The sequence below is a fragment of the Pseudomonas sp. H3(2019) genome, from assembly GCF_007713465.1.
Lineage (GTDB): Bacteria > Pseudomonadota > Gammaproteobacteria > Pseudomonadales > Pseudomonadaceae > Aquipseudomonas.
Genome location: NZ_VMSG01000001.1, coordinates 167,648 through 280,104 on the forward strand (window position 1 = coordinate 167,648; position 112,457 = coordinate 280,104).

At 60.2% G+C, this 112,457-nt stretch carries 106 protein-coding genes, 1 other RNA gene and 2 pseudogenes (2 of these 109 running past the window's edge); 68 read left to right on the plus strand and 41 right to left on the minus strand.

From position 1 onward, the window contains the following. From rbbA to FPT12_RS00840, 3 genes are all read right to left on the minus strand, one after another. Nucleotides 1-2,162 carry the 5' portion of a ribosome-associated ATPase/putative transporter RbbA gene (gene rbbA, locus FPT12_RS00830; protein ID WP_145014219.1) on the minus strand. It extends 562 nt beyond the left edge of the window, so 2,162 of the gene's 2,724 nt are visible here — the first part of the coding sequence; its start codon is at nt 2,160-2,162; its stop codon lies beyond the left edge, outside the window. After that, entirely contained in the window at nt 2,159-3,124 is a 966-nt protein-coding gene (locus FPT12_RS00835; RefSeq protein ID WP_145014220.1) for an HlyD family secretion protein, read from the minus strand. Before FPT12_RS00835 ends, rbbA begins: the two co-directional genes overlap by 4 nt. Before the next feature lie 122 nt (nt 3,125-3,246). Continuing rightward, nucleotides 3,247-3,696, minus strand: coding sequence for an EVE domain-containing protein (locus tag FPT12_RS00840; protein WP_145014221.1), 450 nt, complete (start codon nt 3,694-3,696; stop codon nt 3,247-3,249). Nucleotides 3,697-3,894: 198 nt separating this feature from the next. Between FPT12_RS00840 and FPT12_RS27565 the strand changes: the two genes are divergently transcribed. Further along, nucleotides 3,895-4,053 carry a hypothetical protein gene (locus FPT12_RS27565; RefSeq protein WP_178098566.1) on the plus strand — a complete coding sequence of 53 codons (159 nt, stop codon included), beginning with the start codon at nt 3,895-3,897 and terminating at the stop codon, nt 4,051-4,053. Between the two features lie 42 nt (nt 4,054-4,095). Here FPT12_RS27565 and FPT12_RS00845 read toward each other — a convergent pair whose 3' ends face one another. From FPT12_RS00845 to FPT12_RS00860, 4 genes are all read right to left on the minus strand, one after another. After that, the gene (locus FPT12_RS00845) at nt 4,096-4,701 is read right to left on the minus strand and encodes a 5-formyltetrahydrofolate cyclo-ligase (RefSeq protein WP_145014476.1); all 606 of its coding nucleotides are present in this window, start codon (nt 4,699-4,701) and stop codon (nt 4,096-4,098) included. An 89-nt stretch (nt 4,702-4,790) separates the two neighbouring features. Next, a non-coding RNA gene (ssrS, locus tag FPT12_RS00850) (6S RNA) lies at nt 4,791-4,969 on the minus strand. Between the two features lie 30 nt (nt 4,970-4,999). Next, entirely contained in the window at nt 5,000-5,317 is a 318-nt protein-coding gene (locus FPT12_RS00855; RefSeq protein WP_019694181.1) for a cell division protein ZapA, read from the minus strand. Then, a complete protein-coding gene (locus tag FPT12_RS00860; protein WP_007982902.1) occupies nt 5,314-5,523 on the minus strand; it encodes a TIGR02449 family protein in 210 nt (69 codons plus the stop codon). Before FPT12_RS00860 ends, FPT12_RS00855 begins: the two co-directional genes overlap by 4 nt. 121 nt (nt 5,524-5,644) lie before the next feature. On the opposite strand from FPT12_RS00860, the gene FPT12_RS00865 reads away from it, so the two are divergent. The 8 genes from FPT12_RS00865 (at nt 5,645) to gcvH (ending at nt 14,671) form a co-directional block, all read left to right on the plus strand. After that, a complete protein-coding gene (locus FPT12_RS00865; protein ID WP_145014222.1) occupies nt 5,645-6,205 on the plus strand; it encodes a YecA family protein in 561 nt (186 codons plus the stop codon). A gap of 27 nt (nt 6,206-6,232) precedes the next feature. Further along, nucleotides 6,233-7,567, plus strand: coding sequence for a Xaa-Pro aminopeptidase (gene pepP / locus FPT12_RS00870; protein WP_145014223.1), 1,335 nt, complete (start codon nt 6,233-6,235; stop codon nt 7,565-7,567). Next, nucleotides 7,564-8,751 (plus strand): 2-octaprenyl-6-methoxyphenyl hydroxylase, encoded by a 1,188-nt coding sequence (gene ubiH, locus FPT12_RS00875; RefSeq protein WP_145014224.1) that lies wholly within the window; start codon nt 7,564-7,566, stop codon nt 8,749-8,751. Before pepP ends, ubiH begins: the two co-directional genes overlap by 4 nt. A 106-nt stretch (nt 8,752-8,857) precedes the next feature. Further along, nucleotides 8,858-10,075, plus strand: a complete 1,218-nt coding sequence (locus FPT12_RS00885) for a 2-octaprenyl-3-methyl-6-methoxy-1,4-benzoquinol hydroxylase (protein ID WP_178098572.1) — start codon at nt 8,858-8,860, stop codon at nt 10,073-10,075. Nucleotides 10,076-10,230: 155 nt separating this feature from the next. Further along, nucleotides 10,231-11,232 (plus strand): extracellular solute-binding protein, encoded by a 1,002-nt coding sequence (locus tag FPT12_RS00890; RefSeq protein ID WP_145014226.1) that lies wholly within the window; start codon nt 10,231-10,233, stop codon nt 11,230-11,232. A gap of 150 nt (nt 11,233-11,382) precedes the next feature. Next, the gene (locus FPT12_RS00895) at nt 11,383-12,999 is read left to right on the plus strand and encodes an iron ABC transporter permease (protein ID WP_145014227.1); all 1,617 of its coding nucleotides are present in this window, start codon (nt 11,383-11,385) and stop codon (nt 12,997-12,999) included. A gap of 155 nt (nt 13,000-13,154) precedes the next feature. Then, entirely contained in the window at nt 13,155-14,237 is a 1,083-nt protein-coding gene (gene gcvT, locus FPT12_RS00900) for a glycine cleavage system aminomethyltransferase GcvT (RefSeq protein WP_145014228.1), read from the plus strand. A 50-nt stretch (nt 14,238-14,287) separates the two neighbouring features. Continuing rightward, entirely contained in the window at nt 14,288-14,671 is a 384-nt protein-coding gene (gene gcvH / locus FPT12_RS00905) for a glycine cleavage system protein GcvH (RefSeq protein ID WP_145014229.1), read from the plus strand. A 55-nt stretch (nt 14,672-14,726) separates the two neighbouring features. On the opposite strand, the gene FPT12_RS00910 is transcribed toward gcvH, so the two are convergent. Then, entirely contained in the window at nt 14,727-15,869 is a 1,143-nt protein-coding gene (locus FPT12_RS00910; protein WP_145014230.1) for a DegT/DnrJ/EryC1/StrS aminotransferase family protein, read from the minus strand. A gap of 154 nt (nt 15,870-16,023) precedes the next feature. Here FPT12_RS00910 and gcvP point away from each other — a divergent pair, with 154 nt between their 5' ends. Further along, nucleotides 16,024-18,897, plus strand: a complete 2,874-nt coding sequence (gene gcvP, locus FPT12_RS00915) for an aminomethyl-transferring glycine dehydrogenase (protein WP_145014231.1) — start codon at nt 16,024-16,026, stop codon at nt 18,895-18,897. A 132-nt stretch (nt 18,898-19,029) separates the two neighbouring features. On the opposite strand, the gene FPT12_RS00920 is transcribed toward gcvP, so the two are convergent. The 3 genes from FPT12_RS00920 to FPT12_RS00930 form a co-directional block, all read right to left on the minus strand. Further along, nucleotides 19,030-19,368, minus strand: coding sequence for a DUF2388 domain-containing protein (locus FPT12_RS00920; protein ID WP_145014232.1), 339 nt, complete (start codon nt 19,366-19,368; stop codon nt 19,030-19,032). A gap of 97 nt (nt 19,369-19,465) precedes the next feature. Then, nucleotides 19,466-21,247, minus strand: a complete 1,782-nt coding sequence (locus FPT12_RS00925) for a GspE/PulE family protein (RefSeq protein ID WP_145014233.1) — start codon at nt 21,245-21,247, stop codon at nt 19,466-19,468. 141 nt (nt 21,248-21,388) lie between these two features. Continuing rightward, nucleotides 21,389-21,727, minus strand: a complete 339-nt coding sequence (locus tag FPT12_RS00930; RefSeq protein WP_145014234.1) for a hypothetical protein — start codon at nt 21,725-21,727, stop codon at nt 21,389-21,391. Between the two features lie 125 nt (nt 21,728-21,852). Here FPT12_RS00930 and FPT12_RS00935 point away from each other — a divergent pair, with 125 nt between their 5' ends. Beyond that, complete coding sequence (locus tag FPT12_RS00935; RefSeq protein ID WP_145014235.1) at nt 21,853-22,317, plus strand: Lrp/AsnC family transcriptional regulator; 465 nt, start codon at nt 21,853-21,855, stop codon at nt 22,315-22,317. Nucleotides 22,318-22,423: 106 nt separating this feature from the next. Here the strand turns inward: FPT12_RS00935 and FPT12_RS00940 are convergent, their stop codons facing one another. After that, nucleotides 22,424-23,791, minus strand: a complete 1,368-nt coding sequence (locus FPT12_RS00940; RefSeq protein WP_145014236.1) for an inorganic triphosphatase — start codon at nt 23,789-23,791, stop codon at nt 22,424-22,426. Between the two features lie 157 nt (nt 23,792-23,948). Between FPT12_RS00940 and argE the strand changes: the two genes are divergently transcribed. From argE to FPT12_RS00990, 10 genes are all read left to right on the plus strand, one after another. Further along, complete coding sequence (gene argE, locus FPT12_RS00945) at nt 23,949-25,097, plus strand: acetylornithine deacetylase (protein ID WP_145014237.1); 1,149 nt, start codon at nt 23,949-23,951, stop codon at nt 25,095-25,097. A 139-nt stretch (nt 25,098-25,236) separates the two neighbouring features. Then, nucleotides 25,237-26,535, plus strand: coding sequence for an amino-acid N-acetyltransferase (gene argA, locus FPT12_RS00950; RefSeq protein WP_145014238.1), 1,299 nt, complete (start codon nt 25,237-25,239; stop codon nt 26,533-26,535). 534 nt (nt 26,536-27,069) lie between these two features. Then, on the plus strand, nt 27,070-28,458 hold the full coding sequence (locus FPT12_RS00955) for an OprD family porin (protein ID WP_145014239.1): 1,389 nt from the start codon (nt 27,070-27,072) through the stop codon (nt 28,456-28,458). Between the two features lie 290 nt (nt 28,459-28,748). Then, nucleotides 28,749-29,387, plus strand: a complete 639-nt coding sequence (locus tag FPT12_RS00960) for a peroxiredoxin (RefSeq protein WP_145014240.1) — start codon at nt 28,749-28,751, stop codon at nt 29,385-29,387. A 294-nt stretch (nt 29,388-29,681) separates the two neighbouring features. Next, complete coding sequence (gene ssuE, locus FPT12_RS00965) at nt 29,682-30,275, plus strand: NADPH-dependent FMN reductase (RefSeq protein WP_145014241.1); 594 nt, start codon at nt 29,682-29,684, stop codon at nt 30,273-30,275. Between the two features lie 78 nt (nt 30,276-30,353). Then, nucleotides 30,354-31,322, plus strand: coding sequence for a sulfonate ABC transporter substrate-binding protein (locus FPT12_RS00970; RefSeq protein ID WP_145014242.1), 969 nt, complete (start codon nt 30,354-30,356; stop codon nt 31,320-31,322). A gap of 25 nt (nt 31,323-31,347) precedes the next feature. Beyond that, nucleotides 31,348-32,496, plus strand: coding sequence for an FMNH2-dependent alkanesulfonate monooxygenase (gene ssuD, locus FPT12_RS00975; RefSeq protein ID WP_145014243.1), 1,149 nt, complete (start codon nt 31,348-31,350; stop codon nt 32,494-32,496). Nucleotides 32,497-32,504: 8 nt separating this feature from the next. Then, complete coding sequence (gene ssuC / locus FPT12_RS00980) at nt 32,505-33,293, plus strand: aliphatic sulfonate ABC transporter permease SsuC (RefSeq protein WP_145014244.1); 789 nt, start codon at nt 32,505-32,507, stop codon at nt 33,291-33,293. Continuing rightward, nucleotides 33,290-34,096, plus strand: coding sequence for an aliphatic sulfonates ABC transporter ATP-binding protein (gene ssuB, locus FPT12_RS00985; RefSeq protein ID WP_145014245.1), 807 nt, complete (start codon nt 33,290-33,292; stop codon nt 34,094-34,096). The genes ssuC and ssuB overlap by 4 nt, the downstream gene beginning before the upstream one ends. A 33-nt stretch (nt 34,097-34,129) precedes the next feature. Next, nucleotides 34,130-34,345: a molybdopterin-binding protein gene (locus tag FPT12_RS00990; protein ID WP_003213899.1), complete on the plus strand. Its 216-nt coding sequence runs from the start codon at nt 34,130-34,132 to the stop codon at nt 34,343-34,345. A 46-nt stretch (nt 34,346-34,391) separates the two neighbouring features. Here the strand turns inward: FPT12_RS00990 and FPT12_RS00995 are convergent, their stop codons facing one another. Together FPT12_RS00995 and FPT12_RS01000 are read right to left on the minus strand one after the other, a co-directional pair. Then, nucleotides 34,392-35,030 (minus strand): TetR/AcrR family transcriptional regulator, encoded by a 639-nt coding sequence (locus FPT12_RS00995; protein ID WP_145014246.1) that lies wholly within the window; start codon nt 35,028-35,030, stop codon nt 34,392-34,394. 228 nt (nt 35,031-35,258) lie between these two features. Further along, a complete protein-coding gene (locus tag FPT12_RS01000) occupies nt 35,259-36,635 on the minus strand; it encodes a glutamine synthetase family protein (protein ID WP_145014247.1) in 1,377 nt (458 codons plus the stop codon). 278 nt (nt 36,636-36,913) lie between these two features. Between FPT12_RS01000 and FPT12_RS01005 the strand changes: the two are divergent. The 8 genes and pseudogenes from FPT12_RS01005 to FPT12_RS01040 all read left to right on the plus strand — a co-directional run. Further along, a pseudogene (locus FPT12_RS01005) lies at nt 36,914-37,228 on the plus strand (gamma-glutamyl-gamma-aminobutyrate hydrolase family protein); the annotation flags it as partial. A gap of 74 nt (nt 37,229-37,302) precedes the next feature. After that, nucleotides 37,303-38,661 carry a glutamine synthetase family protein gene (locus tag FPT12_RS01010; RefSeq protein WP_019694153.1) on the plus strand — a complete coding sequence of 453 codons (1,359 nt, stop codon included), beginning with the start codon at nt 37,303-37,305 and terminating at the stop codon, nt 38,659-38,661. A 53-nt stretch (nt 38,662-38,714) separates the two neighbouring features. Then, nucleotides 38,715-40,079: an aspartate aminotransferase family protein gene (locus tag FPT12_RS01015; protein ID WP_145014249.1), complete on the plus strand. Its 1,365-nt coding sequence runs from the start codon at nt 38,715-38,717 to the stop codon at nt 40,077-40,079. A gap of 200 nt (nt 40,080-40,279) precedes the next feature. After that, nucleotides 40,280-41,374: a polyamine ABC transporter substrate-binding protein gene (locus FPT12_RS01020; RefSeq protein WP_145014477.1), complete on the plus strand. Its 1,095-nt coding sequence runs from the start codon at nt 40,280-40,282 to the stop codon at nt 41,372-41,374. Nucleotides 41,375-41,561: 187 nt separating this feature from the next. Continuing rightward, the gene (locus tag FPT12_RS01025; protein WP_145014250.1) at nt 41,562-42,656 is read left to right on the plus strand and encodes a polyamine ABC transporter substrate-binding protein; all 1,095 of its coding nucleotides are present in this window, start codon (nt 41,562-41,564) and stop codon (nt 42,654-42,656) included. Between the two features lie 71 nt (nt 42,657-42,727). Beyond that, entirely contained in the window at nt 42,728-43,870 is a 1,143-nt protein-coding gene (locus tag FPT12_RS01030; protein WP_123580981.1) for an ABC transporter ATP-binding protein, read from the plus strand. Nucleotides 43,871-43,905: 35 nt separating this feature from the next. Next, the gene (locus FPT12_RS01035; protein WP_173859942.1) at nt 43,906-44,787 is read left to right on the plus strand and encodes an ABC transporter permease subunit; all 882 of its coding nucleotides are present in this window, start codon (nt 43,906-43,908) and stop codon (nt 44,785-44,787) included. Continuing rightward, nucleotides 44,784-45,674: an ABC transporter permease subunit gene (locus FPT12_RS01040; protein ID WP_145014252.1), complete on the plus strand. Its 891-nt coding sequence runs from the start codon at nt 44,784-44,786 to the stop codon at nt 45,672-45,674. The genes FPT12_RS01035 and FPT12_RS01040 overlap by 4 nt, the downstream gene beginning before the upstream one ends. A gap of 121 nt (nt 45,675-45,795) precedes the next feature. On the opposite strand, the gene FPT12_RS01045 is transcribed toward FPT12_RS01040, so the two are convergent. Further along, on the minus strand, nt 45,796-48,207 hold the full coding sequence (locus FPT12_RS01045; RefSeq protein ID WP_145014253.1) for a penicillin acylase family protein: 2,412 nt from the start codon (nt 48,205-48,207) through the stop codon (nt 45,796-45,798). A gap of 102 nt (nt 48,208-48,309) precedes the next feature. Further along, nucleotides 48,310-48,894 carry a DUF6436 domain-containing protein gene (locus tag FPT12_RS01050; protein ID WP_145014254.1) on the minus strand — a complete coding sequence of 195 codons (585 nt, stop codon included), beginning with the start codon at nt 48,892-48,894 and terminating at the stop codon, nt 48,310-48,312. Nucleotides 48,895-49,003: 109 nt separating this feature from the next. Here FPT12_RS01050 and FPT12_RS01055 point away from each other — a divergent pair, with 109 nt between their 5' ends. Then, nucleotides 49,004-49,957: an alpha/beta hydrolase gene (locus tag FPT12_RS01055; RefSeq protein ID WP_145014255.1), complete on the plus strand. Its 954-nt coding sequence runs from the start codon at nt 49,004-49,006 to the stop codon at nt 49,955-49,957. A gap of 120 nt (nt 49,958-50,077) precedes the next feature. Here the strand turns inward: FPT12_RS01055 and FPT12_RS01060 are convergent, their stop codons facing one another. Continuing rightward, nucleotides 50,078-50,830 (minus strand): DUF2059 domain-containing protein, encoded by a 753-nt coding sequence (locus FPT12_RS01060; RefSeq protein ID WP_145014256.1) that lies wholly within the window; start codon nt 50,828-50,830, stop codon nt 50,078-50,080. 132 nt (nt 50,831-50,962) lie between these two features. On the opposite strand from FPT12_RS01060, the gene FPT12_RS01065 reads away from it, so the two are divergent. Together FPT12_RS01065 and FPT12_RS01070 are read left to right on the plus strand one after the other, a co-directional pair. Beyond that, complete coding sequence (locus tag FPT12_RS01065; RefSeq protein WP_145014257.1) at nt 50,963-51,595, plus strand: 2OG-Fe(II) oxygenase; 633 nt, start codon at nt 50,963-50,965, stop codon at nt 51,593-51,595. A gap of 2 nt (nt 51,596-51,597) precedes the next feature. Continuing rightward, nucleotides 51,598-52,083, plus strand: coding sequence for a DUF523 domain-containing protein (locus FPT12_RS01070; protein ID WP_145014258.1), 486 nt, complete (start codon nt 51,598-51,600; stop codon nt 52,081-52,083). Nucleotides 52,084-52,129: 46 nt separating this feature from the next. Here FPT12_RS01070 and FPT12_RS01075 read toward each other — a convergent pair whose 3' ends face one another. Further along, entirely contained in the window at nt 52,130-52,903 is a 774-nt protein-coding gene (locus tag FPT12_RS01075; protein ID WP_145014259.1) for a transporter substrate-binding domain-containing protein, read from the minus strand. A 132-nt stretch (nt 52,904-53,035) separates the two neighbouring features. On the opposite strand from FPT12_RS01075, the gene FPT12_RS01080 reads away from it, so the two are divergent. Continuing rightward, nucleotides 53,036-53,473: a DUF4399 domain-containing protein gene (locus FPT12_RS01080; RefSeq protein WP_145014260.1), complete on the plus strand. Its 438-nt coding sequence runs from the start codon at nt 53,036-53,038 to the stop codon at nt 53,471-53,473. Nucleotides 53,474-53,534: 61 nt separating this feature from the next. Here FPT12_RS01080 and serA read toward each other — a convergent pair whose 3' ends face one another. After that, a complete protein-coding gene (gene serA / locus FPT12_RS01085) occupies nt 53,535-54,764 on the minus strand; it encodes a phosphoglycerate dehydrogenase (protein WP_145014261.1) in 1,230 nt (409 codons plus the stop codon). Nucleotides 54,765-54,968: 204 nt separating this feature from the next. Here serA and FPT12_RS01095 point away from each other — a divergent pair, with 204 nt between their 5' ends. The 3 genes from FPT12_RS01095 to FPT12_RS01105 are packed head-to-tail and all read left to right on the plus strand — an operon-like array spanning nt 54,969 to nt 57,970. Continuing rightward, nucleotides 54,969-56,363 (plus strand): FAD-binding oxidoreductase, encoded by a 1,395-nt coding sequence (locus FPT12_RS01095; protein ID WP_145014262.1) that lies wholly within the window; start codon nt 54,969-54,971, stop codon nt 56,361-56,363. A gap of 40 nt (nt 56,364-56,403) precedes the next feature. Continuing rightward, nucleotides 56,404-57,069, plus strand: coding sequence for a fumarylacetoacetate hydrolase family protein (locus tag FPT12_RS01100; protein WP_145014263.1), 666 nt, complete (start codon nt 56,404-56,406; stop codon nt 57,067-57,069). Further along, complete coding sequence (locus FPT12_RS01105) at nt 57,059-57,970, plus strand: SdiA-regulated domain-containing protein (RefSeq protein ID WP_371922471.1); 912 nt, start codon at nt 57,059-57,061, stop codon at nt 57,968-57,970. Before FPT12_RS01100 ends, FPT12_RS01105 begins: the two co-directional genes overlap by 11 nt. Nucleotides 57,971-58,098: 128 nt before the next feature. On the opposite strand, the gene rpiA is transcribed toward FPT12_RS01105, so the two are convergent. Next, nucleotides 58,099-58,773, minus strand: a complete 675-nt coding sequence (gene rpiA, locus FPT12_RS01110; RefSeq protein WP_145014265.1) for a ribose-5-phosphate isomerase RpiA — start codon at nt 58,771-58,773, stop codon at nt 58,099-58,101. 255 nt (nt 58,774-59,028) lie between these two features. Here rpiA and ilvA point away from each other — a divergent pair, with 255 nt between their 5' ends. Together ilvA and FPT12_RS01120 are read left to right on the plus strand one after the other, a co-directional pair. Further along, nucleotides 59,029-60,543 carry a threonine ammonia-lyase, biosynthetic gene (gene ilvA / locus FPT12_RS01115; protein WP_145014266.1) on the plus strand — a complete coding sequence of 505 codons (1,515 nt, stop codon included), beginning with the start codon at nt 59,029-59,031 and terminating at the stop codon, nt 60,541-60,543. Nucleotides 60,544-60,582: 39 nt separating this feature from the next. Next, entirely contained in the window at nt 60,583-61,008 is a 426-nt protein-coding gene (locus FPT12_RS01120) for a DUF2269 family protein (RefSeq protein WP_145014267.1), read from the plus strand. Between the two features lie 119 nt (nt 61,009-61,127). Here the strand turns inward: FPT12_RS01120 and FPT12_RS01125 are convergent, their stop codons facing one another. Then, on the minus strand, nt 61,128-61,784 hold the full coding sequence (locus tag FPT12_RS01125; protein ID WP_145014268.1) for an HAD family phosphatase: 657 nt from the start codon (nt 61,782-61,784) through the stop codon (nt 61,128-61,130). Between the two features lie 144 nt (nt 61,785-61,928). On the opposite strand from FPT12_RS01125, the gene FPT12_RS01130 reads away from it, so the two are divergent. After that, nucleotides 61,929-62,408 carry an RNA pyrophosphohydrolase gene (locus FPT12_RS01130; RefSeq protein ID WP_008064982.1) on the plus strand — a complete coding sequence of 160 codons (480 nt, stop codon included), beginning with the start codon at nt 61,929-61,931 and terminating at the stop codon, nt 62,406-62,408. Nucleotides 62,409-62,430: 22 nt separating this feature from the next. Next, nucleotides 62,431-64,710 carry a phosphoenolpyruvate--protein phosphotransferase gene (gene ptsP / locus FPT12_RS01135; RefSeq protein ID WP_054594514.1) on the plus strand — a complete coding sequence of 760 codons (2,280 nt, stop codon included), beginning with the start codon at nt 62,431-62,433 and terminating at the stop codon, nt 64,708-64,710. A gap of 110 nt (nt 64,711-64,820) precedes the next feature. Here the strand turns inward: ptsP and FPT12_RS01140 are convergent, their stop codons facing one another. After that, entirely contained in the window at nt 64,821-65,567 is a 747-nt protein-coding gene (locus tag FPT12_RS01140) for an NRDE family protein (RefSeq protein WP_145014269.1), read from the minus strand. A gap of 124 nt (nt 65,568-65,691) precedes the next feature. Between FPT12_RS01140 and FPT12_RS01145 the strand changes: the two genes are divergently transcribed. The 6 genes from FPT12_RS01145 to FPT12_RS01170 all read left to right on the plus strand — a co-directional run bounded on the left by FPT12_RS01145 (nt 65,692) and on the right by FPT12_RS01170 (nt 70,840). Further along, nucleotides 65,692-66,474 (plus strand): sulfite exporter TauE/SafE family protein, encoded by a 783-nt coding sequence (locus FPT12_RS01145; RefSeq protein ID WP_145014270.1) that lies wholly within the window; start codon nt 65,692-65,694, stop codon nt 66,472-66,474. Nucleotides 66,475-66,572: 98 nt separating this feature from the next. Beyond that, entirely contained in the window at nt 66,573-67,388 is an 816-nt protein-coding gene (lgt, locus tag FPT12_RS01150) for a prolipoprotein diacylglyceryl transferase (RefSeq protein WP_145014271.1), read from the plus strand. 63 nt (nt 67,389-67,451) lie between these two features. Then, complete coding sequence (locus FPT12_RS01155) at nt 67,452-68,423, plus strand: thymidylate synthase (protein ID WP_145014272.1); 972 nt, start codon at nt 67,452-67,454, stop codon at nt 68,421-68,423. Between the two features lie 196 nt (nt 68,424-68,619). After that, entirely contained in the window at nt 68,620-68,823 is a 204-nt protein-coding gene (locus FPT12_RS01160; protein ID WP_145014273.1) for a co-regulatory protein PtrA N-terminal domain-containing protein, read from the plus strand. 188 nt (nt 68,824-69,011) lie between these two features. Continuing rightward, the gene (locus tag FPT12_RS01165; RefSeq protein WP_145014274.1) at nt 69,012-69,608 is read left to right on the plus strand and encodes an undecaprenyl-diphosphatase; all 597 of its coding nucleotides are present in this window, start codon (nt 69,012-69,014) and stop codon (nt 69,606-69,608) included. Nucleotides 69,609-69,658: 50 nt separating this feature from the next. Further along, nucleotides 69,659-70,840, plus strand: coding sequence for an MFS transporter (locus FPT12_RS01170; protein WP_145014275.1), 1,182 nt, complete (start codon nt 69,659-69,661; stop codon nt 70,838-70,840). On the opposite strand, the gene cadR is transcribed toward FPT12_RS01170, so the two are convergent. Next, nucleotides 70,837-71,286 carry a Cd(II)/Pb(II)-responsive transcriptional regulator gene (cadR, locus tag FPT12_RS01175; RefSeq protein WP_054594507.1) on the minus strand — a complete coding sequence of 150 codons (450 nt, stop codon included), beginning with the start codon at nt 71,284-71,286 and terminating at the stop codon, nt 70,837-70,839. The two genes, FPT12_RS01170 and cadR, sit on opposite strands and share 4 nt — an antisense overlap. 49 nt (nt 71,287-71,335) lie before the next feature. Continuing rightward, a complete protein-coding gene (locus FPT12_RS27850; protein WP_256676553.1) occupies nt 71,336-71,506 on the minus strand; it encodes a hypothetical protein in 171 nt (56 codons plus the stop codon). A 36-nt stretch (nt 71,507-71,542) separates the two neighbouring features. On the opposite strand from FPT12_RS27850, the gene FPT12_RS01180 reads away from it, so the two are divergent. Further along, a complete protein-coding gene (locus FPT12_RS01180; RefSeq protein WP_256676554.1) occupies nt 71,543-73,678 on the plus strand; it encodes a heavy metal translocating P-type ATPase in 2,136 nt (711 codons plus the stop codon). A gap of 86 nt (nt 73,679-73,764) precedes the next feature. On the opposite strand, the gene FPT12_RS01185 is transcribed toward FPT12_RS01180, so the two are convergent. Beyond that, nucleotides 73,765-75,141: a GTPase/DUF3482 domain-containing protein gene (locus tag FPT12_RS01185; RefSeq protein WP_145014277.1), complete on the minus strand. Its 1,377-nt coding sequence runs from the start codon at nt 75,139-75,141 to the stop codon at nt 73,765-73,767. After that, a complete protein-coding gene (locus FPT12_RS01190) occupies nt 75,134-76,513 on the minus strand; it encodes a DUF2868 domain-containing protein (protein ID WP_145014278.1) in 1,380 nt (459 codons plus the stop codon). Before FPT12_RS01190 ends, FPT12_RS01185 begins: the two co-directional genes overlap by 8 nt. Nucleotides 76,514-76,609: 96 nt before the next feature. Between FPT12_RS01190 and FPT12_RS01195 the strand changes: the two genes are divergently transcribed. Further along, nucleotides 76,610-77,122 (plus strand): dihydrofolate reductase, encoded by a 513-nt coding sequence (locus FPT12_RS01195; RefSeq protein WP_145014279.1) that lies wholly within the window; start codon nt 76,610-76,612, stop codon nt 77,120-77,122. A 39-nt stretch (nt 77,123-77,161) separates the two neighbouring features. Here the strand turns inward: FPT12_RS01195 and FPT12_RS01200 are convergent, their stop codons facing one another. Next, the gene (locus tag FPT12_RS01200) at nt 77,162-78,553 is read right to left on the minus strand and encodes an L-cystine transporter (protein WP_145014280.1); all 1,392 of its coding nucleotides are present in this window, start codon (nt 78,551-78,553) and stop codon (nt 77,162-77,164) included. 240 nt (nt 78,554-78,793) lie between these two features. On the opposite strand from FPT12_RS01200, the gene FPT12_RS01205 reads away from it, so the two are divergent. From FPT12_RS01205 to FPT12_RS01220, 4 genes are all read left to right on the plus strand, one after another. Then, nucleotides 78,794-79,849 carry a haloacid dehalogenase-like hydrolase gene (locus tag FPT12_RS01205; protein WP_145014281.1) on the plus strand — a complete coding sequence of 352 codons (1,056 nt, stop codon included), beginning with the start codon at nt 78,794-78,796 and terminating at the stop codon, nt 79,847-79,849. A 212-nt stretch (nt 79,850-80,061) separates the two neighbouring features. Continuing rightward, complete coding sequence (locus FPT12_RS01210) at nt 80,062-81,462, plus strand: MBOAT family protein (protein ID WP_256676555.1); 1,401 nt, start codon at nt 80,062-80,064, stop codon at nt 81,460-81,462. Beyond that, on the plus strand, nt 81,449-82,549 hold the full coding sequence (locus FPT12_RS01215; RefSeq protein WP_145014282.1) for an SGNH family hydrolase: 1,101 nt from the start codon (nt 81,449-81,451) through the stop codon (nt 82,547-82,549). The genes FPT12_RS01210 and FPT12_RS01215 overlap by 14 nt, the downstream gene beginning before the upstream one ends. 1 nt (nt 82,550) lies before the next feature. Beyond that, nucleotides 82,551-83,777: an SGNH/GDSL hydrolase family protein gene (locus tag FPT12_RS01220; RefSeq protein ID WP_145014283.1), complete on the plus strand. Its 1,227-nt coding sequence runs from the start codon at nt 82,551-82,553 to the stop codon at nt 83,775-83,777. A gap of 101 nt (nt 83,778-83,878) precedes the next feature. Here the strand turns inward: FPT12_RS01220 and ilvD are convergent, their stop codons facing one another. Further along, nucleotides 83,879-85,720, minus strand: coding sequence for a dihydroxy-acid dehydratase (gene ilvD, locus FPT12_RS01225; RefSeq protein ID WP_145014284.1), 1,842 nt, complete (start codon nt 85,718-85,720; stop codon nt 83,879-83,881). A 297-nt stretch (nt 85,721-86,017) separates the two neighbouring features. On the opposite strand from ilvD, the gene FPT12_RS01230 reads away from it, so the two are divergent. Both FPT12_RS01230 and FPT12_RS01235 read left to right on the plus strand, forming a co-directional pair. Continuing rightward, on the plus strand, nt 86,018-86,587 hold the full coding sequence (locus FPT12_RS01230) for a hypothetical protein (RefSeq protein ID WP_145014285.1): 570 nt from the start codon (nt 86,018-86,020) through the stop codon (nt 86,585-86,587). A 29-nt stretch (nt 86,588-86,616) separates the two neighbouring features. Then, on the plus strand, nt 86,617-88,299 hold the full coding sequence (locus tag FPT12_RS01235; protein WP_145014286.1) for a DUF4153 domain-containing protein: 1,683 nt from the start codon (nt 86,617-86,619) through the stop codon (nt 88,297-88,299). Between the two features lie 85 nt (nt 88,300-88,384). Here the strand turns inward: FPT12_RS01235 and FPT12_RS28255 are convergent. The 3 genes and pseudogenes from FPT12_RS28255 to FPT12_RS01245 all read right to left on the minus strand — a co-directional run. Then, a pseudogene (locus FPT12_RS28255) lies at nt 88,385-88,456 on the minus strand (hypothetical protein); the annotation flags it as partial. A 10-nt stretch (nt 88,457-88,466) separates the two neighbouring features. Beyond that, nucleotides 88,467-89,666 (minus strand): multidrug effflux MFS transporter, encoded by a 1,200-nt coding sequence (locus FPT12_RS01240; RefSeq protein WP_145014287.1) that lies wholly within the window; start codon nt 89,664-89,666, stop codon nt 88,467-88,469. A gap of 134 nt (nt 89,667-89,800) precedes the next feature. Next, nucleotides 89,801-90,997, minus strand: coding sequence for a class I SAM-dependent rRNA methyltransferase (locus tag FPT12_RS01245; RefSeq protein ID WP_054594488.1), 1,197 nt, complete (start codon nt 90,995-90,997; stop codon nt 89,801-89,803). Between the two features lie 201 nt (nt 90,998-91,198). Between FPT12_RS01245 and FPT12_RS01250 the strand changes: the two genes are divergently transcribed. Genes FPT12_RS01250 through FPT12_RS01260 form a run of 3 tightly spaced genes read left to right on the plus strand, consistent with a single transcriptional unit; the run spans nt 91,199 to nt 93,235 of the window. Further along, nucleotides 91,199-92,014, plus strand: a complete 816-nt coding sequence (locus tag FPT12_RS01250; protein WP_178098574.1) for an HDOD domain-containing protein — start codon at nt 91,199-91,201, stop codon at nt 92,012-92,014. A gap of 30 nt (nt 92,015-92,044) precedes the next feature. After that, nucleotides 92,045-92,857, plus strand: coding sequence for a bifunctional DNA-formamidopyrimidine glycosylase/DNA-(apurinic or apyrimidinic site) lyase (gene mutM, locus FPT12_RS01255; protein WP_145014289.1), 813 nt, complete (start codon nt 92,045-92,047; stop codon nt 92,855-92,857). Nucleotides 92,858-92,911: 54 nt separating this feature from the next. Beyond that, on the plus strand, nt 92,912-93,235 hold the full coding sequence (locus FPT12_RS01260; RefSeq protein WP_145014290.1) for a multidrug transporter: 324 nt from the start codon (nt 92,912-92,914) through the stop codon (nt 93,233-93,235). A gap of 149 nt (nt 93,236-93,384) precedes the next feature. On the opposite strand, the gene FPT12_RS01265 is transcribed toward FPT12_RS01260, so the two are convergent. The 5 genes from FPT12_RS01265 to FPT12_RS01285 all read right to left on the minus strand — a co-directional run bounded on the left by FPT12_RS01265 (nt 93,385) and on the right by FPT12_RS01285 (nt 98,010). Beyond that, nucleotides 93,385-93,636 (minus strand): YfhL family 4Fe-4S dicluster ferredoxin, encoded by a 252-nt coding sequence (locus FPT12_RS01265; protein ID WP_008150569.1) that lies wholly within the window; start codon nt 93,634-93,636, stop codon nt 93,385-93,387. Between the two features lie 128 nt (nt 93,637-93,764). Beyond that, complete coding sequence (coaD, locus tag FPT12_RS01270; protein ID WP_145014291.1) at nt 93,765-94,244, minus strand: pantetheine-phosphate adenylyltransferase; 480 nt, start codon at nt 94,242-94,244, stop codon at nt 93,765-93,767. Between the two features lie 115 nt (nt 94,245-94,359). Next, nucleotides 94,360-95,955: a GMC family oxidoreductase gene (locus FPT12_RS01275; RefSeq protein WP_145014292.1), complete on the minus strand. Its 1,596-nt coding sequence runs from the start codon at nt 95,953-95,955 to the stop codon at nt 94,360-94,362. A gap of 52 nt (nt 95,956-96,007) precedes the next feature. Continuing rightward, nucleotides 96,008-96,553, minus strand: a complete 546-nt coding sequence (locus tag FPT12_RS01280; RefSeq protein ID WP_145014293.1) for a twin-arginine translocation pathway signal protein — start codon at nt 96,551-96,553, stop codon at nt 96,008-96,010. 26 nt (nt 96,554-96,579) lie between these two features. Next, nucleotides 96,580-98,010, minus strand: coding sequence for a coniferyl aldehyde dehydrogenase (locus tag FPT12_RS01285; RefSeq protein WP_145014294.1), 1,431 nt, complete (start codon nt 98,008-98,010; stop codon nt 96,580-96,582). Nucleotides 98,011-98,157: 147 nt separating this feature from the next. On the opposite strand from FPT12_RS01285, the gene FPT12_RS01290 reads away from it, so the two are divergent. Next, on the plus strand, nt 98,158-98,829 hold the full coding sequence (locus FPT12_RS01290; RefSeq protein ID WP_145014295.1) for a TetR/AcrR family transcriptional regulator: 672 nt from the start codon (nt 98,158-98,160) through the stop codon (nt 98,827-98,829). Nucleotides 98,830-98,862: 33 nt separating this feature from the next. Continuing rightward, nucleotides 98,863-99,717 (plus strand): sulfurtransferase, encoded by an 855-nt coding sequence (locus FPT12_RS01295; protein ID WP_145014296.1) that lies wholly within the window; start codon nt 98,863-98,865, stop codon nt 99,715-99,717. On the opposite strand, the gene FPT12_RS01300 is transcribed toward FPT12_RS01295, so the two are convergent. From FPT12_RS01300 to FPT12_RS01315, 4 genes are all read right to left on the minus strand, one after another. After that, entirely contained in the window at nt 99,714-100,718 is a 1,005-nt protein-coding gene (locus FPT12_RS01300; protein WP_145014297.1) for a hydrolase, read from the minus strand. The two genes, FPT12_RS01295 and FPT12_RS01300, sit on opposite strands and share 4 nt — an antisense overlap. A 72-nt stretch (nt 100,719-100,790) precedes the next feature. Further along, a complete protein-coding gene (gene rsmD, locus FPT12_RS01305; RefSeq protein WP_145014298.1) occupies nt 100,791-101,399 on the minus strand; it encodes a 16S rRNA (guanine(966)-N(2))-methyltransferase RsmD in 609 nt (202 codons plus the stop codon). Continuing rightward, nucleotides 101,399-102,889, minus strand: coding sequence for a pitrilysin family protein (locus tag FPT12_RS01310; RefSeq protein WP_145014299.1), 1,491 nt, complete (start codon nt 102,887-102,889; stop codon nt 101,399-101,401). The genes rsmD and FPT12_RS01310 overlap by 1 nt, the downstream gene beginning before the upstream one ends. After that, complete coding sequence (locus FPT12_RS01315) at nt 102,882-104,243, minus strand: pitrilysin family protein (RefSeq protein WP_145014300.1); 1,362 nt, start codon at nt 104,241-104,243, stop codon at nt 102,882-102,884. The genes FPT12_RS01310 and FPT12_RS01315 overlap by 8 nt, the downstream gene beginning before the upstream one ends. 342 nt (nt 104,244-104,585) lie before the next feature. Here FPT12_RS01315 and ftsY point away from each other — a divergent pair, with 342 nt between their 5' ends. From ftsY to rpoH, 4 genes are all read left to right on the plus strand, one after another. Beyond that, nucleotides 104,586-106,127 (plus strand): signal recognition particle-docking protein FtsY, encoded by a 1,542-nt coding sequence (gene ftsY / locus FPT12_RS01320; RefSeq protein WP_145014301.1) that lies wholly within the window; start codon nt 104,586-104,588, stop codon nt 106,125-106,127. Next, a complete protein-coding gene (gene ftsE, locus FPT12_RS01325; RefSeq protein WP_019694097.1) occupies nt 106,124-106,795 on the plus strand; it encodes a cell division ATP-binding protein FtsE in 672 nt (223 codons plus the stop codon). The genes ftsY and ftsE overlap by 4 nt, the downstream gene beginning before the upstream one ends. After that, on the plus strand, nt 106,792-107,814 hold the full coding sequence (ftsX, locus tag FPT12_RS01330; protein WP_145014302.1) for a permease-like cell division protein FtsX: 1,023 nt from the start codon (nt 106,792-106,794) through the stop codon (nt 107,812-107,814). The genes ftsE and ftsX overlap by 4 nt, the downstream gene beginning before the upstream one ends. A gap of 112 nt (nt 107,815-107,926) precedes the next feature. Further along, nucleotides 107,927-108,781, plus strand: a complete 855-nt coding sequence (gene rpoH / locus FPT12_RS01335) for an RNA polymerase sigma factor RpoH (protein WP_019694095.1) — start codon at nt 107,927-107,929, stop codon at nt 108,779-108,781. Between the two features lie 103 nt (nt 108,782-108,884). Here rpoH and mtgA read toward each other — a convergent pair whose 3' ends face one another. After that, nucleotides 108,885-109,607, minus strand: a complete 723-nt coding sequence (mtgA, locus tag FPT12_RS01340) for a monofunctional biosynthetic peptidoglycan transglycosylase (protein WP_145014303.1) — start codon at nt 109,605-109,607, stop codon at nt 108,885-108,887. A gap of 74 nt (nt 109,608-109,681) precedes the next feature. Between mtgA and FPT12_RS01345 the strand changes: the two genes are divergently transcribed. The 5 genes from FPT12_RS01345 to FPT12_RS01370 form a co-directional block, all read left to right on the plus strand. Beyond that, the gene (locus FPT12_RS01345) at nt 109,682-110,053 is read left to right on the plus strand and encodes a DUF423 domain-containing protein (RefSeq protein WP_145014304.1); all 372 of its coding nucleotides are present in this window, start codon (nt 109,682-109,684) and stop codon (nt 110,051-110,053) included. A 90-nt stretch (nt 110,054-110,143) separates the two neighbouring features. Continuing rightward, on the plus strand, nt 110,144-110,344 hold the full coding sequence (gene thiS / locus FPT12_RS01350; protein WP_178098568.1) for a sulfur carrier protein ThiS: 201 nt from the start codon (nt 110,144-110,146) through the stop codon (nt 110,342-110,344). A 68-nt stretch (nt 110,345-110,412) separates the two neighbouring features. After that, nucleotides 110,413-111,207: a thiazole synthase gene (locus tag FPT12_RS01355; protein ID WP_123426426.1), complete on the plus strand. Its 795-nt coding sequence runs from the start codon at nt 110,413-110,415 to the stop codon at nt 111,205-111,207. 9 nt (nt 111,208-111,216) lie between these two features. Next, nucleotides 111,217-111,942: a tRNA (guanosine(46)-N7)-methyltransferase TrmB gene (gene trmB / locus FPT12_RS01360; RefSeq protein ID WP_145014305.1), complete on the plus strand. Its 726-nt coding sequence runs from the start codon at nt 111,217-111,219 to the stop codon at nt 111,940-111,942. A gap of 183 nt (nt 111,943-112,125) precedes the next feature. Then, a protein-coding gene (locus FPT12_RS01370; RefSeq protein ID WP_145014306.1) for a hypothetical protein crosses the window boundary here: on the plus strand, nt 112,126-112,457 show its 5' end (the start). It continues 460 nt past the right edge of the window; only the first 332 of its 792 coding nucleotides appear in the window; the start codon lies at nt 112,126-112,128; the stop codon falls past the right edge of the window.

The window sequence follows — 112,457 nt, forward strand, 5'->3', positions numbered from 1 at the left end:
ATCAGCGCCATCACCCCGGGCCCGATGGCGTTGACGCTGACCACATCCTGGTTGTAGCGGAAACGGGTTTCCAGTTTGGCGGCTGGCTGTCGATTCAGCGCAGGGCTGCTCTGCCGGGCCAGTTGTTCCATGTTGGCCAGGTGCACGGCCTCCACATAGTTGCGACTGGTCTCGGCGCGAAACGGCATGCCGCCATCGAGCCAGGCCGCCACGGTCGGTTGGCGACCGGCGTACAGGTCGTGACCAAAGCCTGGGGGGATCTCCAGCGCCAATTTGATTTCCGAGCGCTGAAGACGGCGATGCAGTTCTGCGGCATCGCGGATGGACGGCTGCTCGGTGAAGTAGCGAGAGCCGCGAAAAGCTTCCAGGTAGGCGCGGCTTTGCGGCGTATGGTCCTGGTCGTAGACGGCGAAGGCGAGCTTTTCCACGTCCAGGGAAATGCCGTAGCCGAAGATCACCATCATGAAAATCGCCCCCAGCAGGGCGAAGGCCATCCGTACTTTGTCCCGCAGCAATTCTTTGCCTTCGCGACTGGCGACCGCCAGCAGGCGTCCGAGGCTGAAGCCGCGATCCTTCAACGGCATGACCGGGTTGATCGTCGCGACGGCGGGGACAGCAGGCGTCGGTGACTCGGCCGGGCCTTGAGCTTGTTCCAGGCAGGTAACAAATGCCGCTTCCAGGGTTTGCCCCCGGAACTGTTGTTGCAGCGCCGCCGGGGTATCGCAGGCCAGTACCTTGCCGGCGTGCATCAGTGAAATGCGGTCGCAGCGCTGAGCTTCGTTCATGAAGTGGGTCGAGAGGAAGATCGTTACACCTTGCTCACGGGACAATTCGATCAGCAGCCGCCAGAAATCGTCCCGTGCTGCCGGGTCCACGCCGGAGGTCGGTTCGTCGAGGATCAGCACTTCCGGGCGATGCAGCACCGCCACCGCCAGTGACAAACGCTGGCGCAGGCCCAACGGCAATGCGCCGGACTGCTGTTCGGCGACGTTGCCCAGGTTGAAGCGCTGGATCAGTTCGTTGATGCGCCGGGCACCGTCGGCTTTGGGCAAATCGAACAGCCGCGCATGCAAATCCAGGTTCTGCCGCACGCTGAGCTCGCCATACAGCGAGAAGCTTTGAGACATGAAACCGACTCGTTTGCGGGTGGCCAGGTCCTTGGCATTCACCGGGTTGCCCAAGAGTGCAGCACGGCCTTCGCTGGCCGATATCAGCCCGGTGAGGACTTTCATGGTGGTGGTTTTGCCGCAGCCGTTGGAGCCCAGGAAACCGAAAATCTCCCCACGTCCGATGGCGAAGCTGACCTTGTCGACCGCGGTGAAATCACCGAAGCGCAGGGTCAGATCGTGGGCTTCGATGGCAATGTCGGTGCTGGCGCGGGTTCTGGGGGCAATGACCAGCGGTGGGTTGTCGTGGTCGCTGTTGCCTTGAAAATGGGTGAACGCTTCATCGAGTTTGCCGCTGGCGGTGACAGCGACCAGTTCGTGCGTCATGCCGGTAGCGATCAGCTTGCCGCCGTCGAGCATCAGGCAGTGTTCGAATTGCTCGGCTTCTTCCATGTAGGCAGTGGCGACCAGCAACGTCAGTTGCGGACGTTGGCGACGTACATCGTCGATCAGCTCCCAGAAGCGCCGCCGTGACAAGGGATCGACGCCGGTGGTGGGTTCGTCGAGGATCAGCAAATCCGGCTCGTGGATCAGCGCACAACAGAGTCCGAGCTTCTGTTTCATGCCGCCCGAGAGCTTGCCCGCAGGACGATCGGCAAAACCCAGCAGATCAGTGGCCAGCAACAGGCTACGCATGCGCTGCTCGAAGTCGGCTTTCGAGAGCCCGAACAGGGTGGCGAAAAAGTGGATGTTCTCGCGGATCGACAGCTCAGGGTACAGATTGCCGCCCAGGCCCTGGGGCATGAACGCAATGCGAGCGTAGAGGCTCTTGCGATGAAGGCGATCCTGGATTGAGCCGCCGAGCACTTCCAGCTGGCCTTGCTGCAGGGTTTTCACGCCGGCGATCAGCCCCAGCAGGCTCGACTTGCCGGCACCATCCGGGCCGATCAGCCCGCAGCGAGTGCCGGCCGGCAGGCTGAACGCGATGTCGGTCAGTGCCTGCTGTTTGCCGTAACGGTGCTGGAGGCCGGTGGTGTGCAGCGCCAGACCGGTCATTGCAGATTGGCCGGCCAGCCAATAGGGGTGGTGCGTACATAACCGGCACCGGGCATGCCCGGTTTGGCCTGCGGCATGGCGCTCGGGTCGGTCAGTCGCAGCTTGACGCGGAACACCAGTTTTTGCCGCTCGTCGCGAGTTTCGACTTCTTTGGGCGTGAACTGCGATTTGGCCGCCACGAAGCTGATTTTTGCTGGTAGCGGGTGGCCGGGCAGGGCGTCGAGCAGGATCCGTGCTTCATCACCGACTGTCAGGCGTCCGGTCACGGATGTTGGGAGGTAAAGGTTCATGTACTGATCATTCGGGTCGATCAGCAGCAATACGCGTCCGCCCGCCCCGAGCACTTCGCCGGGCTCGGCCATGCGCAGCTGGATAACGCCGTCGATCGGCGCCCGCAAACTGCTGTCGTCGATTTCGCTGGTCAATTGGGCGACCTGCGCCTGAGCCGCGCCAATGGCGGCCCCGACGGCCGAAACCTGAGCACGGGACGCAGCGACGGCGGCATTGGCGGTGTCGAAGCGCGCCTGTTGTTGATCGATGATCTGGCCGCTGGCGTAACCGCGCCTGAACAGTTCCTGGGAGCGTTTGAGTTCCTGTTGGGCGAGTAATAGTTCGCTCTGGCGCAGTTGCACATTGGCCTGGGCGGCAGAAAGGTTCTCCCGGGCGCGCAGTACCTCGGCCTCGGCCTGGTTGCGCTGAGCCTCGAGGGTGCGGGTGTCCATGCGCGCCAGCAGTTGACCCTTGATCACCTTGTCGCCTTCATTGACGCGCACTTCAGCCAGTCGCCCGGGCGTTTTGCTGGCGATCTGTACTTCAGTGGCTTCGAGGCGACCGTTGCCGACATACAGGCCTTCAGGCAGGCGGTCATGCATCGATTTCCAGTAACCAAAGCCCCCGGCGGCCAGCAGCAGAATGATCAGAGAGCTGGCGAAAAAAATCGAAGAACGGCTGTGCGTTGTCATTCGGGCTTCCTGCGACGGTAACGTCCTAGTTTGAACGGACGAGCGCCGAGGCGACTTGATGTCCGTCAACTGAAGGGCAAGCCTAACCCGATTGACCGGGTGACCAATCAGCTCTGCATTATTTAATGCAAGTCGAGCACCGCCGCCCATTGCTCGGCGGTTACCGGCATCACCGACAATCGTGAGCCTTTCTGCACCAGCGGCATCTCTGACAGTGCCGTTTGCTGTTTCAGGTAATCGAGCTTCAGCACCTTGGAGAACGTCTCGACATGGGCGACGTTGATCGCGCTCCAGGCATTTTTCTCAGGCGTGGCCTTCGGGTCGAAGTAAACACTCTCGGGTTCCAGCGCCGTCGGGTCCGGGTACGCCGCTTCGATGATTCGTCCGATCCCGGCGATGCCCGGTTCAGGGCAGCTGGAGTGGTAAAAGAAAAACTCGTCGCCGACCGCCATGGCCCGCAGGAAGTTGCGTGCCTGATAGTTGCGAACGCCGTCCCAGCGGGCTTCGCCGAGCTTCTCCAGGCCTTTGATCGAGAGCTCGTCGGGCTCGGATTTCATAAGCCAGTAGGCCATCTTTTTTGCTCCGAAAGCGGTGGTCGGGAACGTTGTCCGGCGATTTTATGACAAACCGACGGTCGGTTGACGCCAGCGTTTGCGTGTCGCTTCACGTTACCGCAAAATGCCGGACTTTTAAGCGAGACGCGGCAAGCACGGGCCATTGGCCATACCGTTGCTGTCATCGTGTGCGACATGCCTTGAGGGGGGCAATCGATGAAACGCAAACCGGATTTACTGTGGATTTTAGTGATTGTGTTCGGCCTGGGCGTCGTAACCACGGGTTATGCGCAAAGCCTATGGGCGAACAAGACTGATGCACCGATCGAAGTCGCGCAACAACAGAAACAACCTCTAAAGCCGCACAAGCGCTAAAACCGCTGCAAGCGACGCCGCTGATAGCAGTGGCGTCCGGGTCTAGTCCGCGAAATACCACTTCCTGTCAGTCACCGTTCCTTGCATCGGTACATCCCAGCTCGCTTGATCCAGTTTTTCGACTTTCTGGCATTCATGGGCCAGGCCCAGCAGCGTCGGCTTGCGCCAGGTCTTGCGACGCGCCAGATAGGCCAGGCTGCGATCGTAGAAGCCGCCCCCCATCCCCAGGCGTCCGCCGTGTTCGTCAAAACCGACCAGCGGCAACAACACCAGATCCAGTGCCCAGACCTTGCGTTGCTTAGCCTGGTTGACCCGTGGTTCGAGAATGCGAAAGCGGTTAGGCCGCAGCTTTTCACCGGGGCGAATCCGCTGAAAGACCATCTTGGTTCGCGGCCAGGCGCTGAGTACGGGCAGGTAAGTCGCCTTGCCCCGACGTTGAGCGGCGCGCAGCAGCAGGCGCGGATCGATTTCACCGTCGGTGGGCAGGTACAGGGAAATATGTTTTGCGCGGCGAAACAGCGGATGCTGCGCCAATTGCCGATACAGCCCGCGTGCGGCCTCGCGTTGTTCACTGTTGCTCAGTGCGCGACGGGCCTGGCGCAGCATGCGTCGAAGTTGCGGGCGGGATAGCGGCGCAGGTTCGGTCATCGTCATTGGCTGTTCGAGTGTCGAGGGCACCAGGGCGGTGACATCGTAAAAAGCCGATGCCGGCAAAAAAACCGGCATCGGCTTGAATCAGGCTCCCCGGATGAACCGCTGTCGACTTAGCCCTTGAACCCGAAAGTTCAAGGTGGAAGATGCAGTAGGCTTTAAGGCTTTCCGTCTAGCGGACATGCACACCAGCCCAACGTGCAACTTCCAGGGTAGTGCGAATCGGCTCAGGGACATCGTCAACTGGCAAGCACCCCAGGGAGTGCCGCGAGTATACCGCAACCACCTTCGGGAATCAGCCCTTGCTGACATCCGGATCGGTGGCGAGCACCAGATCCACCCGATCAAGCAGATCACGCACCTGCTCGCGGGTCGAGCCACTGGCCTGTACGTCAGGACGTTCTCGCGTATGCAGCAGATCGTGGGTGATGTTCAGCGCGGCCATCACGGCGATGCGATCGGCGCCGATGACTTTGCCGCTGCTGCGAATTTCGCGCATCTTGCCGTCCAGGTAACGGGCGGCGCTCACCAGATTGCTGCGCTCTTCCTGGGGGCAAATGATCGAGTACTCTTTATCGAGGATCTGCACGGTAACGCTATTGCTTGAACTCATGAGTCTTGCTCCAGGGCCTTGAGGCGCGAAATCATCGATTCGACCTTACGCCGGGCGATTTCGTTTTTTTCAATGAGGTGCGCGCGTTCCTCGCGCCAGGTCTTTTCCTGAGCTAATAAGAGTCCGTTCTGGCTCTTAAGTTGCTCGACTCGGGTAATTAGCAGCTCGAGTCTGGCCATCAGCGCTTGCAAGTCGGTGTCTTCCATACGTGTTCCACGGGATTTGTCTGATTGCTGGCGGACAGCCTTTAATAGTCTTGGCGAGTCTGTCGATGTAGGATACAAGGCCTTCATTCTAGACATAGCGCCGTCTGGCGCCTAGCTGCCCATGCCCATTCAGAATTCTCCGTATCAAGCCTTCGCCACCCTGCTGAGCACCAGCGGCCATCCCGTCTCGCCTGCCGAACTGCACGGCCTGCTGCTCGGACGCAGTTGCGCCGGCGCCGGTTTTGAAGCCGATGGCTGGCTGGTCGATGCCGCCGAGCTGCTCGAAGGCGAACCACAAGACAACGTCCGCAACGCTCTGATCGGCCTGCAAGAGATGGTCAAGGGCGAGCTGACCAGCGACGACATGACCGTCGTTCTGCTGTTGCCGTCCGACGACGCACCGCTCACCGAGCGCGCGGCTGCACTGGGCCAATGGTGCCAGGGTTTCCTCAGCGGTTTCGGCCTGAACTGCCGTGACAGCAGCATGTTGAGCACTGAAGCCACCGAAGTCCTGCAGGATCTCGCTGCTATCGCTCAGGTGCAAGATGCGCTGGAAGAGTCCGACGACGGCGAAAGTGACTATATGGAAGTCATGGAGTACCTGCGGGTCGCGCCATTGCTGCTGTTCACCGAGACCAAAAAACCGGCGCAAGCCGCTGCTGCCAAACCTTCTCTGCACTGATCGTTTGCAAGGGACTTCCATCTGCCCATGATTCATATCCCTAAATCGGAATACACCCGCCGCCGCAAGGCGTTGATGGCGCAGATGGAACCCAACAGCATCGCAATCCTGCCGGCCGCCGCCGTGGCGATCCGCAATCGCGACGTCGAGCACGTTTACCGACAGGAGAGCAATTTCCAGTACCTCAGCGGTTTCCCCGAGCCTCAGGCTGTCATCGTGCTGATACCCGGTCGTGAGCATGGTGAATACATCCTGTTCTGCCGTGAACGCAACGCCGAGCGCGAACTGTGGGACGGCCTGCGTGCCGGGCAGGAAGGTGCGATTCGCGATTTCGGTGCCGACGATGCCTTTCCGATCACCGACATCGACGACATCCTGCCGGGCCTGATTGAAGGCCGTGACCGGGTGTATTCAGCCATGGGCAGCAACCCGGAGTTCGACCGCCACCTGATGGACTGGATCAACGTGATCCGCTCCAAGGCGAACCTGGGCGCTCAGCCGCCGAACGAATTCGTTGCGCTGGATCATCTGCTGCACGACATGCGCCTGTATAAATCGGCGGCAGAAGTGAAGGTGATGCGCGAAGCCGCACGGATCTCCGCGCAGGCCCACATTCGTGCGATGCAGGCCAGCCGTGTCGGCTTGCATGAGTTCAGCCTGGAAGCCGAGCTCGATTACGAGTTTCGCAAAGGCGGGGCGAAAATGCCGGCTTATGGTTCGATCGTCGCCGCCGGGCGCAACAGCTGCATCCTGCATTACCAGCAGAATGACGCGCTGCTCAAGGACGGCGATCTGGTGCTGATCGATGCCGGTTGCGAGATCGACTGTTACGCCAGCGACATTACCCGCACCTGGCCGGTCAACGGCAAGTATTCGCCGGAACAGAAGGCGATCTACGAGTTGGTGCTGGAATCGCAAGCTGCCGCGTTTGCCCAGATCGCGCCCAACAAACACTGGAATCAGGCGCACGAGGCGACGGTACAAGTGATTACCGCCGGCCTGGTGAAGCTCGGTTTGTTGCAGGGCGATGTCGATGAGTTGATCGCCAACGAAGCCTACAAGGCGTTTTACATGCACCGCGCCGGCCATTGGCTGGGCATGGATGTGCATGACGTCGGCGAGTACAAGGTCGGCGGTGAATGGCGGGTGCTGGAAGTCGGCATGGCGCTGACCGTCGAGCCGGGCATTTACATCGCCCCGGATAATCTGAACGTGGCGAAGAAATGGCGCGGCATTGGCGTGCGTATCGAGGATGACGTGGTGGTAACCAAACAGGGCTGTGAAATTCTGACCAGCGGTGTGCCGAGAACGGTCGTCGAGATCGAGGCCTTGATGGCCGCTGCACGGACCCAGGCGGCATGAACCGAGTCAACCTGGCAATCATCGGTGGCGGTTTGGTGGGCGCCAGTCTGGCGTTGGCCTTGCAGGCGGGGGCTCGTGCCCGTGGCTGGAAGATCGTGCTGATCGAACCGTTTGCCCCCGGCGACAGCTACCAGCCAAGCTACGACGCGCGCTCTTCGGCGCTGTCTTTCGGCGCTCGGCAAATTTATCAGCGGTTGGGCCTGTGGCAGGAAATCTCCCGTCGCGCCGAGCCGATCAAACAGATCCATGTTTCCGACCGCGGGCGCTTCTCCACCGCGCGACTGTCGGCCATGGAAGAGGGCGTTCCGGCCTTGGGCTACGTGGTGGAAAACGCCTGGCTGGGCCAATGCCTCTGGCAGGGCCTGGACAAGGACGTGATCAGTTGGCGCTGCCCGGCCGAAGTCACGCGCATGGAACCGCTGGAAGACGGCTACCGCCTGACCCTCAACGATGAAACCCTACTGGAGTGCGAGCTCGCGGTGCTGGCCGATGGCGGCCGTTCGGGCTTGCGCGAACAACTGGGGATCGGCGTCAAAAAGCGTCCGTACAACCAAAGTGCGTTGATCGCCAACATTACCCCCAGCGAAGCCCACAACGGCATGGCGTTCGAGCGCTTTACCGATGACGGCCCGATGGCCTTGCTGCCGCTGCCGGAAAACCGCTGCGCGCTGGTCTGGACTCGCCTGGGCATGGACGCGCAGCGTCTGGCGGCACTCGATGAACGCAGTTTCCTCAGCGAGTTGCAGGGCGTGTTCGGCTATCGCCTCGGCACGCTCAAGCAGGTCGGTGCGCGGAATCTATACCCATTGTCGCTGATCGAAGCCGAAGAGCAGGTGCGTCCGCATCTGGCCGTGCTGGGCAACGCTGCCCACAGCTTGCACCCGATTGCCGGTCAGGGCTTCAACCTGTCGCTGCGCGACGCCCAGGCCTTGGCCGAAGCGCTGCTCGCCAGCCCGAGTGCACCGGGCGACTTCGCCACCTTGCAGGCTTACCGCGAACGCCAGCGCCTGGACCAGAACCTCACCGTGGGCTTCTCCGATCAGGTCACCCGGTTGTTCGGCAGTACCCAGCCGCTGGTTTCGCTGGGGCGCAACATCGGCTTGTTGGGCCTCGATCTGTTGCCGCCGGCCAAACGCTGGTTCGCCCGGCAGGCCATGGGGTTGGGAACACGCTCCGATGGTTGAATGGCTACCCCGGTGTTTCGATACTCAGGACGGCGCGGGTAGCGTGGTCGATAAAACCCTTTACGTGCGGCTCACGCCGCAAGCGAGACAGGCTTAAAGCATGGAAATGCGCGCAGATCTGCTGATTGTCGGGGCCGGAATGGTCGGGAGCGCGTTGGCGCTGGCGTTACAGAACAGCGGGCTGGAAGTCCTGCTGCTCGACGGCAGCCCCATGAGCGTCAAACCCTTCGATGCGCAGTCGGCATTCGAGCCTCGAGTGAGCGCCTTGTCGGCCGCCAGTCAGCGGATCCTCGAGCGTCTGGGCGTGTGGGACGGTGTCGTCAGCCGGCGTAGCAGTCCTTATACCGATATGCACGTCTGGGACGGCAGCGGCACCGGGCAGATTCATTTCTCGGCCTCCAGCGTCCACGCCGAGGCACTGGGGCATATCGTCGAGAACCGGGTGGTGCAGGATGCACTGCTCGATCGCTTGCATGATTGCGACCTGGGCCTGCTGGCCAATGCGCGCCTGGAGCAGATGCGCCGTTCTGGCGACGACTGGCTGCTGACCCTGGCCGATGGCCGCACGCTGCGTGCACCGCTGGTGATCGCGGCGGACGGCGCCAACTCGGCAGTGCGTCGTCTAGCAGGTGTCGCGACCCGCGAGTGGGATTACCTGCATCACGCCATTGTCACCAGCGTTCGCAGCACGCTGGCGCATCAAATGACCGCCTGGCAGCGTTTTACCGACCACGGCCCGCTGGCCTTCCTGCCCTTGGAGCGTGACGGTCAGCAAGACTGGTGCTCGATCGTCTGGTCGACCACCCCGACTGAAGCCGAGCGTCTGATGGCGCTGGATGACGAAGGTTTCTGCCTTGAGCTGGAACGCGCCTTCGAAGGGCGTTTGGGCAATGTGCTGAGCGCCGACCCGCGACTTTGCGTGCCGTTGCGTCAGCGCCACGCCAAACGTTATGTGGCCGAAGGCCTGGCGTTGATCGGCGACGCCGCGCACACCATTCACCCGTTGGCCGGGCAGGGCGTCAACCTCGGGTTCCTCGATGCCGCGGTTCTGGCCGAAGTGCTGTTGCAGGCAGCCAGCCGTGGCGAGCGTTTGGCGGACGTGAAAGTCCTCAGCCGTTATGAGCGTCGACGCATGCCGCACAACCTGGCGTTGATGGCGGCGATGGAAGGCTTTGAGCGTTTGTTCCAGGCTGACCCTTTGCCGCTGCGCTGGTTGCGTAATACCGGGTTGAAAATGGTCGACCAGATGCCCGAAGCCAAGGCACTGTTTGTGCGCGAAGCGCTTGGATTGATCGGGGATCTGCCGGCGTTGGCCAAGGCCTGACTCCTTTGTGAGGCTGATGGCCTCTTCGCGAGCACATTCACCATCAATCCCCGGTGGTGCAACATCTGGTAACTCCTCCAGGGCGGGATCGGTTGAGAAGCTAAATGTGAGTCCTTATCATTTCGACTCATTTTTGATTTCGAGAGACCGCTCCCATGTTGGCACCGAAGCGTCTACTGACAGCCCTCGCCCTGACCCTGATCAGCACCACTGCCCAGGCCGCTGACGAGGTGGTGGTCTACTCCTCGCGTATCGACGAGCTGATCAAACCGGTCTTCGATGCCTACACCCAAAAAACCGCTGTAAAGGTGAAGTTCATCACCGACAAGGAAGCGCCGCTGATGCAGCGCATCAAGGCCGAAGGCCAGAACGCCACCGCCGACCTGCTGCTGACCGTCGATGCCGGCAACCTCTGGCAGGCCGAGCAAATGGGCATCCTGCAGCCGTTCACCTCCAAGGTGATCGACACCAACATCCCGCTGCAATACCGCGCTGCGTCCCACGCCTGGACCGGCCTGAGCCTGCGGGCGCGGACCATCGCCTATTCCACCGACCGGGTAAAACCCTCGGACCTGAGCACATACGAAGCGTTGGCCGACAAGCAGTGGGAAGGCCGTCTGTGCCTGCGTACCGCGAAGAAGGTCTACAACCAGTCGTTGACCGCGACCCTGATTGAAACTCACGGCGCAGAAAAAACCGAAGAGATCCTCAAGGGTTGGGTGCGCAACCTGTCCACTGACGTGTTCTCTGACGACATCGCCGTACTGCAGGCGATCAGCGCCGGGCAATGCGACGTGGGTATCGTCAACACTTACTACTTCGGCCGTCTGCACCAGCAGAAGCCGGATCTGCCGGTCAAGCTGTTCTGGCCGAACCAGGCTGACCGAGGCGTACACGTGAACCTGTCGGGCATTGGCCTGACCCAATACGCGCCGCACCCGGAAGCCGCCAAGGCGCTGGTGGAATGGATGACCACACCTGAAGCGCAAAAGATCTTCGCCGACGCTAACCAGGAATTCCCGGCCAATCCGGCGGTGAAACCGTCCGCGGAAGTCGAGGCCTGGGGCACGTTCATCCCGGACACCCTGCCGGTTGAAGTGGCTGGCCTGCGCCAGGCAGAAGCCATCCGCCTGATGGACCGCGCCGGCTGGAATTGAGTTTGCGGCTTTAAAGATGATCGTTCCCACGCTCTGCGTGGGAATGCAGTCCTGGACGCTCCGCGTCTGACCCTTTCAAGCGTGACGCGGAGCGTCACAGGCTATGTGCCCACGCAGAGCGTGGGCACAATCATTTGAGAGAGCTTTTCCTTGGCCCATCCCGCCCAACGCCGTTGGTATCCGCTAGTTTTCGTCGTGGCCGCCCTGGTGCTGCTGCCGCTGAGCGTATTGCTGCTGTCGTGGCAAACCGTTGACCTGCAGATCTGGACGCACCTGTGGCAAACCCAGATGCCGCGCCTGCTGGGCAACACCTTGACGCTGATCCTCGGCGTCGGGGTTGGCGTAACGCTGTTGGGCGTGAGCCTGGCCTGGTTGACCAGCCTCTGCGAATTCCCCGGGCGACGTTGGCTGGATTGGGCGCTGATGTTGCCATTTGCGATCCCGGCCTATGTGCTGGCGTTCGTTTTTGTCGGGCTGCTGGATTTCTCAGGCCCCGTGCAAACCCTGCTTCGCGAGTGGTTTGGCAGTGGCTTGCGGCTGCCGCGCGTCCGTTCTACGGGCGGGGTGATTCTGGTATTGGTGCTGGTGTTCTATCCCTACGTCTATTTGCTGGCGCGCACGGCGTTTCTGGCCCAGGGCAAAGGTCTGATGGAGGCTGCACGCGTGCTTGGCCAATCACCGTGGCAAGCATTCTGGCGCGTGGCCTTGCCGATGGCCCGACCGGCGATTGGTGCCGGTGTGGCCTTGGCGTTGATGGAGACGCTGGCGGATTTCGGCGCAGTGTCGGTGTTCAACTTCGACACCTTCACCACGGCGATCTACAAAACCTGGTACGGCTTTTTCAGCCTGTCGAGCGCCGCGCAACTGGCCAGCCTGTTGCTGCTGGTGGTGATGTTGCTGCTGTATGGCGAGCGGCGTGCGCGTGGCGCCAGCCGGGCGAGCAACGAGCGGCCACGGGGCAAGGCGCTTTATCACCTGCGCGGGTTCAAGGCTGTGGCCGCCAGCAGTTGGTGCGGGCTGGTATTTGCCTGCGCGTTTGTCATTCCATTGCTGCAACTGGTGGCGTGGTTCTGGCAGCGCGGGCGCTTCGACCTGGATGAGCGTTACGCCGGGCTGATCATCCATACGTTGTACCTGGGCGCCATGGCAGCGCTGATTACCGTCAGCGTCGCGCTGCTGCTGGCGTTTGCCCGGCGCCTGGCTCCGACCCGGACGATTCGTTCCGGGGTCAGTCTGGCCAATATCGGCTACGCCTTGCCCGGATCGGTGCTGGCGGTATCGATCATGCTGGCGTTCAGTTACCTGGACCGTGAACTGGTGGTGCCGCTATCGGACTGGCTTGGCGGCGCGGGCAAACCGTTGCTGCTGGGCAGCCTGTCGGCGTTGTTGCTGGCGTATCTGGTGCGCTTTATCGCGGTGGCCTACGGCCCGTTGGAAAATAGCCTGGCGCGGATCCGTCCGTCGTTGCCAGAAGCTGCACGCTGTTTGGGTGTCAGTGGGCCACGACTGTTTTTCAAAGTGTATCTGCCGTTGCTGCTGCCCGGCACGTTGAGCGCGGCGCTGCTGGTGTTCGTCGATGTGCTCAAGGAAATGCCCGCAACCTTGCTGATGCGCCCGTTTGGCTGGGACACGCTGGCGGTGCGGATCTTCGAAATGACCAGCGAAGGCGAGTGGGCGCGGGCGTCGTTGCCTGCGCTGACACTGATTCTGGTAGGCCTGTTGCCAGTCATCGGCTTGATTCGACGTTCGGCACATCAAAACGGCTAGGTGCCAGTCCTACACCTTGCGGCTACAATGCGCGGCATTCGGTGCGGATCGTCCTTCAGACCGGGTCGCTGAAATAGGCTGGAAGCCTTCTACTTCAAGGCTTTCAACCATGCAGCGCCTGTCCGTACCTTCGCCACGCCCGGAAGGAGAAACCCATGGGACAGCGTACGCCTCTGTATGACCTTCATCTCGCACTTGGCGCGAAGATGGTCGATTTTGGCGGTTGGGATATGCCATTGCATTACGGCTCACAGGTCGAGGAACACCATCAGGTGCGCCGCGACTGTGGGATTTTCGATGTTTCCCATATGACCGTAATCGATGTCAGCGGCCCTCAGGCCAAGGCCTGGCTCCAGCATTTGCTGGCCAATGATGTCGAACGTCTGCACAGCGTCGGCCGTGCCTTGTACAGCACCATGCTCAATGAACGGGGCGGGGTGGTCGACGACATGATCGTTTATCGCCTGGAAGATGCTTACCGCCTGGTAGTGAACGCCGCCACTCGTGATCAGGACATGGCCTGGATGCAGGCCCAGCTCGGCAATTATCAGGTGCAACTGCACGAGCGCAGCGAGTTGGCGATGCTGGCGATTCAAGGTCCGCACGCGCGGCAAAAGATCGCCGAGCTGGTGACCCAGTCTCGTGGCACGCTGATCCAGCAACTCAAACCGTTTGAAGGTCGGTGTGACGGCGACTGGTTCATCGCCCGTACCGGTTACACCGGCGAAGACGGTCTGGAGATTGCCCTGCCGGCCGATCAGGCGCCGGGATTCTTCAACGATCTGGTGGGTGCAGGCATATCGCCGATTGGCCTCGGCGCTCGTGACACGCTGCGTCTTGAGGCAGGCATGAACCTCTACGGTCAGGACATTCATCAGGATGTCTCACCGCTGGCGTCCAATATGGCCTGGAGCATTGCCTGGGAACCGGCCACTCGTCAGTTCATCGGCCGGGCCGCGCTTGAGGCTGAACGGGCAGCCGGGGTGAAGCAAAAACTGGTTGGTCTGGTGCTCGAAGAGCGTGGGGTTTTACGCGCTCATCAGGTGGTTCGCATTGCTGATGTTGGCGAAGGGGAGATTACCAGTGGTAGTTTCTCTCCTACGCTTAGCAAATCGATTGCCTTGGCGCGGGTACCGATGGCAACCGCCGACCGGGCAGAAGTGGAAATTCGTGGCAAGTGGTACCCGGTTCGGGTGGTCAAACCGACCTTCGTACGACACGGCAAAACCCTGATCTAACTTTCTCTGGCGGGCCAACACCGCTGACATTTCTTCTGAGGACACAGAACATGAGCGAAATCCCTGTAGACCTGCGTTTTGCCGAAAGTCACGAATGGGCCCGTCTGGACGAAGATGGTGGCGTAAAGGTGGGTATTTCAGACCATGCTCAGGAAGCCTTGGGTGATGTGGTGTTCGTCGAGTTGCCGGAAATCGGCAAAGTCTTCGCTGCCGGTGAAGCCGCGGGCGTAGTCGAGTCGGTCAAGGCTGCATCGGATATCTACTCACCGGTCTCCGGTACAGTTATCGCCGTTAACGAAGAGTTGGCCAACAGCCCGGAGCTGGTCAACAGCGCGCCATACGACAGCTGGTTCTTCAAACTCGAGCCGACTGATACCTCTGAGCTGGACAAATTGCTCGACCCTACAGGCTACAAGAACGCCATTGGCGAGTAATTGCCGCCAGAAACGAAAAAGCCTCGAGTGATCGAGGCTTTTTCATGGGCGCGATTTACGCGTTTTGCAGCACGGCCTTCACCGCAGCCACCGAACGCTCGACATCGTCTTTGCTCATGGCCGTGAACATCGGCAGCGAAACGATCAGGCGACCGACGCGTTCGGACACCGGGAACATGCCTTCCTTGAAACCGCGTTCGCGGTAAAGGCTCAGCAGGTGGATCGGCGGGTAGTGGTAGCCGATGCCGACGCCCAGTTCCTGCATTTGCTCCATGAAGGTCGCACGGGCCGGTTTGCCGTCCTTGCGCTCTGGCAATACCAGCTGGAACAAGTGCCAGTTGCTGTTGGTGAAGTCTGCCGGTGGCAGCTGCGCACCGTACTTGGCTTCGAAATCGCTGCCGAAGCAGGCGAAGTAATGCTTGGCCAGTTCGCGGCGGTGAGCGGTGATGGCTTCGATGTGGGCGAATTGGCCCAGGCCAATGGCTGCTGCCACGTCGGTCATGTTGAACTTGCCGCCCAGCACGTCGACGTCCAGGCCGTCGAAGCCGGTACGGGTCACGCCTTGCAGGCGATATTTCTCGGCCAGGCGCACTTCTTCAGCGTTGTTCAATACCAGGCAGCCACCTTCCGAGGAGGTAACGTTCTTGTTTGCCTGGAAGCTGAACGACACGAAGTCGCCCGTGGCGCCGATGCGCTGCCCATTCCAGCTCGAACCCAATGCCTGGGCGGCGTCTTCGATAATGCGCAGGCCGTGTTTCTTGGCGATCGCGTACAGGCGGCTCATGTCCACCGGCAAACCAGCCAGGAACACCGGGATAATGGCCTTGGTGCGCGGGGTGATGGCCGCTTCGAGCTGGTCCAGGTCAATGTTGCGGGTGATCGGGTCGATGTCGGCAAACACCGGGGTGGCGCCGACTTCGAGAATCACGTTGGCCGTGGCGACCCAGGAAATCGGCGTGGTGATGACTTCATCACCGGCACCGATCCCGGCGATGCGCAGGGCGATCTCCATGGTGCAGGTCCCGGAGTTGAACGTGCGCACCGGACGGCCGCCAAAAAACTCCGAGAGCTGGGCTTCGAATGCCTGAACCTTGGGCCCGCTGGTGATCCAGCCGGAGCGCAAGACATCGCCGACAGCGGCAATCGTGGCTTCATCGATAGTAGGTTTGGAAAACGGCAGAAAAGGCAGTTGGCTCATGACGATCAGTGCACCCGATTGGCTGACGGTAGTTATATGCGCCGCACATGATGAGCCTGATTGAGCAAAGACGCCATGCCGAGTGCACAGGGGGAGCTATGCTGCTTTGATCGAGTTGCATCGACGTTGAGCGCCATTCAAGAGAGAGCCTGTCATGCCCCAGTTGCCATCCTTGAGCCAGTTACGAGACCCGAATGCCTTTCTGCGGCGCCACCTGGGGCCGGACACCGCCGAGCAGCAGGCGATGCTCGACAGCCTCGGGCTCGGCAGCCGTGTCGAGCTGATCGAGCAGACGGTGCCGCCGGGCATTCGCCTCAATCGCGTACTGGACTTGCCGCCTGCGCTCGATGAAGAGGCCGCGCTGGCAAAGCTGCGCGGCTATGCCGAACAGAATCAGGTCTGGACCAGCCTGATCGGCATGGGTTACCACGGCACCCTGACGCCTGCGGTGATCTTGCGCAACGTGCTGGAAAATCCCGGTTGGTACACCGCTTACACGCCTTATCAGCCGGAAATTGCTCAGGGGCGACTCGAAGCGCTGCTCAATTTCCAGCAATTGACCATCGACCTGACGGGCCTGGAACTGGCCAACGCCTCGTTGCTCGACGAAGCCACGGCGGCGGCCGAAGCCATGGCACTGGCCAAGCGTGTCGCGAAGTCGAAAAGCAATCTGTTCTTCGTCGACGAAAACTGCCATCCACAGACCCTCTCCGTGGTGCGGACCCGCGCTGAAGGCTTTGGCTTCGAGCTGATCGTCGACACTGTGGATAACCTGAAACAGCATCAAGTGTTCGGCGCGCTGCTGCAGTATCCCGATACCCATGGCGAAATCCGTGACCTGCGGCCGTTGATCGATCACTTGCATGCGCAGCAAGCGCTGGCCTGCGTTGCAGCTGATCTGCTGAGCCTGTTGTTGCTGACGCCGCCAGGTGAAATGGGCGCTGATGTGGTATTCGGCTCGTCCCAGCGCTTTGGCGTACCGATGGGCTACGGCGGCCCGCACGCAGCGTTTTTCGCCAGCCGCGATGAATACAAACGAGCGATTCCCGGACGGATCATCGGCGTTTCGAAAGATGCTCGCGGCAACGTCGCGCTGCGTATGGCCCTGCAAACCCGCGAGCAACACATCCGTCGCGAGAAGGCCAATTCGAACATCTGCACGGCCCAGGTGTTACTGGCCAATATCGCCAGTTTTTACGCGGTCTACCATGGCCCGCAGGGGCTTAAACGGATTGCGCAACGGATACACCGGCTAACCTGCATTCTCGCCGCCGGGCTTGAGCGCAACGGCATCACCCGGCTCAATCAGCACTTCTTCGACACCTTGACCCTTGAAGTCGGCGGCAGCCAGACCGCAATCATCGACAGCGCCAAAGCGGCGCAGATCAATTTGCGGATTCTTGGGCGCGGGCAGGTGGGCTTGAGTCTCGACGAGAGCTGCGATGAACGCACGGTGGCGAAGCTGTTTGATGTGTTCCTGGGCGCCGATCACGGGCTTGATGTCGCCGAGCTGGATGGCGAGCCGCTGGGCTCCGGGGTTCCCGACGGTTTGTTGCGGACCACGCCGTATTTGCGCCATCCGGTGTTCAACGCCCATCACAGCGAAACCGAAATGCTGCGTTACCTCAAACAACTGGAGAACAAGGACCTGGCGCTCAACCAGTCGATGATCCCACTGGGTTCCTGCACCATGAAGCTCAACGCCAGCAGCGAGATGATCCCGATCACCTGGCCGGCGTTCGCCAACCTGCACCCGTTTGCACCGAAGGAGCAGGCGGTGGGTTATTCGCTGATGATCAGCGAACTGGAAAGCTGGCTCTGCGCGATCACCGGTTTTGATGCGATCTGCATGCAGCCCAACTCCGGCGCCCAAGGTGAATACGCCGGGTTGCTGGCGATCCGCAAATACCATGAAAGCCGTCAGCAAGGTGCACGGGACATCTGCCTGATTCCCGCGTCTGCCCACGGCACCAACCCGGCCTCGGCGCAGATGGCCGGGATGCGGGTGGTGATCGTCGACTGCGACGATGCCGGTAACGTCGATCTCGATGACCTGAAAGCCAAGGCGACGGCTGCCGGCGACAAGCTCTCTTGCCTGATGGCCACTTACCCTTCGACCCATGGGGTGTATGAAGAGGGCATCAGCGAAATCTGTGAAGTTATCCACAGCCACGGCGGTCAGGTGTACATGGACGGCGCCAACCTCAATGCACAGGTTGGGCTGGCCCGCCCGGCGGATATCGGCGCTGATGTCTCGCACATGAATCTGCACAAGACCTTCTGCATTCCCCATGGCGGAGGCGGGCCGGGGATGGGGCCGATTGGTGTGCGGGCGCATTTGGCGCCGTTTGTTGCCAATCACCCGGTGGTGCCGATCGAGGGACCCCATCCGCAGAATGGCGCAGTCAGCGCGGCGCCCTGGGGCAGTGCGAGCATTTTGCCGATCAGCTGGATGTACATCGCGATGATGGGGCCGCAGTTGGCGGATGCCAGCGAGGTGGCGATTCTCTCGGCCAACTACCTGGCGAAGCATTTGTCCGGTGCGTTCCCGGTGCTCTACACCGGGCGCAACGAGCGGGTGGCACACGAATGCATCCTCGACTTGCGACCGCTCAAGGCGCAGACCGGTATCAGCGAAGAAGACGTCGCCAAGCGGCTGATGGATTACGGTTTCCATGCGCCGACCATGTCTTTCCCGGTGCCGGGTACGTTGATGGTTGAACCGACCGAAAGCGAGTCGAAGGCGGAACTGGATCGCTTTATCAGCGCGATGCTGAGTATTCGCGCGGAAATTGCCGAGGTGCAGAATGGCAATTGGTCTGCCGAGGACAATCCGTTGAAACGCTCACCGCATACGTTGGCGGACATTACCGGTGTCTGGGATCGGCCCTACAGCATCGAGCAAGCGGTGACCCCGGACACGCACACCAGGCTGCATAAATACTGGCCGACGGTGAACCGCGTGGACAACGTTTACGGGGATCGCAACCTGTTCTGCGCCTGCGTGCCGGTGGACGAATACCGCTGAAATGCGTAAATCAAATGTGGGAGCGAGCTTGCTCGCGATGGCGGTGTAACAGTCAGCAAAAATGTTGAATGTTATGGCCTCATCGCGAGCAAGCTCGCTCCCACAATGGATCGCATTTTTACAGCAACAGAATTATTCCGGGGCAACCGCGTTCTTGGCCAGGATTGCGTTGGCCAATTCCATGTCGGTAGCCTTCAAGCCCGGGTTGTCGGCACGGACTTTCTGCATGGCAGATTCCAGGTACGGACCACGGATATTGCCGTCACTGGCTACGAAACTGCTGGCGTCGTCCTGAGCGGCAACGACCAGCTTGTGATCCCTGGAGGTCAGGTAGGTGGACGCGGTGGTCGCACCTGAGGAAATAACTTCTTGCAAGATGCCGTCATGGTCATGGTCGCGGTCATGGGCCATTGCTGAACCTGCAGACAGGGACAGCAAGGCAAGCGTAGCGGCGGCAAGTTTAAAACGCATTGTGGGTGACTCCAGTGGGGTTTCTGGCGGGTTGGATTGCCAATACCCCAAACGAGTTCCGTAGCGTTCATCGGCCTGTTCGACCAGGATACCGCCCCTATTTCTGCTCACTCTGCGGCGTCACTCGCAGCACCTCTTCAATCGTCGTCAGCCCCGCCGCCACTTTTTGCGCACCCGACAGCCGCAGGCTGCGCATGCCTTCCTTGAACGCCTGGCGACGCACGGCGAACAGGTCGGTGTCGGGGTTGATCAGGGCTTTGACGCTGTCGGTCATTTGCATGATTTCGTAGACCCCGGCGCGTCCGTGATAACCGGTGTCGCGGCACTCCAGGCAGCCAATCGCGCGTTGGGCGTTGCTCGGTAATGGTGCTTGCCAGGGACGGGTCAAGGTTTGCCAGTCATCTTCGCCCAGCGTCAGCGGTGCCTTGCAATGCGGGCACAGCGTGCGGACCAGACGTTGTGCCATGACTCCCAGCAGGGTGGCTTTGATCAGGTAATGCGGCACGCCGAGTTCCAGTAAGCGGCTGATGGCGCTCGGTGCGTCGTTGGTGTGCAGGGTCGACAACACCAGGTGCCCGGTGAGTGCCGCTTGAATGGCCATTTCGGCGGTTTCGAGGTCGCGGATCTCGCCGATCATGATGATGTCCGGATCTTGTCGCATCAATGCGCGCACGCCGCTGGCAAAGGTCAGGTCGATGTTGTGCTGGACCTGCATCTGATTGAACGCCGGCTCGACCATTTCGATCGGATCTTCGATGGTGCAGAGGTTGACCTCTGGCGTCGCGAGTTTTTTCAGCGTGGTGTAGAGCGTGCTGGTCTTGCCCGAACCGGTCGGTCCGGTGACCAGAATGATGCCGTTGGGCTGGCGGGTCATGTCCTGCCAGCGGCGCAGATCATCGGCAGAAAACCCGAGCTGGTCGAAGTCCTTGAGCAGTACTTCCGGATCGAAGATCCGCATGACCATTTTTTCCCCGAATGCCGTAGGTAGCGTCGACAGCCGCAACTCCACTTCGCCGCCGTCCGGGGCCTTGGTCTTGACCCGGCCATCCTGGGGTTTGCGTTTTTCCGCGACGTTCATTCGCCCCAGGCTTTTCAGGCGACTGACGATTGCCATGGTCACCTGCGGTGGAAATTGATAGACGTTGTGCAACACGCCGTCGATGCGAAAGCGCACGGTGCCTTGCTCGCGCCGTGGCTCGATATGGATATCACTGGCACGCTGCTGGAAGGCGTACTGGAACAACCAGTCGACGATGTTGACGATGTGCGCGTCATTGGCGTCCGGCTCCTGATCGCTGGCGCCGAGGTTGAGCAACTGTTCGAAGTTGCCCAGGGTGTTCATGTGCTGATCGGCATTGGTCGCGCCGCTGACCGATTTGGCCAGGCGGAAGAACTCCACGCTGAAGCGCTGGATGTCCGCCGGGTTGGCCACCACCCGTTTGATCGGCAACTGTAGAACGTGGGTCAGGTCGGCTTCCCAACTGCGCACATAAGGCTGCGCGCTAGCGACAGTGACGGCGTCGCGGTCGATCGCTACCGCGAGGATCTTGTGGCGTTGGGCAAAGGCGTAGGACATCAACGGGGTAATTTGCGCGACGTTTATTTTCAGCGGATCGATGCGCAAGTAAGGCTGGCCGGCCTGCAGCGAGAGCCACAGGGTCAGGCTTTCCAGGTCCAGGCGTTTGCCGGGGCGGCTGAGGTCGTCGAGGTGTTGGCTGGCGAGGAATTCCAGCGGGTGCAACTGGCTGTTGCTGGCATTGCGGCGGGTGGTCAGCGCGTGTTCGGCCGAGTCCTGGCTGATGAAGCCTTGGGCGACCAGTTCGCGCAGCAGGTCATTGAGATCCAGCCAGCGATCCTGAGTGGCGAGTTGAACGGACATCCGGGCTCCTTATGGAAACGATCCTGCAACGAGCGGTTTAGACAGGTGCGTCTGTGACCACAGATGCCAAGAATAGTCCCCACAAGGGCCGGCCGTTCGGCCATCGGCCGATTCATCATTGCGAGTCTTTACCGGCGTGCTTCAGCCTGTCGCCTGTGCAGGCTGAACCCATTGCGAATCAGCTGCTTGCAGTTCCACCGAGCAGACACTGATCAGGTTACGTAATTTTTCCGCGATCACTTGGGCGCGGTGCCAGCTCAAGCCGTCCATGACAATACCGATCGACAGCAGGTCGTCGTCGCGCAACACATTGACCTGCTGCGGCACCAGAAACTGCAACGCGAAAAGATTCAGCGCCCGGCACAACACGTCCGGTTCGGCCTCGGCCAGCAGTTGGTAGTGCACGCGACAATGGGCATTACTGACGTTCCACACGTCGGCACGGGTAGGGGTGTTGTTGACGGCTTCGAGCGGGGGCATGGTCGGTCTCCAAATAATTGGAGAAATTTTTACATTCGGTGCCGGGTATTTCTTATCTATGATGAGGTTAATTGGCCTTATATCGAATCAAACAATTCTCAAATAATATATTTTAGGGTTTTTCTATGCATAGCGAACTTGACGTGTATGACCGACGGATTCTGGCGCTGCTGCAAGAGGACGCCTCACTCTCCAGTGCGCAGATTGCCGAGCAGGTCGGGTTATCGCAGTCGCCGTGCTGGCGGCGCATTCAGCGGATGAAGGAGGAGGGGGTTATTCGCGGGCAAGTGACGTTGCTCGATCGCAAGAAAATCGGCCTCAACACGCAGATCTTCGCCGAGATCAAACTCAACGCCCACGGGCGTTCGAACTTCACGGAATTCACCGAGGCGATTCGCGGCTTTCCGGAAGTGCTGGAGTGTTATGTGCTGATGGGGGCGGTGGATTTCCTGTTGCGGATCGTCACGGCAGACATCGAAGCCTATGAGCGCTTCTTCTTCGAGAAGCTGTCGATGGTGCCGGGGATTCAGGAGGTCAACTCGATCGTGGCCTTGTCGGAGATCAAGTCCACGACGAGTTTGCCGGTCTAAAGCTCTGTGGTGAATGTGCTGGCCTCATCGCGAGCAGGCTCGCTCCCACATTGGTTGCGGTGTACGCAAATCCCCTGTGGGAGCGAGCCTGCTCGCGATGGCGGTATTACATACGCAACAACATCTTCCACGCGCGGTTCTGATACACCGCAATCGCCTGCTGCTTGCGTGCATCCAGCACTTCGTCGGTGATCGGCTCGTTGGCCAGTTGCGCGAGTTTGTTCAGCTCACCATACAGGCGATCCATTTCCGGGATGTCCAGCACGTTGCGGGCATGGTGCAGCCAGGCCTGGATGCGTTCGATGCGCGGCAGTTGCTCAGCCAGGTCTTCCGGCTGTTGTTGATAGCGCTGCAATTGCAGGGACGTCGCTTCTTCGCCCAGCAGGCGCGGTAACCAGTTGCCCAGTTGTGCAGCGCCCTGGCGATTGCCGCGAACGTTGCGATCGGCAGCCCAGGTACGAGCCAGCAACCAGCGTGAAGTGTTCAGGGAGAACAGGCCCCAGCGCGGGTCTTCCAGTTCTTCGAGGAACTGCTCCGGCGCGGCTTTGCGCACGTCTTCGTCATCCAGACCGGCTTGTACCAGCGGGCGCCAGTCTTCCAGCAAGGCATCCAGCGCCAGACGCAGGTCGTGAGTCGACTGACGGGGTGCGGCTTGACCCAAGCTGCTGAGTAGCGCGCGCAATTCAGCGAGGTTTTCGACCCAGTCCTGCAACAGCCGCCAGTGGCCGTTGAAGCGATATTGCTCGGCCAGACGCTGACTGCTGCCCAGCAAGTGCCAGCTCAGCGCGGCGAACGCGTCGTCCAGCGGCAGCTCAAAGGTCAGTTCCGGTGCGGGCAGGCTCAACGAATAGCTGTTGGCGTCGAACAGGCGGTAGCCGCGCTCGGCCTTGCTGATATCGCACGGCATCAGCGCCAGGGTCGCGGCCAACTCGGCGGCCAGCTCCAGCAACGCAGCGGGTTCGCCTTCGCGCAGTTCCAGTTCCAGCTCGCAGATTTCTTCTTTCTGCTTGCCGACAATCACGTGGCCCAAGTCCAGTGCGGCTTCGATGACCACTTTGGTCTTGCCACGGCCCCAGGCGATTTCTGCGCGTTCACGTACGAAATCGGTGGTGAAGATCGGCTTCAGGGTTTTTTTGTCCAGTTCGGCCAGTTCTTCGGGCCAGCATTCGCCGTCGAGTTTTTTCACGTCGAGCTTGGCTTTGGGCAGGTTCCAGTCGTATTCGTTACGCTCGGACAGACCGGCCACACTGTGGCCACGGGTCTTGAGCGTTTGAATGACTTCTTCGCCATCGAGGCGCAGGCGCAGGGCGACCTTGGCGCGGGCCAGGTCACGCTCTGGCGTGTCGAAGTACTGGTTCATCAACTCACGGCGTTCCCAGCCACTTTTGTTGCGTTTTTTCAGTAGCGGGTGCTCGCGCAGGGCGGCGAGGGTTTCGCGGCTGACGCGGAGTTTGATTTCGGTTTCTTTCTGCATGGCCGGAAAATCCAGGATCGGGAGCGCAGCCGGGGGAATGTGTGGCTGCCAAGGTCGTGCAGTGTACAGCACTCACTAAACCTACGCGCCGCGACGGTTTATTCCTGTCGCCAGATGGTTCTATGATGGACTTCAATTTGGGAGTTGGGAGTCAGCGATGCCTTTGCCGTCCATGAAAGACCAGTTCGCTGCGCTGATCGCCGCACCGTCCGTCAGCTGCACCCAACCCAGCCTCGATCAATCCAATCGCGCGGTCATTGATCTGCTGGCGACCTGGCTCGGCGACCTGGGCTTTTCGTGCGAAATCCAGCAAGTCAGCCCCGGCAAATTCAACTTGCTCGCCAGTTTTGGCAGCGGTCCCGGCGGGCTGGTATTGGCCGGGCACAGCGACACGGTGCCGTTCGACGGCGCGTTGTGGCAGACCGATCCGCTGAAACTCACCGAAGTCGACGGTCGCTGGGTCGGTCTTGGCAGTTGCGACATGAAGGGTTTTTTCGCGCTGGCTATCGAAGCCGTGCTGCCGCTGCTGGATAAACCGTTCAAGCAACCGCTGATGATCCTCGCCACCTGTGACGAAGAAAGCTCCATGGCTGGCGCCCGGGCGTTGGCTGCTGCCGGCCGGCCATTGGGCAGGGTTGCAGTGATCGGTGAACCGACAGGCTTGAAGCCGATCCGTCTGCATAAAGGCGTGATGATGGAGCGCATCGACATTCTCGGTCAGAGCGGTCACTCGTCCGATCCGCGCCTGGGCCATAGCGCACTTGAGGCCATGCACGATGCGATGGGCGAGTTACGTGGCTTGCGCCTGCAATGGCAGAGCGAGTTTCGCAATCCGCAGTTCAGCGTGCCACAACCGACACTGAATTTCGGCTGCATCCACGGTGGTGACAATCCGAACCGGATCTGCGGTCAATGCTCACTGGAGTTCGACCTGCGGCCCTTGCCGGGCATGGACCCGAACGCATTGCGTGCGGCGATCCGGCAGAAACTCGAACCGGTCGCCGAACTCCATCAGGTGAAGATCGACTACGCTCCACTGTTCCCTGAAGTACCGCCTTTCGAGCAGGCGGCCGACTCGGAACTGGTGCAGGTCGCCGAAAGACTCACCGGCCACCTTGCCGAAGCAGTAGCGTTCGGCACTGAAGCGCCTTATCTTCAGCGTCTTGGCTGCGAGACATTGGTGCTTGGCCCAGGCGATATCGCCTGCGCCCACCAACCAGGGGAATACCTTGAAATGTCACGTTTGCAGCCTACCGTGCATCTATTACGTCAACTGATCGAACACTACTGCCTGACCCCGGCGTGATTAAATCCCGGGGCATCCAACCTGTATTCATGAGGAGAGCGCGCGTGTCGCCAAGCCTGTTTCGACGATAACCATCAGCCCGCTGTGCGTTTTGCTTCGTCCTTTTTATCGGCTGCTATTTGTTACAGGCGCAGGTGTTATGCCCGAATACGTTAACTGGCTTCGTCACGCTTCCCCTTACATCAACGCTCACCGCGATTGCACCTTCGTCGTCATGCTGCCCGGCGACGGTGTCGAGCACCCGAACTTCGGCAATATCGTCCACGACCTGGTGCTGCTGCACAGCCTGGGTGTGCGGCTGGTATTGGTTCACGGTTCGCGTCCGCAAATTGAAACCCGTCTCGCCGCACGTGGCCTGACTCCGCATTACCACCACGGGATGCGCATCACCGATGCGGCGACCCTGGAGTGTGTGATCGATGCGGTGGGTCAACTGCGCATTGCTATCGAGGCGCGCTTGTCGATGGACATGGCGTCTTCGCCGATGCAGGGCTCGCGTCTGCGGGTGGCCGGCGGCAACCTGGTGACCGCACGGCCGATCGGTGTGCTCGAAGGTGTCGACTATCACCACACCGGCGAAGTGCGCCGGGTCGACCGCAAGGGCATCAACCGTCTGCTGGATGAGCGCTCCATCGTGTTGTTGTCTCCGCTGGGCTACTCGCCGACCGGGGAAATCTTCAACCTGGCGTGCGAAGACGTCGCCACTCGCGCTGCCATCGATCTGGGCGCCGACAAACTGCTGCTGTTCGGCGCGGACCTGGGGCTGATCGATGAAAACGGCCGTCTGGTCCGCGAGCTGCGTCCGCAGCAGGTGCCGGCGCACTTGCAGCGTTTGGGCGCGAACTATCAGGCAGAGTTGCTGGATGCCGCGGCTGAAGCTTGCCGAGGCGGCGTCGGCCGTAGCCATATTGTCAGTTATGCCGAAGACGGCGCGCTGCTGACCGAGCTCTTCACCCGTGACGGTGGCGGTACGCTGGTGGCCCAGGAGCAATTCGAAGTAGTGCGCGAAGCGGCTATCGAAGACGTCGGCGGGTTGCTGGATCTGATCAGCCCGCTGGAAGAGCAGGGGATTCTGGTGCGTCGTTCGCGCGAAGTGCTGGAGCGCGAAATCGAGCAGTTCAGCGTGGTCGAGCGTGAAGGCATGATCATCGCCTGTGCGGCGCTGTATCAGATCGCTGACTCGGATGCCGGGGAACTGGCCTGTCTGGCAGTGAACCCGGAGTACCGTCACGGCGGCCGTGGTGATGAATTGCTGGAACGGATCGAGACCCGGGCTCGTGCCCAAGGGCTCAAAACCCTGTTCGTCCTCACTACCCGTACTGCGCACTGGTTCCGCGAGCGTGGCTTTGTGCCCAGCAGCGTCGAGCGCCTGCCGTCGGCCCGGGCCTCGCTGTACAACTATCAGCGTAATTCGAAGATCTTCGAAAAAACTCTGTAACCTGAGGCGCTTAGACTCCACCCCCGAGGCTGACGGATCGTGGCAATAAGTCGATCGTTTTTGTCATTTTGCTGCTTGTTACGGTGTTCAGCGAGCGGGCGGAAAAAAATCTACTACTGTATACAAACTGTAACAATTTGACGGGAAGATGCACGTTTCGCCATGATGGCGTCGCTTATTTGATCGTGATTGACGTAAGAGGAATTACGTGGGCACGAATGGAACTAAAGAAGCGTTTGTAAATACCATTTAGGAATTAGCTCGTGGGCCGATACCTCAGCATCCGGTTCGGTTCACGCGTGTTGAGCTATATTCCCGAATCGTATGAAAAATGAATAAATAATTCTTTTTGGGTTTATGAGAAATTCACTAACCTGAACGGGCCAAACACGGCGATTAGACCAAGGTCGTAGATGCGACTGCTTACGATTGACTTATCGGTCACGGTCTTGCGCTAATCGCGCATCGATGGGAACCGGGGCGTCAGATCCTGGACCAGAGTGCACAAAAATTAGAAACGTAGAGGAGCGAAACATGAATAAGTCCACCTTGGCCCTGGCTGTGGCCGTAGGGGTTTTGGCGCAGCAGGCAAGCGCCGCCGGTTTCATCGAAGACAGTAAGGCGACCCTGAGCACGCGTACTTTCTACATCAACACCGATAACCGCGATTCCGACACCAAAGCCGCAAAAGCCCCAAGCAAGATAGAAGAGACTGGGCAAGGCTTCCAGCTCAACTTCACCTCGGGCTTTACCCAAGGTACTGTCGGCTTCGGTGTTGACGCCATTGGTCAGTACGGCGTGAAACTGGATTCCAGCCCGGAGAAGCACGGTAACCCTACCGGTACCGCTTCCGGTGGTACCGTGTTCCCGAGCCAGGGCAACGAAGCTGTCAACGATTTCGCCAGCCTGGGCCTGACCGGCAAGGTCAAGGTTTCGCAGACCGTGCTGAAAATCGGTACCCTGCAGCCTAACAACCCGGTCATCAAGTACAACGATGGTCGTATGCTGGCGCAAACCTTCACCGGCGGCGAGCTGGTCTCGAACGAGATCAAGGACCTGACCCTGACTGCGGGCGAAATCAACGAGGCCAAAGGGCGTAACTCCAGCAACGACGAAGGTCTGTCCCTCGCCGGTGCCAACGGTGGCTCCAACTACGACGCAGGCAAGTTCTCCAACAAGTTCTACTACGGTGGTGCTGACTACAAGATCACCAAGGACCTGACCGCTTCGTACTACTACGGCGAGCTGAAGGACTTCTACTCGCAGAACTTCCTGGGCCTGGTGCATAACTGGTCCATCGGTCCTGGCGTCCTGAAAAGTGACCTGCGCTACTACCGTAGCCGTGACAACGGCTCCAACGGTAGCGACAAGAGCTACTTCACTACCGGCTACTACCCGGACAACACTCCTCTGGCTAACACTACCAAGGGCAAGGTCGACAACAACCTGTACAGCTACCTGGCCCTGTACTCGGTTGAAGGCCACACCTTTGGTGCTGGTTACCAGTACAGCAACGGCGAAAGCGATTTCCCTTGGCTGAACCAGGGTGACGGTTCGTCCAACAGCACCATCACCGACATGCAGATCCAGAAGTTTGCCCGCGCTGGCGAACGTACCTGGCAAGCTCGCTACGCCTATGACTTCGCCAAAGTCGGTGTTCCAGGCCTGACCGCTGGCATCATCTATCTGCGCGGCAGCAACATCGACACTGCTGGCAAAGTCGGCAGCACTCAGACACTGACTGGCGGCTACGGCAGCAGCGAGTGGGAACGTGACCTGACCCTGGCTTACGTGGTTCCACAAGGCCCACTGAAGAACCTGGGCGTGGCGTGGAAAAACGCTATGTGGCGCAACGACATCCCGGGTCAACGCGACCAGGATGAAAACCGTGTGATCGTCAGCTACTCGATCCCGCTGTTGTAATACCCAGGCGTTTGTAAGCCTGTATAAAAAGCCCCGCTCGGCGCAAGCCTGGCGGGGCTTTTGTGTTTCAAGTCGGGCCCACCCCCGCAGGCCCGCCTTCACTTCCCTCTTCGCAGCAACTCAAGGCCTTCTCGAACCCTGGTTCCAAGAGTGGTCTTTGCTCGCGTATGCGTCCAGTGAACAGATGTTTAATATTCATTTTAGATCTAAATAAATCGATATTTATTCTTTTTAATAAGCGGTGACAATAGGCACAGTAGGCTCATCACGCACTCACCAGGAGCAGCACCATGAGCCTCAGACTGGGCGACATTGCCCCCGATTTCGAACAGGATTCCAGCGCCGGCACTATCCGTTTTCACGAGTGGCTGGGCGATAGCTGGGGCGTGCTGTTTTCCCATCCGGCGGACTTCACACCGGTGTGCACCACGGAGCTGGGGTTTACCGCCAGGCTCAAGGACGAGTTCGCCCAGCGCGGCGTCAAGGCCATTGCACTCTCGGTCGACCCGGTGGACTCGCACCACAAGTGGATCGAAGATATCAACGAAACCCAGAACACCCTCGTCAACTTTCCGATCCTCGCCGACGCCGACCGCAAGGTCTCCGACCTCTATGACCTGATTCACCCGAATGCCAACGACACCCTGACCGTGCGTTCGCTGTTTGTGATCGATCCGAACAAGAAGGTTCGCCTGACCATCACCTATCCGGCCAGTACCGGACGCAATTTCCACGAGATCCTGCGGGTGATCGACTCATTGCAACTCACCGACAACTACAAAGTGGCCACCCCGGCCAACTGGCAGGACGGTGATGAAGTGGTGATCGTGCCATCGTTGAAGGATGAAGAGGAAATCAGCAAACGCTTCCCTAAAGGCTACCGCGCAGTGAAACCGTATCTGCGCCTGACGCCACAACCCAACAGGTAAGCCATGGAGATCGTTCCCACGCTCTGCGTGGTAATGCAGCCCGTGACGCTCCGCGTCACTGGAGGCGGAGCGTCCCTAGAGGCATTCCCACGCGGAGCGTGGGAACGATCAGTAGGGGGCAGGCCGTTTCGACGGCTTTTTTTTTCGTCTGGAGAACGGTGTCATGCATATGCATTTAAAGAATAAACACATAAATAAATATGATTTATGGATATATAAATCAGCTGGTAAGGTCTGTCCATTGTCGCGAGATCGCACACTGCGAATCGCCGGAAACGCTTAAGGAATAGCCGCATGCTGGTCGTCTCACTCGGAGGAAGTCCCAGCCAACGCTCCCGCTCCGGGGTGCTGCTGGATCGCTCCCAACGCTGGTTGCAGCAACACGGTGTAGAGGTGGTGAGTTATCAGGTACGGGACTTCCCGGCCGAAGACTTGCTGCATGCACGCTTCGACAGCCCGAAGGTGATCGACTTGTTGCAACAGATTGAAAACGCCGATGGCTTGTTGATTGCCACGCCGGTCTATAAGGCGTCGTTTTCCGGCGCACTGAAAACCGTGCTGGATCTGCTGCCGGAGCGCGCCCTGAGCCACAAGGTTGTACTGCCCATGGCCACTGGCGGCAGCATCGCCCACATGCTGGCCGTGGATTACGCGCTCAAGCCGGTGCTGTCGGCGCTGAAAGCCCAGGAAATGCTCCACGGAATTTTCGCCGAGGACAGCCAGATCGCTTATGGCGAAGGCAGTGCCCAGGCACAGTTGTCACCGGCACTGGAACAGCGCTTGTATGAGGCGCTGGAGCAGTTCTTCAGTGCCATGGCCCGTCGGCCCAAGCCGCTGGACCCAAACCTGTTGAATGAGCGTTTATTGAGTGCTCGCTGGAGCATTTGATCAAGTAATTCCCACCTTACTGGTCCGCTAACGGGCAAGCAGGTGCAGCCAAAACCCAATTGCAAAAAGGAGAGCGCTATGCGCCCTGTCATTTTGCGTCGTGGTCTGGTCGCTCTGTTTGCTGCGGCTGTGTCCTTCGGCGTCATTACTCAAGTTCAAGCGGCCGAGACCTTGCGAATCGGCTATCAAAAGTACGGCACTCTGGTGCTGCTCAAAGCCCGTGGCTCGCTGGAGAAACGCCTCGCTGCCCAAGGCATCAGCGTGCAATGGACTGAGTTTCCCGGCGGTCCGCAACTGCTCGAAGGGCTGAACGTCGGCTCGATCGATTTTGGCGTGACCGGCGAAACGCCACCGGTGTTCGCTCAGGCGGCCGGTGCCGATCTGCTCTACGTCGCTTACGAGCCACCCGCGCCGACCAGCGAAGCGATCCTGGTGCCGAAAGACTCGGCGATCAAATCGGTACAGGACCTCAAGGGCAAGAAGGTCGTCCTCAACAAAGGCTCCAACGTGCACTACCTGCTGGTGCGCGCACTGGAAGACGCCGGTCTCAAGTACACCGACATTCAAACCGTATTCCTGCCGCCGGCCGATGCCCGTGCGGCGTTCGAACGCGGCAGCGTCGATGCCTGGGTGATCTGGGACCCGTACCAGGCCGCTGCCGAACAGCAACTGCACGCGCGCACCCTGCGCGACGGCAGCGGCATCGTCGACAACCATCAGTTCTACCTGGCGACCAAGCCTTACGCCGAAAAACATCCGGACGTGATCAAGGCTCTGGTGGAGGAAGTCCGCACCATCGGCGAATGGTCCAAAGCCAACCCTGAAGAAGTCACCCAACAAGTCTCGCCGCTACTCGGCTTGCCGGCAGACATCACCCTGACCGCGGTGAAACGCCAGGGCTACGGTGCGCATTTCCTCACGCCGCCAGTGATCGCGGCCCAGCAGAAAATCGCCGACAGCTTCTACCAGCTCAAATTGATTCCGAAACCCCTGAGCATCAAAGACGTGATCTGGACGCCACCGGCAGCCGTTGCCACTGCGCCGTAATTCGATTTCCTTAGGAGACCACTCCATGAGCCTTAATATTTTCTGGTTCCTGCCTACTCACGGTGACGGCCATTACCTTGGCACCGCCGAAGGCGCTCGCGCCGTCGACCACGGTTATTTGCAGCAAGTCGCCCAAGCGGCGGACCGCCTGGGTTTTGGCGGGGTGCTGATTCCCACCGGCCGTTCCTGCGAAGACTCGTGGCTGGTGGCTGCATCGCTGATTCCGGTGACCCAGCGCTTGAAGTTTCTGGTTGCGTTGCGCCCCGGGATCATTTCCCCGACGGTGGCTGCGCGCCAGGCGGCGACCCTGGACCGCTTGTCCGGTGGGCGTGCGCTGTTCAACCTGGTGACGGGCGGCGATCCGGAAGAGCTGGCCGGCGACGGATTGTTCCTCAGTCACGAAGAACGCTATCAGGCCTCGGTGGAATTCACCCGGATCTGGCGTCGGGTACTGGAAGGCGAGACGGTCGACTACGACGGTCAGCACATCAGCGTGAAGGGCGCGAAATTGCTCTATCCGCCGATCCAGCAACCGCGTCCGCCACTGTACTTCGGTGGCTCTTCTGAAGCGGCTCAGGATCTGGCTGCCGAGCAGGTCGAAATGGTCCTGACCTGGGGCGAGCCACCGGCCGCCGTCGCCGAGAAAATCGAACAGGTACGCGCCAAGGCCGCGAAGCTTGGACGCACCGTGCGTTTCGGTATTCGTTTGCATGTGATCGTCCGTGAAACCAACGCCGAAGCCTGGCAAGCAGCGGATCGATTGATCTCCCATCTGGACGACGACACCATCGCCCGCGCCCAGGCCTCGTTGGCGCGCTTCGACTCGGTCGGCCAGCAGCGCATGGCCGCGCTGCACGGCGGCAGCCGCGACAACCTCGAAGTCAGCCCGAACCTCTGGGCCGGCGTCGGTCTGGTGCGTGGCGGTGCCGGCACCGCATTGGTCGGCGACGGCCCGACCGTGGCCGCACGGGTCAAGGAATACGCGGAGTTGGGAATCGATACCTTTATCTTCTCGGGCTACCCACATCTGGAGGAATCGTATCGGGTCGCGGAGTTGTTGTTCCCGCACCTCGATATTGAGCGTCCCGAGTTGCCAAAAAGCGCCGGTTACGTCAGCCCGTTCGGCGAGATGGTGGCCAACGACATTCTTCCCAAAGCCGCGTCCCAGAGCTGAGGCGCGCCATGAGAAGGGAAAAACTCATCCACAGCCTCGCGCCGTGGGCCTTGCCGGTGCTGCTACTGGCGGTATGGCAGTTGTCGGTGTCGGCAGGCTGGTTGTCGACACGGATTTTGCCGGCACCGAGTGCAGTGATCGAAGCGGGCGTGAGCCTGGTGCGCAGTGGCGAAATCTGGAAACACCTGGCCATCAGCGGCTGGCGCGCCGGCATTGGTTTTGTGATTGGCGGCGGTATCGGTCTTGCGCTGGGCTTCATCACCGGGCTATCGAAATGGGGTGAACGCGTGCTCGACAGCTCGGTGCAGATGATCCGCAACGTGCCGCATCTGGCGCTGATTCCGCTGGTGATCCTCTGGTTCGGCATTGATGAGTCGGCGAAGATTTTTCTGGTGGCGTTGGGGACGTTGTTCCCGATCTACCTCAACACTTACCACGGTATCCGCAACGTCGACCCGGCCTTGGTCGAGATGGCGCGCAGTTACGGGTTGTCCGGTTTCAGCCTGTTCCGTCAGGTGATTCTGCCGGGCGCGCTGCCTTCGATTCTGGTGGGCGTGCGCTTTGCCCTGGGCTTTATGTGGCTGACCCTGATCGTCGCGGAGACCATCTCCGCCAGCTCCGGCATCGGCTACCTGGCGATGAATGCCCGGGAGTTCTTGCAGACGGATGTGGTGGTGCTGGCGATTGTTCTGTACGCGGTGCTTGGCAAACTGGCCGACCTCGCGGCGCGTGGTCTGGAGCGGGTCTGGTTGCGCTGGCATCCGGCCTATCAAGTGGCCAAGGGTGGTGCAGCATGACCGCTCAACAACCTCCACGCCTGCTGCGCGGAATCCCGCTGGCGGTGCGCAAACTGCAAAAAACCTTTGGCGCGCGGCAGGTGCTGCGCGAGATCGATCTGCACATTCCGGCCGGTCAGTTCGTGGCCGTGGTCGGCCGCAGCGGCTGTGGCAAAAGTACCTTGCTGCGCCTGCTGGCGGGCCTTGATCAACCCTCGGGCGGTGAGCTGTTGGCCGGTTCCGCACGGCTCGACGAGGCGCGCGAAGACACCCGGCTGATGTTTCAGGAAGCGCGTTTGCTGCCGTGGAAAAAGGTCATCGACAACGTCGGCCTCGGGCTCAAGGGCGACTGGCGCCAGCAGGCGCTGGACGCACTCGATGCCGTGGGCCTGGCAGATCGCGCCGATGAATGGCCGGCCGCATTGTCCGGCGGGCAGAAGCAGCGGGTGGCCTTGGCGCGGGCGCTGATCCATCAGCCGCGCTTGCTGTTGCTCGACGAACCGCTGGGCGCACTGGATGCACTGACCCGGATTGAAATGCAGCAACTGATCGAACGCCTTTGGCAACAGCACGGTTTTACCGTGTTGCTGGTGACCCACGACGTCAGCGAAGCGGTGGCGATTGCCGACCGGGTGTTGCTGATCGAAGAGGGCGAAATCGGCCTCGACCTGCAGGTCGAACTGCCGCGCCCTCGGGTTCGTGGTTCCCATCGGTTGGCAGCGCTGGAGACCGAAGTGCTCAACCGCGTGCTGTCACTGCCGGGTTCACCGCCGGAGCCGGAACCTGTTTCACCCTTGCCCACGCAATTGCGCTGGGCTCACTGACTCAATGTTCTCCCAACGACAGGAATCAACCTCATGACGATCAAAGCCATCAACGTTCGCAACCAGTTCAAAGGCACCATCAAGGAAATCGTCGAAGGTGACGTGCTTTCGGAAATCGATGTTCAGACAGCGTCCGGCATCGTCACCTCGGTCATCACCACGCGCTCGGTCAAAGAGCTGGAACTGGTGATCGGCAGCGAAGTCATCGCCTTCGTGAAATCCACCGAGGTGTCGATCGCCAAGTTGTAAGTTCTTTGAGGTTCGATCGTTCCCACGCAGAGCGTGGGAACGATTATCAGGTGTGAATAACGCGCTTTGGCAGGTACGGCGGCAGATACAGCCCCAGATAAGCATCAAACACCCGCATCCCTTCCTCGGCCATGCGCGGGGTGATCTGCCCGTGCTGTTGCACCGAGCGTGCATAGACGCGATCGCCCAGCTCCATGGCCAGCGCGAACACATCGACGTCCTTGGGTAGCGTCGGTAGTTCGAAATGCTGATCGAAGAGTTTGTGCATCAGGTCGCCGAGCTCGATGTCGTGCTGGCGGTCGGCCTGGGTGACTTCGGTCAGGCCGTGCTGCGCGAGGATCAGTTGGCGGGCGGCGGCGTCTTCGCTGTAGATGGCGAGCATGCGTTGTTCGACCAGTCGCGACAGATCACGCCAGCCATTCAGCGAGTCGACGTCGATAGGTTCTTGCAGGCACGCGCGAAAAGCGCTGTGGACATCGGCGGTCAGGGCTTCGAGCAAGGCCGGGACACTGGCGAAAAAGTGGTAGACCGATGACGGCGGGATCTCGGCGCGCTCGGCGACGCTGTAGATCGACAGGCTGGCCACGCCCTCGGCGGCCAGCAGCGTGCGGGCGGCGTCGAGTATCGAGTCGATCCGGGCCTGACTGCGTGCGCGGGGTTTGCGAAGGGGGGCGGTGCGCGTCATTGAACTCTCCTGCAGGGCAGCGGGCATTGTACGAGGCAGGTTGTGTGTTGTCTTGTCGGCCGCCATCGCGAGCAGGCTCGCTCCCACAGAGGATCTCCGGTGTACCCCAGGTTTATGTTCAACACTTATCCATAGTGGGAGCGAGCCTGCTCGCGATCCGCCGAAGGCGGCCATAAAAAAACGCCGTGGGCATTGAAGCCCACGGCGTTGTTTTTTTGCTACAGCCGCTTACACGGTGTGCAGGTACCAGTTGTACTCGAGGTCGGAGATGGAGTGTTCGAACTCTTCCAGCTCACTCTCTTTACAGGCGACAAAAATGTCGATGTATTTCGGATCGATGTACTTGGCCATGACTTCGCTGTCGTCCAGCTCGCGCAGTGCATCACGCAGGTTGTTCGGCAGGCTTTGCTCGTTCTGCTCGTAGCTGTTGCCTTCGACCGGTGCGCCCGGTTCGATCTTGTTGACCAGACCGTGGTGCACGCCCGCCAATACCGAAGCCATCAGCAGGTACGGGTTGGCATCGGCGCCAGCAACGCGGTGTTCGATACGTACGGCATCGGAAGAGCCTGTCGGTACGCGAATCGCCACGGTACGGTTGTCCAGGCCCCAGCACGGCGAGTTCGGCACGTAGAACTGTGCGCCGAAACGACGGTACGAGTTGACGTTCGGGCAGAGGAAGGCCATCTGCGCCGGTAGGGTCTCGAGCACACCGCCGATCGCGTGACGCAGTGCGGCGTTCTGCTCGGGATCCTCACTGGCAAAAATGTTCTTGCCGTCTTTATCGAGAATCGAGATGTGGACGTGCAGACCGTTACCCGCCTGGCCTGGGTAAGGCTTGGCCATGAAGGTGGTGTCCATTTCATGGTCGTAGGCGATGTTTTTGATCAGACGCTTGAGCAGTACCGCGTAATCGCAGGCCTTGATCGGGTCGGCAACGTGGTGCAGGTTCACTTCGAACTGCGCCGGAGCACTTTCCTTGACGATCGCGTCGGCAGGGATGCCTTGCTCTTTCGCACCTTCCAGAATGTCCTGGAGGCAGTCGACGTATTCGTCGAGGTCGTCGATCAGGTAAACCTGGGTCGAGTGTGGACGTTTGCCGGACACCGGCGAGCGTGGAGGTTGCGGCCGGCCATTCACGTTCTCCTGGTCGATCAGGTAGAACTCAAGCTCGAACGCGGCGCAGATGGTCAGGCCCATGTCGTCGAACTTGCGCACCACGTTGGCCAGCACTTCACGCGGGTCGGCGAAGAACGGCTCGCCTTCGAGTTCGTGCATGGTCATCAACAGTTGCGCGGTCGGGCGCTTCTGCCAGGGTTCATTGCACAGGGTATTGGGGATTGGATAGCAGATTCGGTCAGCATCACCGATGTCCAGGCCCAGGCCGGTGCTTTCCACCGTCGAGCCATTGATATCCAGAGCAAATAGGGAGGCCGGCAGGTTGATGCCTTTCTCGTAAACCTTGTGGAGGCTGGTGCGTTCGATGCGCTTGCCGCGCACCACACCATTCATATCCGCAATCAGAAGGTCAACGTACAGAACCTCAGGATGTTCCTTAAGGAACGCGTTCGCTTCGTTAAGCTGAACGGCACGCGGGGGTACCGACATGATGCAACACCTTTGTTGTTAAAAATATCAATCATTGATCTTTTCGGATTCCAGTCAACCCGAACGGCATGCCGAAGTCAAGCGAGGCCTTTTTTGCCCTAAAAAAGCGCTCGAAGGGCATTTTTGAGGCGCTTTGGGGCATTTTTGTGCCTTCGGGGTCTTTGGCGGCCGCAGGCTTGAGCGGGGCGTGTTGTATTTTTTACGGGGGTGTTGTGTAAAAAAATGAACAACGCTAAGCTCAAATCAAACCCATAACAGCAATAATACCGGGGTGCTTCATGTCTCGCCTGCCGTTAATCGGCGTCACCGACTGCTCAAGACAGATCGGTTTGCATGCTTATCACATCACCCGCGATAAGTACGTCCGCGCAGCGGCCACCGTTGCCAAGGACCTGCCGTCGATACTTCCGTCACTGGCGGAACTGCTCGATCCGACCGATATTATTGACGGTCTGGATGGCATCCTGTTTACCGGCTCTTCTTCTACTGTAGAACCTTTTCACTATAGCGGTCCTGCCAGCACGCCGGGAACTGCTCATGATCCTGCACGCGACGCCACCACCCTTTCGTTGATACGCGCCGGCAAGCGTGCAGTACAACGCGACGCGGATGCGTCAAACAACGCCTGACGTTTAAAGACGTCAGGACACTCAGCCCAGAGGCATTTATGAGTAACAACCTCGACCAGCTCACCGATTGGTTGAAAGACCACAAGATCACAGAAGTCGAATGCATGATTGGCGATCTGACCGGGATCACCCGTGGCAAGATCTCGCCGACCAACAAGTTCATTGCCGAAAAAGGCATGCGCCTGCCCGAGAGTGTGCTGTTGCAAACAGTGACGGGCGACTACGTCGAAGATGACATCTATTACGAACTGCTCGACCCGGCCGACATCGACATGATCTGCCGCCCGGACTCGAACGCGGTATTCCTCGTGCCGTGGGCCATCGAGCCGACCGCACAGGTGATTCACGACACCTATGACAAGCAGGGCAACCCGATCGAGCTGTCGCCGCGCAACGTGCTCAAGAAAGTCCTGAAGCTCTATTCCGACAAGGGCTGGCAGCCCATCGTGGCGCCGGAGATGGAGTTCTACCTGACCAAGCGTTGCGAAGACCCGGACTTCCCGTTGCAGCCGCCGATTGGCCGCTCCGGTCGCCCGGAAACCGGTCGTCAGTCGTTCTCCATTGAAGCGGCCAACGAATTCGACCCGTTGTTCGAAGACGTCTACGACTGGTGCGAACTGCAAGAGCTGGATCTGGACACACTGATCCACGAAGACGGCACGGCGCAGATGGAGATCAACTTCCGTCACGGCGACGCGCTGTCCCTGGCCGACCAGATCCTGGTGTTCAAGCGCACCATGCGCGAAGCGGCGCTCAAGCACGACGTGGCCGCGACCTTCATGGCCAAGCCGATGACCGGCGAGCCGGGCAGTGCGATGCACTTGCACCAGAGCATCATCGACATCGAAAGCGGCAAAAACGTCTTCTCTAATGAAGACGGGACGATGAGCGAGCTGTTCCTGCACCACATCGGTGGCTTGCAGAAGTTCATCCCCGAGCTGTTGCCGCTGTTCGCCCCCAACGTCAACTCGTTTCGCCGCTTCCTGCCGGATACCTCGGCGCCGGTGAACGTGGAGTGGGGCGAAGAAAACCGCACCGTCGGCCTGCGAGTCCCGGACGCAGGCCCGCAAAACCGTCGGGTGGAAAACCGCCTGCCGGGCGCCGATGCCAACCCTTACCTGGCGATCGCCGCGAGCCTGCTCTGCGGTTACATCGGCATGGTGGAAGGCATCAACCCGAGCGCACCCGTGGTTGGACGGGGTTACGAGCGACGCAATCTGCGTCTGCCGCTGACCATCGAAGACGCACTGGAACGCATGGAACACAGCGCGACCATCGAGAAGTATCTGGGCAAAAAATTCATTACTGGCTACGTCGCGGTCAAGCGGGCCGAGCATGAAAACTTCAAGCGCGTGATCAGTTCGTGGGAGCGGGAGTTCCTGTTGTTTGCCGTCTGATGCGCCGGGTGCGGCCCTGAAAAGCCGCACTCTCACCCAACCAGGAGAGCTTTATGACCAGCAAGAACCCGCAAACCCGTGAATGGCAAACACTGAGCCGCGAACACCACCTGGCGCCTTTCAGCGACTTCAAACAGCTGAAGGAGAAAGGCCCGCGGATCATCACCAACGCCAAGGGCGTTTACCTCTGGGACAGTGAAGGCAACAAGATCCTCGACGGCATGGCCGGTCTGTGGTGCGTGGCCATCGGTTACGGTCGCGATGAACTGGCCGATGCTGCCAGCAAACAGATGCGCGAGCTGCCTTATTACAATCTTTTCTTCCAGACCGCCCATCCACCGGTACTGGAACTGGCCAAGGCCATCTCGGACATCGCGCCGGAAGGCATGAACCACGTGTTCTTCACCGGTTCTGGCTCTGAAGGCAACGACACCATGCTGCGCATGGTTCGTCACTACTGGGCGATCAAGGGCCAGCCGAAGAAGAAGGTCATCATCAGCCGCAAAAACGGCTACCACGGCTCGACCGTGGCCGGCGCCAGCCTGGGCGGCATGACTTACATGCACGAGCAGGGCGACTTGCCGATCCCGGGCATCGTTCACATCCCGCAGCCGTACTGGTTCGGTGAGGGGGGCGACATGAGCCCCGAAGAGTTCGGTATCTGGGCCGCCAACCAGCTGGAAGAAAAGATTCTCGAACTTGGCGTCGACACGGTCGGTGCGTTCATTGCCGAGCCGATTCAGGGCGCCGGCGGCGTGATCATTCCGCCAGACAGCTACTGGCCGCGCATCAAGGAAATCCTCGCCAAGTACGACATCCTGTTCGTGGCCGACGAGGTGATCTGTGGTTTCGGTCGTACCGGCGAGTGGTTCGGCAGCGATTTCTACGGCCTCAAGCCCGACATGATGACCATCGCCAAAGGCCTGACGTCCGGCTACATCCCGATGGGTGGGCTGATCGTGCGTGACGAAGTGGTCGAGGTACTGAACGAAGGGGGCGACTTCAACCACGGTTTCACCTATTCCGGGCACCCGGTCGCCGCTGCGGTGGCACTGGAGAACATTCGTATTCTGCGCGAAGAGAAAATTATCGAGCGCGTTCGTGCAGAAACGGCACCTTATTTGCAAAAGCGTCTACGGGAACTGAACGATCACCCGCTGGTGGGTGAAGTTCGTGGGGTAGGTCTGTTGGGGGCTATCGAACTGGTTCAGGACAAGGCGACCCGTGCGCGGTATGTCGGTAAGGGGGTTGGCATGATCTGCCGGCAGTTCTGCTTCGACAACGGGCTGATCATGCGCGCCGTGGGCGACACCATGATCATCGCTCCGCCACTGGTCATCACCAAAACCGAGATCGATGAACTGGTGACCAAGGCGCGCAAGTGCCTGGACCTGACCCTGAGTGCGCTGCAAAGCTAAGTGCTAGGCTCTGAGCGAGGTCCGTGGCTGGCACTTCGCTCAGGGCGCACAAAGGTTGGGTCTTTCCTTGAAAGCCTGCCTTGTAACTTGCCAGACTATCCGCTGTTTGAGTTGCCAGGGAATCGGCCGCTGGATTTTGGTTCACAAAAATAATGTGGTTAAAAAGAATAATTGGAGCATTACGCATGAAGGCATTAGGTTTGAAGAAAACTGGCAAGACACTGCTCGCCTTGTCCCTGATGGGCGTGATGGCTGGGGCAGCCCAGGCCGACGATAAAGTCCTGCACGTTTACAACTGGTCCGACTACATCGCACCGGACACCATCGCGAACTTTGAAAAAGAGTCCGGGATCAAGGTCGTCTACGATGTGTTCGACAGTAACGAAACCCTCGAGGCCAAGTTGCTGGCCGGCAAATCCGGTTATGACGTGGTTGTGCCGTCCAACAACTTCCTGGCCAAGCAGATCAAGGCTGGTGTTTACCAGGAACTGGACAAGTCCAAGCTGTCCAACTACGGCAACCTGAACAAGTCGCTGCTCAAGGCGGTTTCTGTCAGCGACCCGGACAACAAGCATGCCTTCCCTTACATGTGGGGCTCGATCGGTATCGGTTACAACGCCGAGAAGGTCAAGGCCGCGCTGGGCATCGACAAAATCGACTCCTGGGATGTCGTGCTCAAGCCGGAGAACATTGCCAAGCTCAAGAGCTGCGGCGTGAGTTTCCTCGATTCGCCGACCGAAATGCTGCCGATCGCCCTGCATTACCTGGGCCTGCCAACCGACAGTCAGAAAAAGGAAGATCTGAAGAAGGCTGAAGAGCTGTTCCTGAAGATTCGTCCTTCGATCACCTACTTCCACTCGTCCAAGTACATCTCGGATCTGGCCAACGGCAACATCTGCGTAGCCGTCGGCTATTCGGGTGACGCCCAGCAGGCCAAAACCCGTGCCGCCGAAGCCGGTGACAAGGTGAAAGTCAGCTACGCCATTCCGAAAGAAGGCGCCGGCAGCTTCTACGACATGGTCGCTATCCCTAAAGATGCGGAAAACGTCGAGGGTGCCTACAAGTTCATGAACTACCTGTTGCAGCCGAAAGTGATGGCTGAAATCACCAACGCCGTGCGTTTCCCTAACGGCAACGCCGAAGCCACTCAGTACGTGAACAAGGACATCACCTCGGATCCGGGCATTTACCCGACTGCCGATGTGCAAGCCAAGCTGTATGCAATCGCCGATTTGCCAGCCGCTACCCAGCGTGAGCTGACCCGTAGCTGGACCAAGATCAAATCGGGTAAATAAGCCGGTTTGAGGCAATCACCTGTTGCCGTTGTCGCTCTGGCGGCGGCAGCAGGAATAATTAAATGACAGAAAGTTTTGCTGGAAAGGTTTATCGAGGGTAAGTTGCGCGCCGGTTTTGTTGCCAGGCAGCCATGGCTGTCACGTAACGCTGGGCAACTTGGGCCCAACTATTTTAGAGGACCTTCACTTGCCTGTTTCTTTATTTCGCAACGCCATGCTGGTCGGCGTCGGCCTGACGCTCGCCGTCAGCGTTCAAGCTGCGTCCACCGTGCATATTTATAACTGGTCGGATTACATCGGGCAGACCACCCTCGTCGATTTCGAAAAAGCCACTGGCGTCAAGCCGGTGTACGACGTGTTCGATTCCAACGAAACCCTGGAAGGCAAGTTGCTGGCCGGGCGTACCGGTTATGACGTGGTCGTGCCGTCCAACCACTTCCTGGGCAAGCAGATCAAGGCCGGGGCGTTCCAGAAACTCGACAAGTCGCAGTTGCCGAACTACTCCAACCTCGATCCGGTGCTGCTCAAGCGCCTGGAAATGAACGACCCTGGCAATCAGTACGCGGTGCCTTACCTGTGGGGTACCAACGGCATCGGTTACAACGTCGACAAGGTCAAGGCGGTGCTCGGCGTCGACAAGATCGATTCCTGGGCCGTGCTGTTCGAACCCGAGAACATCAAGAAACTCAGCAGTTGTGGCGTGGCCTTCCTCGACTCGGCCGACGAAATGCTGCCGACGGTCCTGAACTACATGGGCCTGAACGCCAACAGCACCAACCCGGACGACTACAAAAAGGCTGAAGCCAAGTTGCTGGCAGTGCGGCCTTATGTGACCTACTTCCACTCGTCCAAATACATCTCGGACCTGGCCAATGGCGACATCTGTGTCGCGGTCGGTTTCTCCGGGGATATTTTCCAGGCCAAGGCCCGTGCTGCCGAAGCCGGAAAAGGCGTGAGCGTTGCGTACGCGATTCCAAAGGAAGGCGGCGCGCTGTGGTTCGATATGTTGGCGATTCCCAAGGACTCCGCCAACGTCAAACAGGCCCATGCCTTCATCAACTATGTACTCAAGCCTGAAGTGATCGCTCAGGTGAGTGACGCCGTCGGCTACGCCAACCCGAACCCCGGGGCGGACAAGCTGATGGAGCAGTCGATTCGCAGCGACAAATCGGTGTATCCACCGCAAGCGGTCCTCGACAAGACCTACGTGTCGGTCGAGCTGCCGCCAACGATACAACGTTTGATGACCCGCAGCTGGACCAAGGTCAAGTCGGGTAAATAGTGACAAAGGCTCAGACTATCCAAGGTTCGCCTGTATTGGGTGAACTGCAAATTTTGTTGGGAGTTTCGTAAATGGCAGTTGCCTCCGGCGCCTATAAGAAAGCCCTCGAGGGCGACCAGACACCGAAACAGGTGCTGGTCAAAATCGACCGGGTCACGAAGAAGTTCGACGAGACGATTGCCGTGGACGATGTGTCCCTGGAAATCAGGAAAGGCGAGATCTTCGCCTTGCTCGGCGGTTCGGGATCGGGCAAATCGACCTTGCTGCGCATGCTGGCAGGATTCGAACGGCCCACGGAGGGGCGCATTTTCCTCGACGGCGTAGACATCACCGAGATGCCGCCATACGAGCGTCCGATCAACATGATGTTCCAGTCCTACGCCTTGTTCCCGCACATGACTGTGGCGCAGAACATCGCCTTCGGCTTGAAGCAGGACAAGATCCCGGCAGCTGAAGTCGACGCCCGCGTGACCGAAATGCTCAAGCTGGTGCAGATGAGCCAGTACGCCAAGCGCAAGCCGCACCAGCTCTCTGGTGGTCAGCGTCAGCGTGTTGCGCTGGCCCGTTCCCTGGCCAAGCGTCCGAAGCTGTTGTTGCTCGATGAGCCAATGGGCGCACTGGACAAAAAACTGCGCTCGCAAATGCAACTCGAACTGGTGGAAATCATCGAGCGCGTCGGCGTGACCTGCGTGATGGTGACCCACGACCAGGAAGAGGCCATGACCATGGCCGAGCGCATCGCGATCATGCACCTGGGCTGGATCGCCCAGATCGGCAGCCCGATTGACATCTACGAAACCCCTACCAGCCGCCTGGTTTGCGAGTTTATCGGCAACGTCAACATCTTCGAAGGCGAAGTGGTGGACGATGCCGAGGGCCATGCGCTGATTACCTGCAAGGACCTGGACCGCAACATCTATGTGGGTCACGGCATCAGCACCTCGGTGCAAGACAAGTCGGTGACCTACGCGATTCGTCCGGAAAAACTGCTGGTGACAGCAGAAATGCCGACCTGCGAACACAACTGGTCGAGCGGCAAGGTCCACGACATCGCCTACCTCGGTGGGCATTCGGTGTTCTACGTCGAACTGCCGAGCGGCAAGATCGTGCAGTCGTTCGTGGCCAACGCCGAACGTCGTGGCCAGCGCCCTACCTGGGGCGATCAGGTTTATGTCTGGTGGGAAGATGACAGCGGCGTGGTATTGCGCTCATGAACACACGAAAGCTCACGCGGCAACTCAGTCGAATAATTCCCGCGGGTCGTCATCTGGTTATCGGGGTCCCGTTCCTCTGGCTGTTCATGTTCTTCATGCTGCCGTTCTTCATCGTCCTGAAGATCAGCTTCGCCGAAGCCGACGTGGCCATTCCGCCGTACACCGAGATCTACAGCTACGTCGATCAGAAGGTCCAGTTGCTGCTGAACCTGGGCAACTACACGATGCTGGGCGGCGACGAGTTGTACATCGCCGCCTATCTTGGCTCGCTGAAGATGGCGCTGTTCAGCACCATTCTTTGCCTGCTGATCGGCTACCCGATGGCCTACGCCATTGCCAGTGCGCGCAAAGAGATACAGACGGTGCTGGTGTTGCTGATCATGATGCCGACCTGGACCGCCATCCTGATCCGCGTGTATGCGTGGATGGGCATCCTCAGCAACAACGGCCTGCTCAACGGCTTCCTGATGTCGATGGGCTGGATCAATGAGCCGCTGCAGATCCTCAACACCAACCTGGCGGTCTATATCGGCGTGGTCTATTCGTACCTGCCGTTCATGATCCTGCCGCTGTACGCCAACCTGGTGAAGCACGACAACAGTTTGCTGGAAGCCGCTTCAGACCTGGGTTCGAGTACCTTCAACAGCTTCTGGAAGATCACTGTTCCGTTGTCGAAAAACGGCATCATCGCTGGCTGTATGCTGGTGTTCATCCCGGTGGTGGGTGAGTTCGTGATCCCGGAACTGCTCGGTGGCCCGGAAACCCTGATGATCGGTAAAGTGCTCTGGCAAGAGTTCTTCAACAACCGTGACTGGCCGGTGGCGTCTGCCTTGGCGGTGGTGATGCTGGCGATCCTGATTGTGCCGATCATTCTGTTCAACCGCAGTCAGGCCAAGGAAATGGAGGGTAAAGAATGAAGCGCTTCCGTTTCTCCAGCCTGATGCTGGTGCTCGGCCTGTTGTTCATCTACCTGCCGATGCTGATTCTGGTGATCTACTCGTTCAACGCCTCGAAACTGGTGACGGTCTGGGGTGGCTGGTCGGTGAAGTGGTACGTCGGCCTGCTGGACAACACCCAACTGATGGGTTCGGTGCTGCGCTCGCTGGAAATCGCCTGCTACACCGCGATTGCCGCCGTAGCGCTGGGCACCCTCGCCGCCTTCGTGCTGACCCGCGTGACCCGCTTCAAGGGTCGCACGCTGTTCGGTGGCCTGGTCACCGCGCCGTTGGTGATGCCGGAAGTGATCACTGGTCTGTCGCTGTTGCTGCTGTTCGTGGCGATGGCGCAGATGATCGGCTGGCCGCAGGAACGTGGCATCGTCACCATCTGGATCGCCCACACCACGTTCTGCGCCGCTTATGTGGCGGTGGTGGTGTCGGCACGTTTGCGTGAGCTGGACCTGTCCATCGAAGAGGCGGCCATGGACCTCGGTGCGCGGCCGTGGAAGGTGTTCTTCCTGATCACCATCCCGATGATCGCGCCCTCGCTGGCCGCCGGCGGCATGATGTCGTTCGCCCTGTCGCTGGACGATCTGGTGCTGGCGAGCTTCGTCTCCGGCCCGGGTTCCACGACCTTGCCGATGGAAGTGTTCTCGGCTGTGCGCCTGGGCGTGAAACCCGAGATCAACGCCGTGGCCAGCCTGATTCTGCTGGCGGTGTCGATCATGACCTTCCTGGTCTGGTTCTTCAGCCGCCGTGCTGAAGAAAGTCGCAAGCGTGCGATCCAGCAAGCCATCGAAGAGGGCGCAGCGGACTCCTGGAAACAACCGGACGTACGCCGCGCACAGGCGCCAGAAGCGGCTTAACCCCGGCAAGATGATCGTTCCCACGCTCTGCGTGGGAACGCATCCTGTGACGCTCCGCGTCACGCTTCAACGGCGGACGCAGAGCGTCCATGGCGGCAGCCCGACCAACAGAAATCTCGAGCTACTGCGCCACCCGCGCCGGCAACAGCTTCAGGGTGCTGCGGGTGTTGGCCGTGACCTCTTCCTCGTTGAAATGCGCCTCCTGGTAGACACCTTCGATATAGGCTTCGGCCTGGTCATCGTAGTGTGAATCGAACGGCACGCCGCTTTGGCCGACCGGGTTGATGGTCAGGCCGTGCGCCGGGTCGGCGAAGTCGATGATCCGTCGGGTCGACGGGCCGTAGGTTACCGGCCATGGCGCCGGGCCGATTTTTGCCGAGAGGTTGTTTGGCACTTCGTGGCTGCCGGGGGCCTCGAACGGGCCGACGTTGAAGATCCGATCCAGCGGCTTTTGCATGCCCAGCGGATGGCCGTGGGTCAGGGTGTGGGCATCGCCCCATAGCCATTGCGCCGGGTCAGGGCCGAGGGTGGTTTTCAGGTGGGCGATACTGGCCTGCCACGCAGCTTTGACGATGTCGGCGCGGGTTTCCTTGCCGAGTGTGTTGCGGTTGTCCCACCACGGCGAATCCGCGGAGGCAGCCAGCCGGGGCAACGCGGCATCGATCACGCGGGTCGAGAGCAGGGTCTCGAAAAAGCTGTCGCCGAGTTCGTCGTGCAGTGCGCCATCGGCGAGGTTGAACAGGAACTGGTTGAACAGTGTGGCGCTGGTGGAGTTCACCGGGTAATCGCCTTTCCACTTGGCCAGTTGCTCCACCAGTTGCAGCTCTTGCGGGTCGCTGACCACCTCACGCAGTACCGGCAACAGCGGCGCCAGCAGGCGAGGACCGTAGTCGGTGGTGGTGCCCAGTTGCAGTTTCTGGCTGGCGTCGATGTTCCACTTCACGCTCTTGTCGCTGAGCTGGCGGTTGAGCTGCTGACCGCGATCCGGCAGGTTGTAGTAGCCAGGGATCTCCATGCCTGTCGGCGAAACCGGCTGGAAGTTGGCCGAGACGATGTAGCCGCGCGCCGGGTTTTCTTCCTGCGGGTTGGCGCTGAACGGGTAGAAACCTTCCTTGTCAGCCTGATTGGTGCTGCCGTCGAGTATGAACCACGGTTTGACCCCGGCCGGACGTTTGGGCAGTTGTGCCGCCGCCCACCAGCCAATGTCACCCTTGGCATTGGCCCAGACGATGTTCAGCCCCGGCGCATGAACCTTGGTTGCCGCCGCGCGGGCCTTGGCCAGGGTGTCGGCACGATTGAGCTGGTAGAAGCCTTCGAGGATCGGGTTCTGGGTTTCGAGGAACGCCCACCACATGGCGATCGGTGTCTTGCCGACGCTGGCACCGAGCACGTCGTTGATGATCGGGCCGTGGGGCGATTGACGCAGGATCAACGTGACCGCTGCCTGGCCCTTCACGGCAATCTGCTGCTCGGTGTTGACCAAGTCGACCCACTTGCCGTGATACCAGACCTGGTTGGCGTTGTCCGGGTTGACCTTCTCGGCGATCAGGTCGAGGTCGTCGTTCTGGAACATGGTCAGGCTCCAGCCGAAGTCCAGGTTGTGGCCGAGGAAGGCAAAAGGCACCAGGGCCTGATGCTGCCCGTAGAGCTCGAAACCTGGCGCCGAGAGTTGCGCTTCGTACCACACCGACGGCGTCGAAAAACGAATGTGCGGATCACCGGCCAGCAGCGGTTTGCCGCTTTGGGTGCGAGTGCCGGAAATCACCCAGGCGTTACTGCCTTCGAACTGCGGCAGGCCGTTGTCGGCCAGTGCTTGCTCACTCAGGCGCGCAATGGCGTTGAGGTCTTTCCAGTCAGCGGTGGAGAGCACCGGGGCTTTGCTGGACTGACGTTTGGCCAGCACGCCTTTGGGTTGCCAATCGAGGTCGAAGATATTCAGGTAATCGCTGCCCAGTTGATCGCGCACATAGGTCAGTAACGGTTCGGTGCGAAACGCCGCGGCAAAGCTGTAGGCCATGTAGCCGGCGACGCTGACGCTGTCTTCAGCAGTGAACGCGCGTTTGCGGATGCCCAGCACATCGAATTCTATCGGCGCTGCGTGGGTGTCCTGATACTGGTTGATCCCGTCCAGATAAGCTTGCAGGGCCTTCCACGCCGCAGACTGGCGGTCGAGTGCGGCCACGTAGCTTTCGGCGCGCTCGCGGATGCGCAGGCTGCGGAACAGTTTGTCGGTGTCGATCAGTTTCGGCCCGAGGACTTCGGCCAGCTCGCCACGGGCCAGGCGGCGCATGGCTTCCATCTGGAACAGCCGGTCCTGGGCGTGTACGTAACCGAGGGCGCGATAGAGGTCGGTTTCGTTCTCGGCGCGAATATGCGGCACGCCGCGTTCGTCGTAGCGCACCGTCACCGAGCCTTGCAGGCGTTGCAACTCCACCTGGCCTTGACGCGTCGGTTGCTTGCTGTACACATACCAGCCACCGCCTGCCGCGAGGACGACAAGTAGCAGGGCCAATAGGGTCAGGACGCGTTTCATGGTGACTCCTTGTTCTTCGGGGTTGTCGCCAGCCTGGGGCGTCAAGATTTAGCACAGACCTCGTGCGTCGGGCATTACCTTGCTCGAATAGTCCGGAATGCCTTAGTGAGTTTCATCCGTCTTCGCCCATGGACAGTAGCAGCCCACCGCGAGGGTATGTGTGGCGCTCACCGGGCGGTCTTCGCTCAGTGCCTGGAGGATCGGTTCGATAAAGCTGTTGCTGGAGTTGCAGGTCAGGCCTTCGCTGTAGGGCCCGAAATACGCCAGCTTGCCGCTGCGGTCCCAGATCGCGACCGCTGGGCTGGCGGGGATTTGTTCGGAGCCTGGCAAGGTATCGAGGGTTTTCAGGCGGCTCAAGGTACTGGGTAACTGACCCTGGCTGCCGGGCTTTTGGATGGCATAGAACTCAACGCCTTGCGGCACAAAATGTTCAAGCAGTTCGGCCAGGTGCTGTTGATTGCCGACGTTGCACGGGCAGGCCGGGTCCCAGAAATGCACGACCCGAATCGCACCGGGGCCTGCCAGGTTGGCGGGAAGGTTCAGCGGATCGCCTGAAAACAACGCCGTGTGTGAGCTGAACGTTCGCAGGTAGCGTCCCTGAAACCAGTCATAGGCGGTCCACAACACGCCGGCACACACAAGGGCGAGCAGACTGGCAAGCAGTGTCGTGCGGTAGTGCGGGCGCATACGGAACCATCCTCGAAGGTCGCGTAGCTTGCCATGCTTGCCGCGACAGATGAATATCGCAGGCCCATAAAGTCTGTTTTGCGCACTGCGCTTTGCCTGGAACCCCGTGATGCCTGCCACCTTCGACCCCGATCATCTGCGTGCCAGCCTGCGGCCTTTGGCCGAGGCGCAGCCGTTGTCGGAGGAAGCGCAGGCTTATCAGCATTTTTACGGGCTGGATTTCCCGCAGCGCAGCGTCCCGGTCAAACGCGGGCTCGGCAGCTTCAAGGTCGGTGACTATCAGTTGGTCAGCCAGGTCTGGTGGCCGCAGCGGGCGGTGGCGACGATGTTCCTGTTCCATGGTTTCTACGATCACATGGGCCTTTACCGGCATGTGATCGAATGGGCGCTGGATCAGGGGTTCGTGGTGATCGCCTGTGATTTGCCGGGGCATGGGTTGTCCAGCGGCGCGCGCGCGAGCATCGAGGATTTCGCTGAGTATCAAGCGGCGCTGCAAGGGTTGTTTGCTGAGGCGCGGTCGCTGGACCTGCCGCAACCGTGGCACCTCTGTGGGCAGAGTACGGGCGGCGCAATTGTCATCGACCATGTGTTGAACGCTGGCGCGGACAGCCCCGCGCAAGGGCAGGTGGTACTGCTTGCGCCGCTGGTTCGGCCGCGCTCCTGGGGCTGGTCGCACTTCAGCTATTACCTGATGAAGCCTTTCGTCAAAGGCATCGCCCGGCGTTTCAGCGAGAACACCAATGACCCGGCGTTCTTGCCATTCCTGCAAGCCGATCCGCTGCAACCGCTGCGTTTGCCGAGCGTGTGGGTCGGGGCGCTGGCGCGGTGGATCAAGCGCATTGAAGCGGCTCCGCGCAGCAGTCGTCGGCCACTGATCGTCCAGGGGCAAGCGGACATGACGGTGGATTGGGAGCACAACCTTGAAGTGCTGGGGAGCAAGTTCGACCGGCCGCAGGTGTTGAAACTGCCCGAAGCCCGCCATCATCTGGCAAATGAAATCCCGGCGTTGCGCGAGGAGTATTTCGGTTTTTTGACCAAGCGCATTAAAGGGCGAAATCTTTAGCGACTGTTATGACGCCATCGCGAGCAGGCTCGCTCCCACATTGGACCGAGTCGTCAGTAAATACGCGGTTAATTGTGGGAGCGAGCTTGCTCGCGATGGCGATCTCCCAGACGCAGAAGCTTACTGGCTAAGGCTCGAGGTACTTTGCCCCACCGCCAACCCCGCCCGAATCGCTGCCAGCGCCGCCCGGTAATAGGCCTTGCCTTCAGAGGACTCGGCAAAGGTGGCGAACTCCTCGAGTTCGTCATCCGATAAGCCGCGATAGACATACAGCAACGTGTTGTTCAGGTCGGAGCCGATCTGATCCATCAAGCGCTGACGCTGGCCGTCCAGCATGCCTTGGGCCTGACCGCCGCCGAGCAGGCCGGGGATCATCTGGCTCAGGCTGTCGGCCGCTACGCCGGCAATCGCCAGGCTGACTTCGGCTCCGGCTTCGCGCGCTGGCAGTGCCTGGGCCAAATGGCCAATGATCAACTGACGGGTGTCGCTGGCTTCGATTTTCGGCAGGCCTTTGGCGTTCTTCGCCAACTGGTCGCGGCGGGTCGCCAGCAGTTCGGCGGCGATGATCTTGCGCCCCAGTGGCGACTGGAAAAACGCCAGTGCAGGTGCAGGGTCGGCGAGGTTTTTGCGCAGTTGCGCTTCGGCTCGATGGTCCATGGCTTGCGGGGCAAAGCGCTGGTTGCTGTTACTGACCAGCGCCTGAAACACCGCGGGCGGCAGGCTGCTTTGGTAGCGTTGCTGGGCGGCAGTGAGGGCATCGTTAAAATGCGCGCGTTGGTCTGGCCAACCGGCGACCTTGTACAACTGGTCGTGGCCGTCTGCCCAAGCGGGCAAAGTGCAGAGTATCAACAGTGAAAAAAGCAAACGGCGCATAAGAACTCCTGTCGGCAGGCGACTATTCTCCGGGGGCGGCCGCAGGTTGTCGAGAATTCGTATCAGGTTCGTCAGCTTATCCGACAATCCTCCGCTACACGGCTCTGTCGGATTTTCTGGCGCAGGAATACTATGCGCGCCATGCAAATACCCTCTGATCACCCGCTGCTGTTACGTATCGTCGACGACCTGGCTACACATGGCTGGTCGCAGCAGAATATTTTCCTGCCCCAGGCTCTGACCCTGGAACTGGCGGCTGAGTGCCGTAAACGTGCAGCCGAGGGTGAACTGGCGCCAGCGGCAGTGGGGCGCGGGCCTTTCTCGGAGATTCGCGAAGGCATTCGTGGCGACCATATTCAGTGGCTTGAGCCCGGGCAAGACGAGGCCTGCGACAGCTATCTGGGGTTGATGGACAGCCTGCGTGAGGCGATGAACCGTGGGTTGTTTCTCGGTCTTGAGGATTTCGAGAGCCATTTCGCGCTTTATCCGCCGGGCGCGTTCTACCGCAAGCACGTCGACCGCTTTCGCGACGACGACCGGCGCATGGTGTCGGCGGTCATCTACCTCAATGAAGCCTGGCTGCCGGAGCATGGCGGCCAGTTGCGGATGTACCTGGAGGAGGGCAGAGAGCACGATGTGGTACCCACTGGAGGTTGCCTGGTGGTGTTCCTGTCGGGCGAGGTGCCCCATGAAGTCCTGCCCGCGACCCGCGAGCGCCTGTCATTGACGGGCTGGTTTCGCCGGCGCGGCGACGAGCCATTCTGATCATGCAGAAAATTCTGGTGAGTCGTTGTCTGCTGGGCCATCGCGTGCGTTACGACGGCGAGGCCAGCGGGCCGTTCAATCAGCTGGAACAGTGGATCGCTGAAGGTCGGGTGATCCCCTTGTGCCCGGAAGTCGCGGGCGGTTTGCCAACGCCACGGGCCGCCGCCGAGATTCCGGGTGGGCAGGGCGTTCAGGTGCTCGACGGTACTGCGCGGGTCATGACGACTGAGGGCGAGGACGTCAGTGCCGAGTTTCTCTCGGGCGCCCATCAGGCTCTGGACCTGGTCCGAAAACACGCCATTCGCATCGCCGTGCTCAAGGCCAATAGTCCGTCCTGCGGCAATCGGCTGACTTATGACGGGACCTTCAGTGGGGTCAAAGTCAGCGGCGAGGGCGTCACTGCCGCCTTGTTGATTCGCAATGGGGTGCTGGTATTCAGCGAGCTGGAGTTGCCTGAGGCTGCGCTCGCATTGGCAGTATTGTCCTAAGACATTGATCGTTCTCACTCAGAGCGTGGGGGCGATCATTTCTATATCAAGGTTTCGGCGGCTGGCTCGCGTCCATGCCGAACCATTTCTCCGACAGCGTCATCAATCGGCCGTCCGCCTTGATCCGTTGCAGGGCCCGGTCGAGGCTGGCCTGGAATGCCGGGTTACCTTTCTGAAACGGTATCGCCAGGCTCAAGGTCGGACCGACCTTGGCCCCTTCTTTTACCGGCAAACGACTGTCGCGGATGGCGTAGGGGATCAGCAAGCGATCGCTGATGGCTGCGTCGATCTGTTTGTCAGCCACATCCTTTAGCGGCTGCTGCGCATCGGGATAGCTGCGCAGGTCAATGCCTTCAACACCGCGCGCCTGTTCGACGAACTGACTGCCTTGCGCCACGCCCAGGGCCTGGCCCTTGAGTGCCTGCAAAGTGCCGAGCGGGCGTTGTTCTTCCTGGCGCACGATCAATTGTGCGCTTGAATAACTGTAAGGCTCGCTGAAGTCGAAACGATCCTTGAGCTCCGCAGTCAGTGCTATGTGGTTGATGGCGACGTCGTACTTGCCACTCTCGACCCCCGGCAACAGATCGGTTGAATCGGTGACAACGAAGTCGGCGCGCACATCCAGTTCGTTGGCCAGCAGTTGGCCCAGTTCGACTTCGAAGCCGCTGAGCTTGCCGTCTTCCTTGAAATTGAAGGGTGGCGTGTTGGCTTCAAGCGCAATGCGCAACTCGCCACGGTCGTTTACATCGTCGATCAGTTCAGCGTGAGCAAAAGGGCTCACAAGGGGCAGCAACAGTGTCAGGCCAGGCAGAAAGCGCATGGTCACTCCTTGAGTTCATTATGTGCGGCGCGCTGTTTCGGTGCGCTTTGCTATGGTGTTGAGGTGCTTCGACAACGAATCGCTATGAAGTTGTCACAACCGTAAAGATTAAGTTCAAAACTGGAGAAAAGAATGAAAACCTTTATGTCACGTGCAGTTCTCGCCGGTCTGATGCTCAGCGCTTCGATGCTGGCGAGTGCCGCGGACGTCCCCCGCACCAAGGCCCCTGCGGGTGCGAAGGTGTATATCGTCTCTCCGGCGGACGGTGCCACGGTGGGTGAGTCGTTCAAGGTAAGATTCGCGGTTGAGGGCATTGCTCTGGCTCCGGCCGGTGATCAGACCGCACACACCGGTCACCATCACCTGCTGATCGACGTCGACAAGTTGCCGGCCGAGAACATGCCGATTCCGGCGGACGCCAACCACCTGCACTTCGGCAAGGCGCAAACCGAAGCCGACATCAAACTGGCCCCAGGCAAGCACACCTTGCAACTGGAGCTGGGCGACAAGAACCACGTGCCGTTCGATCCGCCGATTCTCTCGAAAAAAATCACCGTGACTGTAAAGTAAGTTTTTTCCAGGCATGAAAAAGGGAGACCCGAGGGTCTCCCTTTTTATTGACGCTTGAGCGTTAGAACAACACGCGGCAACGGATGGTGCCGTTGATGTGCTGCAGCTTCTCTTGCGCCAGGTCCGAGTATTCGGCGTCGACATCGATCACGACGTAGCCGACTTTCTCGTTGGTCTGCAGGAACTGACCGGAAATGTTGATACCGTTTTCGGCGAAGACCTTGTTGATCTCGCTGAGTACACCCGGAATGTTCTGGTGAATGTGCAGCAGACGGTGCTTGCCAGGGTGAGCCGGCAGGGCCACTTCCGGGAAGTTGACCGAGGACACCGACGTACCGTTGTCGCTGTACTTGACCAGTTTCTCAGCGACTTCCAGGCCGATGTTGGCCTGTGCTTCGGCAGTGGAACCACCGATGTGCGGGGTCAGGATCACGTTGTCCAGGCCACGCAGCGGGCTTTCGAACTCTTCTTCGTTGGAACGTGGCTCCACCGGGAATACGTCGATGGCCGCGCCGATCAGGTGCTGGTCCTTGATCGCGTCCGCCAAGGCGTCCAGTTCGACCACGGTGCCGCGAGCGGCGTTGATCAGGATGCCGCCTTTCTTGATGGCGCGGATTTCTTTCTCACCCATCATCCACTGGGTAGCGGCGGTTTCCGGTACGTGCAGCGAGACGATGTCGGACATCGCCAGCAGCTCGTGCAGATTGCCGACCTGAGTGGCGTTACCCAGTGGCAGTTTGGTGATGGTGTCGTAGAAGTACACCTGCATGCCCAGGCCTTCAGCCAGGACCGACAGTTGAGTACCGATCGAGCCGTAACCGACGATACCCAGCTTCTTGCCGCGGATTTCGAAGGAGTTGGCCGCGCTTTTGATCCAGCCGCCACGGTGGCAGGAAGCGTTCTTCTCAGGGATGCCGCGCAGCAACAGGATCGCTTCAGCCAGCACCAGCTCGGCCACCGAACGGGTGTTGGAGTACGGAGCGTTGAAGACAGCGATGCCGCGTTCGCGAGCAGCGTTGAGGTCGACCTGGTTGGTGCCGATGCAGAAACAGCCTACAGCCACCAGTTTCTTCGCGTGATCGAAGATTTCTTCAGTCAGTTGAGTGCGGGAGCGAATGCCGATGAAGTGCGCATCAGCGATCTTTTCCTTCAGCTGGGCTTCCGGCAGAGAACCCGTCAGGTACTCGATGCTGGTGTAGCCCGCCGCCTTGAGGACGTCGACAGCCGATTGGTGGACGCCTTCGAGAAGAAGGAACTTGATCTTGCTCTTATCGAGAGAAGTCTTGCTCATCTGCGTAAACCTGTGTCCCGGAGAAAAATGGCAGGGAAGTAGTCAGCAGACGCTGACCCGGACGGCAGGAACGCCGTCGCCACAGAACAGCCTTTGGGCACTATCCTGCGGGGGCGGTATGCTAGCATATGCACCCCGCAAACACTCATTCCTGCGACGTGAAGCGTACTCAGGATGACCATGAATTGTTCGAGAGTTCTGTCGATGACCAATCCCGCCCTGATTGAAGAGCTGAAGACCCTGGTTGAGCCTGGCAAGGTGCTGACCGATGCCGACTCCCTGAATGCTTATGGTAAGGATTGGACCAAGCATTTCGCCCCGGCCCCGACGGCCATCGTGTTCCCCAAGACCACCGAGCAGGTCCAGGCCATCGTCCGTTGGGCGAATGAGCACAAGATTGCGCTGGTACCGTCTGGCGGACGCACCGGGCTGTCGGCTGCTGCCGTGGCGGCCAATGGCGAAGTGGTGGTTTCCTTCGACTATATGAACCAGATCCTCGACGTGAACCTGACCGATCGTACTGCTGTGTGCCAGCCAGGTGTGGTCACGGAACAACTGCAAAACCGCGCCGAAGAGCACGGTTTGTACTATCCGGTGGACTTCGCTTCTGCAGGTTCCAGCCAGATTGGCGGCAATATCGGCACCAATGCCGGCGGGATCAAGGTGATTCGCTACGGCATGACCCGTAACTGGGTCGCCGGCATGAAAGTCGTGACTGGCAAGGGCGACCTGCTGGAACTGAACCGCGACCTGATCAAGAACGCTACCGGTTACGACCTCCGTCAGCTGTTCATCGGCGCCGAAGGCACCTTGGGTTTTGTGGTCGAAGCGACCATGCGCCTTGATCGCGCCCCGAAAAACCTCACCGCGATGGTCCTCGGCACCGCCGATTTCGACTCGATCATGCCGGTGTTGCACGCCTTCCAGAATAAGCTCGACCTGACTGCGTTCGAATTCTTCTCCGACAAAGCGCTGGCCAAAGTCCTCGCACGCGGCGACGTACCGGCACCGTTCGAATCCGATTGCCCGTTCTACGCGCTGCTGGAATTCGAAGCGACCACCGAAGAAGTAGCCAACCATGCGCTGGAAACCTTCGAACACTGCGTCGAAGAGGGCTGGGTGCTGGATGGCGTGATGAGCCAGAGCGAATCCCAACTGCAAAACCTCTGGAAGCTGCGCGAATACATTTCCGAAACCATTTCCCACTGGACGCCGTACAAGAACGACATTTCGGTCACTGTGTCGAAAGTCCCGGCGTTCCTGAAGGAAATCGACGCGATCGTCGGCGAACACTACCCGGACTTCGAAATCGTCTGGTTCGGTCACATCGGCGACGGCAACCTGCACTTGAACATCCTCAAGCCAGAGAACCTCAGCAAGGACGAGTTCTTCGCCAAGTGCGCGACCGTCAACAAGTGGGTGTTCGAAACCGTCGAGAAGTACAACGGCTCGATCTCGGCCGAGCACGGCGTGGGCATGACCAAGCGTGATTACTTGACCTACAGCCGTTCACCGGTTGAGATCGAGTACATGAAAGCGGTCAAGGCGGTGTTCGACCCGAACGGCATCATGAACCCGGGCAAAATCTTCGCTGTTTGAAGTCGCTGTCCCTGATGAATCAATAAGGCAGGAGTCGGTAATGAGCTATCAGCACCAGTATGTCGACGGTACACGTATTCATTTCCCGGTCGGGAAAGTGGTGTGCATCGGGCGTAACTACGCCGAACACGCCAAGGAACTGGATAACCCGGTGCCGACCGAGCCGCTGTTGTTCATCAAGCCGGGCAGTTGCGTGGTCGCGCTGGAAGGTGGTTTTGCGATTCCGACCGAGCGTGGTTCAGTCCACTATGAAGCGGAAATCGCCGTGTTGATCGGCAAGCCGTTGTCGACCAGGCCAAGCCGCGAAGAAGTGCTGGACGCGATCTCCGGGTTTGCGCCGGGGCTGGACCTGACCTTGCGCGACAAACAGGCCGAGCTGAAATCCAAAGGCCTGCCATGGGAAATCGCCAAGTCGTTCGACGGCGCCTGCGTGCTGGCGCCGTTCGTGGTCAGCAGCACCTTCCCGGACCTGACCGACATCGGTATTCGCCTGACCATCAACGGTGAAGTTCGCCAGGACGGCAACAGCAGCTTGATGCTCAACCCGATCGTGCCAATGATCCAGTACATGGCGGGCTGCTTCTCGCTGCAAGCCGGTGATGTGATCATGACAGGCACGCCGGCTGGCGTCGGCCCGCTGAACGTTGGCGATGAGCTGGTGCTGGAACTGCCAGGCGCCGGCAGCTTCAAGAGCAGTGTTCGCTAAACCACAAAGCCGGGCCCTGATCGTGCTCTTCGCTGCAGTCGTGGCGTTGGGCGCGGCCGGGCAGCATTATTGTTTGTTCGAGCGCGGCTGGTTCAACCTGCAAGCCTGGTTGCACCCGGCCGACGGCCCGTCCATGGCACTCAACGATTACCAGGTGGTTGTCGAGGCGAAGGTCATCGAAGGGCTGGCCGCTGATGTTTCGGCACTGACCTTCGATCCTGTGCGCAACAGCCTGTTCACCGTGACCAATCAAAACCCCGAATTGCTCGAACTGTCCCTCGACGGGCGAATCCTGCGCCGCGTGACGCTGATCGGCTTTGGCGACCCGGAAGCGGTGGAATTCATCAGTGCTGATACCTATGTGATCACCGATGAATATCAGCAGCGCCTGATCAAGATTCATCTGAAGGATCAAACGACGTTTCTGGACGCTGCGGAGGCCGAGCAGCTGACCCTTGGCGTGCACATGAACAGCAATAAGGGCTTTGAAGGCGTGGCCTACGATTCGGTGGGCAAGCGGCTGTTCGTCGCCAAGGAGCGCGACCCGATGCTGATCTACGAAGTGCAGGGCTTCCCGCATTACAACCCGGAGAAGTCCTATGCGGTGCACGTGATCAACAACCCCGAGCGCGATGCCGGGTTGTTCGTGCGCGACCTGTCGAGCCTGCAATACGACAAGCGCAGCGGCCATTTGCTGGCGCTGTCGGATGAGTCGCATCTGGTGCTGGAACTGGATGTCGACGGTCGGCCGTTAAGCACGATGTCACTGAGCAAGGGGCGTCAGGGCTTGCAGAAGACAGTGCCGCAAGCAGAAGGGATCGCCATGGACGGCAGCGGCACTATGTACCTGGTCAGCGAGCCCAACCTGTTTTACGTCTTCAAAAAGCCACCACAACCCTGATCAACACCACACGACCCCTGTGGGAGCGAGCCTGCTCGCGATGAGGCCAGCACACTCAACATCGATGTTGAATGACCGACCGCTATCGCGAGCAGGCTCGCTCCCACAGTTTTGATTGTGTATTGGGCTTATTGGGCGCGCAGGGTCTTCACGCCTTCGCTCGTGCCGAGCAGCAGCAAGTCTGCCGGACGGGCAGCGAACAGGCCGTTGGTGACCACGCCGACGATGGCGTTGATTTGAGTCTCGAGTTCGACCGGGTTGGTGATCTGCATGTTGAACACGTCGAGGATGATGTTGCCGTTGTCGGTCAGTACACCTTCACGGTAAACCGGATCGCCGCCCAGTTTCACCAGCTCGCGGGCCACGTGGCTGCGGGCCATCGGGATCACTTCGACCGGGAGTGGGAAAGTGCCCAGGACCGGCACCAGTTTGCTGGCGTCGGCGATGCAGATGAACGTCTTGGCCACGGCTGCAACGATCTTCTCGCGGGTCAGGGCGGCGCCACCGCCCTTGATCAGGTTCAGGTGCTCATCGCTTTCATCGGCGCCGTCGACGTAGAACTCCAGGTCGCTGACGGTGTTGAGCTCATACACCGGAATCCCATGGCCCTTGAGGCGTGCGGCGGTGGCTTCGGAACTGGCAACCGCGCCGTCGAACGCGCCCTTGTGCAGGGCCAGTGCGTCGATGAAGCAGTTGGCAGTGGAGCCGGTGCCGACCCCGACGATGCTCTTGTCGTCGAGTTTTGGAAGGATGAAATCGACGGCGGCCTGGGCCACTGCCTGTTTGAGTTGATCCTGGGTCATGCTGGCTCCGAAAGCGGGCAAGGGGAACTGAAGGCCGGCATTATAGGCTGCGGGGCAGGGAAGGTCATTGCCCGATTGGCAGGTCAAAAGATCGCAGCCTGCGGCGGCTCCTATGGCGCGCTCACTGACATGTGGAGCTGCCGAAGGCTGCGATCTTTTCCGACGGCCTTAAAACCACCTGTTTAGTGTGGTCGCACGGGCAAAAGCCGGGTTAGACTCCTTGGCCCTGCCCAACTCGCTCAGTGATGCTTTCCGATGCTCGAACAGTACGTCAAAAAGATCCTCACCTCGCGCGTTTATGACGTTGCCGTAGAAACCCCATTGCAGACTGCTCGCCAGCTCTCCGAGCGGTTGGGCAATACTATTTGGCTCAAGCGCGAAGACTTGCAGCCGGTGTTCTCGTTCAAGATTCGCGGCGCTTACAACAAGCTGACCCAATTGAGCGATGAAGAGCGCGCCCGTGGCGTGGTCACCGCCTCGGCAGGTAACCATGCGCAGGGCCTGGCGCTCGCGGCCAAGGTGTTGGGCGTGAAAGCGACCATCGTCATGCCCAAGACCACCCCCGAGATCAAGGTCGAAGGCGTGCGTTCGCGCGGCGGCAAAGTAGTACTGCACGGGGATTCCTTCCCGGAAGCCCTGGCCTATTCGCTGAAACTGGTCGACGAAAAGGGTTACGTCTACATCCACCCTTACGATGATCCGCACACCATTGCCGGGCAGGGCACCGTGGCGATGGAGATTCTGCGCCAGCACCCGGGCCCGCTTGATGCGATTTTCGTCCCGGTGGGCGGTGGCGGCCTGATCGCCGGGATCGCCGCGTACGTGAAGTACCTGCGGCCCGAGATCAAGATCATCGGCGTCGAGCCGGACGACTCCAACTGCCTGCAAGCGGCCATGGCGGCCGGTGAGCGCGTGGTTCTGCCGACCGTCGGGCTCTTTGCCGATGGTGTGGCGGTGGCGCAGATCGGCCAGCACACCTTCGACATCTGCAAGGATTACGTCGATGAGGTGATTACCGTCAGCACGGATGAGATCTGTGCGGCAATCAAGGATATCTACGACGATACCCGCTCGATCACCGAGCCTGCCGGCGCCTTGGGCGTAGCGGGGATCAAGAAGTACGTCGAGTTGCGCGGTGTAACCGGGCAGACCCTGGTGGCCATCGACTCCGGCGCCAACGTCAACTTCGACCGCCTGCGCCACGTCGCCGAGCGCGCCGAGCTGGGTGAAGGTCGTGAAGCGATCATCGCCGTGACGATCCCGGAGAAACCGGGCAGCTTCAAGGCGTTTTGCGAAGCCATCGGCAAACGCCAGATCACCGAATTCAATTACCGCTACAACACCGGCAGCGAAGCGCACATCTTTGTTGGGGTGCAGACGCACCCGGAAAACGATCCGCGCAGTGCGCTGCTCGCCAGTCTGACCGAGCAGGGCTTCCCGGTGCTCGACCTGACCGACAACGAGCTGGCCAAGTTGCACATTCGCCACATGGTCGGCGGTCGTGCGGCGCATGTCGTCGACGAAGTGGTGTTGCGCTTCGAGTTCCCGGAGCGTCCTGGAGCGTTGTTCAACTTCCTCAACAAGCTCGGCGGGCGCTGGAACATCTCGATGTTCCACTACCGCAACCACGGCGCGGCCGATGGTCGGGTGGTCGCCGGTCTGCAAGTGCCGCATGAAGAGCGTCATCTGGTGCCGGCGGCGCTGGCAGAAATCGGTTACCCGTATTGGGATGAGAGCGACAACCCGGCGTATAAGCTGTTCCTCGGCTGAGCGTCTACGCTGATAGGCAATCTATAAGGAGATCGAACCATGGAAACGTTAACCGCCCTGAAAGTGGCCCATGTCCTGGCAGCGGTGCTGTTGCTGGTCGGTGCGCTGGGTCTGGCGATCTGGGTCTGGCGCACGCGCCGCAACGGTGACGCGACGGCGCCCGCGCGCATCTTGCAGCGGCCACGGGTGTTTGTCTGGCTGGTGATGGGCCTGGCGTTGCTGAGCATTCCATTTACGGGATGGGGGATGGTGCATCTGGTAGGCTGGCCGCTGGGGCAGACCTGGATTCTGGCTTCCAGCCTGATCTACGCCGTCGGCGCGCTGGCGGTGTTCTGGCTGCTGGTGCGGCTGAACAAGCTGCGCACTATGCCGGGAGGCAACGGCAAATTTACCTTCGCCTTGGCACTGTTCAGTTTTGTCTGCTTTATCGCGATTGCCGGGTTGATGGACGCCAAGCCGGTCTGACTACTGATCGTTCCCATGCTCTGCGTGGGAATGCAGCCCTCGACGCTCCGCGTCGGTGACGCGGAGCGTCACAGGAGGCGTTACCACGCAGAGCGTGGGAACGATCGGTTACTGTGTATTCAGTCGCGCAGAGTGATCACTGGCCAGCCGCGTTTCTGTGCTTCGGCGCGCAAATTCGGGTCCGGGTCCACGGCCACCGGGTTTGCCACTTCCTCCAGTAACGCCAGGTCATTCATCGAATCGCTATAGAAATAGCTGTCTTCGAGCGACATGCCGGTCTCTTCCAGCCAACGATTCAAGCGCGTCACCTTGCCTTCACGGAAGCACGGCACGTCAGTGCTGCGTCCGGTGTAGCGGCCGTCGATCATTTCGCATTCGGTGGCAATCAGGGTTTCAACGCCCAGACGCTGGGCAATGGGACCTGTGACGAAGCGGTTGGTGGCGGTGATGATCACCAGTTTGTCACCGGCCGCCCGGTGCCTGGCCAGCAACTCGAGTCCCTTGGACAATACGATCGGCTCGATGCAATCGCGCATGTAGTCGCGATGCCATTCGTCCAGCAGGGTCATCTCGGTACGGCCGAGGATTTCCAGGCAAAAGTTCAGGTACTCGGCCTGGTCCAGCTTGCCGGCCAGGTAGTCCTGGTAGAACTCGTCGTTGCGTGTTTTGTAGGCGACGGCATCGAGCAAGCCGCGTTCGCACAGGTAATCGCCCCACGCGTGATCGCTGTCGCCGCCCAAAAGTGTGTTGTCCAAGTCGAATAAAGCCAGACGCATTTGCAGTTACTCGCTGAAAAGTCTGTAAAAAGGCCTCCAGAATACGGTCTTTTCACAAGAGTGCACATAACGTAGGAAGCTTCGTTGCCGCCTTCACAACCTTTGTGGAACAATGCGACGACATGCGTTTGCGAGGTTGTTGCCGTGATCGACCCCGATGGTTTCCGCCCCAATGTCGGGATCATTCTCACGAATGATGCCGGCCAGGTGCTATGGGCTCGCCGTATCAATCAAGATGCCTGGCAGTTTCCTCAAGGTGGTATCAACCCTCAGGAGACGCCGGAAGACGCCTTGTACCGCGAGTTGAACGAAGAAGTGGGTCTGGAGCGCGAAGATGTTGAAATTCTCGCCTGCACCCGGGGCTGGTTGCGCTATCGTTTGCCGCAACGCCTGGTCAGAACGCACAGCCAACCGCTGTGCATCGGCCAGAAACAGAAATGGTTTCTCCTGCGCCTGGTCTCCAATGAGCAGCGGGTGCGGATGGATTTGACCGGTAAACCGGAATTCGATGGCTGGCGCTGGGTCAGTTATTGGTATCCGTTGGGCCAGGTGGTGACATTCAAGCGCGAGGTTTATCGCCGCGCTCTCAAAGAGCTTGCCCCGCGCCTTTTAGCGCGCGACTGACGACGGAGTTCGACCCCGAGCCATGCTCAATACGCTGCGCAAGATCGTCCAGGAAGTTAACTCCGCCAAGGATCTCAAGGCGGCGTTGGGGATTATTGTGTTGCGCGTCAAAGAGGCCATGGGCAGCCAGGTCTGCTCGGTCTACCTGCTCGACCCTGAAACCAACCGCTTCGTGCTGATGGCCACCGAGGGCTTGAACAAGCGCTCGATCGGCAAGGTCAGCATGGCGCCCAACGAAGGTCTGGTTGGCCTGGTCGGCACGCGTGAAGAACCCCTCAACCTCGAAAACGCCGCGGATCACCCGCGCTATCGCTACTTCGCCGAAACCGGTGAAGAGCGTTATGCCTCGTTCCTCGGAGCCCCGATCATTCACCACCGCCGCGTTGTCGGCGTGTTGGTCATCCAGCAAAAAGAACGTCGCCAGTTCGACGAAGGTGAAGAAGCCTTCCTGGTGACCATGAGCGCCCAGCTCGCGGGCGTTATCGCCCACGCCGAGGCCACGGGTTCGATCCGTGGTCTGGGGCGTCAGGGCAAGGGCATTCAGGAAGCAAAGTTTGTTGGCGTTCCCGGCTCGCCCGGTGCGGCGGTCGGTACCGCGGTGGTTATGTTGCCGCCAGCCGATCTGGACGTGGTGCCCGACAAGACCATCGCTGATATCGAAGCAGAGCTGGGGTTGTTCAAGACCGCCATCGAAGGCGTACGCGCCGACATGCGCGCGCTGTCCGCCAAGCTCGCCACGCAATTGCGGCCGGAAGAGCGGGCGCTGTTCGACGTCTACCTGATGATGCTCGACGACGCTTCGCTGGGCAGCGAAGTGACCACCGTGATCAAGACCGGCCAATGGGCCCAGGGCGCACTGCGTCAGGTGGTCACCGATCACGTCAACCGTTTCGAATTGATGGACGACGCCTACCTGCGTGAACGTGCCTCGGACGTCAAGGACCTTGGCCGACGCCTGCTGGCTTACTTGCAGGAAGAGCGTCAGCAGACCCTGGTCTATCCCGACAACACCATTCTGATCAGCGAAGAACTGACGCCGGCGATGCTCGGCGAGGTGCCGGAAGGCAAGCTGGTGGGGTTGGTGTCGGTACTCGGTTCCGGCAACTCCCACGTGGCGATCCTGGCGCGAGCCATGGGCATCCCGACGGTGATGGGCCTGGTCGATCTGCCGTATTCCAAGGTCGACGGCATCCAGATGATCGTCGACGGTTACCACGGCGAGGTCTACACCAACCCGAGTGACGTGCTGCGCAAGCAGTTCGCCGACGTGGTCGAAGAAGAGAAGCAACTGGCGCTGGGGCTGGATGCACTGCGCGACTTGCCGTGTGTGACGATCGACGGTCACCGCATGCCGCTGTGGGTCAACACCGGCCTGCTGGCGGATGTGGCACGGGCGCAGAAGCGTGGTGCCGAAGGCGTGGGTCTGTACCGCACCGAAGTGCCGTTCATGATCAATCAGCGCTTTCCGAGCGAAAAGGAGCAGCTGGCGATTTATCGCGAGCAACTCGCCGCCTTCCATCCGCAACCGGTAACCATGCGCAGCCTGGACATCGGCGGCGACAAGTCACTGTCGTACTTCCCGATCAAGGAAGACAACCCGTTCCTCGGCTGGCGCGGGATTCGCGTGACCCTCGACCACCCGGAAATCTTCCTGGTACAGACCCGCGCCATGCTCAAGGCCAGTGAAGGCCTGAACAACCTGCGCATTTTGCTGCCGATGATCTCTGGCACGCATGAGCTGGAAGAAGCCCTGCACCTGATTCACCGCGCCTGGGGTGAAGTGCGCGACGAAGGCACCGACGTGCCGATGCCGCCAGTTGGCGTGATGATCGAGATTCCCGCAGCGGTGTACCAGACCAAGGAACTGGCACGGCAGGTGGACTTCCTGTCGGTCGGCTCCAACGACCTGACCCAGTACCTGCTGGCCGTGGACCGTAACAACCCGCGGGTAGCCGATCTTTACGACTACCTGCACCCGGCGGTGCTGCAAGCCCTGCAAACCGTGGTGCGCGATGCACATGCCGAAGGCAAGCCGGTGAGTATCTGCGGCGAGATGGCCGGTGACCCGGCGGCGGCGGTGCTGTTGATGGCGATGGGCTTCGACAGCCTGTCGATGAACGCCACCAACTTGCCGAAAGTGAAGTGGATGCTGCGCCAGATCAACCTGAGCTGGGCCAGGGATCTGCTCGCCGAGCTGATGACCATCGACAACCCGCAAGTGATCCACAGCTCGCTGCAACTGGCGCTGAAGAACCTTGGGTTGGCGCGGATGATCAATCCGGCAGCGATCAAGCCTCTCTAGCGTGTACTGATCATGCCCACGCTCTGCGTGGGCATGCAGCCCTCGACGCTCTGCGTCGGTGACGCGGAGCGTCACAGGAGGCGTTACCACGCAGAGCGTGGGAACGATCGTTAAAGCCTGATCTCCACTTCCCCAAGATGCCCGCCATACGGCCCGAAACTTCGTTCAACCATATGCCGCGTCCCGTCCGCTCGCACAATCAGCGCGGTACTCGCTCGCGTGCCATAGGTGGGGCTGGCAATAAACACGCTCGACAACAAATTCTCGGTCGCCAGCCCGACCCCGGTATCCGGCAAGTCGGCGAACGGCGCCGTTTGCGGGTCGCCTAAAAGCGCCAATAAAGCCTGCGGCTGCGGGTCGGCCAGTACTTCACTCAACGCCGCCTTGGCCTTGAGCACTTTCGGCCACGGCGTATCAAGCCCGGCATTCGACAATCCATAGATGCCTGATTGCAGTTTGCCTGGCCCAGGCGTGCGCGCGTTGTAATGCCACAGCTCATGACGATTGCCGATCAGCAGATTAAACCCGGCATATTCCGGTGATCTGTCGACAACGTCGGCCAAATACTGATCAATCGGCAAGTCGCCGGTGAGAAACCGTGCCACCAGCTCGCCGCGTGATTTGCGCGCCGGCGGCTGGTGCGGGTCGCGGATATTGGTCAGTGCGGCAAAGCGCCCGTCGGCGCCAATGCCCAGCCAGGTGCCACCCGCTTCCAGGTCGCGTCCGGCGTACACCTCTGGCGTTTCGGGCCATTGCGCCAGCGGCAGGCTGGGGCGTGCATAAAACTCGTCGCGGTTGGCCGCAACGATCAGCGGCGTGGCGTGACCCGGCCGCCAGGCGAAGACGATCAAGCACATGGGGTTATCCCTCTTGGCTTTTTTTGCTCACTTTACGCATAGAGCTGGCGGGTATCCATCGCCATCCAGTGGAGCTTGAGGCCATGCATCCGTTACCATGCCGCACTTATTTCGGGGGGCAGTCATGGAATTTCCGCTCTATCTGCTGCTGGGTGCCTGTGCCGGCGTGCTGGCCGGGCTGTTTGGGGTGGGCGGCGGGATCATCATCGTCCCGGTACTGGTGTTCAGTTTCACCTTGCAGGGTTTTGATGTGTCAGTGCTGACTCACCTGGCCGTCGGAACGTCGTTGGCGACGATCATCTTCACGTCAGTCAATGCGGTGCGCGAACATCATCTGAAAGGCGCGGTGCGCTGGCCGATTTTTGTCTGGATGACCGTCGGGATTCTGATCGGCGCGGGTTTTGGCGCGCTGACGGCCGAAGCCATCTCGGGACCGCATTTGCAGAAGATCATCGGCGTGTTCGCGTTGGTCATTGCCTTGCAGCTGGCGCTGGAGGTCAAGCCCAAGGCCAGCCGAACGGTGCCCGGCAAATTCGGCCTGACCCTGGCCGGCAGTGTGATCGGTTGGGCTTCGGCGATTTTCGGGGTCGGCGGAGGCTCGCTGACAGTGCCGTTTCTGACCTGGCGCAGTGTGCCGATGCAGCAAGCCGTGGCCACGTCTTCGGCCTGCGGTCTGCCGATTGCGCTCGTCAGTGCATTAAGTTTCATGATTTTGGGCTGGCACGATCCACGCCTGCCGGCTCATAGTCTCGGGTTCATTTATTTACCGGCGCTGTTGGGCATTGCCCTGACCAGCATGGTCTTTGCCCGCATCGGTGCGCGACTGGCCCACAAGCTGTCGCCACGTTTGCTGAAAAGGCTGTTTGCCGCTTTGTTGTTTGTCGTGGGTTTGAGCTTTTTGCTTTGAGCTCTTTTTGCCGGGAACAGCGACACAATCCTGGCTTAATCCAGGCGTGGCACGGTCGCGTCAGGAATTTTACGTTTCAACTCTAACGAGGAGTCGCAATGCTGCCTTACCCGCAGATTGACCCGGTGGCCCTGGCCATCGGCCCGCTGAAAATCCACTGGTACGGTCTGATGTACCTGATCGGCATCGGCGGCGCCTGGATGCTGGCATCGCGTCGGCTGAACCGCTTCGACCCGACCTGGACCAAGGAGAAGCTCTCCGACATGATCTTCTGGATGTCGATGGGGGTGATTGTCGGCGGCAGGCTCGGGTATGTGCTGTTTTACGATTTGAGTGCTTACCTGGCCAGCCCGACCTTGATTTTTGAAGTGTGGAAGGGCGGCATGTCGTTCCACGGCGGGTTCATCGGCGTGATGCTGGCGGCCCTGTGGTTCGGTAGAAAGAATGGCAAGTCGTTCTTCCAGCTGATGGACTTCGTCGCACCGATGGTGCCGATCGGCCTGGGTGCCGGGCGTATCGGTAACTTCATCAACGCCGAGTTGTGGGGCAAGCCGACCGACCTGCCGTGGGCAATGATCTTCCCGCCGTTCAGCGACCCGGCACAGCTGCCGCGTCATCCGTCGCAGCTGTATCAGTTCGCGCTGGAAGGTGTGGCGCTGTTCCTGATCCTCTGGTTGTTCTCGCGCAAGCCGCGGCCGACCATGGCCGTGTCCGGGATGTTCACGCTGTTCTACGGTATTTTCCGATTCATCGTCGAATTCGTCCGCGTGCCGGACGCGCAGTTGGGCTATCTGGCCTGGAACTGGCTGACCATGGGCCAGGTCCTGTGCGTACCGATGATCCTTGCCGGTCTGTTCCTGATCTGGCTGGCTTATCACCGTGCTCCGGCGGCTCCGGTTGCCCCGACAGCTTAAGCCGTCGCGCTCTACATTCGAATCCCGGGGCTTTGGTCCCGGGTTCAAGGACACAGGTAACTCATGAAGCAATATCTCGATCTGGTCGCCCACGTCATCAAGAACGGCACCAAGCAAGCCAACCGTACCGGTGTGAACACCATCAGCTTTCCCGGTGCGATGCTGCGCTATGACCTGAAAGAAGGTTTCCCGGCGATCACTACCCGCAAGATGGCGTTCAAATCGGCTATCGGCGAGATGGTCGGTTTCCTGCGAGGTGTGAACAACGCGGCGGAGTTCCGCGCGTTGGGCTGCAAGGTCTGGGACCAGAATGCCAATGAAAACGCCCAGTGGCTGGCCAACCCGTTCCGTCAGGGCGACGACGACCTGGGCGAGATCTACGGCGTGCAATGGCGCAAATGGCCGGCGTACAAGCAGATTCCGGTCAGCAACCAGGCGGCTATCGAGCAGACCCTGAGCCAGGGCTATCGGCAGATCGCTGAAGGTGAAGAAGACGGCCAGGCCTATGTGGTGCTGTACAAGGCGATCGACCAGATTCGCCAGTGCGTCGACACCATCATCAAGGACCCGGGCAGCCGCCGTATCCTGTTCCACGGCTGGAACTGCGCCCAGCTCGATGAAATGGCCCTGCCGCCGTGCCATCTGCTGTATCAGTTTCACCCGAATGTCGAGACCAAAGAGATTTCCCTGACGCTCTACATCCGCTCCAACGACCTGGGCCTGGGCACACCGTTCAACCTCACCGAAGGTGCCGCGCTGCTGAGCCTGATTGGTCGCCTGACCGGTTACACGCCGCGCTGGTTCACCTATTTCATCGGTGACGCCCACGTCTACGAGAACCACCTGGACATGCTCAACGAACAGCTCAAGCGCGAGCCGTTCCCGATGCCAAAACTGGTGATTTCCGACCGCGTGCCGGAGTTCGCCAAGACCGGCGTGTACCAGCCGGAGTGGCTGGAACAGATCGAGCCGAGCGACTTTTCGCTGGAAGGTTACGAACACCACGCGCCAATGACCGCGCCAATGGCGGTCTAGTCCCCTCCGATCGTTCCCACGCAGAGCGTGGGAACGATCAGCGATGAGCGATCCAGCATCAGCGCCGCGAATCTAAAAGCCTACATGTCAGAAAATTCATCTCCCGGGGAAAGGGTCGATAAATAGCGCCCTATAGGATGAGCTCCAGTCAGGCCAATACAGGGTCTGGCAGAACCCAACTACTGGAGAGTTCCCGATGAAATCCCTGAAAGCTCTTTTGGTCGTTTCCCTGATGTGCGCTTCTGTAGCTGCGATGGCTGAAGGCGGCGGCGACAAGGTTCAGGCCCGAATGGACGCGGCACGCGATGTGGCGATGGTTCACTATCAGCAGTCTGAACATGCGCAGGCTGTAGCAAGCAGTCAGAAAGCCCAGTCCGACACTGTCGAACGCTCGAATTGACGGCGGGTTTTACCCAGTTGCTGACGTGCCGTGTGGCAGCAGGACTTGTGGCAAAACAGGTGTCAAACGCCTGAAGCCCGGATGGCGGGGTGCTCCGACTATCCGGGCGATTGCAACTACTATGATAGGTACCGCTGCGCGTGTAATCGCGGTGCGGGGTTTTCTGATGATCTGAATGGCGTCTATGTGTGGAAGAACTCAATCGCAGCCTGTTCCTGGCGATCAACGCCAGCGCTGATGCCTCGGCGCCCATGCGGTCTTTGGCGATGTTTCTGGCGCAGTGGCTAATCTACTGTGTGCCGCTTTTGCTGGCAGGACTGTGGTTGCGAGGCTCACGGCGGCAGCGGGCGGTAGCGCTCACTGCGACGCTGAGTATCGTCTTCGCGCTGGCCTGCAATCTGCTGATCAGCAGCCTTTGGTTCCACCCACGTCCCTTCATGTTGGGACTGGGGCAAAATTTCCTGGCGCATGCCGCTGAATCATCTTTTCCCAGCGACCACGCTACGGTGATGTTTGCGCTAGCCTTTGGGTTGATACTGGCCTCGCTGCGCAAGTTGGGCCTGCTGGTTTTGCTGCTGGGGGCGTTGGTTGGCTGGGCGCGTGTCTACCTGGGCGTGCACTTCCCATTCGATATTGCCGGGTCGTTGCTGGTTTCGCTGATCAGTGCCTGGCTGGTGAAGCAAGTGCTGGGCCGCAGACAACTGGACGAGCGTCTGCTCGACGTTTGTGAGCGCCTGTACCAGCGAGTATTTCCGGCACTCGCTCGGCGCAATATTCACTCATAGGGTCTGGTCATCGCCTTCGATAAGGCCCTGGAGCACGACAGGATGAATACGTGAATCAGGCCAGACCGGAATCTTTGCGTATTCCCCGAACCATTTGGGCCTTGGGCTTTGTCAGCCTGTTCATGGATGTTTCGTCCGAACTGGTGCACAGCCTGCTGCCGGTGTTTCTGGTCACGACCCTGGGCGCGAGCGCGCTGACCGTCGGCATTATCGAGGGCATCGCCCAGGCAACGGCGATGGTCGTCAAGGTTTTCTCGGGTGCGATCAGCGACTTTATCGGTCGGCGCAAAGGCTTGCTGTTACTCGGATACGGTCTGGCTGCGCTGTCCAAACCGCTGTTTCCGTTGGCTCATTCGGTAGAACTGGTGTTCACCGCGCGTTTTCTGGACCGCATCGGCAAAGGCATTCGCGGCGCGCCGCGTGATGCCTTGGTGGCGGATATCGCTCCCGCGGAAATTCGCGGTGCCTGTTTTGGATTGCGCCAGTCGATGGACACTGTCGGGGCCTTTGTCGGCCCCGCGCTGGCCATTGTGCTGATGCTCTGGCTCGCCGATATCCAGCGGGTACTCTGGTTCGCCGTGATCCCGGCGGTCATCGCGGTGGCGCTGATTGTCGCCGGCGTGCAAGAGCCTGGGCACGCTGTTGGCAAGCACACCTTTCGATCGCCCATTCATTGGCGAGTCCTTTACGACTTCTCGTCTGGGTATTGGTGGGTAGTTGTCGTGGGTGGTGTGTTTACGCTGGCGCGTTTCAGCGAAGCGTTTCTGGTGTTGCGGGCGCAGCAGACCGGGTTGTCAGCCACGTGGGTACCGTTGGTGATGGTGGTCATGTCGGTATTCTATGCGCTGTCGGCCTACCCGGCCGGTTGGCTGTCCGACCGCATCAGTCGCACGAAATTGCTGTGCCTCGGCATGGGGCTGTTGGTGCTGGCGGATCTGCTGCTCGCTCAATCCCATTCAACCCTGACGATGCTGCTGGGCGCGGGCTTGTGGGGACTGCACATGGGCTTCAGCGAAGGCATCCTCGCGACACTGGTGGCTGATACCGCCCCCGAAGAACTGAAGGGCACGGCGTTCGGCATATTCAATCTGATCAGCGGTGTCTGCCTGTTGATTGCCAGTGTGCTCGCGGGCTGGCTGTGGCAAACCGTCGGGGCGCAAAGCACGTTCATCACCGGCGCGGTGTTGGCCGCGTTAGCCATGTTGTTGCTGATGCTGCGCCGGGCGGCTTAATGCCCGTGGCTTCGGCCGACATGCGAATGCTCGGCTTCGCTCGCTGCCACGCCACCGCTGACTTCCAGCTGTTGCAAAATCCCGCACTGCTCGATATCCGGCCGTTCGCTGCAGCTTTGGCGCAGTTCCAGCAGCTGTGTCTGCAAGGCCAGCAAGCCGTCGATCCGTGCCTTGACGTGGTGGATGTGCTCGTCGATCAGCGCATTGACGCTTTCGCATTGATCCTGTGGGCTGTCACGCAGGCTGAGCAGGCTGCGGATTTCTTCGAGGGTCATGTCGAGGGTGCGGCAGTTGCGGATGAAGGTCAGGCGCTCGGTGTGGGCCTGGGTGTACACGCGGTAATTGCCTTCGCTGCGGGCCGGTTCCGGCAACAGGCCTTCGCGCTCGTAATAACGGATGGTTTCGACCTGGCAGTCGGTCAGTTTCGCCAGTTCGCCGATCTTCATTGCGTCGATCTCCAAAAGGTTGCTTGACCCTATAGTGGCTACAGGGTGTTCACTTGGCAACAGACACCTTTTCGGACGCGAGTTTATGAGCGATTCCCAGCACACCCACAAACCCCAAGCTGATCACGATCACGATCACGATCACGATCACGATCACGATCACGATCACAGCCACGGGCAAAAACTTCAGCCGGTTCAGAAGCACGATCACGCCAGTCACGGCGGCTCTTGCTGTTCCAGCGCCGCAGCGCCTTCATTGATCAAGCTCAGTGAAACGCCGACCGACGGCGCACGCCTGAGCCGTTTTCGCATCGACGCCATGGACTGCCCGACCGAGCAGACGCTGATCCAGAACAAACTGGGAAAGCTTGCGGGTGTGCAGCAGCTGGAATTCAACCTGATCAACCGCGTACTTGGCGTGACTCACGACTTGCCGAGCACCGCGCCGATCATCGACGCGATCAAGTCCATCGGCATGCTGGCCGAGCCGATCGAGGAGGGCGCCAAGGCGAATGACAGCCGTCCGGCTCCAGTGAAAAAGCCCTGGTGGCCGTTGGCGTTATCAGGTGTCGGCGCGTTGGCGGCCGAGGTGATTCACTTCACCAGCGCCGCGCCAACCTGGGTGGTGGCGATTGTTGCGCTGATCTCGATCCTCAGCGGCGGTTTGGGCACCTACAAAAAGGGCTGGATCGCCCTGAAGAACCTCAACCTGAACATCAACGCGCTGATGAGCATCGCGGTGACCGGTGCTGTGCTGATCGGCCAGTGGCCGGAAGCGGCGATGGTGATGTTCCTGTTCACCGTCGCCGAGCTGATCGAAGCCAAATCCCTGGACCGTGCGCGCAATGCAATCAGTGGGCTGATGCAGATGACCCCGGAAAAGGTCACCGTGCAGCAGGAAGATGGCAGCTGGGCCGAGCGTGAAGCCAAAAGTATCGATCTCGGTGCGCGGGTGCGGGTTCGTCCCGGCGAGCGGATTGGCCTGGACGGCGAAGTAGTGTCTGGCAGCTCGACCATCGATCAGGCGCCGATCACCGGTGAGAGCCTGCCTGTCGAGAAAACCGTCGGCGACAAAGTGTTTGCCGGGACCATCAATCAGTCCGGTTCGCTGGAGTTCAAAGTGACCGCCGCGGCCAACAACTCGACTTTGGCGCGGATCATTCATGCCGTAGAAGCCGCCCAGGGCGCGCGGGCGCCGACCCAGCGGTTCGTCGACCGCTTCTCGAAAATCTACACGCCGGTGGTGTTCGTCTTCGCCTTGGCCGTGGCGCTCATTCCGCCGCTGTTCATGGGCGCGGCCTGGTTCGACTGGATCTACCGCGCGCTGGTGCTGCTGGTGGTCGCATGCCCCTGCGCGCTGGTGATTTCCACCCCGGTGACCATCGTCAGCGGTCTGGCAGCGGCGGCCCGTAAAGGTATCCTGATCAAGGGCGGCGTGTACCTGGAAGGTGGTCACAAGCTTGATTACCTGGCGCTGGACAAGACTGGCACCATCACCCACGGCAAGCCGGTGCAGACCGATTACCTGTCCCTGGACCCTACGGTCGAAAACACCGCGCAGATCCTGGCCGCCAGCCTCGCCGGGCGTTCCGATCACCCGGTATCGCTGGCCATCGCCAATGCGGCTGTGGATAAACAGCTAACGCTGCTCGCTGTGGATAACTTCGAAGCGCTGACCGGCCGTGGCGTGCGCGGAGAGATTAATGGTCAGGTTTACCACTTGGGCAATCACCGCCTGGTGGAAGAGCTGGGCCTGTGCTCACCGGCGCTGGAAGAGAAACTGTTTGCCCTCGAAGAACAGGGCAAGACTGTGGTGTTGTTGCTCGACACCTCGGGTCCGTTGGCGCTGTTCGCGGTGGCCGATACGGTCAAGGCCTCCAGCCGCGAAGCTATCCGGCAGTTGCATGAACTGGGCATCAAGACCTTGATGCTGACCGGCGACAACCCGCACACCGCCCGGGCGATTGCCGCTCAGGTGGGTATTGATGAGGCGCGAGGCGACCTGCTGCCGACCGACAAGCTCAAGGCTATCGAAGGCTTGTACGCTAAGGGGCATCGAGTCGGGATGGTCGGCGATGGCATCAACGATGCGCCGGCACTGGCTCGCGCACAGATCGGTTTTGCGATGGCCGCGGCCGGCACCGATACTGCGATCGAGACCGCCGATGTCGCCCTGATGGATGATGATCTGCGCAAGATTCCGGCGTTTATCCGGCTGTCGCGACAGACTTCGAATATCCTCACGCAAAACATCGCCCTGGCGTTGATCATCAAGGCGATCTTTCTTGGGGTAACCTTCGTGGGGCTCGCCACCATGTGGATGGCGGTGTTTGCCGACATGGGCGTGGCCCTGTTGGTGGTGTTCAACGGTCTGCGCCTGTTGCGCAAATAATCGATATTAAGTGCTGAGTGCCGAGCTGAAGGCGTCTTACAGGGCCGCTGATCGTTCCCACGCGGGAGCGTGGGAACGATCAGCGTCTACAGTTGCTGCGCCAACACCTCAATCTGCTGCTGGCGTTCCGCCTGGCTCAACCTTGCATGGGGATTGAGCGACGACCACTGCGGATGGGCCCGCGCCTTGGTCAGCGCCTCCGGCAGTTTGCCTTCGCGCCAGCTCTTGTCCTGCGGTGTGGCGACCTGGATGCTGTCCATCGCCGCGTGTCCGCGCAGATTCATGGCCTGCACCAGTTGCCGCTGACGCAATGCCAACAAACGCAGCACGCTGTCGTCAACGGTCAGCTCACGCTGGCCTTTGATTTTGCCCAGCAAGCGGCTGCCGTAACCGCGCGCCGTTTGCAGGGCGCCGCCGACAATCGCCCCGGCCAGTGCCGCGGCGCCGAGGGTCAGACCGCCCACCAGCAAGTCCACCCCGGCACCGGCCGCGGCACCTGCAGCGATCCCGCTTCCGACCCGCACACCTAATTGCTTGAGGGTTTCGGGGTTGAACAAATCATCGCCCCAGCGGCCATCCAGCAGCGGCAAGTCGCTGGCGGCGGCATCCTGTGGGCGGAACGCGTACAACTTGAGCAGCGCTTCGACGCAGCGTTGCTCGCGCTGGCGAACGGCTTTGCGCAGTTCGCCGATGGCCTGCTGCTCCTGTGCGGCGTCACTGACCACGCTGCGTCGACAGGCGGCGCAATCGATCAGCAGTTCGGCGATCAAGCGTGCCGCGCTTTGCTGGCGCGCTGCGCGTTGCGCCTGTTGGTCGATGATCAATCGCTCAAGCTGAACGCGTGCGCTTTCCATCAACAACGCGAGACTTTCATAGAGCCGGCGCTCGCCGTCTTCGGGCGGCGCCACGCTGTCGAAACGCACCAGCGCATGCAGGCCCAAACGGGCCAGGGCGTCGCGCCAATCCGGCTCGCGGTGGTCGGCGCTGCTGACGAAATTCAGTACCGGCAGCAGCGGTTTGCCGCAACTGGCCAGCACTTCGAGTTCATCGCGGTACTTGGCCAGCACCGGCTCGCGGGCGTCGATCACATAGAGGCCGGCGTCGGACGCCAGCAGTTGGCGCAGTACTTTGGCTTCCTGTTCGAAACGTTGACGCGCCTCGCTGCCGTCGAGGAAACGCGCCAGCCGCGCCGGGCCGTCGAGGCGTTCGCCGGGTCGCTCCAGCCGCTCCAGGTAATCGAGCAGGGCGATGGCGTCTTCCAGCCCCGGCGTGTCGTAAAGCTCAAGCAAGGCCTCGCCGTCCACCGACAATCGGGCGCCCTCGACATGCCGGGTGGTGCTGGGTCGATGGGAGACTTCGCCGAAACCGACGTCGCGGGTCAGGGTGCGCAGTAATGAGGTTTTGCCGACGTTGGTGTGGCCGACCACCGCGAGTTTCAGCGGCTTCTTTCCAGCATCAGTCATGACCCGACTCCAGCCAGTTCATCGGCGCGCAGTCAGCGAACGGCAACGCCAACTGTTGCAGCGCGGTGTGCCAGTCGCCGAGGCGTTCGGCGTCGAGTGCCTGGCCGGGCGGTGCTTGCAGCAGCCAGATCCGTGTCGCGCTGGCGCTGCGGGCGAGTTCGGCGATCAGCGCCAGGCTGCCGCGATCCGGCGAGCGCCGAGGGTCGCAGGCAATGGCCAGGCGTTCCGGCGGGAAACGGGTCAGTTGTTCCAGCAACTTTTGTCGGGACTCGCGGCTGTCGAGGATGCCTGCGTTTTTGACGTTCTTCGGCAGTTGCGGTGGCCATGGGCGCTGGTCGTCGAGTTCTATGGCCACCAGCAACGCACCGTCGCTGTCCAGCGCGCTGGCGCCGCCTTCGACCTGATGCAGGTGCTCGGGCGCGAGATCGTTGACGCCGAGGCGCTCGCTGCTCGGCATCAGTTGTTCACGCAACGGCGCGTAGCCGGGCAGGTTCAGGTCCAGATGCAAGGCCGCGCGGCCGGTTGTCCAGCGCCACAGGCAGAACAGCGCGAGCAGCAAACGCGGCAATACGCCGTACACCAGCAACACGCCCACCAGCCATGCGGCCCAGGCTTGCCGGGCGCTTTCGATATTCAACGCGGTGTCGCCGCTGGCGCGGATCATCTCCGTGGTCGGCACGTTGAAGCCGAGCAGTGCCGGCAGAGCGCCAAGCGCCTGGGTCATGACCACGAACGTATCGCCGCTGAGAATCGTGGTTTCCCAGACGAAACCGTAGCGTCGGGTGGCCATCAGCGTCAGCAGAATCGCCAGAGCGCTGAGCATTGCCAGCAGCCACAAACCGTTGACCAGCCCGCCGAGCGCCCAGCGATTGAGTTTCTGCCGTTGCAGCAACAGCAGCAGGACCGGCGCCAGTTGTGCGGCTTTGGCGTCGCGGGCGAGTTTTTCGCTGAGCCACAACCATAAGCGCCCGAGCGTGGCGCCATAGTCACCGGCGAAGATCAGGCCCGAGGCCCAGCTCAGCAGCAGAATCAGGTTCAATCCAAGCAGACTGCCGAGGGCCCAGAACACGTTGACCGGTGTCTGGCCGTCGTTCAACGCAGCAAATGCCAGCCCGGCACCGCTGACGATCGCCAATACGGCCAGAACGATCAGCGCCAGTCGCGCCCCTTGCAGCCAATGGCGTAGCGCGCCGGTCAAGCCATCGCGTTCGGCCAGCCACAGGGCGCGGGCCTCGATGCGGGTCGGCAGGTCGCCGCCCGCGCTACGGGCCAGTCGGTTGGCTTCCTGATCTTCCAAAGCGCCTGCATGTTCCTCGCGCAGGCGGATGGTTTCAGTCAGCCAAAGTGTTTGCAGTGTGGTCAGTTCAGTCACGCGGCATCCCGTCGCTCAAATGAACGCTGAGCATAACCGCTGTTACGCTGGTCGGGGTACGTTGCGAGATAGTGAGCCTCTGGTATCCTCGCCCGCATGAAAAAAACTCTTCCTCTCAGTCTGATCGCTGCCCTCGGTGAAAACCGAGTGATCGGCGTCGACAACAGCATGCCCTGGCACTTGCCGGGGGATTTCAAGTACTTCAAGGAAACCACGCTGGGCAAACCAATCATCATGGGACGCAAGACCTGGGATTCCCTTGGTCGCCCGTTGCCGGGACGATTGAACATCGTGGTTAGCCGCCAAACCGATCTGCAACTGCACGGAGCAGAGGTTTATCCGTCGCTGGAGGCCGCAGTGGTTCGTGCTGAAGCTTGGGCGCGGGAGCAGTGTGTCGATGAACTGATGCTGATTGGCGGTGCGCAGTTGTATGCGGAGGGGCTGGTACACGCTGATCGGCTGTACCTGACGCGCGTGGAGCTGAGTCCGGAGGGGGATGCGTGGTTTCCCGAGTTTGATCTGAACCAGTGGAGACTGGTTTGGAATGCTCCGAATCCGGCGGAAGGCGATAAACCGGCGTACAGCTTCGAGGTTTGGGAGCGCGCCTGAGATCGTTCCCACGCAGAGCGTGGGAACGATCAGTGCGGTTTACGCCTGCGCCAACTCCTCATGCTCATCCGCATCCAGCAGCGCTTTGTCGGTCTGCTGCATGATCTGGCTGGTGATTGCACCGGCGGTCATCGAACCACTGACGTTCAAGGCAGTGCGGCCCATGTCGATCAGCGGTTCAACCGAGATCAGCAGCGCCACCAGTGACACCGGCAAGCCCATGGCCGGCAGCACGATCAGCGCAGCGAAGGTTGCGCCGCCACCGACACCGGCAACCCCAGCCGAACTCAAGGTCACAATCGCCACCAACGTCGCGATCCACAGCGGATCCAGCGGGTTGATGCCCACCGTCGGCGCCACCATGACCGCCAACATCGCAGGGTAAAGACCGGCACAACCGTTCTGGCCGATGGTCGCGCCGAACGAGGCGGCGAAGCTGGCGATTGATTGTGGAATACCCAGACGGCGGGTTTGTGCTTCGATGCTCAGCGGAATGCTCGCGGCGCTGGAGCGGCTGGTGAAGGCGAAGGTCAGCACCGGCCAGACTTTGCGGAAGAAGCGCAGCGGGTTGATCCCGGCCAGCGACACCAGCAGGCCGTGAACCACGAACATCAGGCCCAGGCCGATGTACGACACCACAACGAAACTGCCGAGCTTGATGATGTCCTGCAGGTTGGAACCGGCGACCACTTTGGTCATTAGCGCCAATACGCCGTACGGGGTCAGTTTCATCACCAGACGCACCAGACGCATCACCCAGGCTTGCAGGGTGTCGATGGCGTTGAGCACTTTCTGACCTTTTTCGACGTCATCCTTGAGCAGTTGCAGCGCCGCGACCCCAAGGAATGCAGCGAAGATCACCACGCTGATGATCGAGGTCGGTTTGGCCCGGGCCAGATCGGCAAACGGGTTCTGCGGGATGAACGACAACAGCAACTGCGGGACATTCAGGTCGGCGACCTTGCCCGCGTAGTCGGTCTGAATGGTTTGCAGGCGAGCCATTTCCTGGGTGCCGGCGACCAGGCCTTCAGCCGTCAGGCCGAACAGGTTGGTCAGGCCAATGCCGATCAGCGCCGCAATGGCGGTGGTGAATAGCAGGGTGCCGATGGTCAGGAAGCTGATCTTGCCCAGCGAAGAGGCATTGTGCAGACGGGCGACGGCGCTGAGGATCGAGGCGAACACCAGCGGGATCACGATCATTTGCAGCAACTGCACATAACCGTTGCCCACCAGATCGAACCAGCCGATCGATGCCTTCAGCACCGGGCTGCCGGCACCGTAAACCGTGTGCAGGGCAACACCGAACACCACGCCCAGCACCAGCGCGACCAGGACTTTTTTCGCCAGGCTCCAGGTGGTGTGACGGGTTTGCGCCAGGCCGAACAGCAAGGCGAGGAACACCAGCAGATTGAGGATCAGCGACAGATTCATTGAGGCTCCAAAAAGACTTGTGCCAATCGCGTTCCGGGGCGATTGCGAACCGGTAAGCCTAACAGCTTGATATCTAATGAATTAATATCAAAAACGCATGGCTGCTGTCGTTTTTGGAATAAGCCCATGGCGCTGTGGTGAATGCCGGTGACGGATTCAGGACGCAAGCGGTCGTGCGCAGACGAAAACTGTCACACTGATTTGTTAGCGTCGATGGCTTTCATTCAGGGAGAAATGCACATGAAGTTCGCTCCGAAACTGTTAGCCGTTGCGATGTGTCTGGGTCTTGCCAGTCAAGCGTTTGCCACCGAACTCAAACACTGGCCCGAGGCACAGGCCAAGCAGTTGGACGCGATGATCGCGGCCAACGCCAACAAGGGTAACTTTGCGGTGTTCGACATGGACAACACCAGTTACCGCTATGACCTTGAAGAGTCGCTGTTGCCGTTCATGGAAAACAAGGGGCTGATCACCCGCGAGACCCTTGATCCGTCCCTGAAACTGATGCCGTTCAAGGACACTGCCGACCATAAGGAAAGCCTGTTCAGCTACTACTATCGCCTCTGCGAAGTGGACGACATGGTGTGCTACCCATGGGTCGCTCAGGTGTTCTCGGGGTTCACCCTCAAGGAACTCAAAGGCTACGTCGATGAGATGATGGCCTCCGGTAAACCGGTGCCGAGCACCTATTACGACGGCGATGTGGTCAAGAACATCGACGTCCCGCCACCGAAGGTCTACACCGGCCAGGCCGAGCTGTACAACAAGCTGATGGAGAACGGCATCGAGGTTTATGTGATGACCGCTGCTTCTGAAGAACTGGTGCGCATGGTCGCGGCTGATCCGAAGTACGGCTACAACGTCAAACCGCAAAACGTGATTGGCGTGAGCACGCTGCTCAAGGACCGCAAGACCGGCGAGCTGACCACCGCGCGCAAGCAGATCACCGCCGGCAAATATGACGAGAAAGCCAACCTGGGCCTTGAGCTGACGCCCTACCTGTGGACGCCAGCGACCTGGATGGCCGGTAAGCAAGCGGCGATCCTGACCTACATCGACGAGTGGAAAAAACCGGTGCTGGTGGGCGGCGACACCCCGTCCAGTGACGGCTACATGCTGTTCCACAGTGTCGACGTGGCCAAGGGCGGCGTGCACTTGTGGGTCAACCGCAAGGACAAGTACATGACTCAACTCAACGGCATGATGGCCAAACACGCCGCCGCCCAAGCCAAAGAAGGCCTGCAAGTGACGGCGGACAAGAACTGGGTGATCGTCAAGCCGGAGGATATTCTGTAAAACCGGGCTGCCTGCATCGCAGTAGCGCTCTGGCTCGGCCGGTTGCGGGGGATTGAGCCTGCGCAACCTGCACGTCTGGGCGCTTTGTTCATTCGTAAGAGTGTTTCAACTTGTTACGGCTAAAGGCGTTCTGCCATACTCTCGGCCGTTTGCGCCCCGGCCTGTTTTTCGGTGTCGGGCTTGGGTTTCTGCTGTACGTAATGGACTACGCTGTGAGCTATCTCTCGATTGAATTCGGCTTGTGTTTCATCCTCTTTTTCCTCGTTTACTGGTCTGTGTGCCGGAGTACGCGTCTACAGAACGTACTGTTGCTGGCCGCCAGTTACGCGATCCTCGCCAGTTTCAGTCTGGACTTCCTCTACATCCTGCTGGGCTACACCGCACTGGTGTACCTGCTCGGGTTGCTGAGTGAACGTTTTCCGGGGCGCTCATTCGTCAACGGATTGATGTTGTTACTGGTGCTCGGCTGCTTTTACCTGTTCAAGTACCAGGACTTCTTTACCAGTACGGTGCAAAGCGCTTTCGCTCAGCTAGGGCTTGAAGTCTCGCTGCCGCTGCTGGAAGTGTTGCTGCCGGTCGGACTGTCGTTTTACACCTTTCACTCGGTCAGCTACCTGGTGTCGATCAACCGTGGCGAGCTAAAGCCTGGTTCGCCTTTTGACCTGGCGTTGTACCTGGCGTTTTTCCCGAGCCTGATTGCCGGTCCCGTGAACCGGGCCACCGACATGCTGCCGCAGATTCGCCCAACGCAAGCCCGGCAGGTGCTGGAACCGCAGCGGGCGTTGGGGCTGATTGCGCTGGCGGTGGTCAAGCTGTTCTTCCTCAGCTCCTGGCTGGCCAACGAATGGGTCGACCCGGTGTTCGAGTCGTCCGTCAGCTTTTCGGCCGAGCAGATCTTGCGCAGCGTTTACGGTTATTCGTTCCTGATTTACTTCAACTTCAGCGGCTACACCGACCTGGTGACGGGCATCGCCTTGTTGCTGGGTTTCCGTTTGCCGCTGAACTTCAACTTCCCGTACACCGCGCGTAACCTCAAGGAATTCTGGGGGCGCTGGCACATCAGTCTGTCGACGTTTATCCGTGACTACGTGTACATCCCGCTCGGTGGCAATCGCCGTGGGGTCTGGCGCGGCAATCTGAACATGCTGCTGGCCATGCTGATTTCCGGGCTGTGGCACGGCGCCAGTGTGAATTTCATCATCTGGGGTGCACTGCATGGCGTGGGACTGGCGCTGTACAAACTCTTCAGCCACTGGCTGCCGGAGCGTCCGACCTGGCTGGGGGCCGATCTGCTGGCGCGGTTGTTGACCTTCCACTATGTGGCTTTTGCCTGGATATTCTTCCGTTGTGCATCCCTTGGGGATGCCATCGAGATGCTCGGCGGTCTGGGCGGGATGTCGCGGGCGGGGCTGGTCAGTAATGGTCTTTCATTGTTGGGCTGCCTGCTGTTCGTGGCGATCTATCCACAGATTGTGGCGCTGACGCGTCGGTTGTTCGACGCCAGTGTCCGGTTGCCATGGCTGCTGTATCCAGTGCCGTTGGGGCTGTTTATTTGCGTGGTTATCTTTGCTTCTCCATCGGGCGTACCGGGGTTTATCTATGCCAGTTTCTAACGCATCGCCACTGCCCACGAACCTGAGCGGCGCACTCAAAGTGTTGTATGCGATCCTCGTCATCAGCGCGCTGCTGTTTTGGTTCAACCAGGACTCGATTCGTCTGTACTGTCAGCAGAAGTATCACGATGGCTGCGAGATTTCCGGCCTGGCGCAGAATCCGCAGTGGCGTTTCGGGGCTCAGTTGAACCAGACGCTGGCGGAGGCGCGGTCAGGTTTGATCGCCCGGCTTGAGGGCCTGGATGACGTCAAACTGATCGATCAGGCTCAAGCCGCAGTGAATGAAGAGGAACCGCTTGGCGAGACGCTCGCGCCATTGCCGACACTCGAACAGGCAGCGAAGTCGGTAGAAGCTCCGCCCCAGGTCGTGACTGATCCCGAGGTGAAGCCTGCGCCGCCCGTTGACGGCGCGCCGGTTACTCCGCTGATGGCGACGCTGGCGCTCGGTGATGAGGTGCTTTTTGTCGGTGACTCGCTGATGCAAGGGGTTGCCCCGCATATGGCGAACACCCTGCTCAAGCGTTACAAGGTCAAGAGCATCAACCTGAGCCGGCAGAGTACCGGGCTGGCCTACCCGAGCTTCTTCAACTGGCCGAAAACCGTCGAGAGCACCTTGCAGGGCCACCCGAAGATTCGCCTGATGGTGATGTTCCTCGGCCCCAACGATCCCTGGGACATGCCCGAAGGCAAGCACAAACCGTTCTTGCGCTTCAAGACCCCCGAATGGGAAGTGGCCTATCGTCAGCGTATCGACTCCATTCTCGACTCCGCCCGCGCGCACCAGGTACAGGTGATCTGGGTCGGCCCGCCAAACATGGAGAAGGCCAAGCTGTCGACGGCCATGGCCTACCTGAACGGGCTCTACAAAAGCCAGCTTGCGGCCTACCATCAGCACTTTGTGTCGGCCAACGAGATTCTGGGCTATCAAACCGATGAGTTCTCCTATTACCTGACGGTCGACGGTAGCCGGAAGGTCAAGACCCGGGTCGATGACGGCATCCATTTCACGCCGACCGGGCAAAGGCTGATCGCCGAACGCGTGTTGTCGCTGATCAACTTTCCCAGCCAACAATTGACGGAGCACTGATATGCGGCGACTGCACGGCATTGCGCTGTTGTTGAGCATTACTCTGCTGAGCAGTTGCAGCCCCACGACCGAGGTCCAGGCCACACCGGCGTCTGCGCCGAAAAAACCAGGCTACACCTCGAAGAACGTCGTGCCGGTGGGGGGCGGCGATCCGAACCTGGTGGCACTGGCGCGCAAGTTCAATACGGCGGATCGCACGCCGATCACCATTGTGCAGTTGGGCGACTCCCACACGGCGGCCGATCTGTTCAGTGGTGAGGTGCGGCGGTTGTTGCAGGCCCAGTACGGTGATGGCGGGATAGGGTTTGTCGCCGCAACGCCTGTGCCCGGCACGCGCTATGAACGCGTCATCCTCACCGCCGCCAATCGTCAGTGGTCGCTGGTCTCGGCACGTAATCAACAAAGTACTCAGTTCCCACTGGGCGGTTACTTGTCGTTACCGATGACCCCGGGGGCCAAGGTGCAGATCGCCGAGCGCGAAGGCAGTCTCCAGCAGTACCGGATTTCAGCGCTCTATCAGGCGACTGCCAACAGCAGCCTCAAGGCCCAGACCAATCTCACTCAGGCCAGTCGCATGCTTGCGGCCACGGGCGGGCAGTGGCGCTTCAGCCCGCCGTTCAACAACGTGACGCTGCCAGTGGAAATGAGTGTCAGCAATACTGAGGGACTGGCCCTGGGTGGCTGGAATATCCTCGGGCAGAAGAGCGCCGGGGTGATTTATTCGGCGCTGGGCATCAACGGTGCCCGGCTGGACGTGCTGGACAAGTGGCAGGCCGATTGGCCGGACACCCTCAAGGCGTTGCGCCCGGACATGGTCATCCTGGCCTACGGCACCAACGAGGCCTTCGACGACGACCTGGATCTGGATAAATACCGGAGCCAGTTGCAGGACAAAATCACCCTGTTGCGTAAAACCTTGCCCAAGGCCGTGATTCTGCTGGTCGGTGCGCCGGACTCCATCAAGCACCGTGGCGCGAGTGCCTGCGCTTCCGCGCAGCCGCAGCCCTTGCGACAGCTCATCCAGATCCAGAAAGCCGTGGCGCAGCGCAATCGCGTGCTGTTCTGGGACTGGCAGGCCTTCATGGGCGGTGATTGCTCAATCAGCCGGTGGCAGGCCAATGAGCTGGCCCGCAATGATCTGGTGCACTTGACCGCGGATGGTTATCGCAAGAGCGCCGAGGGACTGTATCGCTTCCTGCGGGGGCAGTTGGGCGAGCGCATGCCGTGAGCCTTGCTGAGGCTGCACGGCTTTAGGCGCCCACAGGGTCTTCTGAAACACAAAAAATGCCCCGCACTTGGCGGGGCATTTTTGTGTTCAACGGTTAAGCATTACAGCCCGTCGAGCATCGCTTTGTTACGTACAGCGCCCTTGTCGGCGCTGGTCGCCAGCAAGGCATAGGCTTTCAGTGCGGTGGTCACTTTACGTGGGCGCACTTCAACCGGTTTCCAGCCTTTCTTGTCTTGCTCCACGCGGCGCGCAGCCAGTTCTTCGTCGCTGACCAACAGGTTGATCGAGCGGTTCGGAATGTCGATCAGCACTTTGTCGCCGTCGCGTACCAGACCGATTGCACCGCCGGCAGCGGCTTCTGGCGAAGCGTGGCCGATGGACAGGCCCGAGGTGCCGCCGGAGAAGCGGCCGTCGGTGAGCAAGGCGCAGGCTTTGCCCAGGCCCTTGGATTTCAGGTAGGACGTCGGGTAGAGCATTTCCTGCATGCCCGGGCCGCCTTTCGGACCTTCGTAGCGAATGATGACGATATCGCCTTCTTTCACTTCATCGGCGAGGATACCGCGCACGGCGCTGTCCTGGCTTTCGAAGATTTTTGCGTTGCCTTCGAAGACGTGGATCGACTCGTCGACGCCTGCGGTTTTCACTACGCAACCGTCCAGGGCAATGTTGCCGTACAGCACGGCCAGGCCGCCTTCTTGCGAGTAGGCGTGTTCGACACTGCGGATGCAGCCGTTTTCACGGTCGTCGTCGAGGGTTTCCCAACGGGTCGACTGGCTGAACGCGGTCTGGGTCGGGATGCCTGCCGGACCGGCCTTGAAGAAGTGGTGCACCGCTTCGTCGTTGGTCTGGGTGATGTCCCACTTGGCGATACCTTCGGCCATGGTCTTGCTGTGTACGGTCGGCAGGTCGGTGTGCAGCAAGCCGCCACGGGCCAGGGAACCGAGGATGCTGAAGATCCCGCCGGCGCGGTGCACGTCTTCCATGTGGTACTTCTGGATGTTTGGCGCGACTTTGCACAGTTGCGGAACGTGGCGCGAAAGACGGTCGATGTCGCGCAGGTCGAAATCGATCTCGGCTTCCTGGGCGGCGGCCAGCAAGTGCAGGATGGTGTTGGTCGAGCCGCCCATGGCGATGTCCAGCGTCATGGCGTTTTCGAACGCCTTGAAGTTGGCGATGTTGCGTGGCAACACCGACTCATCGTTCTCGCCGTAGTAGCGTTTGCACAGTTCGACGATGGTGCGGCCGGCTTGCAGGAACAACTGCTCGCGGTCGCTGTGGGTGGCCAGTGTCGAACCGTTGCCTGGCAGTGCCAGACCGAGGGCTTCAGTCAGGCAGTTCATCGAGTTGGCGGTGAACATGCCGGAGCACGAACCGCAGGTCGGGCAGGCGCTGCGCTCGTACTCGGCGACTTTTTCGTCAGAGGCGCTGGAGTCGGCGGCGATCACCATGGCGTCGACCAGGTCGAGGCCGTGGCTGGCGAGTTTGGTCTTGCCGGCTTCCATCGGGCCGCCAGAGACGAAGATCACCGGGATGTTCAGGCGCAGGGCGGCCATCAGCATGCCGGGGGTGATCTTGTCGCAGTTGGAAATGCACACGATGGCGTCGGCGCAGTGCGCGTTGACCATGTACTCGACGGAGTCGGCGATGATCTCGCGGCTCGGCAGCGAATACAGCATGCCGTCATGGCCCATGGCGATGCCGTCATCGACCGCGATGGTGTTGAATTCCTTGGCGACGCCGCCAGCACGTTCGATCTCGCGGGCGACCAGTTGGCCGAGGTCCTTGAGGTGGACGTGGCCCGGTACGAATTGGGTGAACGAGTTGGCAATGGCGATGATCGGCTTTTTGAAGTCGTCATCTTTCATCCCCGTGGCGCGCCACAGTGCGCGGGCGCCGGCCATGTTGCGGCCGTGGGTGGATGTTTTCGAGCGGTAATCAGGCATGGAGCACTCCGGGCGGCAAATCGGGTATCAAAAGGGGAGTGAGCTTCTATTGACCTTGGGAACACTCAGAAATGGCCGTGTGTCCGAAAGTTGCCGATGACTTTGCGGGATCGCCGCGCGCCTCAGCCTGAGCTCATAAACCCGCCGGGGGATGACTGGCGATGAATCGTTCGATTCTACACCGCTGGCGTCAGGATGGAACGTTGTGGCCGCTCGCGGCGTGCGATTGCCTGCTGCCGGGCGACGGGGTGCTGAGGTAGACTGCGCGCCCTTCGATTACTCTCCAATGGAACTGGAATGTCTGCGCTGCTTCGAACCTTGAGGTTTTACCTGGTCGTGGGGCTGGTCCAGGGCCTGCTGCTGATGAGCGTTGTGCTCTCCAATCGTTTGTCTGGGGCAATGGCCGAGATCTGCGCGGGCCTGCTGATGGGCGGCACTCTGTTGCAACTGCTGCCTGAGCATCGAGGCCAATGGCGCACCTGGTTGGCGTCCGCTGCCCTGGCTTTGGTGGTGGCGGGTCTGGTCCTGGCCTGTCGCGGGCTGCCGTTGACCTTGCTGGTACTGGGCAGTGTGGTGGCGGGGTTGACGCTGCTGACCGTGCTCAGCGCGGCTGCGTTGCCGGGGCTTGCCTACTTTTGGCGACGCTTTTTCGATTATGCGCTGTGGGTGGCGTTGGCCTTGCCATTGCCCTGGATTGCCCAGGCCCTGTTAAAAGTCTGGACCACCTACCATGACCCGCTCAAGGGCGGTTGGGATGCCCTGGTGTTTTTTGCCGGACCGACCCTGGCGTTCTCCCTCGGCCTGTTTCTGATCGGCCTGTGCCTGGCGACTCTGCTGCGCCGTAACACCATGACGGCGGTCTGCTAGTGCTGACCGACCCCACAAAAGGATTTGCAATGCCTGCGCTGAACCGCTCCTTGTTGTTCCATATTGCCATCGCCTTGGTCCAGGGGCTGTTGTTCAGCGGCAGCCTGTTCTATCGCCAGCCTGAGTTTTCCATATTCGCCTGCATCTTGGCCCTGGTGGCCGGGATCAACCTGCAACTGCTCGGCAGTGCCGTGCGCGAGCGTGGTACCTGGGTCTTGGTGACGGGTTTCAGTGTGCTGATGGCCGGGTTCTCCAGCTGGGTATTTATCCGCGATGCCTACGGCTGGCTGTGGATGTTCTGGTCTTTTACGGCGACGGTGCTGGCCTATATCGGCACCGCGTTCGTCCTCAGTTGGCCAACCCGCGAAGGCAACCGCCCGCGTTATCCGGACCTGTTCCGGCACGCTTGGAACAACGCTTTTATCGTGCTGCTGGCGCTGCTGGTGACCCTGGCCTTCAGCCTGTTGCTGTGGCTGTGTGGCCGTCTGTTCAGTATTCTCGGCATGCCCCAGCTGGCTGAGCTGTTCACCTCGTCGTACTTCCTCTGCTTCAGCCTGCCGCTGTTTTTCTCGCTGGGAATGCGCATGGGCCGCGAAAACGAAAAGGTCATTGGCTTGCTGCGCGGCGTGCTGCTGGCGGTGTGCCGCTACCTGCTGCCCCTTTGTGCGCTGATCACCGTGCTCTTCACTCTGGCCCTTGCGTTTACCGGCCTGCAGCCGATCTGGAACACCGGTTACTCGACGCATATTTTGCTGTGTCTGGCGGCGAGCAATCTGTTTTTACTCAATGGTGTGTTCCAGGACGGCCAGCACGATGCCGGCTACGCCAAACCGCTGAAAATCCTGATCAACGCCAGCCTGTGCTGCCTGCCGTTGCTGGTGGTGATGGGGGGCTATTCGAGCTGGCTACGGATTGATCAATACGGCCTGACCCCATCGCGCTTTCTGGCGATGCTGCTGGTGGTTGTGGCCCTGGTGCACAGCCTCGCGGCGTTGTGGGCGGTATTTGCCAGGCAGTCGGTGTGGCTTGCCAGCCTGAGCCGCAGCAACCCTTGGGTCGCCCTGTTGAGCTTTGTGGTGCTGTTGTTGATGTTCAGCCCGCTGCTCGACCCGCAGGCCTTCAGTGCCCACAACCAGGTGCAGCGCCTATTGAGCGGGCGTACGCCGGTGGCCGAGTTCGATGCCCGGAGCCTGCGCCAGCGCCTGGGCGCCCCCGGTCGAGAGCAGTTCGAGGGGTTGCTTGCGCAGGTGCGTCAGGAGCAGATTCTGGATGAGCCGGGCAGGGTGCAGCTGCTGGAAATGCTGGAGGCGGTTTCGATCAAGGACCAGCCAGTCGATTATCGGACGCCGAAGCTGTACTGGCTGGGCCCGGTCCCCGATAACAGTAAGCAACTGATCGAGTTGCTGACCACCAGGGACGAGTGCAACCCTCCCGGCTGCGCGGCCTGGGCGGTGGACCTGGACGAGGATGGCATCGATGAAGTGCTGCTGATCGAAAAGCAGAACTGGGCATCTTCGGCAATGCTGTATGCCCGTGAAGGCCAGGGCAAGGGTGCATGGCAGAAGGAGGGCGTGCTCTCTGGCATCACCGATGCGCCAGGGCTGATCACGCAGATTCGCGAGGGCAAGATCAAAGCGGTGCGCCAACGCTACAAGACCCTGCTGGTCGACGGCGTGGAGCTGGAATCGCGGCAGACTCGCAGTCGTAGATGATCGGCTGAAAGTGTTTGTCCTCAACTGAAAATCCCGGCACATGGCCGCAATGCTGTTCACTTAAGCGGAGCAGCATTGTGATTCACTGGATACCGCGAGCAACCAGTTGGCCGAGGTCTTTGAGGTGGACGTGGCCGGGTACGAATTGGCTGAACGACTGGCAGTTATCAGCCCACCTTCAGCGCCTGGTGCCGCCGTGTGATCAATGCATTCAAGCCAAGAGCCGCGGCACTCAACGTCAAGAAGCACAAGGCGAGCGCAGTGGTGAGGTCCTCGGGCGCGAGATTGATCACCACGCTGATCACACCACCGCACATGAAAATCATCACGCCGCCGACCGAGGTAGACGTGCCGGCATCCTGTGGATAGAGACTCATGGCTTTGGAGTTGGCGATAGGCCTGGCAATGGTGGTGCCGGCCGTACAAATCAGCATGGGTATCAGCACCACGGTAGCAGAGAGGCCGAACTGATCCGCCAACCACAGCATGACCAACCCTGACAGCGCGATCAGCCCGAGGCCAATCACAATCTGCGTATTGGCCTGCAGGCGCCGATGCAGGACGCTGGCGATAAATCCGCCAAGCACATAGGCCACGCCATACAGCAACAACGCCCAGGCGAACTCGTAGGCCGAGAGCGCCAGATGCTCCATGAAAATGATCGGCGAAATGACGATAAACGAAAAATGGCAGGCAAAGGCCAGGGCTGAAATCAGCCAATAGCCCATGAAACGTGTATCGGAGCACACCCGCCAATAGGCACTGAAAAAACGACCGGGCGATGCAGTACTACTGTGCGGGGCTTCCTTGAGCAGGAAGCAGGTTTTTAGCCAGACAATGACGGCCAGCGTGATAAATACGTAAAAGCTGCCCTGCCAGCCCAGATGCAATTGCAACCAGGTCCCGAGCAGCGGCGATATCGAAATGAACACCCCACCTCCTGTCACCATCCAGATCCTTATTCGCTCCTGTTCCTTGCCGACGAACAAATCCTGAACCAGCGCCTGTGACAGCACAAAAGATCCGCAACCCGCCGCCTGAATTACGCGAAAGACCAGAAACCAGCTGTATTCGCTGGAAGCCAGGCAGCCCGTCGCACCGACCACCGCGATGGCGATACCGGCCAGCAGCAGTTTTTTGCGCCCCCACAAATCTGACAGCGGCCCGACCAGCACCACGGACAACGCCAGACCAATGGCGAATACGCTGACGGACAAGGCAATTTCGGACGGTGAGGTCTGGAAGTCGTCAGCGAGATCGGGAAAGGACGGGAGCACCACGTCCAGGGGGAAAACACCCAACAGCGTCATGGTCATCAACAACAGGATTATCGACGACTTTTCTTTGGTGTATATGGCGTGGGTCATCAAGCAACGCTCTCGGTCCGTGAGGAGTGGCCGAGGGTTGATTTGATGAGGAGGAAAGTCAATGCAGGCGGGCGCGGGACCTTTCTGAGTCTGTTGTAGGAGCGAGCGGGCTCGCTCCTACAAGCAGGGAGCGATCAGCTGTTTGGCAGCAGTCGGCAAGTAATGCTCTTGATATACCGCGTCTCGGCAATCGCCGGGTGCACCGGGTGATCAGGACCCTGACCGCCACGTTCCAGCAGCTGGATGTTACGGTCCAGATGGCGGGCGCTGGTCAGCAGGATGTTCTGCAGATCATCTTCAGGCAGGTGCATCGAGCAGGAAGCGCTGACCAGGATGCCGTCCTTGTTGAGCAGGCGCATGGCTTGCTCGTTCAGGCGACGGTAGGCGCCTTCACCGTTTTTCATGTCTTTCTTGCGCTTGATGAAGGCTGGCGGATCAGCAACGATCACGTCGAAACGCTCTTCGCTGGCCTTGAGCTCTTTCAGGGCTTCGAACACGTCGCCTTCGATGCAGGTCATTTTGTCGGCGAAACCGTTCAGTGCGGCGTTACGCTCGACACCGTCGAGGGCGAAGGCCGAAGCGTCGACGCAGAACACTTCACTGGCACCGAAAGCGGCAGCTTGCACGCCCCAGCCGCCGATGTAGCTGTACAGGTCCAGCACGCGTTTACCTTTGGCATAAGGTGCCAGGCGCGCGCGGTTCATGCGGTGGTCGTAGAACCAGCCGGTTTTCTGTCCCTGGATGACCGGTGCCTCGAACTTCACGCCGTTCTCTTCCAGGGCAACCCACTCCGGCACCAGGCCGAACACGGTTTCGACGTAGCGGTTGAGACCTTCGGCGTCACGAGCCGCGGAGTCATTCTTGAACAGGATGCCGCTTGGCTTGAGTACTTGGGTCAGTGCGGCGATCACGTCTTCTTTATGAGCTTCCATGGTCGCCGAAGCGATCTGCACCACCAGGATGTCGCCGAAACGGTCGACCACCAGGCCCGGCAGCAGGTCGGAGTCGCCGTAGACCAGGCGGTAGAACGGCTTGTCGAACAGGCGCTCGCGCAGGGACAGCGCAACGTTGAGGCGATGCACCAGCAGCGACTTGTCGAGCGGCAACTTGATGTCGCGCGACAGCAGGCGAGCGCAGATCAGGTTGTTCGGACTCATGGCGACGATGCCCAGCGGCTTGCCGCCGGCAGCTTCGAGAATCGCTTGATCGCCAGCCTTGAAGCCGTGCAGCGGGGTGGCGGCTACGTCGATTTCGTTACTGTAGACCCACAGGTGACCGGCGCGCAGGCGACGGTCGGCGTTGGCTTTGAGGCGCAAGCTTGGCAGGGACATGACGTCGCTCCAGGTGAAAAAAAAGAGCGGGATTATAGCGCTAGATGGGAGGTGCAGCGCGGTTGTTTCTGGGCGTTGCGTCGGACAGATCGCCCATGTGGCGGATTTTTTCCGCTAGAATCGCCCCTTGGCCCAGAGTGAGTACGTATGTCCCAAGAGCTATCTTCCGAACAGATTCAACAGGCCCTGCAAGGCATCAGCGTGCCGCCTCAACCGCAAATCATGGTGGATTTGCAGATGGAGCAGTACATGCCGGACCCGGACCTGGAAGTGATTGCGAAGTTGATCTCCCAGGACCCGGGGCTCTCTGGCGCCTTGTTGAAGATCATCAATTCGCCGTATTACGGGCTGAGCAACAAGATCGCCTCGATCCAGCGCGCGGTGAACCTGCTGGGCAGTCGTTCGGTCATCAATCTGATCAACGCACAGTCGATCAAGGGCGAGATGAATGACGACACCATCGTCACCTTGAACCGGTTCTGGGACACCGCCCAGGACGTGGCGATGACCAGCCTGAGCCTGGCCAAGCGCATTGGTTCGCAAGCGGTGGACGAGGCTTATGCGTTAGGCCTGTTCCACGATTGTGGCGTACCGTTGATGCTCAAGCGCTTCCCCAACTATATGTCGGTGCTGGAAGAAGCCTACGCCAGTGCCAATGCCGAGTGCCGGGTGGTGGATACCGAGAACCGCGTACTCAACACCAACCACGCTGTGGTCGGTTACTACACCGCGAAGTCCTGGCGCCTGCCGGAGCATGTGACCAACGCTATCGCCAATCACCACAATGCACTGGCGATTTTCAGCGACGAATCATCCCGTAACAGCCAGTTGAAAAACTTGCTGGCGATCCTGAAGATGGCGGAACACATTTGCGCGTCGTATCGGGTGCTGGGCAATCAGACCGAAGACCACGAGTGGGATAGCATCGGGCACCTGGTGCTCGATTATGTCGGCCTCTCGGACTACGACTTCGAAAACCTCAAACAGACGATTCGCGAGCTTGGCGCTCACCATTGAGTGTCGGTTTTCACCTGATCCGGGAACATCATGCCTGAACTGCCAGAAGTCGAAACCACCCGTCGTGGTATTGCCCCGTTCCTTGAAGGGCAGCGCGTCAGTCGCGTGATCGTGCGTGATCGGCGTCTGCGCTGGCCGATCCCCGAGGACCTCGATGTGCGGCTGTCCGGGCAGCGCATCGTGTTGGTGGAGCGACGCGCCAAGTATTTGCTGATCAACGCCGAAGTCGGCACGTTGATCAGCCATTTGGGCATGTCGGGGAATTTGCGTCTGGTGGACGTCGGCTTGCCGGCGCTCAAGCACGAGCATGTGGACATCGAACTCGAGTCCGGCCTGGCGCTGCGATACACCGACCCGCGACGTTTTGGCGCGATGCTCTGGAGTCTCGATCCGCTGAATCACGAGTTGCTGGTTCGTCTGGGGCCGGAGCCGCTGACTGATCTGTTCGATGGCGAGCGGCTGTTCCAGCTGTCACGCGGGCGTTCGATGGCGGTCAAGCCGTTCATCATGGACAACGCCGTGGTGGTCGGGGTTGGCAACATTTATGCGACCGAAGCGCTGTTTGCTGCCGGGATCGACCCGCGCCGCGAGGCCAAGGGGATTTCCCGGGCGCGCTATCTGAAGCTGGCGATCGAGATCAAACGCATTCTGGCCGCTGCTATCGAACGCGGCGGCACCACGCTGCGCGACTTCATTGGTGGTGATGGCCAGCCAGGCTACTTCCAGCAAGAGCTGTTCGTGTACGGCCGTGGCGGTGAGCAGTGCAAGGTCTGTGGTAGCGAATTGCGGGAAGTCCGCCTCGGGCAGCGTGCCAGCGTCTTTTGCCCGCGTTGTCAGAGCTGAGAATTCCTACGGTCTATAGTTAGTGGTCTGACTGCCTAGCCGAAGGACCGTGCCATGACATCGATTCGATCCCTTGCTGCCGCGCTGCTGTTGAGCATCGGCTTATCTGCCCAGGCGTCCGACGGCGGCAGTGGCGACCCTAGTTACAGCATCCACAACCCACCGGCCTACGCGATGATCGGCGATCTGCTGATCGCCCGTCCGTTGCTGGTGGCGGCGACGGTGATCGGTGCGGGGGTGTTTATCGTGTCCTTGCCATTTACCGCGCTGGGCGGCGGGGTAGGCGATGCGGGGCAGGCGTTGGTGGTCGATCCGGCGAAAGCGGCGTTCGTCCGTTGCCTGGGGTGTATTGGGGAAGGGTTTGAACAGCAGCAGTGAATCCGTTGGATCATTGGTGTGGCTGATGGCGCTTTCGCGAGCAAGCTCGCTCCCACATTTTATCTTTGGTGTTCACAAATAGTATGTTCACAGCAGATCTATGTGGGAGCGAGCTTGCCCGCGATGGCGTCCTTATGGACACCGCATAATCAGGCCTTGCCGGTAAGCTTGCGGTACTTCTCCATCAACTGCTCTTCAGTCTCTGGATGCGCTTCGTCCAGCGGAATGCAATCCACCGGGCAAACCTGTTGGCACTGTGGCTCGTCGTAGTGGCCGACGCACTGGGTGCAGAGGTTCGGGTCGATCACATAGATCTCTTCGCCCTGGGAGATGGCGGCGTTCGGGCACTCGGGTTCGCAGACGTCGCAATTGATGCAATCGTCGGTGATGATCAGGGACATTGGGACTGACTCCTGCCGGGGTAGTCTGCCCAGGCATCTGAAAACTAATGCGTACAATTGTGCCGCATCGGCGCCCGCAGTGCACGCAGGCGCGATGAACTGCAAGAGATTGCAGTCTGTGGCAGCGCCTACTTCTTGAAGCGCAGGTTCAGCGCGTCGGCCACGACAGGGTGGACGAACTTGGTGATATCGCCGCCCAGGGCAGCGATTTCGCGGACCAATGTCGAAGAAATGAACGAATAACGCTCGGACGGGGTAAGAAACAGGCTTTCCACGTCCGGGGCCAACTGGCGGTTCATGTTGGCCAGCTGGAATTCATATTCAAAGTCCGATACCGCGCGCAGGCCACGCAGGAACACATTGGCGTTCTGCTCTTTGGCAAAGTGCGCCAGCAGCGTCGAAAAACCGACGACTTCAACGTTCGGCAAATGTTTAGTGACCTCGCGGGCCAGCTCAACACGCTGTTCCAGTGGGAATAGCGGGTTTTTCTTCGGGCTGGCGGCGACGGCAATGATCACGTGATCGAACAGGCGCGAGGCGCGTTCGACCAGATCGCCATGGCCCTTGGTAATAGGGTCGAAGGTACCTGGGTACAACACTCGGTTCATCGCGTCGTCCTGGCGGGAGTCCGTTGGGGAGTCGGATGGTATCGCAGCCTTCCCGGTCGGCCAAGTCGCCTTTGGGGTAAGAAAGCACTATAGACGATGCGAATTATGGGTTTTTTCATGGGTTTTTTAAACGCATGGCCAGCGCTGTCGCCAGTTGCGCGGTCAGTCCATAGACCGACAATTGCGGGTTGGCGCCAATGCTGGTGGGGAATAGCGAGCCATCATGGATCGACAGATTACTCAGTTGATGATGACGGCCGAGACTGTCGGTGACGGCATTTTTCGGGTCTTCACCCATGGCGCATCCGCCCATCACATGAGCGCTGCCCAGTCGTGTGCGGTACAGCTCAAGGCTCAGGCCGTCGATCAATGTGCGCGCCTCGGCGAGGGATTTCACGTAGCGCGCATCGGCGTGCATCGGCATGACCGCGTTGGCACCGCCGGCGAACTGGATCTCGGCCATGCTGTGAAACGCTCGACGTATACCCTCCCAGGCATAGGCTGAGACCTGATAATCGAGCACCGGTGAGCCATCGCCGCGCAATTCGACGCTGCCACCCGGGCTGTCCGGGTGAAAGCCGTCACGCAGCAGGGCCAGCATCGCGTGGGTGTGCGGCAGTTGCTGCATGTGCCGGGCGTTCTCTTCGCCAAAGCCTCCGAGCAAGGTCGCCGCCAGCGCAGGGTGTAGCGGCGGTACTTCCAGCTTGTAGGACATTTTGCCGGAGGTGCCGTCCTGCCATTGAAAGTGGTCGGAGTAAATCGACTGCGGCGCGCCGTAAAACGGGTTGATCACCTCGTCGAACAGCCCGGCGGACATGTTGACCAGGTGCAGAAAAGTCCGCTTGCCAAGGCGTTCATGGGGATCCGGGGCTTTGGAGCGCAGCAACAATGCCGGGCTGTTGATGCCGCCACCGGCCAGTATGTAGTGCCGCGCCTTGACAGTGATGCTACGCCCGGTCGGCGCCACGCAGCGTTCATCCATTGCCACGCAGTGCAGGCCGGTGACTCTGTCATCCTTGATCAGCAGCTGTTCAGCGCGTGCGAGGTAGAGCAGCTCGCCACCTTTTTCCAGGGTGGCGGGGATGGTGGTGACCATCATCGATTGCTTGGCGTTGGTCGGGCAGCCCATGCCGCAATAGCCGAGGTTCCAGCAACCGCGCACGTTGCGCGGGATCACGTGCCAGCTGTAGCCGAGCTGTTCGCAACCTTTTTTGATCACGTTGTTGTTGGCGTTGGGCGGCACCATCCACGGGGCGACACCGAGGCGCTGCTCCATTTTTTCGAACCAGGGCGCCATTTCCGCCGGGCTGTGGCCCTTGACGGCGTGTTCTGTGGCCCAGTGTTCGAGGGTCGGTTTGGGGGTGCGAAAGTTCGAGGTCCAATTGACCAGCGTCGTGCCGCCGACTGCACGGCCTTGCAGGATGGTGATCGCGCCGTCCTTGCTCATGCGGCCGATGCCTTCCTGATAAAGACTGGAATAGGCCTGCTCTTCGAGCATCTTGAAGTCGCTGCTGGTCTTCAGCGGGCCTTCTTCGATCAGCAGCACTTTGTAGCCGGCGGCGCTGAGGATTTCGGCGGTGGTGCCGCCGCCAGCGCCGCTGCCGATGATCGCAATGTCGGCCTCCAGCGTCAGATCATTGGCCAGTTGCGAGCCGTTGTAGGTTTTCCAGCCACGGGCCAGGCCTTCGCGGAACGGATCGGGTACGGGCATCTTTGGGCTCTCTTATTGTTTTGGATTGGCTCGCGATAGGGGCCCCTCGGTCTCAAACGGTGGGCGGTCCTGGGTATCCGCAATGTGCCCAGGACTCGGCGCGTTTGTACCAGGCCATCATCACCAGTTGCAGGATCGAGCTGCGGCCCATGCGCAACAGGTTTAGCGAGCTGTTTTGCCAGCGCTCCAGGAATTGGCGAATGTCGTCGCTGCCGGCGTTTTCCCAGTGGCCCCAGATTCCAGTCAGTGGCCCGCGAGTGATAGTCATGCCGAGCACATCGAACAGTTGCTGGGTCAGCTTGAGCATTTCCGGCGACAGGTGATTGAGGTCATGGTCCAGCGACTGCAGGGTGCCTTCGACGGCGGCCGGGAGTTTTTCGACGGCCACGGCGCCCTTGAGCATCACCGGGATCAGCGCGCGCAAGAACGGCAGATCACTGCTGCGCAACATGGCGAAACCGCTGGCCGAGGTACTGGCCGAGCATCCGCTGAGGCTGGCGCCGAGGCCTGCCGTGGTCAGGAAGGCGCTGGCGCAGAGACTGAATTTGAGCAGGCCGCGCCGTGTCAGCGCGGAGGATTCGATCAGGCTTGGATGCATTATTGTTATTACCCGGTCATGAGGCGTCAGCGGATGAACAGCTTCTGGATCAGCTTCTGGATCGACTTGCCATAAGGCGGATAAATCAGCTTCGCCGCGTTAAAGCGCTGCTTGATCAGCACGCCTTTGGCTTTGCTGAACGTCAGGAAGCCTTCATGACCGTGGTAATGGCCCATGCCTGAAGCGCCGATACCACCAAACGGCATGTCGTCTTGCGCGACGTGCAGCAAGGTGTCGTTCAGGCACACGCCGCCGGAATGGGTTTCGTTGAGTACGCGGTTTTGTTCGGCCTTGTTGTAGCCGAAGAAATACAGCGCCAGCGGACGTGGTCGCTGGTTGATGTAGGCAAACGCCTGGTCCAGATTTTTGTAGGGCACGATCGGCAGCACCGGGCCGAAGATTTCGTCCTGCATCACGATCATCTCGTCGCTGACATTCAGCAGCAGGCTATGGCTCATGCGTCGGTCCTGATCCTGTTCGAAGACCGGGATCAGCAGCGCGCCTTTGCTGGTGGCGTCGCTGAGGTAATTGCGCAGGCGGGCCAATTGGCGCTCATTGATGATGGCGGTGTAGTCCGGGTTGTCCGCGAGTGTCGGGTAAAACCCGCGAACCGCCTGACGATAGGCTTCGACGAAGGAGCCGACCCGTTCTTCCGGCACCAGCACGTAGTCCGGCGCGACACAGGTTTGTCCAGCATTCAGGGTTTTACCGAAGGCAATACGTTCAGCGGCGTCCTTGAGCGGTACATCGTGGGAAACGATGGCCGGAGACTTGCCACCCAATTCCAGTGTCACCGGCGTCAGGTTCTCTGCCGCCGCACGCATCACCTGTTTGCCGATGCTGGTGGCGCCAGTGAACAGCAGGTGATCGAAGGGCAGCTTGGAAAAGGCCACGCCGACGTCGGCTTCGCCCAACACCACGCACACCAGGTCTTCGGGGAACACTTTGGCCAGCAACGTTTTCAGCAGTTGCCCGGTGGCCGGTGTGGACTCGCTGAGTTTGAGCATCACCCGGTTGCCCGCCGACAACGCGCCGACCAACGGGCCGATGGCCAGGTACAGCGGGTAGTTCCACGGCACGATGACCCCGACCACGCCCAATGGCTGATAAACCACCTTGGCCGCCGCCGGCTGAAAGGCGATTCCGACCTTGCGCGGGGACGCTTTCATCCAGCCTTTGAGGTGTTTGCTGGCGTATTGAATGCCGTGCAGGCTCGGCATCAGCTCGGCGAGCAGGGTTTCATCGGCGCTGCGGTTGCTGAAATCCTGGCTGATCGCGTCGATCAAGGCCTGACGCTCGTCACTCAGCAGATCACGCAATGCCTTGAGCCATTGCTGGCGTTGCGCGGCCGGCGGCATCGGGTGGGCCGCGTAGGCCTGACGCTGGGCGGCAAACAGAGCGTGTAGTTCGCTCAATGGCTGCTGAGAGTTTTGCAGGTAGGCAATGTCGGCGGGCATGGTAGCTCCGGTTTTTTTTAGAATGAGGAATTTTTTAGAGTCTATGCTCTAGAAAGTCAAATGACATCCTCGGGAAGCGATGATTTATCCGCCAGCGGATAGGTCGTAAGATGCCCGGCAACGCACTGAAGAATTAAAGCTCAAGCCATGGCCCCACGAATAAAAACCAGCGAGCGCATCGTGCAGAACAGCCTGGAGCTGTTCAATCAACAGGGCGAACGCAGCATCAGTACCAACCATATCGCCGCGCACATGGAGATTTCTCCGGGCAACCTGTACTACCACTTCCCCAACAAGCAGGCGATCATCGCCGTGTTGTTCAGTGAGTACGAAGCCCTGGTAGAGAGCTTCCTGCGCCCCCCTCAGGGCCGCGCCGCGACCGTTGAAGACAAGCGCTTCTACTTGCAGGAACTCCTGTCTGCCATGTGGCGCTACCGGTTTTTGCACCGCGATCTCGAGCATTTGCTCGACAACGATGCGGAACTGGCTGCCCGCTACCGGCGTTTTTCCCAGCGTTGCCTGATCCAGGGCACGGCGATTTACGCAGGCTTTGTCGGGGCCGGCATCCTGTGCATGGACAAGGTCCAGATCGAGTCCCTGACGCTCAACGCCTGGATCATCCTCACATCCTGGGTGCGCTTTCTGTGCACCACACGGGAAAATTCCAACCACCTTAGCGAGCAAGCCATTAAACGTGGCGTGTATCAGGTGCTGGTGCTGGAAGCAGGATTTGTCACGGAGCAAGCCCGCGAGGCGGTCAACGCTTTGTTCGAGGAGTTTTACGTGCCATTGGCCCAGGCCCTGGAAGAAGTGCAGTAGGATCGATCAAAGACTTAATCACAGGAGCCCGCTATGCCCATTGCGCAACTGATCAGCCCGAACGCCCTGGACCAGAAAAAGGCTCAGGGCGGGTTGGTGATTCTGGATTGTCGTTTTGCCCTCGAAGACCAGGATTACGGCCAGCGTAGCTACGCCCTGGGGCATATCGAGGGGGCCTCGTTTGCGGACCTCGAACGTGACCTCAGCGGACCGGTGGTCAAGGGTGTCACCGGTCGCCACCCATTGCCGACGCCGCACCACTTGATTCAGCGTTTGCAGGATTGGGGTATCAGTAACGACAGCGAAATCGTTTTGTATGACGACGGCCCCGGCATGTATGCCGCGCGGGCCTGGTGGTTGCTGGCATGGCTGGGCAAGCGCGATGGCGTGTTCATTCTCGACGGTGGCCTCAAGGCCTGGCACGCGGCGGGTTTGCCGCTGAGCCTGGATGCACCGACCATCACCCGCGGCGCCTTCACCGGCGTGCCGGACCACACTCTGTTAGTGAGTGCCGAGAAACTGCAACAGCGCCTCGGTCAACCAACCCTGACCTTGCTCGATGCCCGGGGCCTGCCGCGTTTTCGTGGCGAGGTCGAGCCGATTGACCCGGTCGCCGGGCACATTCCCGGCGCGCAATGCGCGGCCTTCACCGACAACCTGGGCGCCGACGGGCATTTCCTTCCCGCCGATCAGCTCAAGCAGCGCTTTGCCGCGAAACTGGGTGATCGTTCGCCGACCGAACTGGTGGCGTATTGTGGCTCGGGCGTGACCGCGTGCCATAACCTGTTTGCGTTGTGCCTGGCCGGTTATCCGTTGGGTTCACTGTATGCCGGGTCGTGGAGTGAATGGATCACCGATCCGAAGCGCAAGATTGCCACCGGCGATTAACCTTGTTCGCGACCCGTGTTGGCCAACCAACGCGGGATGCGCCGTTCCAGGTAGTAGCCGGGATTGCGGAACGTGCCGTCGACAAAGCCGACATGCCCGCCCTTGGCCTGTAATTCGAACTGCGTGCAGTCCGATAGCTCGCTGGCGTGCGGCAGGCTGTGGAGAAACACGAAAGGATCGTCGGCCGCTTGAATGATCAGGGTCGGCGTGCGGATCTCACCGAGAAAATACCGGCTGGAGGCGCGGCGATAATAGTCATGCGCGTCCTTGAAGCCGTTCAGGGGCGCAGTCACCCGGCCATCGAAATCCCAGAAAGTACGCAGGTTCTCCAGTGACCCCAGTTTGGCCAGGGTCTCCAGGCCCTCGTGGTGGCCGTCGTGCAGAAACTTCTGCTGCTTGTTCTTGATGTAGGCGAGCATTTCGCGCATGAAGTGCGCTTGATAGATCTTGGAAAGTCCCTGGCCGATGCGGTCGGCGCACTGGTCCAGGCGAAAGGGTACCGAGACCGCTACCGCGCCCTGCAACTGACTGCCACCGCCGGTTTCCCCCAGGTGCTTGAGCAGCACGTTGCCGCCCAGCGAATAGCCGACGGCGTACAGCGGTGCCGACGGGCGGGTGGCTCGAAGGTGGTTGATCGCCGCCGCGAGGTCTTCGCTGGCGCCGGAATGATAGCTGCGTGGCAACAGATTCGGTTCGCCTGAACAGCCGCGCCAGTTCAGCGCCACGCTGGCCCAGCCTTGGGCGAACAGGGCTTTTTGCAGGCCGGCGACATAGGGCGAGTTCGAAGAACCGGTCAAACCGTGCAGCACCAGCACCAAAGGCGCATCGGCGCTGTGCGGCCCGTGCCAGTCGAGATCGAGGAAGTCGCCGTCATCAAGCCACAGACGTTCGCGTTGTCGATCCAGATGAGTGGTTTTGCGCCACAGCGGTCCCCACAAGGTTTGCAGATGCGGGTTGCCGAGGCCGAAGGCGGGGGTGAAACGATCAGGCGGTGTAGGCACGGTTGTTCTCGATGCAGCGGTGCGCGCCTGAGGCTGTTGACCCCAGGCGCGCGCCTTGTTCAGGCCGGTGGATTAACCGGCAATCTCTGCCATACGGTGCCACAGCGCGTAGTAGACCCGCCCGGATTTTTGCTCCCGGTGCAGGCGCCAGCCCCCTGGCAGACCGAGGGTCGATGGCGCGGTTTCACTTTCAGTGTAGATCCACGCGTCGTCGGCGAGCCATTGGCGTTCTTCAAGCAGCGTGCAAACGGCGGGCAACAGGTTCTGGTTGAACGGTGGGTCGAGGAACACCAGGTCGTAGGCGATCGCTGGCTGGGTTTCCAGGTAGCGCAAGGCATCGGCGGTTTGCACCTGGCCGACGGTGCAACGCAGCGTTCCCAAATGCTCTTTCAGGCTGGAAACCGCCAGGCTGCTGGCGTCCAGCGCCTGGCCCATGGCGGCGCCACGGGACAGCGCTTCGAGAAACAGCGCGCCGCTGCCGGCAAACGGGTCGAGCACTTTGGCCCCGGCAACATACGGTGCGAGCCAGTTGAACAGGGTTTCACGCACGCGGTCTGGCGTCGGGCGCAGGCCCGGAGCGTCCGGGAAGCTCAGGCGCCGGCTGCGCCATTCGCCGCCGATGATGCGCAATTGGTTCACGCCGTTGTGGACGTTGTGAACGGGTTTTTTAGGATGGGCCATTAATGCTCCGGAACCCCGAGCGGTTGCTCGGATGGTTTGTCAGTGGGGGCCGGTAACGGCTTTTGCGGCACGGTCGGGCCAGCAGAAATGATGACCATTTTGTCCGTGCTCAGGTGTTTGTTCATTGCCGCAGTGACCTGCTCGACGGTCAGGTTTTGCGACTGCCGCATGAAGTCTTCAAGGTAACTCAGCGGCAAGTCATAGAAGCCCATGGCGCCCAGTTGGCCGACGATATCGGCGTTGCTGGCGTTGGACAGCGGGAAGCTGCCGGCCAGTTCACGCTTGGCGTCGTCGAGTTCTTTCTGGGTCGGGCCGGTTTTCAAGTAGTCGGCGAGCACGTCCTGCACCAGTTTGAGCGTGCCTTCGCTCATTTCGGCGCGGGTTTGCAGGTTGATCATGAACGGGCCACGGACCTGCATCGGGGTGAAACCGGAGTAAACGCCGTAGGTCAGGCCGCGTTTCTCACGTACTTCGCTCATCAGTCGGGTGCCGAAGCCACCGCCGCCAAGGATCTGGTTGCCCAAGGAGATGGCCGCGTAGTCTGGATCGCCACGGTCGATGCCCAGTTGCGCGAGCATCAGGTTGGTTTGCTTGGACGGAAACTCGATGTGACCGATGCTGGCTTTTGGTTCAGCCGGTTGTTCGATTTTCGCCAGCGCCGGGCCTTTTGGCAGTGCGGCGGAAATCTGTTCGGCAATCGCTTCGGCTTCGCTGCGCGACAAGTCGCCCACCAGTGCAATCACCACGTTGCCCGCGGCGTAGGCTTTCTCATGGAAGGCCCGCAGTTGCGTCACGGTAATCGGCGGGACACTTTGCGCATTGCCGTCGCTTGAGTGCGCGTAAGGGTGGTTGCCATACAGGCGCTTCATCAGCTCCAGGCTCGCCAGTTTGCCGGGGTTCTGCTTCTGGTATTCGAAGCCGGCGAGCAACTGGTTCTTGATGCGCGCCAATGAGTCGGTCGGGAACGTCGGTTTGCCGACCACTTCAGCGAACAGCGTCAGCGCAGGTGTGCGTTTATCCACAGCGCTCAGGCTGCGCAACGTGGCGACGGCCATGTCCTTGTAGGCGCCGTTGCCGAAGTTTGCGCCCAGGTCTTCGAAGCCTTCAGCGATCTTGTCGACATCTTTGCCGACGATGCCTTCGTTGAGCATGGCGTTGGTCAGCACGGCCAGCCCTGGTTTATCACCGTCCTGACTGCTGCCGGCGGCGAAGATCAGGCGCATGTCGAACATCGGCAGTTCCGGGGCTGCAACGAACAGCACCTTGGAGCCTTCAGCGGTTTTCCAGGTTTGCACGTCCAGTGTGCGGTGGCTCGGCGCTTTACCGTCGAGTTCGGCCAGTGATTGCAGCTTTTTGCTGGCCTTGGCCTGGTCGAGGGCTTCACTGGCATTGGTCTCGGTCGAACGGCTGAGGTAGAAACCGAACGCGGCGATCAGTGCGACGAGTAGCAGGCCGATCAGGGCCAGGCGTGGTTTTTTACTCTCACTCATGAGCGGTTTCCTCGGGCAGTGGCAGTACATGCGCAACGCTGAGACGTTCGCGAGTGAAATAGGTGCGGGCGGCTTTCTGGATGTCTTCCGGTGTCACGCTTTGCAGCTCGGCGAGTTCGGTGTCCATCAACTTCCACGACAGACCGACGGTTTCCAGCTGACCAATGGCAGTGGCCTGGCTGGTGATCGAGTCACGCTCGTAGACCAGGCCGGCGATCACTTGTGCGCGTACACGTTCAACTTCATCAACCGAAGGTGCGGTGTTTTTCAGCTGTTCGAGCAGTTTCCACAGGCCGGCTTCGGCCTGGGCCATGGTTTTGTGTTTCTGGGTGTTCGGCGTTGCCGACAAGGTAAACAGGCTGTCACCGCGGGTGTAAGCGTCGTAGCTCGACGAGCCGCCGGAGACCAGCTCTTCGCCGCGCTCCAGTTGCGCTGAGATGCGCGCGCTGTAGCCGCCATCAAGCAATGCCGCGATCAACCGCAGGGCATTGACCGAGCGCTTGTCTTGCGCAGTGGCGATGCTCGGCACGTTGAAGGCCAGCATCAGGCTCGGCAATTGCGTCTGTACATGCAGGGTGATCTGGCGCTCGCCGGGCTCGGCCAGTTCCAGCGGAATCTTCGCTGGCGGCACGTCGCGCTTCGGGATCGGCCCGAAGTAGCGCTGGGCCAGGGTTTTGACTTCGTCCGGGGTTACGTCACCGACCACCACCAGCGTGGCGTTGTTCGGCACGTACCAGGATTTATACCAGTGGCGCAGTTCTTCGACCTTCATGCGATCAAGATCAGCCATCCAGCCGATGGTCGGCGTGTGGTAGCCGCTGGCCGGGTAGGCCATCGCCTTGAAGCGCTCGTAAGCCTTGGCCATCGGCTTGTCGTCGGTGCGCATGCGGCGCTCTTCCTTGATCACTTCGATCTCGCGGCTGAATTCGTCGGCCGGCAGGCGCAGGTTGGCCATGCGGTCGGCTTCCAGCTCAAAGGCCACGCCCAGGCGATCACGCGCCAGCACCTGGTAATACGCGGTGTAGTCGTCGCTGGTGAAGGCGTTCTCTTCGGCGCCGAGGTCGCGCAGGATCAACGACGCTTCGCCAGGGCCGACTTTCTCGCTGCCTTTGAACATCATGTGTTCCAGGGCGTGGGACAAACCGGTCTGGCCCGGGGTTTCGTAGCTGGAGCCGACCTTGTACCAGATCTGGGAAACCACCACCGGTGCCCGATGGTCTTCGCGCACGACGACCTTGAGGCCGTTGTCGAGGGTGAATTCGTGGGTCGGTTGGGGGGCGGCAGCCAAAGCTGAAAGGGGCAGACAAACTGTGCTGAGCAGCAGGCCTGCAGCGCGGCGGGCTAGAGCATTCATTCGTTTTTAAACCTGTTGGGCTGCCCGCTAGGTCTTAGCGTCGGCGGGCGAGGAGGTGCTAGGATAACGGTCCGTTTTACTGGCGGCCACGCCTATCAGGCTTTTGTGCTTGATCAGGCTGTATGGGTTCACGGCGGAAAGCCTCTGTTTATCAGCTAAACTCCGCTTTTTCGCCGATTTTGCCAGTTCAGTCCTTCGTAAAATCGATCCTTGAGGTGCTGTTGAGCACTTCGACAAAATGTTGCGCGTGAACAAGCTGGGTGAAAAGCAGTCTGTTCTGCATCGAATATTTATTTGCCGAGGCGCCATTGGCGCGTCGCTACCGTGAGATAGCCGTCCTCCATGTTTGGTTCCAACGACGACAAGAAGACCCCAGCTGCGGCTGGCGAGAAGAAAAGCCTGTTCGGATGGCTGCGCAAAAAGCCGCAGGAACCCGCCGTCGAACAGCCACAGCCACTTCCAGAAGTTGCGCCTGAGCCGGTAATAGAAGCTGCGCCCGTTGCGCAAGCGCCGACCGCCGTCGTATCGCCGATAGCCGAGCCGGTAGTGCAACCGGTTGTCGAGCCAGCGCCTGCGCCAGTGGCTGAAGTGCCGCGCGCGCCGGAAGTCGTACACAAACCGTGGTTGACGTTGCCGGTGGCTGAAGAGCCGGTGGCCTTGGTCGAAAACGAGCAGGCGCCGCATGTCACGCCTCCGATTCCTGCGCCGACCGTGGTTCAGCAAGCCGTAGAGCTGCTGGTGGTCGAGCCGGTCCCCGTCATCGCGCCGGCGGATGAACAGCTGATTGTTGATGAACCTGATCTGCCTCAGCCGGTGATTGCCGCATTCGTGGCACCAGAACCTGTGCCTGCCCCAGTGCCCGTCGTTGCAGCTCCGGTAACAGCGCCGGCGCCGGTTGCTCCGGTCGTTCCGGTTGCGGCTCCGGCCGAACCGGCTCGCACCGAAGAAACCAAAGCCGGCTTCTTTGCCCGCCTCAAGCAAGGCCTGTCAAAAACCAGCGCCAGCATCGGCGAGGGCATGGCCAGCCTGTTCCTCGGCAAGAAGATCATCGATGACGAACTGCTCGAGGACATCGAAACCCGCTTGCTGACCGCTGACGTTGGCGTCGAAGCTACATCGGTGATCATCCAGAGCCTGACCCAGAAGGTCGCGCGCAAGCAGCTGGCCGATGCCGATGCACTGTACAAATCCTTGCAGGCCGAGCTTGCCAACATGCTCAAGCCTGTCGAGCAGCCGCTGAAAATCACCTCGCAGAACAAGCCGTTCGTGATTCTGGTGGTTGGCGTCAACGGCGCCGGCAAAACCACCACCATCGGTAAATTGGCGAAGAAGCTGCAACTTGAAGGCAAGAAAGTCATGCTCGCGGCCGGTGACACCTTCCGTGCCGCGGCCGTCGAGCAATTGCAGGTCTGGGGCGAACGCAACAAGATCCCGGTGATCGCCCAGCACACCGGCGCCGACTCGGCTTCGGTTATCTTCGATGCGGTACAGGCCGCCAAGGCCCGTGGCATTGACGTGTTGATCGCCGATACCGCCGGTCGCCTGCACACCAAAGACAACCTGATGGAAGAGCTGAAAAAGGTTCGCCGGGTGATCAGCAAACTCGACGCCGATGCGCCGCATGAGGTGCTGCTGGTGCTCGACGCCGGTACTGGCCAGAACGCCATTAGCCAGGCCAAGCAATTCAACCAGACGGTCGAACTGACCGGCCTGGCCCTGACCAAACTCGATGGCACGGCCAAGGGCGGGGTGATTTTCGCCCTGGCCAAACAGTTTGGTCTGCCGATTCGCTACATCGGTGTCGGTGAAGGCATCGATGATTTGCGTACCTTTGAAGCAGAACCCTTTGTCCAGGCACTATTTGCCGAGCGGGAGCGTTCATGATTCGTTTCGAACAGGTCGGTAAGCGCTATCCGAACGGTCACGTCGGCTTGCATGAGCTGAGCTTTCGAGTCCGTCGGGGCGAGTTCTTGTTTGTCACTGGCCACTCCGGCGCCGGTAAAAGTACCTTGCTGCGGCTGTTGCTTGCGATGGAACGTCCGACCACCGGCAAACTGCTGCTGGCCGGGCAGGACCTGGCCACCATCAGCAACGCGCAGATCCCGTACCTGCGCCGGCAGATCGGCGTGGTGTTCCAGAACCACCAGTTGTTATTCGACCGTACGGTGTTCAACAACGTCGCGTTGCCATTGCAGATTCTCGGCTTGTCCAAGGCTGAAATCGCCAAGCGCGTGGATTCGGCCCTGGAGCGTGTGGCGCTTTCGGACAAAACCGATCTCTACCCGGGCGATCTGTCTACCGGTCAGCAACAGCGCGTCGGCATTGCCCGCGCCATCGTCCATCGCCCGGCCTTGCTGCTGGCGGATGAACCGACCGGTAACCTCGACCCGCGTCTGGCGGCAGAAATCATGGGTGTCTTCGAAGACATCAATCGTCTGGGCACCAGCGTGCTGATTGCCAGTCACGATCTGGCGCTGATCGCCCGCATGCGTCATCGCATGCTGACCTTGCAACGTGGCCGATTGATCGGCGACGGGGAGGCCGGGGTATGAGTGCAACACGCAGTCCGAAGGTTTCCGAACGCGTGGCCCCGAAGGCCGCCGATCCGCAGCCACAGAAGAAAAAGCGCGACGAAGACGAGGGTCCGGACTTCAGCACCTTGCTGCGCGCCTGGATCGAAAGTCACCGCGCCAGTTTGCTGGACAGCCTGCGGCGTCTGGGCAAGCAGCCCATCGGCAGCTTCTTCACCTGCCTGGTGATGGCGGTTGCCCTGAGTTTGCCGATGGGCTTGTCGTTGCTGCTGAACAACGTTGAACGTCTGGGGGGCTCCTGGCAGCGTGCGGCGCAGATCTCGCTGTACCTGCAGATCGATGCCAGCGCCAACGAAGGCGAGCAACTGCGCGAGCAGATCAAAGGCATGCCGGGTGTAGCCGATGCCGAATACATCAGCCGCGAACAGGCGCTGGACGAGTTCCAGCAGCAGTCCGGTCTGGGCGAGGCACTCAAGGAGCTGCCGCAGAACCCGTTGCCTGGCGTGGTGCTGGTCACGCCGAAGGAAGTCGACAAGGCGACCCTTGAAGCATTAAGACAAAAACTTTCCGAATTGCCGAAGGTACAACAGGCGCAACTTGATCTAGTCTGGGTCGAGCGTTTGGCGGCCATCCTCAAGCTGGGCGAGCGGTTTGTCTTCGGCCTGACCGTGTTGCTGGTTTCTGCATTACTTTTGGTGATAGGCAATACCATTCGTCTTCATATTGAAAACCGCCGCACAGAGATAGAAGTGATTAAACTCGTCGGCGGCACTGACAGCTATGTGCGTAGGCCCTTTCTGTACATGGGCGCGCTATATGGCTTCGGTGCGGGGATTCTTTCCTGGGGTGTTCTGGCGTTTGGCCTGAACTGGCTGAACGACGCAGTGGTTGGGCTGGCCGGCTTGTATGGCAGTAATTTCGCGCTGTCCGGGGTGCCGGTTGCCGATGGTCTGTCACTCTTGCTCGGCGCAGTGCTGTTGGGGTATATCGGTGCTTGGATTGCGGTAGCGCGTCATTTGAGAGAGCTCGCACCGAAGTAGTGTCTTATTGCTTGTATGACCTTTCAGCGTGTAGGGGAACTTGTCTTTTGGTTCCCGGTCAATTTCCGCAGTGCTGAACTGCACGAGTTATGTGAGTCGGAGGTTTTTTCGTATGACCACTTCTTTGCAACCTGCTTATGCTCTGGTCCCAGGCGCGAACCTGGAGGCTTATGTGCATACGGTGAACAGCATTCCATTGCTGACACCGGAGCAGGAGCGTGAACTGGCCGAGAGTCTCTACTATGAGCAGGATTTGGGGGCGGCTCGGCAGATGGTGCTCGCCCACCTGCGTTTTGTTGTACATATTGCCCGTAGCTATTCCGGCTACGGCCTGGCCCAGGCTGACCTGATTCAGGAAGGCAACGTTGGCCTGATGAAGGCGGTCAAGCGCTTCAACCCGGAAATGGGCGTGCGTCTGGTGTCCTTTGCGGTGCACTGGATCAAGGCTGAAATCCACGAATTCATCCTGCGCAACTGGCGTATCGTCAAGGTTGCCACGACCAAGGCCCAGCGCAAGCTGTTCTTCAACCTGCGCAGCCAGAAAAAACGTCTGGCGTGGCTGAACAACGAGGAAGTCCATCGCGTGGCAGAAAGCCTCGGCGTAGAGCCGCGGGAAGTTCGCGAGATGGAAAGCCGCCTGACCGGCCATGACATGGCTTTCGACCCGGCCGCGGAAGCGGACGACGACAGCGCTTTCCAGTCGCCGGCCAACTATCTGGAAGACCACCGGTACGACCCGGCCCGTCAACTGGAAGATGCCGACTGGACCGACAACTCCACCCACAACCTGCACGAAGCGCTGGAAGTGCTGGACGACCGTAGCCGTGACATCCTCTACCAGCGCTGGCTGGCAGAAGAAAAAGCCACGCTGCACGACCTGGCGCAGAAGTACAACGTGTCGGCCGAGCGTATTCGTCAGCTCGAGAAGAGCGCGATGAACAAGCTCAAGCTGTCGATTGCGGCTTAAGCTGTAACGCAATAAAAAACGCCCCGATCATTGATCGGGGCGTTTTTTATTGTGGTATCTGATCGTTCCCACGCTCCGCGTGGTAACGATAAGTGCAGAGGAGCTACATCGCCCACGGCGCTCGGCGCGAAGAGTTGATCCCGATCAGGTAGCTATCGCCGCCCAACTGGCTCATTTGCTGTCGAATCCAGCTCGCGCGTCGCAATACATAAGGGCTCGGATGGCCGGCGCTCCAGACTCGCGGGTTTGGCAGCACAGCGGCCAGCAAACTGGCTTGCTGACGGTTCAGCGACCGGGCGCTCACGCCAAAGTGATGTCGGGCAGCCGCTTCGGCGCCAAACACGCCGTCATCCCATTCCACGCTGTTGAGATACACCTCAAGAATCCGCTGTTTGGGCCAGAACACTTCGATCAGTCCGGTAAACCAGGCCTCCAGCCCTTTGCGCAGCCAGCTGCGGCCGGACCACAGGAACAGATTCTTCGACACTTGCTGGCTCAACGTGCTGGCGCCGCGGATCGAGCCGCCGAGTTCGTTATGCGCCAGAGCAGCCTGAATCGCACCGAAGTCAAAGCCCCAGTGCTCGGGGAATTTCTGGTCCTCGCCGGCCATCACCGCGACTTTCAGATCGTCGGAGATGTTTTCCCACGGCTGCCAGTTGCGCTGTACGTCGATAGGTTCGCCATCGACCCAGGATTCGATCTTGCGCTCGACCATCAGCGCCGTCCCTGGAGGCGGAACGACGCGAAACAACAGCACCAGCAATACGCTGCCACCGGCGAACCAGAACAGGGCTTTTGTGAAGCGGCGGAACATTAAACGCAGCATAGAGATGGCTTGGCCGAACCCGTCGAGCCGGCCATTATACAGACCCTGCCCGATGATTCTGACTGGAGTTCCTCATGCTGCGTGGCTTTCTGATGCTGGCCGCTTTTTTCGGATTCACCGGCGTGGGCCTGGGCGCGTTTGCCGCTCATGGCCTGAAAGACCGCCTGAGTGCCGAATACCTGGCGATTTTCCACACCGGCGTCACCTACCAACTGGTGCACACCCTGGCGCTGTTGGGCGTAGCACTGCTGGCCGCGCAGATTCCCGGGCGCTTGATCACCTGGGCCGGCGTATCATTTGCCATCGGCATCCTGTTGTTTTCCGGCAGCCTGTACCTGCTGACCCTGACTGGCGTCAGCAAGCTGGGCATCGTGACGCCGTTCGGCGGTCTGGCGTTCCTTGTGGGCTGGCTGTGCCTGGGGATTGCCGCCTGGCGCTTGAGCTGACTTAAGAGTCCGTTTCAAGACGAATGGCTTGGGTCGACCTGACTGATCGGGCTAGAATACTGGCCCCTAAAAATGATGGCGGCATCCGGCATGCGCATTCAGTTGAATGGCGAATCCCTTGAACTGCCCGACGGTGAAACCGTTGCGGCCCTGCTGACCCGTCTGGAACTGACCGGACGCCGGGTGGCGGTCGAACTCAACCTGGATATCGTCCCGCGCAGCCAGCATGCTGAAACAATGCTGAACGACGGCGACTCGGTCGAAGTCGTTCACGCCATCGGCGGCGGCTAGTAGTCCACAGGCGACTCCCGCGCCCCACACGCATTCTGCAAGAACCTCACCCCAACAGAGGATTTCCGATGAGCAACGTTCGCAGCGACAAGCCTTTCGTCCTGGCCGGTCGTACTTACCAGTCGCGTTTGCTGGTCGGTACCGGCAAGTACCGCGACATGGAAGAAACCCGCCTGGCCATCGAAGCCTCGGGTGCCGAGATCGTCACCTTTGCCGTGCGCCGCACCAACCTCGGCCAGAACCCGGGCGAACCGAACCTGCTTGAAGTCCTGTCGCCGGATCGCTACACCTTCCTGCCGAACACTGCCGGGTGCTTTGACGCTACCGAGGCTGTACGCACCTGCCGCCTGGCCCGTGAGCTGCTCGGCGGCCACAACCTGGTGAAGCTGGAAGTGCTGGCGGACCAGAAAACCCTGTTCCCTAACGTGATCGAAACCCTCAAGGCTGCCGAAGTGCTGGTCAAGGAAGGTTTCGACGTGATGGTCTACACCAGCGATGATCCGATCATTGCCCGTCAACTGGCGGAAATCGGCTGCATCGCCGTCATGCCGCTGGCCGGCCTGATCGGCACGGGCCTGGGGATCTGCAACCCGTACAACCTGCAGATCATCCTCGAAGAAGCCAGGATCCCGGTGTTGGTGGATGCCGGTGTCGGTACGGCATCCGACGCGACCATCGCCATGGAACTGGGTTGCGAAGCGGTGCTGATGAACTCGGCCATCGCCCACGCGCAGCAGCCGATCATGATGGCTGAAGCGATGAAACACGCCATTGTTGCAGGTCGTCTGGCGTACCTCGCCGGGCGCATGCCGAAAAAACTCTATGCCAGCGCTTCCTCGCCGCTGGATGGTCTGATCAAGTAAGAGCCATTGATGACTGAATCGAACGACACGCCTATCCAGACGGAAGCAGGCGAAGAGCGCCAACACCGCCGCATCAAGAGTTTCGTGATGCGCGCCGGGCGCATGACCGAAGGCCAGCAAAAGGGCCTGGAGCAGGGCACGCCATTGTTCGTCCTGCCGCTGGCCGACGCGCCGGTGGATTTCGACCAGGTATTCGGTCGTTCTGCACCGCGCTCGCTGGAAATCGGCTTCGGCATGGGCCATTCGCTGCTGGAAATGGCCGCGGCTTCACCGGATCAGGATTTCATTGGCGTTGAAGTGCATCGTCCTGGTGTCGGCGCGCTGCTCAATGGCGTGCTGACTCAAGGCCTGACCAACTTGCGGGTCTACGATTGCGATGCGATCGAAGTGCTCAATCGTTGCGTGGCCGATAACAGCCTCGACCGCCTGATGCTGTTTTTCCCGGACCCGTGGCACAAGAGCCGTCACCACAAGCGTCGTATCGTTCAGGCGTCGTTCGCGGAGCTGGTACGCAGCAAGTTGAAAGTCGGCGGTGTGCTGCACATGGCTACCGACTGGGAACCTTATGCCGAGTACATGCTGGAAGTGATGAACGTCGCGCCGGGCTACCGCAACCTCGCCGAAGACGGCAAGTGCGTACCGCGCCCGGCCGAGCGGCCGATCACCAAGTTCGAACGCCGCGGCGAACGACTTGGGCATGGCGTGTGGGACCTGAAGTTCGAAAAGCTGGCTTAAGCCGTAGCGCAATACAAAATGTGGGAGCGAGCTTGCTCGCGATGAGGCCATAACATTCAACATCTACGTTGACTGTCAGGCCGCCATCGCGAGCAAGCTCGCTCCCACATTTGTTTTGTGTGTTCAAGATCAGTGTTTATCCGCCGAAAGCTCTATGTCCCCACTTGTAAAGGAAGACAAGTTTTGAAACTCATCTTCACCTGCGTGCTGTTTTTAAGTCTGCTGTGCTCTGTAGCATGCGAACCTGTTGTAACACCCGATCAATACTTTCAACGCGCTCAGAGAGTGGCCGATAAGATCAAGCGCGAGGCCGATGAAAGGGTCAGGCGGGAAGCCGCCGGGGAGCCTGATATCAAGTACAGTCCAGAGCAGCTGCGCAATGCAGAGGGTGATCTTGAAGCGCTCGTAGACAGCCTGAAGCGGGCATCTGATGGCGGACACACAGTTGCAACGTACTTTCTGGCTAACCTGCAGGACAATCCGATGTTCTCTGAGCGGTCGCGCAAAGAGACTTG

Coding starts and splice junctions, on each gene's coding strand:
- argE (WP_145014237.1), top strand. CDS start 23,949: ATGCCTTTGCCGTCCATGAAAGACCAGTTCGCTGCGCTGATCGCCGCA.
- FPT12_RS01010 (WP_019694153.1), top strand. CDS start 37,303: ATGAGTAACAACCTCGACCAGCTCACCGATTGGTTGAAAGACCACAAG.
- rpoH (WP_019694095.1), top strand. CDS start 107,927: ATGACCACTTCTTTGCAACCTGCTTATGCTCTGGTCCCAGGCGCGAAC.
- FPT12_RS01065 (WP_145014257.1), top strand. CDS start 50,963: ATGCGCGCCATGCAAATACCCTCTGATCACCCGCTGCTGTTACGTATC.
- FPT12_RS00845 (WP_145014476.1), bottom strand. CDS start 4,701: ATGACCGAACCTGCGCCGCTATCCCGCCCGCAACTTCGACGCATGCTG.
- FPT12_RS01235 (WP_145014286.1), top strand. CDS start 86,617: ATGCCTGCGCTGAACCGCTCCTTGTTGTTCCATATTGCCATCGCCTTG.
- FPT12_RS00885 (WP_178098572.1), top strand. CDS start 8,858: ATGCGCGCAGATCTGCTGATTGTCGGGGCCGGAATGGTCGGGAGCGCG.
- FPT12_RS01015 (WP_145014249.1), top strand. CDS start 38,715: ATGACCAGCAAGAACCCGCAAACCCGTGAATGGCAAACACTGAGCCGC.
- FPT12_RS01200 (WP_145014280.1), bottom strand. CDS start 78,553: ATGAATCTGTCGCTGATCCTCAATCTGCTGGTGTTCCTCGCCTTGCTG.
- FPT12_RS01040 (WP_145014252.1), top strand. CDS start 44,784: ATGAAGCGCTTCCGTTTCTCCAGCCTGATGCTGGTGCTCGGCCTGTTG.
- FPT12_RS01075 (WP_145014259.1), bottom strand. CDS start 52,903: ATGCGCTTTCTGCCTGGCCTGACACTGTTGCTGCCCCTTGTGAGCCCT.
- FPT12_RS01095 (WP_145014262.1), top strand. CDS start 54,969: ATGACCAATCCCGCCCTGATTGAAGAGCTGAAGACCCTGGTTGAGCCT.
- FPT12_RS01000 (WP_145014247.1), bottom strand. CDS start 36,635: ATGTCGGTACCCCCGCGTGCCGTTCAGCTTAACGAAGCGAACGCGTTC.
- FPT12_RS01100 (WP_145014263.1), top strand. CDS start 56,404: ATGAGCTATCAGCACCAGTATGTCGACGGTACACGTATTCATTTCCCG.
- FPT12_RS01160 (WP_145014273.1), top strand. CDS start 68,620: ATGAAATCCCTGAAAGCTCTTTTGGTCGTTTCCCTGATGTGCGCTTCT.
- FPT12_RS00865 (WP_145014222.1), top strand. CDS start 5,645: ATGCCCATTCAGAATTCTCCGTATCAAGCCTTCGCCACCCTGCTGAGC.
- ssuB (WP_145014245.1), top strand. CDS start 33,290: ATGACCGCTCAACAACCTCCACGCCTGCTGCGCGGAATCCCGCTGGCG.
- gcvP (WP_145014231.1), top strand. CDS start 16,024: ATGCCCCAGTTGCCATCCTTGAGCCAGTTACGAGACCCGAATGCCTTT.
- FPT12_RS01345 (WP_145014304.1), top strand. CDS start 109,682: ATGCTGCGTGGCTTTCTGATGCTGGCCGCTTTTTTCGGATTCACCGGC.
- FPT12_RS01185 (WP_145014277.1), bottom strand. CDS start 75,141: ATGACTGATGCTGGAAAGAAGCCGCTGAAACTCGCGGTGGTCGGCCAC.
- mtgA (WP_145014303.1), bottom strand. CDS start 109,607: ATGCTGCGTTTAATGTTCCGCCGCTTCACAAAAGCCCTGTTCTGGTTC.
- gcvH (WP_145014229.1), top strand. CDS start 14,288: ATGAGCGAAATCCCTGTAGACCTGCGTTTTGCCGAAAGTCACGAATGG.
- FPT12_RS00860 (WP_007982902.1), bottom strand. CDS start 5,523: ATGGAAGACACCGACTTGCAAGCGCTGATGGCCAGACTCGAGCTGCTA.
- FPT12_RS00935 (WP_145014235.1), top strand. CDS start 21,853: ATGCATAGCGAACTTGACGTGTATGACCGACGGATTCTGGCGCTGCTG.
- pepP (WP_145014223.1), top strand. CDS start 6,233: ATGATTCATATCCCTAAATCGGAATACACCCGCCGCCGCAAGGCGTTG.
- FPT12_RS01280 (WP_145014293.1), bottom strand. CDS start 96,553: ATGCATCCAAGCCTGATCGAATCCTCCGCGCTGACACGGCGCGGCCTG.
- FPT12_RS01050 (WP_145014254.1), bottom strand. CDS start 48,894: ATGCGCCCGCACTACCGCACGACACTGCTTGCCAGTCTGCTCGCCCTT.
- FPT12_RS00925 (WP_145014233.1), bottom strand. CDS start 21,247: ATGTCCGTTCAACTCGCCACTCAGGATCGCTGGCTGGATCTCAATGAC.
- FPT12_RS00990 (WP_003213899.1), top strand. CDS start 34,130: ATGACGATCAAAGCCATCAACGTTCGCAACCAGTTCAAAGGCACCATC.
- ssuC (WP_145014244.1), top strand. CDS start 32,505: ATGAGAAGGGAAAAACTCATCCACAGCCTCGCGCCGTGGGCCTTGCCG.
- ssuE (WP_145014241.1), top strand. CDS start 29,682: ATGCTGGTCGTCTCACTCGGAGGAAGTCCCAGCCAACGCTCCCGCTCC.
- ilvD (WP_145014284.1), bottom strand. CDS start 85,720: ATGCCTGATTACCGCTCGAAAACATCCACCCACGGCCGCAACATGGCC.
- FPT12_RS01265 (WP_008150569.1), bottom strand. CDS start 93,636: ATGTCCCTGATCATCACCGACGATTGCATCAATTGCGACGTCTGCGAA.
- FPT12_RS01315 (WP_145014300.1), bottom strand. CDS start 104,243: ATGAATGCTCTAGCCCGCCGCGCTGCAGGCCTGCTGCTCAGCACAGTT.
- FPT12_RS01045 (WP_145014253.1), bottom strand. CDS start 48,207: ATGAAACGCGTCCTGACCCTATTGGCCCTGCTACTTGTCGTCCTCGCG.
- FPT12_RS01260 (WP_145014290.1), top strand. CDS start 92,912: ATGACATCGATTCGATCCCTTGCTGCCGCGCTGCTGTTGAGCATCGGC.
- FPT12_RS00995 (WP_145014246.1), bottom strand. CDS start 35,030: ATGACGCGCACCGCCCCCCTTCGCAAACCCCGCGCACGCAGTCAGGCC.
- ftsX (WP_145014302.1), top strand. CDS start 106,792: ATGAGTGCAACACGCAGTCCGAAGGTTTCCGAACGCGTGGCCCCGAAG.
- FPT12_RS01295 (WP_145014296.1), top strand. CDS start 98,863: ATGCCCATTGCGCAACTGATCAGCCCGAACGCCCTGGACCAGAAAAAG.
- ptsP (WP_054594514.1), top strand. CDS start 62,431: ATGCTCAATACGCTGCGCAAGATCGTCCAGGAAGTTAACTCCGCCAAG.
- FPT12_RS01030 (WP_123580981.1), top strand. CDS start 42,728: ATGGCAGTTGCCTCCGGCGCCTATAAGAAAGCCCTCGAGGGCGACCAG.
- FPT12_RS01220 (WP_145014283.1), top strand. CDS start 82,551: ATGCGGCGACTGCACGGCATTGCGCTGTTGTTGAGCATTACTCTGCTG.
- FPT12_RS01125 (WP_145014268.1), bottom strand. CDS start 61,784: ATGCGTCTGGCTTTATTCGACTTGGACAACACACTTTTGGGCGGCGAC.
- FPT12_RS00840 (WP_145014221.1), bottom strand. CDS start 3,696: ATGGCCTACTGGCTTATGAAATCCGAGCCCGACGAGCTCTCGATCAAA.
- serA (WP_145014261.1), bottom strand. CDS start 54,764: ATGAGCAAGACTTCTCTCGATAAGAGCAAGATCAAGTTCCTTCTTCTC.
- FPT12_RS01060 (WP_145014256.1), bottom strand. CDS start 50,830: ATGCGCCGTTTGCTTTTTTCACTGTTGATACTCTGCACTTTGCCCGCT.
- FPT12_RS01290 (WP_145014295.1), top strand. CDS start 98,158: ATGGCCCCACGAATAAAAACCAGCGAGCGCATCGTGCAGAACAGCCTG.
- rsmD (WP_145014298.1), bottom strand. CDS start 101,399: ATGGCCCATCCTAAAAAACCCGTTCACAACGTCCACAACGGCGTGAAC.
- FPT12_RS00920 (WP_145014232.1), bottom strand. CDS start 19,368: ATGCGTTTTAAACTTGCCGCCGCTACGCTTGCCTTGCTGTCCCTGTCT.
- FPT12_RS01215 (WP_145014282.1), top strand. CDS start 81,449: ATGCCAGTTTCTAACGCATCGCCACTGCCCACGAACCTGAGCGGCGCA.
- ssuD (WP_145014243.1), top strand. CDS start 31,348: ATGAGCCTTAATATTTTCTGGTTCCTGCCTACTCACGGTGACGGCCAT.
- FPT12_RS01120 (WP_145014267.1), top strand. CDS start 60,583: ATGGAAACGTTAACCGCCCTGAAAGTGGCCCATGTCCTGGCAGCGGTG.
- ftsE (WP_019694097.1), top strand. CDS start 106,124: ATGATTCGTTTCGAACAGGTCGGTAAGCGCTATCCGAACGGTCACGTC.
- FPT12_RS00835 (WP_145014220.1), bottom strand. CDS start 3,124: ATGACAACGCACAGCCGTTCTTCGATTTTTTTCGCCAGCTCTCTGATC.
- FPT12_RS01230 (WP_145014285.1), top strand. CDS start 86,018: ATGTCTGCGCTGCTTCGAACCTTGAGGTTTTACCTGGTCGTGGGGCTG.
- FPT12_RS27565 (WP_178098566.1), top strand. CDS start 3,895: ATGAAACGCAAACCGGATTTACTGTGGATTTTAGTGATTGTGTTCGGC.
- FPT12_RS01275 (WP_145014292.1), bottom strand. CDS start 95,955: ATGCCCGTACCCGATCCGTTCCGCGAAGGCCTGGCCCGTGGCTGGAAA.
- FPT12_RS01155 (WP_145014272.1), top strand. CDS start 67,452: ATGAAGCAATATCTCGATCTGGTCGCCCACGTCATCAAGAACGGCACC.
- FPT12_RS00955 (WP_145014239.1), top strand. CDS start 27,070: ATGAATAAGTCCACCTTGGCCCTGGCTGTGGCCGTAGGGGTTTTGGCG.
- FPT12_RS01240 (WP_145014287.1), bottom strand. CDS start 89,666: ATGACCCACGCCATATACACCAAAGAAAAGTCGTCGATAATCCTGTTG.
- lgt (WP_145014271.1), top strand. CDS start 66,573: ATGCTGCCTTACCCGCAGATTGACCCGGTGGCCCTGGCCATCGGCCCG.
- FPT12_RS01245 (WP_054594488.1), bottom strand. CDS start 90,997: ATGTCCCTGCCAAGCTTGCGCCTCAAAGCCAACGCCGACCGTCGCCTG.
- FPT12_RS01310 (WP_145014299.1), bottom strand. CDS start 102,889: ATGAGTGAGAGTAAAAAACCACGCCTGGCCCTGATCGGCCTGCTACTC.
- FPT12_RS01080 (WP_145014260.1), top strand. CDS start 53,036: ATGAAAACCTTTATGTCACGTGCAGTTCTCGCCGGTCTGATGCTCAGC.
- FPT12_RS00855 (WP_019694181.1), bottom strand. CDS start 5,317: ATGAGTTCAAGCAATAGCGTTACCGTGCAGATCCTCGATAAAGAGTAC.
- FPT12_RS00930 (WP_145014234.1), bottom strand. CDS start 21,727: ATGCCCCCGCTCGAAGCCGTCAACAACACCCCTACCCGTGCCGACGTG.
- FPT12_RS01145 (WP_145014270.1), top strand. CDS start 65,692: ATGGAATTTCCGCTCTATCTGCTGCTGGGTGCCTGTGCCGGCGTGCTG.
- cadR (WP_054594507.1), bottom strand. CDS start 71,286: ATGAAGATCGGCGAACTGGCGAAACTGACCGACTGCCAGGTCGAAACC.
- ilvA (WP_145014266.1), top strand. CDS start 59,029: ATGCTCGAACAGTACGTCAAAAAGATCCTCACCTCGCGCGTTTATGAC.
- mutM (WP_145014289.1), top strand. CDS start 92,045: ATGCCTGAACTGCCAGAAGTCGAAACCACCCGTCGTGGTATTGCCCCG.
- FPT12_RS00960 (WP_145014240.1), top strand. CDS start 28,749: ATGAGCCTCAGACTGGGCGACATTGCCCCCGATTTCGAACAGGATTCC.
- coaD (WP_145014291.1), bottom strand. CDS start 94,244: ATGAACCGAGTGTTGTACCCAGGTACCTTCGACCCTATTACCAAGGGC.
- FPT12_RS01355 (WP_123426426.1), top strand. CDS start 110,413: ATGAGCAACGTTCGCAGCGACAAGCCTTTCGTCCTGGCCGGTCGTACT.
- ftsY (WP_145014301.1), top strand. CDS start 104,586: ATGTTTGGTTCCAACGACGACAAGAAGACCCCAGCTGCGGCTGGCGAG.
- FPT12_RS01285 (WP_145014294.1), bottom strand. CDS start 98,010: ATGCCCGCCGACATTGCCTACCTGCAAAACTCTCAGCAGCCATTGAGC.
- gcvT (WP_145014228.1), top strand. CDS start 13,155: ATGGGACAGCGTACGCCTCTGTATGACCTTCATCTCGCACTTGGCGCG.
- thiS (WP_178098568.1), top strand. CDS start 110,144: ATGCGCATTCAGTTGAATGGCGAATCCCTTGAACTGCCCGACGGTGAA.
- FPT12_RS00910 (WP_145014230.1), bottom strand. CDS start 15,869: ATGAGCCAACTGCCTTTTCTGCCGTTTTCCAAACCTACTATCGATGAA.
- FPT12_RS01205 (WP_145014281.1), top strand. CDS start 78,794: ATGAAGTTCGCTCCGAAACTGTTAGCCGTTGCGATGTGTCTGGGTCTT.
- FPT12_RS01140 (WP_145014269.1), bottom strand. CDS start 65,567: ATGTGCTTGATCGTCTTCGCCTGGCGGCCGGGTCACGCCACGCCGCTG.
- ubiH (WP_145014224.1), top strand. CDS start 7,564: ATGAACCGAGTCAACCTGGCAATCATCGGTGGCGGTTTGGTGGGCGCC.
- FPT12_RS01195 (WP_145014279.1), top strand. CDS start 76,610: ATGAAAAAAACTCTTCCTCTCAGTCTGATCGCTGCCCTCGGTGAAAAC.
- FPT12_RS01055 (WP_145014255.1), top strand. CDS start 49,004: ATGCCTGCCACCTTCGACCCCGATCATCTGCGTGCCAGCCTGCGGCCT.
- FPT12_RS01070 (WP_145014258.1), top strand. CDS start 51,598: ATGCAGAAAATTCTGGTGAGTCGTTGTCTGCTGGGCCATCGCGTGCGT.
- FPT12_RS00940 (WP_145014236.1), bottom strand. CDS start 23,791: ATGCAGAAAGAAACCGAAATCAAACTCCGCGTCAGCCGCGAAACCCTC.
- FPT12_RS00970 (WP_145014242.1), top strand. CDS start 30,354: ATGCGCCCTGTCATTTTGCGTCGTGGTCTGGTCGCTCTGTTTGCTGCG.
- trmB (WP_145014305.1), top strand. CDS start 111,217: ATGACTGAATCGAACGACACGCCTATCCAGACGGAAGCAGGCGAAGAG.
- rpiA (WP_145014265.1), bottom strand. CDS start 58,773: ATGACCCAGGATCAACTCAAACAGGCAGTGGCCCAGGCCGCCGTCGAT.
- argA (WP_145014238.1), top strand. CDS start 25,237: ATGCCCGAATACGTTAACTGGCTTCGTCACGCTTCCCCTTACATCAAC.
- FPT12_RS00890 (WP_145014226.1), top strand. CDS start 10,231: ATGTTGGCACCGAAGCGTCTACTGACAGCCCTCGCCCTGACCCTGATC.